Source organism: Siphonobacter curvatus (genome assembly GCF_002943425.1).
GTDB lineage: Bacteria > Bacteroidota > Bacteroidia > Cytophagales > Spirosomataceae > Siphonobacter > Siphonobacter curvatus.
In genome coordinates this window covers 1-115,343 of the sequence record NZ_PTRA01000004.1, presented here as the reverse complement: position 1 = coordinate 115,343, position 115,343 = coordinate 1, and the positions used below count along the sequence as shown (strand labels likewise).

87 protein-coding genes (1 of these 87 running past the window's edge) are annotated in these 115,343 nt (G+C 49.5%); 43 read left to right on the top strand and 44 right to left on the bottom strand.

Features of this window, described 5'->3' with window-relative positions:
• Positions 1 to 2,137, top strand: partial view of a PQQ-dependent sugar dehydrogenase gene (locus C5O19_RS19180; protein ID WP_243406448.1) — the 3' portion only. The gene continues 518 nt to the left of window position 1, outside the view; 2,137 of the gene's 2,655 nt are visible here — the last part of the coding sequence; its start codon lies off the left edge, out of view; the stop codon is at positions 2,135 to 2,137.
• Positions 2,138 to 2,221: 84 nt separating this feature from the next.
• On the opposite strand, the gene C5O19_RS19175 is transcribed toward C5O19_RS19180, so the two are convergent.
• Positions 2,222 to 3,427 carry an ROK family protein gene (locus C5O19_RS19175; protein WP_104715186.1) on the bottom strand — a complete coding sequence of 402 codons (1,206 nt, stop codon included), beginning with the start codon at positions 3,425 to 3,427 and terminating at the stop codon, positions 2,222 to 2,224.
• A 551-nt stretch (positions 3,428 to 3,978) separates the two neighbouring features.
• Here C5O19_RS19175 and C5O19_RS19170 point away from each other — a divergent pair.
• Positions 3,979 to 4,620 (top strand): SOS response-associated peptidase, encoded by a 642-nt coding sequence (locus C5O19_RS19170; RefSeq protein ID WP_104715003.1) that lies wholly within the window; start codon positions 3,979 to 3,981, stop codon positions 4,618 to 4,620.
• Positions 4,621 to 4,674: 54 nt separating this feature from the next.
• On the opposite strand, the gene C5O19_RS19165 is transcribed toward C5O19_RS19170, so the two are convergent.
• From C5O19_RS19165 to C5O19_RS19155, 3 genes are all read right to left on the bottom strand, one after another.
• Positions 4,675 to 5,202, bottom strand: coding sequence for a dihydrofolate reductase family protein (locus C5O19_RS19165; protein ID WP_104715185.1), 528 nt, complete (start codon positions 5,200 to 5,202; stop codon positions 4,675 to 4,677).
• Positions 5,203 to 5,274: 72 nt separating this feature from the next.
• Positions 5,275 to 6,075 (bottom strand): helix-turn-helix domain-containing protein, encoded by an 801-nt coding sequence (locus C5O19_RS19160; RefSeq protein WP_104715002.1) that lies wholly within the window; start codon positions 6,073 to 6,075, stop codon positions 5,275 to 5,277.
• An 8-nt stretch (positions 6,076 to 6,083) separates the two neighbouring features.
• Complete coding sequence (locus C5O19_RS19155) at positions 6,084 to 7,133, bottom strand: sensor histidine kinase (RefSeq protein ID WP_104715001.1); 1,050 nt, start codon at positions 7,131 to 7,133, stop codon at positions 6,084 to 6,086.
• 258 nt (positions 7,134 to 7,391) lie between these two features.
• Between C5O19_RS19155 and C5O19_RS19150 the strand changes: the two genes are divergently transcribed.
• The 3 genes from C5O19_RS19150 to C5O19_RS19145 all read left to right on the top strand — a co-directional run bounded on the left by C5O19_RS19150 (position 7,392) and on the right by C5O19_RS19145 (position 10,377).
• Positions 7,392 to 8,807, top strand: coding sequence for an ArnT family glycosyltransferase (locus C5O19_RS19150; protein WP_104715000.1), 1,416 nt, complete (start codon positions 7,392 to 7,394; stop codon positions 8,805 to 8,807).
• 92 nt (positions 8,808 to 8,899) lie between these two features.
• The gene (locus C5O19_RS25865; RefSeq protein ID WP_133163400.1) at positions 8,900 to 9,115 is read left to right on the top strand and encodes a hypothetical protein; all 216 of its coding nucleotides are present in this window, start codon (positions 8,900 to 8,902) and stop codon (positions 9,113 to 9,115) included.
• 575 nt (positions 9,116 to 9,690) lie between these two features.
• A complete protein-coding gene (locus tag C5O19_RS19145) occupies positions 9,691 to 10,377 on the top strand; it encodes a hypothetical protein (protein WP_104714999.1) in 687 nt (228 codons plus the stop codon).
• Between the two features lie 45 nt (positions 10,378 to 10,422).
• On the opposite strand, the gene C5O19_RS19140 is transcribed toward C5O19_RS19145, so the two are convergent.
• Together C5O19_RS19140 and C5O19_RS19135 are read right to left on the bottom strand one after the other, a co-directional pair.
• On the bottom strand, positions 10,423 to 11,295 hold the full coding sequence (locus C5O19_RS19140; protein ID WP_104714998.1) for an SDR family oxidoreductase: 873 nt from the start codon (positions 11,293 to 11,295) through the stop codon (positions 10,423 to 10,425).
• A 256-nt stretch (positions 11,296 to 11,551) separates the two neighbouring features.
• Positions 11,552 to 12,448 carry an SDR family oxidoreductase gene (locus C5O19_RS19135; RefSeq protein ID WP_104715184.1) on the bottom strand — a complete coding sequence of 299 codons (897 nt, stop codon included), beginning with the start codon at positions 12,446 to 12,448 and terminating at the stop codon, positions 11,552 to 11,554.
• A 194-nt stretch (positions 12,449 to 12,642) separates the two neighbouring features.
• Here C5O19_RS19135 and C5O19_RS19130 point away from each other — a divergent pair, with 194 nt between their 5' ends.
• Positions 12,643 to 13,458 carry an aldo/keto reductase gene (locus C5O19_RS19130; RefSeq protein ID WP_104714997.1) on the top strand — a complete coding sequence of 272 codons (816 nt, stop codon included), beginning with the start codon at positions 12,643 to 12,645 and terminating at the stop codon, positions 13,456 to 13,458.
• A 97-nt stretch (positions 13,459 to 13,555) separates the two neighbouring features.
• Here the strand turns inward: C5O19_RS19130 and C5O19_RS19125 are convergent, their stop codons facing one another.
• The 3 genes from C5O19_RS19125 to pdxR all read right to left on the bottom strand — a co-directional run bounded on the left by C5O19_RS19125 (position 13,556) and on the right by pdxR (position 18,414).
• Positions 13,556 to 14,770: an alpha/beta hydrolase family protein gene (locus C5O19_RS19125; protein WP_104714996.1), complete on the bottom strand. Its 1,215-nt coding sequence runs from the start codon at positions 14,768 to 14,770 to the stop codon at positions 13,556 to 13,558.
• A gap of 1,098 nt (positions 14,771 to 15,868) precedes the next feature.
• Entirely contained in the window at positions 15,869 to 16,075 is a 207-nt protein-coding gene (locus C5O19_RS19120) for a hypothetical protein (protein ID WP_133163399.1), read from the bottom strand.
• Between the two features lie 878 nt (positions 16,076 to 16,953).
• On the bottom strand, positions 16,954 to 18,414 hold the full coding sequence (gene pdxR, locus C5O19_RS19110) for a MocR-like pyridoxine biosynthesis transcription factor PdxR (RefSeq protein ID WP_104714993.1): 1,461 nt from the start codon (positions 18,412 to 18,414) through the stop codon (positions 16,954 to 16,956).
• An 81-nt stretch (positions 18,415 to 18,495) separates the two neighbouring features.
• Here pdxR and C5O19_RS19105 point away from each other — a divergent pair, with 81 nt between their 5' ends.
• Positions 18,496 to 19,122, top strand: a complete 627-nt coding sequence (locus C5O19_RS19105) for a pyridoxamine 5'-phosphate oxidase family protein (protein ID WP_104714992.1) — start codon at positions 18,496 to 18,498, stop codon at positions 19,120 to 19,122.
• A 57-nt stretch (positions 19,123 to 19,179) separates the two neighbouring features.
• On the opposite strand, the gene C5O19_RS19100 is transcribed toward C5O19_RS19105, so the two are convergent.
• From C5O19_RS19100 to C5O19_RS19090, 3 genes are all read right to left on the bottom strand, one after another.
• Positions 19,180 to 19,425: an Atu4866 domain-containing protein gene (locus C5O19_RS19100; RefSeq protein ID WP_207766466.1), complete on the bottom strand. Its 246-nt coding sequence runs from the start codon at positions 19,423 to 19,425 to the stop codon at positions 19,180 to 19,182.
• A 32-nt stretch (positions 19,426 to 19,457) separates the two neighbouring features.
• The gene (locus C5O19_RS19095) at positions 19,458 to 20,309 is read right to left on the bottom strand and encodes an oxidoreductase (protein ID WP_104714990.1); all 852 of its coding nucleotides are present in this window, start codon (positions 20,307 to 20,309) and stop codon (positions 19,458 to 19,460) included.
• A gap of 207 nt (positions 20,310 to 20,516) precedes the next feature.
• On the bottom strand, positions 20,517 to 21,371 hold the full coding sequence (locus C5O19_RS19090; protein ID WP_104714989.1) for an AraC family transcriptional regulator: 855 nt from the start codon (positions 21,369 to 21,371) through the stop codon (positions 20,517 to 20,519).
• Positions 21,372 to 21,508: 137 nt separating this feature from the next.
• On the opposite strand from C5O19_RS19090, the gene C5O19_RS19085 reads away from it, so the two are divergent.
• The 6 genes from C5O19_RS19085 to C5O19_RS19060 all read left to right on the top strand — a co-directional run bounded on the left by C5O19_RS19085 (position 21,509) and on the right by C5O19_RS19060 (position 29,463).
• On the top strand, positions 21,509 to 22,423 hold the full coding sequence (locus C5O19_RS19085) for a dihydrodipicolinate synthase family protein (protein WP_104714988.1): 915 nt from the start codon (positions 21,509 to 21,511) through the stop codon (positions 22,421 to 22,423).
• An 89-nt stretch (positions 22,424 to 22,512) separates the two neighbouring features.
• A complete protein-coding gene (locus tag C5O19_RS19080) occupies positions 22,513 to 23,520 on the top strand; it encodes a 4-hydroxyproline epimerase (protein WP_104714987.1) in 1,008 nt (335 codons plus the stop codon).
• A gap of 37 nt (positions 23,521 to 23,557) precedes the next feature.
• Positions 23,558 to 24,799, top strand: a complete 1,242-nt coding sequence (locus C5O19_RS19075; RefSeq protein ID WP_104714986.1) for an NAD(P)/FAD-dependent oxidoreductase — start codon at positions 23,558 to 23,560, stop codon at positions 24,797 to 24,799.
• Between the two features lie 125 nt (positions 24,800 to 24,924).
• The gene (locus C5O19_RS19070) at positions 24,925 to 26,469 is read left to right on the top strand and encodes an aldehyde dehydrogenase (NADP(+)) (RefSeq protein ID WP_104714985.1); all 1,545 of its coding nucleotides are present in this window, start codon (positions 24,925 to 24,927) and stop codon (positions 26,467 to 26,469) included.
• A gap of 311 nt (positions 26,470 to 26,780) precedes the next feature.
• Positions 26,781 to 27,923, top strand: coding sequence for a Gfo/Idh/MocA family protein (locus C5O19_RS19065; RefSeq protein WP_207766465.1), 1,143 nt, complete (start codon positions 26,781 to 26,783; stop codon positions 27,921 to 27,923).
• A gap of 322 nt (positions 27,924 to 28,245) precedes the next feature.
• A complete protein-coding gene (locus C5O19_RS19060) occupies positions 28,246 to 29,463 on the top strand; it encodes a PQQ-dependent sugar dehydrogenase (protein ID WP_104714984.1) in 1,218 nt (405 codons plus the stop codon).
• 372 nt (positions 29,464 to 29,835) lie between these two features.
• On the opposite strand, the gene C5O19_RS19055 is transcribed toward C5O19_RS19060, so the two are convergent.
• A complete protein-coding gene (locus C5O19_RS19055) occupies positions 29,836 to 30,393 on the bottom strand; it encodes an HD domain-containing protein (protein WP_104714983.1) in 558 nt (185 codons plus the stop codon).
• 252 nt (positions 30,394 to 30,645) lie between these two features.
• Here C5O19_RS19055 and C5O19_RS19050 point away from each other — a divergent pair, with 252 nt between their 5' ends.
• The 4 genes from C5O19_RS19050 to C5O19_RS19035 all read left to right on the top strand — a co-directional run bounded on the left by C5O19_RS19050 (position 30,646) and on the right by C5O19_RS19035 (position 36,803).
• On the top strand, positions 30,646 to 32,079 hold the full coding sequence (locus tag C5O19_RS19050; RefSeq protein ID WP_104714982.1) for an APC family permease: 1,434 nt from the start codon (positions 30,646 to 30,648) through the stop codon (positions 32,077 to 32,079).
• A 226-nt stretch (positions 32,080 to 32,305) separates the two neighbouring features.
• The gene (locus C5O19_RS19045) at positions 32,306 to 32,857 is read left to right on the top strand and encodes a TetR/AcrR family transcriptional regulator (RefSeq protein WP_104714981.1); all 552 of its coding nucleotides are present in this window, start codon (positions 32,306 to 32,308) and stop codon (positions 32,855 to 32,857) included.
• A 12-nt stretch (positions 32,858 to 32,869) separates the two neighbouring features.
• The gene (gene fabF, locus C5O19_RS19040; protein WP_104714980.1) at positions 32,870 to 34,117 is read left to right on the top strand and encodes a beta-ketoacyl-ACP synthase II; all 1,248 of its coding nucleotides are present in this window, start codon (positions 32,870 to 32,872) and stop codon (positions 34,115 to 34,117) included.
• Positions 34,118 to 34,316: 199 nt separating this feature from the next.
• Entirely contained in the window at positions 34,317 to 36,803 is a 2,487-nt protein-coding gene (locus C5O19_RS19035; protein WP_104714979.1) for a prolyl oligopeptidase family serine peptidase, read from the top strand.
• 54 nt (positions 36,804 to 36,857) lie between these two features.
• On the opposite strand, the gene C5O19_RS19030 is transcribed toward C5O19_RS19035, so the two are convergent.
• Entirely contained in the window at positions 36,858 to 37,718 is an 861-nt protein-coding gene (locus C5O19_RS19030; RefSeq protein ID WP_104714978.1) for an alpha/beta fold hydrolase, read from the bottom strand.
• A 207-nt stretch (positions 37,719 to 37,925) separates the two neighbouring features.
• Here C5O19_RS19030 and C5O19_RS19025 point away from each other — a divergent pair, with 207 nt between their 5' ends.
• The 3 genes from C5O19_RS19025 (at position 37,926) to C5O19_RS19015 (ending at position 40,695) form a co-directional block, all read left to right on the top strand.
• Complete coding sequence (locus tag C5O19_RS19025) at positions 37,926 to 38,414, top strand: response regulator (protein WP_165796070.1); 489 nt, start codon at positions 37,926 to 37,928, stop codon at positions 38,412 to 38,414.
• A 299-nt stretch (positions 38,415 to 38,713) separates the two neighbouring features.
• The gene (locus C5O19_RS19020; RefSeq protein ID WP_104714976.1) at positions 38,714 to 39,589 is read left to right on the top strand and encodes a manganese catalase family protein; all 876 of its coding nucleotides are present in this window, start codon (positions 38,714 to 38,716) and stop codon (positions 39,587 to 39,589) included.
• 476 nt (positions 39,590 to 40,065) lie between these two features.
• On the top strand, positions 40,066 to 40,695 hold the full coding sequence (locus tag C5O19_RS19015) for a response regulator (protein WP_104714975.1): 630 nt from the start codon (positions 40,066 to 40,068) through the stop codon (positions 40,693 to 40,695).
• 16 nt (positions 40,696 to 40,711) lie between these two features.
• On the opposite strand, the gene C5O19_RS19010 is transcribed toward C5O19_RS19015, so the two are convergent.
• The 14 genes from C5O19_RS19010 to C5O19_RS18945 all read right to left on the bottom strand — a co-directional run bounded on the left by C5O19_RS19010 (position 40,712) and on the right by C5O19_RS18945 (position 60,395).
• Entirely contained in the window at positions 40,712 to 41,299 is a 588-nt protein-coding gene (locus C5O19_RS19010) for a DUF4202 domain-containing protein (RefSeq protein WP_104714974.1), read from the bottom strand.
• A 989-nt stretch (positions 41,300 to 42,288) separates the two neighbouring features.
• Complete coding sequence (locus tag C5O19_RS19005) at positions 42,289 to 43,305, bottom strand: zinc-binding alcohol dehydrogenase family protein (RefSeq protein WP_104714973.1); 1,017 nt, start codon at positions 43,303 to 43,305, stop codon at positions 42,289 to 42,291.
• A 159-nt stretch (positions 43,306 to 43,464) separates the two neighbouring features.
• On the bottom strand, positions 43,465 to 43,878 hold the full coding sequence (locus C5O19_RS19000; protein ID WP_104714972.1) for an OsmC family protein: 414 nt from the start codon (positions 43,876 to 43,878) through the stop codon (positions 43,465 to 43,467).
• A 141-nt stretch (positions 43,879 to 44,019) separates the two neighbouring features.
• Positions 44,020 to 44,856, bottom strand: coding sequence for a helix-turn-helix domain-containing protein (locus tag C5O19_RS18995; protein ID WP_104714971.1), 837 nt, complete (start codon positions 44,854 to 44,856; stop codon positions 44,020 to 44,022).
• A 190-nt stretch (positions 44,857 to 45,046) separates the two neighbouring features.
• Complete coding sequence (locus C5O19_RS18990) at positions 45,047 to 46,066, bottom strand: glycerophosphodiester phosphodiesterase (RefSeq protein WP_104714970.1); 1,020 nt, start codon at positions 46,064 to 46,066, stop codon at positions 45,047 to 45,049.
• Positions 46,067 to 46,193: 127 nt separating this feature from the next.
• Positions 46,194 to 47,159, bottom strand: coding sequence for a Gfo/Idh/MocA family protein (locus tag C5O19_RS18985; RefSeq protein WP_104714969.1), 966 nt, complete (start codon positions 47,157 to 47,159; stop codon positions 46,194 to 46,196).
• A 447-nt stretch (positions 47,160 to 47,606) separates the two neighbouring features.
• The gene (locus C5O19_RS18980) at positions 47,607 to 50,267 is read right to left on the bottom strand and encodes a PQQ-dependent sugar dehydrogenase (protein WP_243406447.1); all 2,661 of its coding nucleotides are present in this window, start codon (positions 50,265 to 50,267) and stop codon (positions 47,607 to 47,609) included.
• Positions 50,268 to 50,287: 20 nt separating this feature from the next.
• The gene (locus C5O19_RS18975) at positions 50,288 to 51,343 is read right to left on the bottom strand and encodes a metallophosphoesterase (RefSeq protein WP_207766463.1); all 1,056 of its coding nucleotides are present in this window, start codon (positions 51,341 to 51,343) and stop codon (positions 50,288 to 50,290) included.
• Between the two features lie 49 nt (positions 51,344 to 51,392).
• Positions 51,393 to 52,958, bottom strand: a complete 1,566-nt coding sequence (locus C5O19_RS18970; RefSeq protein WP_207766461.1) for an ADP-ribosylglycohydrolase family protein — start codon at positions 52,956 to 52,958, stop codon at positions 51,393 to 51,395.
• Between the two features lie 6 nt (positions 52,959 to 52,964).
• Positions 52,965 to 53,339, bottom strand: a complete 375-nt coding sequence (locus tag C5O19_RS18965; protein WP_094817047.1) for a hypothetical protein — start codon at positions 53,337 to 53,339, stop codon at positions 52,965 to 52,967.
• 13 nt (positions 53,340 to 53,352) lie between these two features.
• On the bottom strand, positions 53,353 to 55,044 hold the full coding sequence (locus C5O19_RS18960; RefSeq protein WP_104714968.1) for a RagB/SusD family nutrient uptake outer membrane protein: 1,692 nt from the start codon (positions 55,042 to 55,044) through the stop codon (positions 53,353 to 53,355).
• An 11-nt stretch (positions 55,045 to 55,055) separates the two neighbouring features.
• Positions 55,056 to 58,598 carry a SusC/RagA family TonB-linked outer membrane protein gene (locus C5O19_RS18955; RefSeq protein ID WP_104714967.1) on the bottom strand — a complete coding sequence of 1,181 codons (3,543 nt, stop codon included), beginning with the start codon at positions 58,596 to 58,598 and terminating at the stop codon, positions 55,056 to 55,058.
• 96 nt (positions 58,599 to 58,694) lie between these two features.
• Complete coding sequence (locus tag C5O19_RS18950; protein ID WP_104714966.1) at positions 58,695 to 59,687, bottom strand: FecR family protein; 993 nt, start codon at positions 59,685 to 59,687, stop codon at positions 58,695 to 58,697.
• Between the two features lie 162 nt (positions 59,688 to 59,849).
• Positions 59,850 to 60,395, bottom strand: a complete 546-nt coding sequence (locus C5O19_RS18945) for an RNA polymerase sigma-70 factor (protein ID WP_262509734.1) — start codon at positions 60,393 to 60,395, stop codon at positions 59,850 to 59,852.
• 329 nt (positions 60,396 to 60,724) lie between these two features.
• Here C5O19_RS18945 and C5O19_RS18940 point away from each other — a divergent pair, with 329 nt between their 5' ends.
• Both C5O19_RS18940 and C5O19_RS18935 read left to right on the top strand, forming a co-directional pair.
• On the top strand, positions 60,725 to 62,002 hold the full coding sequence (locus C5O19_RS18940; RefSeq protein WP_104714964.1) for a sensor histidine kinase: 1,278 nt from the start codon (positions 60,725 to 60,727) through the stop codon (positions 62,000 to 62,002).
• Positions 62,003 to 62,217: 215 nt separating this feature from the next.
• Positions 62,218 to 63,177 (top strand): YihY/virulence factor BrkB family protein, encoded by a 960-nt coding sequence (locus C5O19_RS18935; protein WP_104714963.1) that lies wholly within the window; start codon positions 62,218 to 62,220, stop codon positions 63,175 to 63,177.
• A 163-nt stretch (positions 63,178 to 63,340) separates the two neighbouring features.
• Here the strand turns inward: C5O19_RS18935 and C5O19_RS18930 are convergent, their stop codons facing one another.
• Genes C5O19_RS18930 through nirB form a run of 4 tightly spaced genes read right to left on the bottom strand, consistent with a single transcriptional unit; the run spans position 63,341 to position 68,324 of the window.
• The gene (locus C5O19_RS18930; RefSeq protein WP_104714962.1) at positions 63,341 to 64,003 is read right to left on the bottom strand and encodes a response regulator transcription factor; all 663 of its coding nucleotides are present in this window, start codon (positions 64,001 to 64,003) and stop codon (positions 63,341 to 63,343) included.
• Between the two features lie 10 nt (positions 64,004 to 64,013).
• Entirely contained in the window at positions 64,014 to 65,423 is a 1,410-nt protein-coding gene (locus tag C5O19_RS18925; RefSeq protein ID WP_104714961.1) for an ATP-binding protein, read from the bottom strand.
• Positions 65,420 to 65,764: a nitrite reductase small subunit NirD gene (gene nirD, locus C5O19_RS18920; protein WP_104714960.1), complete on the bottom strand. Its 345-nt coding sequence runs from the start codon at positions 65,762 to 65,764 to the stop codon at positions 65,420 to 65,422. Before nirD ends, C5O19_RS18925 begins: the two co-directional genes overlap by 4 nt.
• A 40-nt stretch (positions 65,765 to 65,804) precedes the next feature.
• On the bottom strand, positions 65,805 to 68,324 hold the full coding sequence (nirB, locus tag C5O19_RS18915) for a nitrite reductase large subunit NirB (protein WP_104714959.1): 2,520 nt from the start codon (positions 68,322 to 68,324) through the stop codon (positions 65,805 to 65,807).
• Positions 68,325 to 68,600: 276 nt separating this feature from the next.
• Here nirB and cobA point away from each other — a divergent pair, with 276 nt between their 5' ends.
• The 5 genes from cobA (at position 68,601) to C5O19_RS18890 (ending at position 77,747) form a co-directional block, all read left to right on the top strand.
• The gene (gene cobA, locus C5O19_RS18910; protein ID WP_104714958.1) at positions 68,601 to 69,356 is read left to right on the top strand and encodes a uroporphyrinogen-III C-methyltransferase; all 756 of its coding nucleotides are present in this window, start codon (positions 68,601 to 68,603) and stop codon (positions 69,354 to 69,356) included.
• Between the two features lie 255 nt (positions 69,357 to 69,611).
• Positions 69,612 to 71,132: an alginate export family protein gene (locus tag C5O19_RS18905; RefSeq protein WP_104714957.1), complete on the top strand. Its 1,521-nt coding sequence runs from the start codon at positions 69,612 to 69,614 to the stop codon at positions 71,130 to 71,132.
• On the top strand, positions 71,129 to 72,430 hold the full coding sequence (locus C5O19_RS18900; RefSeq protein WP_104714956.1) for a NarK family nitrate/nitrite MFS transporter: 1,302 nt from the start codon (positions 71,129 to 71,131) through the stop codon (positions 72,428 to 72,430). The genes C5O19_RS18905 and C5O19_RS18900 overlap by 4 nt, the downstream gene beginning before the upstream one ends.
• A 384-nt stretch (positions 72,431 to 72,814) precedes the next feature.
• Complete coding sequence (locus C5O19_RS18895) at positions 72,815 to 76,306, top strand: nitrate reductase (RefSeq protein WP_104714955.1); 3,492 nt, start codon at positions 72,815 to 72,817, stop codon at positions 76,304 to 76,306.
• 4 nt (positions 76,307 to 76,310) lie between these two features.
• Positions 76,311 to 77,747, top strand: coding sequence for a rubredoxin (locus C5O19_RS18890; RefSeq protein ID WP_104714954.1), 1,437 nt, complete (start codon positions 76,311 to 76,313; stop codon positions 77,745 to 77,747).
• Positions 77,748 to 77,760: 13 nt separating this feature from the next.
• Here the strand turns inward: C5O19_RS18890 and C5O19_RS18885 are convergent, their stop codons facing one another.
• From C5O19_RS18885 to C5O19_RS18865, 5 genes are all read right to left on the bottom strand, one after another.
• The gene (locus C5O19_RS18885; protein WP_102202792.1) at positions 77,761 to 78,669 is read right to left on the bottom strand and encodes a replication initiation protein; all 909 of its coding nucleotides are present in this window, start codon (positions 78,667 to 78,669) and stop codon (positions 77,761 to 77,763) included.
• 1,374 nt (positions 78,670 to 80,043) lie between these two features.
• Positions 80,044 to 81,015, bottom strand: coding sequence for a ParB N-terminal domain-containing protein (locus tag C5O19_RS18880; protein WP_104714953.1), 972 nt, complete (start codon positions 81,013 to 81,015; stop codon positions 80,044 to 80,046).
• Positions 81,016 to 81,026: 11 nt separating this feature from the next.
• On the bottom strand, positions 81,027 to 81,977 hold the full coding sequence (locus tag C5O19_RS18875; RefSeq protein WP_104714952.1) for a ParA family protein: 951 nt from the start codon (positions 81,975 to 81,977) through the stop codon (positions 81,027 to 81,029).
• Between the two features lie 277 nt (positions 81,978 to 82,254).
• Positions 82,255 to 82,926 carry an SOS response-associated peptidase gene (locus C5O19_RS18870; RefSeq protein WP_104714951.1) on the bottom strand — a complete coding sequence of 224 codons (672 nt, stop codon included), beginning with the start codon at positions 82,924 to 82,926 and terminating at the stop codon, positions 82,255 to 82,257.
• A gap of 90 nt (positions 82,927 to 83,016) precedes the next feature.
• Positions 83,017 to 83,355 carry a hypothetical protein gene (locus tag C5O19_RS18865; RefSeq protein ID WP_104714950.1) on the bottom strand — a complete coding sequence of 113 codons (339 nt, stop codon included), beginning with the start codon at positions 83,353 to 83,355 and terminating at the stop codon, positions 83,017 to 83,019.
• A gap of 438 nt (positions 83,356 to 83,793) precedes the next feature.
• Here C5O19_RS18865 and C5O19_RS18860 point away from each other — a divergent pair, with 438 nt between their 5' ends.
• From C5O19_RS18860 to C5O19_RS18815, 10 genes are all read left to right on the top strand, one after another.
• A complete protein-coding gene (locus tag C5O19_RS18860; RefSeq protein ID WP_104714949.1) occupies positions 83,794 to 85,152 on the top strand; it encodes a LamG-like jellyroll fold domain-containing protein in 1,359 nt (452 codons plus the stop codon).
• A gap of 2 nt (positions 85,153 to 85,154) precedes the next feature.
• A complete protein-coding gene (locus tag C5O19_RS18855) occupies positions 85,155 to 85,910 on the top strand; it encodes a hypothetical protein (protein ID WP_104714948.1) in 756 nt (251 codons plus the stop codon).
• Positions 85,911 to 85,915: 5 nt separating this feature from the next.
• Positions 85,916 to 87,043: a caspase family protein gene (locus C5O19_RS18850; protein ID WP_104714947.1), complete on the top strand. Its 1,128-nt coding sequence runs from the start codon at positions 85,916 to 85,918 to the stop codon at positions 87,041 to 87,043.
• Positions 87,040 to 88,146: a caspase family protein gene (locus tag C5O19_RS18845; RefSeq protein ID WP_104714946.1), complete on the top strand. Its 1,107-nt coding sequence runs from the start codon at positions 87,040 to 87,042 to the stop codon at positions 88,144 to 88,146. Before C5O19_RS18850 ends, C5O19_RS18845 begins: the two co-directional genes overlap by 4 nt.
• 22 nt (positions 88,147 to 88,168) lie before the next feature.
• Complete coding sequence (locus C5O19_RS18840) at positions 88,169 to 88,789, top strand: hypothetical protein (RefSeq protein ID WP_104714945.1); 621 nt, start codon at positions 88,169 to 88,171, stop codon at positions 88,787 to 88,789.
• On the top strand, positions 88,790 to 89,626 hold the full coding sequence (locus C5O19_RS18835) for a hypothetical protein (RefSeq protein WP_104714944.1): 837 nt from the start codon (positions 88,790 to 88,792) through the stop codon (positions 89,624 to 89,626). It begins immediately after the preceding gene.
• A 90-nt stretch (positions 89,627 to 89,716) separates the two neighbouring features.
• Positions 89,717 to 90,256: a hypothetical protein gene (locus tag C5O19_RS18830; RefSeq protein WP_104714943.1), complete on the top strand. Its 540-nt coding sequence runs from the start codon at positions 89,717 to 89,719 to the stop codon at positions 90,254 to 90,256.
• A 5-nt stretch (positions 90,257 to 90,261) separates the two neighbouring features.
• The gene (locus C5O19_RS18825; RefSeq protein ID WP_104714942.1) at positions 90,262 to 91,680 is read left to right on the top strand and encodes a C1 family peptidase; all 1,419 of its coding nucleotides are present in this window, start codon (positions 90,262 to 90,264) and stop codon (positions 91,678 to 91,680) included.
• 3 nt (positions 91,681 to 91,683) lie between these two features.
• On the top strand, positions 91,684 to 93,177 hold the full coding sequence (locus C5O19_RS18820) for a DUF4384 domain-containing protein (RefSeq protein WP_104714941.1): 1,494 nt from the start codon (positions 91,684 to 91,686) through the stop codon (positions 93,175 to 93,177).
• A 15-nt stretch (positions 93,178 to 93,192) separates the two neighbouring features.
• Entirely contained in the window at positions 93,193 to 93,777 is a 585-nt protein-coding gene (locus tag C5O19_RS18815; protein ID WP_104714940.1) for a hypothetical protein, read from the top strand.
• Positions 93,778 to 93,950: 173 nt separating this feature from the next.
• On the opposite strand, the gene C5O19_RS18810 is transcribed toward C5O19_RS18815, so the two are convergent.
• From C5O19_RS18810 to C5O19_RS18795, 4 genes are all read right to left on the bottom strand, one after another.
• Positions 93,951 to 94,358, bottom strand: a complete 408-nt coding sequence (locus C5O19_RS18810) for an Imm51 family immunity protein (protein WP_104714939.1) — start codon at positions 94,356 to 94,358, stop codon at positions 93,951 to 93,953.
• An 89-nt stretch (positions 94,359 to 94,447) separates the two neighbouring features.
• Entirely contained in the window at positions 94,448 to 95,284 is an 837-nt protein-coding gene (locus C5O19_RS18805; protein WP_104714938.1) for a C1 family peptidase, read from the bottom strand.
• On the bottom strand, positions 95,284 to 96,027 hold the full coding sequence (locus C5O19_RS18800) for a tetratricopeptide repeat protein (protein ID WP_104714937.1): 744 nt from the start codon (positions 96,025 to 96,027) through the stop codon (positions 95,284 to 95,286). Before C5O19_RS18800 ends, C5O19_RS18805 begins: the two co-directional genes overlap by 1 nt.
• Positions 96,028 to 96,030: 3 nt before the next feature.
• Entirely contained in the window at positions 96,031 to 96,675 is a 645-nt protein-coding gene (locus C5O19_RS18795) for an RNA polymerase sigma factor (RefSeq protein WP_104714936.1), read from the bottom strand.
• Positions 96,676 to 97,039: 364 nt separating this feature from the next.
• On the opposite strand from C5O19_RS18795, the gene C5O19_RS18790 reads away from it, so the two are divergent.
• Positions 97,040 to 97,372: a DUF1508 domain-containing protein gene (locus tag C5O19_RS18790; RefSeq protein ID WP_104714935.1), complete on the top strand. Its 333-nt coding sequence runs from the start codon at positions 97,040 to 97,042 to the stop codon at positions 97,370 to 97,372.
• A 117-nt stretch (positions 97,373 to 97,489) separates the two neighbouring features.
• Here the strand turns inward: C5O19_RS18790 and C5O19_RS18785 are convergent, their stop codons facing one another.
• Positions 97,490 to 98,620: a putative sensor domain DACNV-containing protein gene (locus C5O19_RS18785; RefSeq protein WP_104714934.1), complete on the bottom strand. Its 1,131-nt coding sequence runs from the start codon at positions 98,618 to 98,620 to the stop codon at positions 97,490 to 97,492.
• A gap of 304 nt (positions 98,621 to 98,924) precedes the next feature.
• On the opposite strand from C5O19_RS18785, the gene C5O19_RS18780 reads away from it, so the two are divergent.
• Positions 98,925 to 103,136, top strand: a complete 4,212-nt coding sequence (locus C5O19_RS18780) for a hybrid sensor histidine kinase/response regulator (protein WP_104714933.1) — start codon at positions 98,925 to 98,927, stop codon at positions 103,134 to 103,136.
• A gap of 179 nt (positions 103,137 to 103,315) precedes the next feature.
• Here the strand turns inward: C5O19_RS18780 and C5O19_RS18775 are convergent, their stop codons facing one another.
• Together C5O19_RS18775 and C5O19_RS18770 are read right to left on the bottom strand one after the other, a co-directional pair.
• A complete protein-coding gene (locus tag C5O19_RS18775) occupies positions 103,316 to 104,290 on the bottom strand; it encodes a ScyD/ScyE family protein (protein WP_104714932.1) in 975 nt (324 codons plus the stop codon).
• Positions 104,291 to 104,499: 209 nt separating this feature from the next.
• Positions 104,500 to 107,889 (bottom strand): DEAD/DEAH box helicase, encoded by a 3,390-nt coding sequence (locus C5O19_RS18770; protein WP_104714931.1) that lies wholly within the window; start codon positions 107,887 to 107,889, stop codon positions 104,500 to 104,502.
• A gap of 281 nt (positions 107,890 to 108,170) precedes the next feature.
• Between C5O19_RS18770 and C5O19_RS18765 the strand changes: the two genes are divergently transcribed.
• From C5O19_RS18765 to C5O19_RS18750, 4 genes are all read left to right on the top strand, one after another.
• Positions 108,171 to 111,449 (top strand): SusC/RagA family TonB-linked outer membrane protein, encoded by a 3,279-nt coding sequence (locus C5O19_RS18765; RefSeq protein ID WP_104714930.1) that lies wholly within the window; start codon positions 108,171 to 108,173, stop codon positions 111,447 to 111,449.
• 12 nt (positions 111,450 to 111,461) lie between these two features.
• The gene (locus C5O19_RS18760) at positions 111,462 to 113,210 is read left to right on the top strand and encodes a RagB/SusD family nutrient uptake outer membrane protein (protein ID WP_104715179.1); all 1,749 of its coding nucleotides are present in this window, start codon (positions 111,462 to 111,464) and stop codon (positions 113,208 to 113,210) included.
• A gap of 79 nt (positions 113,211 to 113,289) precedes the next feature.
• The gene (locus C5O19_RS18755) at positions 113,290 to 114,483 is read left to right on the top strand and encodes an FN3 domain-containing metallophosphoesterase family protein (RefSeq protein WP_104714929.1); all 1,194 of its coding nucleotides are present in this window, start codon (positions 113,290 to 113,292) and stop codon (positions 114,481 to 114,483) included.
• Between the two features lie 200 nt (positions 114,484 to 114,683).
• On the top strand, positions 114,684 to 115,343 hold a 660-nt coding region (locus C5O19_RS18750; protein WP_243406445.1), incomplete at its 3' end, for a GAF domain-containing protein.

Genomic DNA, 115,343 nt, shown 5'->3' with positions numbered 1-115,343 from the left:
TACGAATGCGGAAGAAATCGAAGGACACAATCCTACCGATGAACGGCCCGGTCGGGAGCTCTCCGACGATCAGGCTTCCACGGCGAATAGTAACGATTTACGGGGCAAGATTCTTCGGATCAAACCCGAAGCCGACGGCACCTACACCATTCCCGAGGGCAACCTCTTTCCCAAAGACGGCTCGAAAGGACGGCCCGAAATTTACGTCATGGGTTGCCGAAATCCATTCCGGGTTTCGGTCGATCCCAAAAATAGCTTTGTCTACTGGGGCGATGTCGGACCGGATACGCAAGTACCCGCCCAGGAAGGGACGATGAGTTACGATGAAATCAATCAGGCCCGTAAACCCGGTTTTTTCGGTTATCCGTATTTTCTGGGAAACAACGAAGCCTTTCCAAAGTATGATTTCGCTACCAAAAAGGAAGGCCCCAAGCAGGACCCAGCTCATCCGATGAATCTTTCCCCCAACAATACGGGCGTGAAAGAATTACCGCCCGCTCAACCCGCCATGATCTGGTACGGGAAAGGTCCATCTAAACGCTGGCCCTTGGTCGGCAAAGGCGGAGCCAGTGCCATGGCAGGTCCGGTGTATTATCGTGACGAATACCCGCAGGGCAGTTATCGCTTACCCGCGTACTACAACGGCAAACTCTTCATTTACGACTGGATCCGCCGCTGGATTATGGCCGTGACGCTGGACGAACAGGGGAACTACGTGAAAATGGAGCCTTTCCTGCCCCAACTCAATGTCGTGGCTCCCATGGACATGCAACTAGCTGCGGACGGAGCCATTTATTTGCTGGCGTACGGTACCAACTGGTTTGCCAACAATGCCGATGCGGGTTTGTACCGGATCGAGTACGCGGAAGGTAATCGCAACCCCGTGGCGGATATTCAGGTGGATCACCGCTACGGAGCGGCTCCGTTGAAGGTACATTTATCCGCGGCTCGTTCCAAAGATTACGACCCCGGCGATCAGCTCACGTTTGAGTGGCAGGTGGGCAAACAAACGCTGAAAGGTACGGAGGTCTCCCCGACTTTCGAGAAGCCCGGCGTCTATCCCGTTACGCTTACAGCCATTGATTCGCAGGGTGGAAAAGGTACGGCTGCAGTTACCATTAAGGTAGGCAATACGCCGCCGAAGGTTGAAATTCTTTCGACAAACAACCGGAGTTTTTACTGGGATCATTCGCGACTGAACTACCAGGTACGGATCACCGACCGCGAAGATCAGAAGATTGATCCGGCCCAGACGAAGCTTTCGTTTACGTATCTGGACTACGGCAAAGACCTCGCCAGCGTTTTGTCGGGTAACACGCATTCCATTACCCTGCAGATGAAGGGCGAAAAGTTGTTTCTGGCTTCCGATTGCAAATCCTGTCATGCCCTGGCGACGGCTTCCATCGGACCAAACTTGCAGGCCATTGCCGGGAAGTACAAGGACGATGCCGTTGATCGGCTGGCTCAGAAAGTCATCAAGGGCGGTAGCGGCGTTTGGGGTAAGTATGCGATGAGTCCGCACCCCGATCTGTCCGTCGCCGATGCTCAGGAAATGGTTCGCTATATTCTTTCGCTGAATCAGAAAACGAAGGCCTTACCGCTGTCGGGTACCTTATCCCTCAACCAGCATTCTGCCAAAAATCCGGACGGTGCCTACGTACTGCTGGCTCGTTACACTGACCGGGGTGCTCACGGGATTGAACCGTTGACGAGTCGCGAACATCTGGTTCTGCGTAACCCACTGCTTCAATTAGAAGACAACGACCGGGGTACGGTTGGCGTGGTCATCGCTACGGCCAACAATGGCTATCAATCGTACATCCGGAAAATTTACGATCAGACGTATGTGGCCTTTCATCACCTGGATTTAGTCGGCATTCGGCAGATCAAATTTCGGTTCTTGTCCTACGGCGAGGGCGGTCAGGTAGAGATTCGGCAGGATGGCGTGAGCGGTCCCGTAATTGGGAAAGTTACGATTCCAGCCGGAAAAGCTAACGTAGTAAACGGATGGAAAGAAGTACGAACGCCGATCCAGCCAGCCAAAGGTTTTCACGATCTGTACCTGGTTTTTAGAAATCCAGAAGCAGCACCCAAGCAAGAGCTCTTTTACCTGGACTGGATGTCGATGGAACGTTAATGGTTGCTAGACTATACAAAAAGGCCAGCCCTCGGTAGAAGGCTGGCTTTTTTCGTAGTATGCTGTATCAAACAATGGAATAAGCTAGACCAACGAAAGCAGTCGGTCGCGAACCAGTAGGCAGGCACCTACAATACCCGCGTGCTCGCCCAGTTTCGACATTTTTACCTGCGTATCATTGTTGACCAGACTCAGGGAATATTTATTAATCGCCGTTTTGATCGGTAAGTAGATGTAATCCTGCGTGGTGGCCAGACTGCCGCCAAGAATGATTAGTTCCGGATTAAAGACATTGATCAGGAAGGCAATGCCCCGCCCGATGTTGTCGCCCAGTTGAGCCATGAGTTCAATGGCCAGTACATCGTCATTTTTAGCCGCCTGAATAATGTCCTGCATCTGAATCTGATCCGGCTGCAGCCCCGTACGGGTCAAAACGGAGGTAGAACCTTCGCGTATTTTTTCCTGAAACAATCGCGTTAACGCCCAGCCCGAAGCTTCCGTTTCCAGACAGCCTTTCTTACCACAGTGACATATTACTTCATTGTCAAAAATGGGCACGTGCCCGAGCTCCCCGGCGTAACCCGATTTTCCGTAGTACAACTGTCCATCAATGAGAATACCCACACCGATGCCGAAATCCAGGTTCAGGAAGAATACATTTTTTTCCTTTTCAACGATCCCGTTACAGAATTCGCCGTAAGCCATGGCCCGAGAATCATTCTCCAGAAATACCCGATACCCTACTTTCTTTTCAATAATTTCACTGAGCGGTCGTTCCTCGAAAAAGAAAAAGCTGTAACTGTACCCCGTGGCGTAATTAATCCGGCCGGAAAGATTGATACCGATACCCAGAATTTTGGTTTTCGGAATCGTTAACCCTGCAATGAAACCGGTAATTAATTCACAAAGCGTATCCAGCGATTCGGTAGTATTGTCGAGCGTATACGGCAAATTTTCGGTTACTTTCAGCAGGTTTTTCTGCAAGTCGAGCAGCCCAATGTTGATGTGGGTATGTTTGACATCCACGCCAATAAAAAAAGCGGAATCGGCAACTACCCCGTATAAATTGGGCTTACGACCGCCCGTGGAATCAATTTTACCGTAATCCTGAATTAATCCTTCCTGAATCAGCTCATTGACGGTTGAGGTCACCTTGGGAATACTGATGGCTAATTCTTTACTTAATTCGGGAATGATGGCGTTACCGACGTTCGCAAAATAACTCAGAATGCTTCGTTTCGGATAGATACTTTTGTGCGTAGTTCGGGTATCGCTTACTACCTTGGTCATTGCAAAAGGCGACTGATTTTCCAGCAATAGCCCGGCCCAGGGAAGGGCCGTGATTGAAGTTTAATCGTATAGTCTGGCAAAGGTGATAAAAAAGAGAAAAACAAAACCAAGGTACGTAGAATTTGCGTCACCCCCAAACCCAGGGTAAAGCTCATGGAGACGTCTGTAACTATGCGTTTCTTTCCCTCCATGAATTGCTTTTTATAACCCTGATAGGCGAAAAACAAGCGTTTGTATCGCTACACCTTTCACGCTATAGCCAACGAAAAAACCCTAACCTATACAGGTCAGGGTTGAATCGGGTAATAAATTACCATTTAAAATATCCCAAAGGATGCCTGGCGGGACATTCTTAACTCCTTGTTGTATTCGGGAATCAAATATGGTAAGATTTGCCCATACCCGCAACGTTCCTTTGGTTTGACGTTCAGATAAGGAATTTTAATTTCGCCGGAATTGTTAAAAAAAGTACTCGTTTACGCCCATTCATTAGGCATATCACCCTGATTATCAGTCATTCTAACAGCCACTTAGAAAACAACGCTACGCTTATGTGTTTTTATGTGAAAGCTCAGGCTACCATGCAAGAACTTCAGGATCGGTTTGAAGCCGAGCCGCTGGAGACGGAAGGTTACGAGCCTCAGGACAAGGTAAATGGCTTTGCCATGCCCTATTTGCCCGTCATTACGCAGGAGGATCCCGATAAAATTCAGTTATTCCGCTGGGGATTGATTCCCAATTGGGCTAGCCCCGAAAAAGCCTCGGAACTAGCCAAAATGACCCTGAATGCCAAATCGGAAACGTTGTACGAAAAGCCGAGTTTTAAAGGTTCGGTACAGCAACGCTGCCTCGTACTCGTATCGGGATTTTACGAATGGCGGCATCAGGGTGCTACTAAAATTCCTTACTACATTCATTTGAACGATACGCCGCTGTTTGCCTTGGGTGGTTTGTACAGCCATTGGCAAAACCGGCAGACGGGTACCCAAATTCCAACGTTTACCATCATCACAACGCCCGCCAATGAGCTGATGGAATACATCCACAATACCAAAAAGCGAATGCCTTTTGTAGTGAATCCAGCCCTGGAGAAAGAGTGGATTCGTCCGAATTTGAAGCGGAATGAGATGACCCAATTCATGCATCCGTTGGAACAACAACTGATGGCAAGTGAGGTGATTGGAGCGTCATAAGTTCGGCTTTTATCAGTAGTTCACCCCGCTAAACGGCCAAACGAGGTTTCAATTTTACAAGTGATACCGCAATTCCAGTACCCCGTTGTGGTAGCTTTTGGTACTCGTAAGCTGAAGTGTGTGTTCTTTCGTTAGTCCTTCAAACAGCGAAATCCCCGAACCCAGGACGACGGGCATGACATGAACGATCAGTTCATCGATGAGTTTTTCGTTCAGAAAAGCCGCGTTGAGTTGCCCACCCCCAATCAGCCAGATGCCCTTGCCGGGTTGCTGTTTTAAGTTCTCTACAAAAGTCCGCCAGTCTTCCGTAACGAAGCTTACATACGGAGCCTGGCCACGGCTGGTCGAACGGGTAAAGACGTAGTTCGTCAGATTTGCGTACGGAAAGGTTTCTTCCAGGCCCAGTACGACTTCGTAAGTTCGATACCCCATCAGGATGGTGTCAATGGTTTCCAGGAAAGCCGCGTAGCCGTAATCCGTTTGTTCGGGATTGGGAAATTGAATGAGCCAGTCTAATTCATCCTGGGTTCCGGCCACGAATCCGTCCAGACTCATAGCGATGTACAAGGTTATTTTTCTCATGCGAAAGGATTTGTTCCGCAAAAGTGAATCCATTTCTCCCGCAAAAATTGTATAAAATTTACCCGCACGAACTTACAGATAAACGGTATTGGGAACGTCCCGAGTCACCCGCTGTTCCCGTACGGCCCGACGGTACGCACCGGGCGTCATCCCCGCCAACGCTTGAAACGTCCGGATGAAATGGGCCTGATCATAGAAACCCGATTCGTAGCCCACTTCGGTTAAGGGTTGTTCAGGATACGTAATGATCCGACGTACGGCCTGATTGATTTGTACCATTTGCAGGTACTTCTTAGGCGTAAGGCCCAATACCGAAACGAAGTTCCGGATGAAGGTTTTATGCGATTGTTCCAGTGAACGTACGTACGGCTGAATCCGCCCTTCGGGAGTGGATTCCAGCTCCATTAGTAAGCCCCGTACGGCGGTTGGTAGCGGACGAGGCCGACTGTATTCCCGAAGAATGCTTTGCAGATACTGGACTTTTTCGGCTCCCTGGCCATGTTCTTGCAGGTTTTGGAGAAATCGGGTGGTTTGTGGCCCGAATAACTGCCGGAACGTATCTGGCTTTTCGGGCGTAAAACCGAATAATCGGTACAGCCCTCCGGGTTTAAGCAACACTCCGATGGCCTGATACCTTCCCTGGACGGTTGTATATAAGGGTGCCGGAGACAAACCCAGTACGGACCCTGCGGCGGTATAAGCGTAGGGAAAGGCTCCGGTATTCCGAAAAGAATCGCCGTAATTGATGAGTAACTCCTGATACGGAAAGGCAACCGTTTGCGTCCGCAGGTGCACGTGTGGGCTTTCCTCGTACCAGATGCAATCCACGCTCTCCCGTAACTCGTCCGTCGGTTTGATTTGATACGAAGTCATGACTTGCCTTAATTCAGGTGCGACAGTAAGGGTAATACAACCGTGAAATGGTCTGCTTCTTCCCGAATGATAATGTCCGACTGCGTCAGCATCCGGTACTTCGCCGCGATATTATTCAGCCCTACGCCATTGCTTACCACCGCTTTCGTTTTCCGCTGTAGGTTATTGCGTACCCATAATTGTACTTCAGTGGGCTGGGTAAAAGCGGTAGAAATATCGATCGTTAGGGGCTGACTGGTCCGTACGATATTGTGTTTGACCGCGTTTTCAACCAGTAATTGTAAGGTTAGCGGCGGAAGCGTGTAGTGCAGATATTCGGGGGGGACGGATAGGTGTACCTGAATGCCTTTTCCGTGCCGCGTTTGTAACAAATGCACGTACGATTCAATGAAACGTAATTCCGTTTCCAGCGTAGTCAGTTCGCGATCGTTAGCGTATAGCAAGTAACGGTATACTTTGGAAAGTTCATCCACAAAGCGACCCGCCAGTTGAGGCGATTCTTCGATTAAGGAAGATAAAGCATTGAGGGCATTAAACAGAAAGTGCGGATTAACCTGACTTTTGAGCGAATCAAAACGGGCCTGCCATTCGGCTCGCATAAGTTGTTCTTTTTCCTGATACGTTTGTTTCCACTGCTGAATCAGGTAACTTCCCTCGTAAATACTCACGTAGACGCAGACATAAACGACCTGAATGCCAACGGTTTCGAAGTAATCATAGAGATCATACAGCCATAGTCCAGGATTAAGCAGCTGGTTGACTCCCGAGCGTAGAAACGTATTGAAATTGGCCAGCAGAATAATGACAAACAGGAGTCGCCCTAACCGACGACGCGTATTTGGCAGGCCGGGATAGAGTTTTTGGATAAACCGGACCACCCAGCGAGCCAGCTCCCAGCCGATGTAACCGCAGAACAAACCAATCAGCATGGACCACAGAAAATCTCGGGGAGACAATTCCAGGTACATGCGAAGCTTGAAGAAGATCAGACCAAAGGCAAAAAGCCCGATGGGTCCCAGCAAGCGAAGTCGCAGATTACGTGACGTAAGAAATGACATATTAGGCAGAAGGTATCCAAACAAAAACTAAAATTACGGCGGGTTTTCGTCACTTCAAAAAGGATTTTGTTCTTCCTTTCTGGCACTAAACACTAGTATTGATTTTGTTAAAAGAAGCGTAATCCATTCCGGTATACTGAATCATTTCTTAACATTTTATTTATAGCTAACTACGAAAAAATATAGGCTCCATTTTTATCTTTGCTCGCGTATCCAACACACCACCTATACCGTTTGCTCGGGTTTTAGTAACGTAGTATGTCTCTGTTTTCAGTACGTGTTTATCATTATCTTATTTTTCTATTCATTGGCTTAATCCTTCTTACCTTTTATCACCGCACGGAACATTTTGATGATGCCTGGTTTGCGGAACAATCATACTGGTTTTTGAAGGATGGAAAAGTTCGTTCCGAGTTATTCCGGGGCTTTTTACAATGGGAAGAACGCATTTATATTTTTCATAAACTCTTCATTTACACCGGAGCCTTTCTAATGGGTTTAGTGGGATTCAGTGTGGCTGGGAGTAAACTTATTAGTATTCTTTTTGGCTTTATCGCGGCGGGTTTAATCTGGAAGTATACGGAACGTGGGTCCCGGGAAGAGCAGGGGTTCGCTTTACTGCTGTATTTGGCTTGTGGTACGCTGATCAAGTATTTCTGCGTAAACCGACCGGAAATTATGTGCATGACGCTGGGTTTTGCCTCTTACCTGTGTCTGGACCGCCCTGGCGGGCGAGCACCCTACGTGGTGTGGGCGGGCGTATTGGCCGGCCTGGCTGCTCTGACGCACCTCAACGGCCTCATCTACCTAGCTGCCGGTACGCTTTGGCTCCTTATCCGTACGGATTGGCGAAAGACGTTCGTTTTTGCGAGCATAGGCGGTTTGGTACTGAGTCTATATCTAATAGATGCTCTGTTGGATCAACAGATGGACCGAATGGTTTGGCAGTTTATGGAAGATCCGGCCATGCAGTACACGCGTACCCTTTCCGACAAATTGAAGATGATGGTCAACTACCATCAACTCTTTTTCCACAGCCATCACGAAGCCGCGTTAACGGCACCCGTATTACTAACCGTTCTATTCGGCCGAAAACATCTTTCCCTGACCCAGCCGATCGTTTTGTACCTGACCTTACTGGTCATTCTTTTTTGGTTATTAACAAAAAGTACGTTTGCTTTTTATATTCTTTTGTTTGTACCCTGGTTCGTTATTCTCGTGGCTACCTACGCCCCGGCATTCATTGTAACCCGAGTTCAACAACGTATCGCCCGAGGTGTTGTAGTCGTTTACGTGGTGATCGGATTGATTACAATCGGTGAAGTTCTGTATGAGAATTATACGATTCCTTATCAACAGACCTACAACGAACAACTGACTCGCTTCATGCCCGAAAAGAACAGTAAGGTGATTGCTCCCCTTAGTTTTTTCTTTGGGCAAATGGAAAATTATCAGATTCGAAGTCTGAGTTATTACTGTTCCTTGCGGGATCGCCCACCTCTTACGTTACCCGAGTTTTTCGAAATGGCTAAACAGGAAGGCGTGAAATACATCATCAGTGATGATCCGTTAAATTCCAGCTATTCTATTCCCCTCGACACCCCCGAACGCATGGGAGCCTATACGCAAGTTTTTAAGGATGAGCGAACGGTTGTTTATCAATACAATCCTTGAAACCTTGTTTGCCCTAAGTGAGGAAATCCGTCAAAGCTTAAGGCTAGTTTCGTACCTCTTTTTCTTCGTTTTGAGCATTAAAAACCATCTTCATGAAACTTCTGGGAAGAATTGTATCCGTTGAATCGCATCATACCTCCCATCCTGAACCCACCTTTTCACTTGAATTACACGTCAGTCGTAATGACATCCGACTTTTACGTATTACACGGGAGCAATTTGATGAAATACAAATCCATGGATTCGGCAAGGTTGAACTGGAAGTAGACCCGAATAGCGGACTAGTTCTTTCGATTGTACGCCAATAAATGATTCGTTTCACGAAGAGCAGCCCGTTCCTGTTCCATCAACGGTCCGAATGGATTTATAAACCCTCGCCCCAAAAGTAATCACTACTAGCGAACTCGTTAACCATCCTTTTCATAAGACCCTTTAATCCATGCCTTCTGCTTGTTTGGGTCGGCAGCGTTTTGCAGAAAAAAGTACGCCTCGTTTTTGAAGAGAGTAGTCATTTGGGAAAGCGTTTATCGAATTAGTGGCTTTCCGAAAGCAAAGTCGAGCCTTTTTGTGCGAAAATGGACAAGTTTTGTTCATTTTCGCACAGCGTATCTAATGCTATATCACTGATTGTAAATATGTTATATTTTTTACTACGCTTAGGTACAGCTTTAGTACGTTAAAGAGCGTACTAGCATACAAAATTTGTTACTGGCTTACCTGGGCCCGGTAGTCGTAGCAATCTTTTTCAGATTCGATTATATCCTAGTACTTCTGTTGACGTCTCTTCGCAGACGGATCCTTAACCACCCTTATGATGCATTGTTTGACCCATTCACAACGGATGGGGCTGGATCCTATGGTTTCATTTTAACGTCAACTTCTTATGCAACGCTTTTTCTTGAGTACTCGTTTGTTCAGCCTTTTGGCCTTACTCCTTAGTTTTTCAACCCTCGGATCGGCTCAGTCCATACCTAGCGACTCTACCCGAGCCTATTGGAAATTGTACGCTTCTCAGGAAAGTCAGAGCCCGCTCATCCGGTTTTATACGGCTGCTCATCAAGTCGTATATGAAGAAAAATTACCCAAGGATTTGGGTCGCCTCACGCAGAAAAACATCCGACTGTTCGATCAATTATTGGCTTCGGTGACCAATCAGCGACTGGTGAGTTCGCACCTGTTTCCCGAACGTAATCCGGAAGTATATAACTTTCCTTTATCTGCCGAGAAAACTCATACGAACAAAATTACTTGGTATCGGGATGGCGTCGCGTTTTTTATAGCTAATCCCCAGGTCAATGAGCCGGGTAAGATACAAGTTTTCTACGCCAGACTCGACACTAAATTGGTGAGTGTGAATATCACGGACGAAACGGAAGAATACATTCACTATCAGGATCGTAGCTGTCGCTCGACCTACCGTCGCTCCATTGACTTGCAGAAATTCCCGAGTGGCCGCTACAAACTCATCATCCGTCATCCGGGTCAAACCTTTACTTATCATCTATTGGTGGATTCTAGTTTGAATCGAGTAGACATTCAACCGCAGTCTAATACCGTTCGGGTTGAATAACTCGCTTCGGGGTAAACGGAGTAGTACTCCGTTTACCTGATTCAATCAATTTTCTTCAAAAACTGGAGCAAATTCGTGGGCAAAAGCTTGAAACGTGCGAGCCGCCTCCCCCGTCACTTCCGATACAGTGTTCGTCACCAAAGCGGCTTCATTGCGGCTGTAGTGGGCGTAATCTTCCACGAGACCTTCGGCTTGCCAATCTGGAAAACCTACGCTCCGCAAGGCTTCTCGCATGGCTTCGGGTGGTACATCCTGAAAACGTACGGGTTTGTGAAGAGCCACTGAAAGTTGCTCGGCTATTTGGCTATGGGTCAACGCTTCTGGACCAGTTAGCGTATACGTTTTCCCGTTATGCCCTTCACTCGTTAAAGCTGCGGCCGCTACTGAGGCAATGTCGCGTACATCAATCACGCTGATTTTAGCGTCGCCCACCGCCGCAAAAAACATTCCCTGCTGAGCAATGGAGGAGCGGAAACCCAGTAAGCCCTGCATGAATAGATTCGGACGCAGGAACGTATACGTCAACCCCGTTTCCCGGATGGCCTGCTCTACTACAGCATGGTACCGCAAAAATCGCACGGGCGAATGTAGGTCCGCCGCCAGTTGCGACAGTTTTACTATATGCTGAACGCCCGCCCGCTGTGCTTCGGCTACAAAAGTCAATTGCTGTCGTTCAGCTTGTTCTGAAGAATTAGTGAGTAAAAAAGCCCGTTCGATACCTTGTAACGCATTGGCCAGACTTGCCCGATCATTGAAGTCGCCCTGGACTACTTCTACCCCCGGTAATGCGGCCAGCACCTCGTTTTTAGAACGAACCAAAGCTCGAAACGAAATACCGCGTTGCGAAAGTTGTTGAGCTAGTATCGAACCGACACTACCCGTCGCTCCGGTGATGAGAATTTTGGGAGTTGTGAACATCGTCTTTTCAGGAATAAAGTGATGATGAATACGGGCTGGCTTTTGCCTAACCCGCGACAAAGGTCTATTCTTATTACTTCCTGAAATTGTAAGAAAACGAAACGGAGCCTTAACCACACGAAAAAGGCCAATACGTGCGATACGTACTGGCCTTTTTGTACTAACCTATTTTTATCGGACGAACCTATGTCCTTTAATGTATAGGGCATCATTCGTAGGCTGGTCGAGTTTGGACCCGATTAGCGTACGGGTTAGCTTAAATCGTGGGTCGCCCACCCGTCACCTGTACCGTTGCTCCCGACATGTAACTAGAGTCTTCGGAGGCCAGTAATACGTAAATTGGAGCCAGCTCGGCGGGTTGCCCTGCTCGTCCCAGGGGGGTATCCTCTCCAAACTTTTGTACCTTTTCGGGAGGCATGGTGGCGGGAATTAAAGGCGTCCAGATCGGGCCTGGAGCTACGCAGTTCACCCGGATTCCCTTTTCAGCAATACTCTGAGCCAGGTTGCTTGTGAAGTTTTGAATGGCGGCCTTTGTAGCCGTGTAGGCCAGTAGCGTAGGGCTGGGCGAATAGGCATTAACCGAGGTCGTGTTCACAATCGTACTACCGGGCTGCATGTGGGGTTCGGCCGCTTTACAGAGATAAAACATGGCGTAGATGTTGGTCTTAAACGTCCGGTCCCATTCTTCACTGGGGATTTCCTGCAAAGATTCCCGTGACATCTGAAAGGCGGCGTTATTAACCAGGATATCAATTTTGCCGAATTCGGCAACGGCTTTTTGTACAATCTCCTGACAGTGGGATTCCTCGCTGATGTCGCCCGGTACCAGTACGGCTTTCCGGCCGGCCTGTTCGATGTATTGAGCCGTTTCGCGGGCATCTTCCTCTTCATTGAGGTACGAAATCAGTACGTCGGCACCTTCCCGGGCAAACGCAATCGCTACGGCCCGGCCAATGCCGGAATCGCCTCCGGTAATGATGGCTTTACGGCCTTCCAGTTTGCCGGACCCTTTGTACGAAGTTTCGCCATGATCGGGTTTGGGATTCATTTGGGAAGTTTTACCGGGTACGGGTTGCTCTTGCTCTGGATACGGTGGTTTCGGGTATTTTTCTCTGGGATCAGTCATTGGGCTGGATTCAAAATTCGCGTTCATTTCCTCTTGATTTTGGTGGATGAATCGACTGAATACTTTTTCAGTATCGCCCTTTCCGGCAAAAGATGCGTACCAGTCAATAATTGCCAAACGATTTCCACAATTGCCCTTACCATTGGTTTATCGAATGAATTGGTCCGAATTTTGTACCCCTGTCTCCGCTTGATTTCCACCCAACTCATTACTCAACTTGTATGCTTAAACGCCCCATTCCATCGACGCAGGAAATGCTACCCGTTATTGGCCTGGGTACCTGGCAAACCTTTGACGTGCCCGCTCCCACGGATCGGTTACGACGAACGTTAGAAACGATGCACCAGACAGGAGGTACGCTCATCGACTCATCTCCTATGTATGGTCGTTCGGAAGCCCGAATCGGTGACCTTACAACCGCCACCGCATTCGCCGATTCTTTTTTTTACGCCACGAAAGTCTGGACAACGGGCCGGGAACAGGGCATTCGACAAATGGAAGAATCCAGGCAGCGAATGCAACGAGAAACGATCGACCTCATGCAGATTCATAATCTGACCGACTGGCAAACGCATCTGCGAACGTTACGGGAGTGGAAGGAGGCAAAGAAAATTAGGTATCTAGGAATAACCCATTACACGGATAGCAGTCACGAAACCCTCGAACGTATTCTGACTACGGAAGCCATTGACTTTGTACAGTTTAATTACTCCATTCTATCTCGACACGCTGAAAAACGGCTTTTGTCCGTCGCTGCGGATCGGGGTGTAGCGACCCTGATCAATCGGCCGTTGGGTGAAGGAAATCTCTTCGCCCAGGTACGTAATCAGACGCTCCCCGCCTGGGCTTCCGACTATGCGATAAAAAGTTGGGGACAGTTTTTTCTCAAATACATCGTGTCGCACCCGGCCGTCACTTGCGTCATTCCGGGCACTTCCGATCCAGACCACCTGGCCGATAACATGCAGGCGGGATTCGGCCCTTTACCCGACGAAGCCACCCGACATAAGATGGTGGACTACCTTAGGGCACTCTAAACGTGTAGCTACGTACATTCTCAGGCAGCGGAATACTTAAAAACAAAAGGGGTTCTGACCTATCCTGGTCAGAACCCCTTTTGTTTAAATAGCTTTCTTACTGAACGGGTTTCGTTTTTACTTTCTCGAACCATTCGAGTGTGCGACGCATGAAAACCACCTCGGTAGGTACGTGATAGCCATTGGGAATGGTTGTCAACTTAGCCTCGGTAGATCCTAGTTTTTGCATAGACTCAAATACCTTGTTTGTATTCAGGTAAGGGATGTACTCATCGGTATCGCCATGCAACAGATGCAAGGGGGTCTGCGTTGACCAACCCGTCAAATCGTTTGTGCTAAGGGCTTGCGAAAAGCCAGACGTTTCGTCAAAAACTTCCGCCCGGAAAGTATCCGTACACATCTCGTGAAAACTTACCGAAATGGTACGAGCGTTTGCCATGGATTGCCGAATTTGTTCTGCGTAGGGAGCCTTGAAATAGTGGCTAATGGGTTTGTTCAAACCGTATAACTCGTTGTAAGTCAAGGTTTGCCAAACGTACAGGTAATTAGCCAACTTACCAATGGTAGGTTGTGTCAGGATGTGCTGGAAAAAGGCCTTCGTTGCGTACGGACCTGAACCACAACTGGTACTAGCCAGCTTAAATTCAGAAGCATAATCATCCTGAATCATCTTTTGCGTTGAAAGAGTAGCATACCCTCCTTCCGAATAACCAGCCAGAAAAACCTGTCCGTTCGTCGTGCGTTTTTTAGCTGCTAAAAATTCTTTCGTCGCTAAGAGCATATCCACCGATGCTCTCGCCAATGTTTCGCGGTGTTCGTAGGGATGCGAAACTTGGCTCGATTGCCCGTACCCCAGGTAATCCGGACAAACGACGATGTATCCATGCGTGGCAAAGTACAGCGGATAGGAAAAACTCGGAGCCGTCAGATTACTTCCAGTCGGAGCTTCGGCAGGCGAATAAGCCGTTGCGTGCTGGAAACTTAATAAAGGATAGTTTTTTGCTTTAGGCTGACGAGGCAGGTACACGATACCCGAAGCAAGAATGGGCTTACCTTTGACTAAACTGGTACGATACGTAAGTCGGTAGACTTCCATCGTATAGTCAGCCGGCTGATACTCCAGTGAATCGTTAGTTGATTGAATAAGAGCTAACGTTGACGGTTCGTATACACTTACTAAAGAACTATCCGCTAAGAAAGGATCTACTTTCTCAACAGGCTCTTTATGACAGGATGTTAAAAACAGTACAGATAGACTCAGGAAACCAACAACCCGCCTAAAAGGACGAGTAATGACTTGTAAAGATAACATGCTATTTAAGGGGGAACAAAAGGCCGCAAAAGGCCCAATCAAGCTAACATTGGAGGGAAATAAAGCGGTATTTAGCCAGCAAGAAGCACGCTAGGGTCGAAAGGAGAAACGTAGACGGGAGAAAACGATACTATTCAGGAAGAAATCTAAAGAGAAAGAATATAGATTTTTTTTCATAAGAATCAAGGACGATGATGGGCAACGTTTTCAGCCACAAGAATACGTTATATTCTTTTCATATGCAACTGGTTACGAAATTTAACGTGCTCGTATAAGTAAGGCCAGCGTACCTAATTGCAATGTTTTAAAAGTTAAGTATGCATAATTAGATTAGATGAGTATAGAAAGAATAGTATTTCAAAAAGTCTTAATTGATGCTTATAAACTTTTGTTAAAAAATTAGATAGACCTATATTTTCTATTTTGTAAATCAAAACAGCCTTCTTTTTGAATGAAATCAAAAAATAAAATACTAGTACCCCCAGGAAAATTGCTTCTATTTTTTAGAATAATTACATGGTCAAGTAGCTACAATTCGTCCAGCTGAAAAATAAAAATACCCCTTGATTCGTCGTTTGAAGCAAAGGGTATCAATATTCTAAACAACACAAAGTCAGTATTGACTAAATGAATTTGGACGTCCAGAACCACACCAGCCAGAATGCTATCCCCAGGACACAAACGAGGGTTAGCCCCAGATCATACAACCCTTTGAGCCGGACATTTTTAACTTTATTTCGACCGTGTACTTTCAAGTAGAAGTGTATACCCAAAACCGCACAGATCAGTATAAAATAGTTGCAACTATCGGAAATGAACGTTAACATAAGATGTATAGTTAGGTAGCTTTAGGAATTACTAATCATGGATACGCCTACAAAAATAAATCAGAAAAGGCTAAAGTTGTATCCGCGGCACGGTATAAAATGTGCCGTAAGCAGGGAAAGTAGCCTGCAGGAAAGCAATGAACGACAAAGAATTAGCTCCTAAAAAGCTTCGAAAACGTTCATTGGGGCACTATATGAAAAGAGATGGGGCGTCAGGGCAGGGGAAGAAAAGGAACATAAAAAAACCTCTCGAATTTGAGAGGTTTTTTTATTAATGATTGGCAGCAGCTTCTTTCGGTAAGCTTACTTTCGGAGAAGCGGCATCCAGACTCACATCACCCGTAGTGGTTGAAGGCGTGAGAGGAGCATTCGTGTAATCGAAAAAGGGTAACATGATCAGTGACAATACGATCAAAAAGCCGATCACAACGTATACAGGAGTTAAATCACTCCGATCATCGTATGAGTTAGTAGCCATGGTAATAAAATTGGTTTCTACTTTTTTCGGCAAATAGACAAAAAAGACGGTATCATTCCTAGAAAAAATGCCTGAAAAAGACGTCCGCTTGCTTTTCCATATCCCTGTTGCCTTTGCAGGAGCTGCTTAGGCTCGCTTCATGTACCAATACAAAACCCAGCGTTGGCGGGCACTGGGTTTGTATACGTCTGCTTGGCGGTCGCAAACGTTCTTACTTACAAGAAACTACCGGTAATGCCTTCTGCAACAGTTTGTTAAAATAGCGTACCGTTTCTGAACGGTATCAGTATACGATATATACGGAATGAGCCCTTTTAGGGTTAGACTATCATTTACCAGGAATTCCTATTTTTCAAACTCTTTCCATCGCTGGTCAAGGCAAGCCTAGGGTCGGGCAAGCATTTCCCCAATCCGCTTCGTTGTCGCTTCCTCAACCAAGCGAATACGACTTTTTTACTATCTACCGCAAATGAATACATCTATGATTTGGGTAACAATAATCAGTAGTTACACCGTGTGTTGGTTTTTATGGATTTGCTGGGAGTTACGGCGTGCCTACGTGCCCAGCGATGAACAAAATTCTTTTCACCAAGAAGATGAACATTGGTTAGTGTCCCATCACTTTATCAGTCCGAAAGCAAGAGGAAAAGAAGATGAAACGAATCTTATGGACAAAGTCTCAGGCCCAGGCGACCGGCCCTTTAAATCCTGATACCGCCGTATTACATATGCCAGCTGCCGTTCGGCAGGAGATGTGCGAACGTAAATTGAATAGAATTCGACTCATGGCAGTAGCTACGTTTGTCGCTGGTTTTGTTATTTACTTTATGGTCCTCAGCGGTTGGCTAAAACCCTAGCTATCTGCCTTTTATATCGCTTTAAATTACAGATTTAAGAATTCGAATACATTGCATTAGTTCTTCTTCTGTGGAAGAAGCAAAACCCAGACGAGCCACATTTTCTTTACGAAAAACGGACTCATGAGCCGTTCCATTGGATAAATACAACTCTTTTTGGAGAGCTTTTTCGGCCAAGCGTACCAGATTAATACTCGAATCAAACCTGGTCCAGACGGACATTCCCCCTTCCGGTTTTCGAAAATCGACTACGCTACCCAATTCCGTTTGCAGAGCGTCACAAAACAGATCCCGCCTTTGCCGATAAATGCGGAGGGATTTGCGGATGTGTCGTTGAATAACTCCCGTATGTAACAACTCAGCCATGGCGTTTTCAAGCAATGTATCTCCCTGACGATCAATGACACGGCGAAGTTTAGTCAGGTGCTGAATTACATTTTCCGGCCCTACCAGATAGCCGACCCGAAAGGCGGGTGAAATGGTCTTAGTGAATGAGCCGCTATAGAGTACCATACCCCCCAAATCAGCACTGGCGAGCGGAAACAGTGGCTTGCTTTCGTAATGAAAATCGTAGTCGTAATCGTCCTCAAAAACAATGAACTTGTACGTCTGGGCTAAAGCCAGTAACCGCATGCGACGGTCCGCTCGTAAAGGTACGGTAGTCGGGTACTGATGATGCGAGGTTACGTACAACATTCGTAGGGGTCGTTGCTGGCATATCCGTTCTAAGGCATCTACGTCAATTCCGTACGCATCCACGGGTACGGAAATAAGCTGGGCTCCCGCCTGCAGGAAATTCATGCGAGCCCCCGACCAGCTATACTCTTCGATGGCCACTGCGTCTCCTGGCTGAAGCAACGCGGTACTAGCCAAATAAACACCCATCATGGTACCCCGCACAATCAGTATATTTTCGGGCTCCGCCCGCAGACCACGGGTTGCATTTAAATACGCGGCCAATTCCTCCCGTAGCCAGCGGGAACCACTCGGATCATTGTAGCCGAGTCGTACGTACGGATTGGAAGCCAGTACCTGCGATCGATACGCCCGAGACAAGTCCAGCACGGGAGCCAGGCGGGCATCGGGAAACCCATCATCCAAGTGATAGCGGGCTTGTGCCTTTAACGGGGGCCGATCCAGATGCGGCGTTGATTGAAAGGAAAATCCTGCCTGCTTGGCAGGATCGAAAACGTCGGAATTGACTAATGGCCGGGGAGTCAATTCCGGTAAATGCCGGCTCACGAAGGTACCATTTCCAACCTGCGTTTGTAACCAACCTTGGGCGATAAGTTCATCGTACGCCTGTATCACTGTTTTTCGGTGAATGGCCAATCCCGACGCTAACGCTCGCGTACTGGGTAGCCGATACTCCGGCCGTAGGATGCCCTTGCGGATCAGATCAGTCAGTTGAGCGGCAAGCTGGAGGTAAATGGGCTGAGGATCCTGGCGATAGATCTGAAGTAGAGTAGCTAAAGGCTGCATAAAATTGGACTACTCGTTTTGTCAAAAATGGATGCGTAGAAGAATCCAGCAAAGCTACACTTTTGTCAAAAAAACAGCCGAATGAATTCTCCGAAACTTATTCCCAGTCGGGATGCTAAAAAAGCTCATTTTGATGCCGAAACTATTTACCCCATTCTGGATGAGGCCTTGTACTGCACCATCAGCTATTGCGTAGACAAGCAGCCCTACTCTATTCCCACGGCTTTTGTTCGCTACGAAGACAAGATTTACATCCATGGCTCAGTAGGCAGTCACTTTATTCGTACGATTGAAAAAGGCCTACCCGTTTGCGTTTCCGTAACCTTAATGGATGGATTAGTTATTGCCAAGTCGGCCTTTTCGCATACGGTGAATTACCGTTCCGTAATCCTCTTTGCTGAAGCCGAAAAGATAGAAGAGATTGACCTTAAAAAAGCAGCTCTCGAATGGCTAACTGAGAAAATAGTACCTAATAGCTGGGATTACCTGCGGCCCATGACCGACAGTGAATTACGCAAAACAACGGCTCTGGCTTTTAAAATCGATCAGGCTTCGGCGAAAATCCGGACGGGCATGCCCAACGACGAACCGGAAGATAAAGAACTGCCCATCTGGTCGGGTGTTATTCCGATCCAACAACAGCGGCTCGCTCCGGTAGCCGACGAAAGTAGCCAGGTCATTCCTTTGCCCGAACATTTAATGTTATAAAAAAACGCCCAGCGTCCTGATCAGGACGCTGGGCGTTTGTAGGGTGATCAGGTTCATTTACTTTTCTTCCCGGTACAGAACCATTCCGGCGTGATACAGAATTCCGTCCCGGAAATCACCGTCGGCCGTAAAACCCGTATCGTCCACGTAATCAATGTGATCTCCCGTGAGGGTGTACCGGCCCTGATAGGCACTCTTTCGGGTACCCCGAGCTTCATCGTAGCGGCCATTGGGCAACAGTTCATGCCGGATGTATCCGTCTTTTGTTACCCACATGCCGACGTAAGAATCGTTTGTTTTCATGGCTTTGGTTGGGATGATTATCCATTCACTCGTTAGACTTCAGTACTAAAATCCGTAGAAAGGGTAAGGTCTTTCCAGGCTTCCACATCTACTTGGACTGCGGCCATTTTTTCCTGCATCATTCCGTAAGCGTCACTTCCCAAAAACAAATGCAAGGGTGGATTTGGCGTAGTAGCTACGGTAATCAAGGCTGCTACGGCTTTTGCCGGATCGCCGGGCTGGTTACCGTTGATGTCCTCCCGGTGGGCCGACAAAGAGGCCTGAGCTTCAGCATACGCTTCGATACGGCGGGCCGGCGTAGCCATGGATTCCTGGGTGAGGAAATTGGTACGGAAATAACCTGGATATACTACGGTGGCGTGAATACCGAATGATTTCGCCTCCGCCGCCAGCGATTCCGTAAAACCGGCTACGGCAAACTTCGTAGCACAGTAGATACCCCAACCCGCAAAATTGGCCGTATATCCACCAATTGAAGCAATATTGAAAATGTGTCCCGATTGCTGATTCCGAAGATGAGGCATCACTTCGCGAATGACATTGAGTGAGCCGAAGACGTTAATGTCGAAATTCTTGCGAGCTTCTTCGTCGCTGAGTTCTTCAAGCGTTCCAAACTGCCCGTAACCGGCATTATTCACGACCACGTCAATGCGTCCGAAGGTGGCTATGGTTTGAGCAACGGCTTGCTGTACACTGGCTGGTTCCGTTAACGAAACCTGTAAGGGTAAAAACTGATCCGAAGCCGGACCTATTTCCTTCACTAGCGTCTCTAACTTTCTAGAGGTGGCCGCTACACGGTAGCCTTCCTGTATTAATTTTTGGGTCAGTAGTAATCCCAGTCCTTGTGAGGCTCCTGTGACGAACCATACGTTGGCAGCGTTCATAATATGTTTGTTTTTTGTACACTGCAAAAGTACAAGCCCCTCAGGGGCAGCAGCTTACAGCAAACAAACCAATACTTGCAAAATTCAAACAAAGAAGGGATCTATTGAGCCATCCTTCCTACGAAGGTCGATTGACAACCCTAAACGTCGGTTTTATCTATCCTTCTATTCATACAAATTCTTATTAATACACCTTCTGCTTCCCACTTACATCCGATACGTCCGTACGTACTCGCGGGGGGGCATGCCCGTAATCTCTTTAAATCGGCGGTTGAAATTGGAAAGATTGGTATACCCGCACTGAAAGGCGATCTCACTAATCGATTCGCGGGACTCACGAAGAAGCCGACAGGCGTGTTCAATGCGTACTTCGTTGAGTAAATGCGAAAAGGTTTTTCGCGTATGCTGCCGGAAAAAGCGGCAAAAAGCACCCGGCGTCAGGTTTGCCACATTGGCGACTTCTTCCAGCCCAATCGGAGTGGCGTAGTGTTGGAGAATATACGAGAAGATTCGTTCGAGTCGCTGGTGATCATCGGGACGACTGGGACGTTCATAGGCCATACGAGACAGAATTTCCCGTTGCTGATTTCCCGCCAATTGATCCAGCATCCGTACCAGAAATAGAAACTGCTGAAAGGGTCGTAGTTCCGGCAGTTGCTCGAATTCCTGCACAATCGAATCGTCAGCGGAGACCTGTAGGCGAACGCCGTGACGGGCTTCGGACAACAACTGTTTCAGGTGTACCATTTCTGGAAAAGCCAGTAACTGTTGCTCGAACGGTTCACCCATAAATAAGATGGAAGTAGAAACGGCCTGCTCATTCCCGGCCAGGGGCGTACTCCGCAGGACGTGCGGCAGATTGCTACCCAGCAACAGCAGATCATAGGGTTGAAAACGGTCAATCCGATTGCCCACGACCAGCGTTCCTTCTCCTTTCTCAATCAGGGTAAGCTGGATTTCGGGATGAAAATGTAATTGCCCATAAAAGCTGGGGCCATTCTCCTTCTGAATTCGAAACGAACGCTGATCGACACTGGGTACGCGAAAGAACAGGGGCTTCATACTGATATTTATTTGGTCGATTTATTGGAAAGCTCTATAAAAGTAGTGAAAAAAGTATTAAACCCAATCAAATCCGAGCAATGAAGGCAGCTAAACCTTTCGGACCTTTGAGCTAACATTTAAGCCCCTTCTACAATATGAACGTTGCCGTTACCTGGCAGGGAATTTACCCTGCACTTCTTACGCCCTTTACTGCTGAGGACACGCTGGATCTGGATCTGTTTGAAACCAACCTCCGGGCTCAGATCGACGCCGGCGTACGGGGTCTGATCATTGGCGGATCGCTGGGAGAAACCAGTACGCTGACCCGCCCCGAAAAACTGCAATTGCTCGAACGAGCCCTGCAGGTTTGTGACGGACAGGTACCGGTTATCGTGAATATTGCGGAACAGGCCACGCGTGATGCCATCGCCGCGGCTCAGGAAGCCGAGGCGAACGGAGCGGACGGCCTGATGCTGTTGCCTCCCATGCGGTACTTTGCGGATTCCCGTGAAACGGTAGAATTTTTCCGCAGCGTTGCCGAGTCAACGAAGCTGCCGATCATGCTGTATAATAACCCGGTGGATTACAAAATTCACATCACCGTACCGATGTTCCAGGAACTGGCTCAGATTCCGAACATTGAAGCCGTGAAAGAATCAACCCGTGACCTGACCAACGTGATTCGGATGCGGAATGCCTTCGGCGATCGTTTCAAAATCATGGGTGGCGTGGATACGCAGATTCTGGAATCAGCCGTACTCGGTGTTGATGGCATTGTAGGCGGACTGGTAGATGCCTTCCCAGCCGAAACCGTAGCCCTTTACGAATGGGCTCAGCAGGGCAAAATCAAAGAAGCCTTTGAATTGTATCAGTGGTTCATGCCCTTGCTGGAACTTGACATTCACCCCAAACTTGTTCAAAATATTAAATTGGCTGCCGTGGCTACGGGCATCGGTTCCGAATACGTACGGGCTCCGCGTCTACCGCTTGTCGGCGAAGAACGGGCTCACGTACAGGGCATCATCGATCGGGCGATGGCCAATCGCCCCAGTCTTGCGGTTCCTGCTTAATCCAGCCATTAAAGGCTATTTTTCATTGAACTGTGTCGGTCCAAAACTGGCACAGTTCAATCATTAGGATCTTTGGCAATTTTTGAACGATGTCCACAGCGTATCATTTTTTTTGTATTGATGCCCATACCTGCGGGAACCCCGTACGGGTAGTCACTGGCGGGAGTATTCCCTTTTTGCAGGGAGAGTCCATGAGCGAAAAACGGCAGCATTTCCTGCGGGAATACGACTGGATTCGCAAGGGTCTGATGTTTGAACCCCGGGGCCACGACATGATGTCGGGGAGCATTCTGTACCCGCCCATTGATCCGGCCAACGACGCCGGGGTACTCTTTATCGAGACCTCCGGCTGTTTGCCCATGTGCGGACACGGTACCATCGGTACGGTTACAGTAGCCATCGAACAGAACCTGATTCGGCCTAAAACGCCGGGCGTACTGAATCTGGAAGTTCCCGCCGGACTGGTACGGGCCGAGTATGTACAGGAAGGCCGCAAGGTAACGTCGGTGAAAATCACCAACATCAAATCCTATCTGGCGGCGGAAGGTCTTACCGTTGAATGTCCGGATCTGGGTACCTTAACCATTGATGTAGCCTACGGCGGTAATTTCTACGGTATTGTGGATGTACAGACCAATTTTCCGGGACTGGAACATTTCAGTGCCGATCAGCTCATTAGCTGGGCCCGCGTCTTACGGGTTCGCCTGAATGAACAGTACAATTTCGTTCACCCCGAAAACGATACGATTCGCGGCCTGAGTCACATTCTCTGGACGGGTGCTACGTTAAAAGAAACCTCTACGGCCCGCAATGCCGTTTTTTACGGCGATAAAGCCATTGACCGTTCGCCCTGTGGCACCGGTACTTCGGCCCGCATGGCTCAGTGGTACGCTCAGGGCAAACTCAAGCCCGGCGATACCTTCGTCCATGAAAGTATCATTGGATCGATTTTCAACGGCAGAATCGAAGCCGAAACTGAACTGGCTGGAAAACCGGCCATTGTACCAAGTATTGAAGGCTGGGCCCGCATTCACGGCTACAACCACCTCATCATCGACGAAGACGACCCATACGCCTTTGGCTTTCAGGTCATTTAACTTATAAAACGAGCGGCCGCTCGTCACCCCAAAACACATGCAACACATCGGAATTGTTGGCGGAGGCATTATTGGCTTAAGTACCGCTTACTACCTGCGGGAAGCCGGGTACGCCGTGACCGTTTTTGACCAGACCGTACTGGCCGACGGCTGCTCCTACGGAAATGCCGGTATGATTGTGCCCAGCCACATTGTACCGCTGGCTCAGCCGGGTATGATCGCCAAAGGGCTTCGCTGGATGCTTCAGCCGACAAGTCCTTTTTACGTAAAGCCCCGGCTCAACGCGGATTTAATTCGCTGGGGCTGGCTGTTTTACAAACACTCGACCAACGAGCACGTCCAGTACTCCATTCCGGCTTTACGGGATATAAGTTTACTCAGCAAAACCATGTATCAGCAACTGGCCCAAACGATGGATTTTGGCTGGCACGAACGCGGTTTGCTGATGCTGTATCAAACGGCTGCTGCGGAACATGAATTACAACACGAAGCGGATCTGGCCAACCAGTCGGGCATTGAAGCCCGTATGCTGGATCAGAAACAGGTACAGGCTCTGGAACCCGATGCGGAAGTGACCGTACACGGAGCTGTATACTATCCCGGCGACGCCCACGTAACACCCCGACGGGTCATGGAAACGCTGATTGCCGATTTAAAAAGTAAAGGTGTTCAGTTTCTGGAAAACCATCGCGTAGAGGGCTTTGCCATGAATGGCTCCCGCGTAACGGCCATTCGGGCGGGTGGTGAACAGTACCCCGTGGATGAAGTAGTCATCGCGGGAGGAGCCTGGTCGCCGGAAGTCGTAAAAAGTCTGCAACTCAATCTGCCTTTGCAGGGTGGAAAAGGGTATAGTTTTCTGTTGAAAGACCAAAGTCCTCAGGTGCGGGTACCGGCCATTATGCTGGAAGCCCGGGCTACGGCCACGCCAATGGGTCAGGATCTGCGGATTGCCGGTACCATGGAAATCAACGGTACGGATCTTTCCGTAAACATGAAACGCGTACAGGGAATCAGTCAGTCGATTCAACGGTATTATCCGGGTATTCGCGTAGATTTGCCCGCCCGGGAAGTCGTCTGGAAAGGTCTGCGACCTTGCTCACCCGATGGGTTACCCTACATTGGCCGCATTCCGGCGTATCAAAACGTAACCCTTGCCACGGGTCACGGCATGATGGGATTAAGTCTGGGACCCGGTACGGGCAAGCTCGTGAGCGAAATCATTACGGGGCAATCCCTGAGTATGGATGTAGCAGCGTTTCGTCCGTCTCGCTTTCAGTAAACGCAGGTAGCTGCTAGGGGTGCAACCGCGATTCCACTCGTCCTTTGGATGTGGCCCTGTATTTCCAGCCCCACGCAAACGGGCCGTATACGCGTTCGAAAACCTCTATAAACCCAAGTACTGGCATGTCACAAGCTACGATAGAACATTCTTTTCAAGCCATCAATCCGGCCACGGGCGAAATCCTGCCGGGTGAATTCATTGAAACGAGTCTCGAACAGATTACCGACTACGGTCATCGTTCGGCAGCAGCCTTCGCCGAATACCGAAACGTATCCGGACTTAAAAAAGCGGAATTTCTCGAACAGATTGCCCTTGAAATTGAAGCCTTAGGCGATGCTCTGCTGGAACGGGCTCAGGCCGAAACGGCGCTACCTCTACCCCGTCTGACGGGCGAACGGGGTCGTACCACGGGTCAATTACGCCTTTTTGCCAGCTACGTTCGGGAAGGCTCCTGGGTAGACGCCCGCATTGATCCGGCCCTGCCCGAGCGTCAGCCCCTGCCCCGCCCCGACCTACGACAAATGCTGCGACCCCTCGGTCCCGTCGGTATTTTCGGAGCCAGTAACTTTCCGCTGGCCTTCTCCGTAGCGGGTGGCGACACCGCTTCGGCTCTCGCTGCGGGTTGTACGGTGGTGGTGAAAGCCCACCCGGCTCACCCCGGTACCTCGGAGCTGGTCGCCGAAGCCATTCGTACGGCAGTACAAAAGTGCAATTTACCCGAAGATACGTTCCTCTGCATTCAGGGTCGAACCAACGAAACAGGCCAGGCCCTGGTCAATCATCCCGCTATTAAAGCCATTGGTTTTACGGGATCGTTCCGGGGCGGTAAGGCCATTTTTGATGCGGCAGCCCGTCGCCCCGAACCCATTCCAGTGTACGCTGAAATGGGCAGTACGAATCCGGTTTTCTTTTTGCCCCAGATTCTGAAAGAACAGGGAGCGGCTCTGGCTCTGGCTTACGTGGCTTCCACGACGCTCGGTACGGGTCAGTTTTGTACGAACCCGGGCTTGAGTATTGTCACGGCTTCGGAAGCTACGGAACAATTTAAAGCCCAGGCTCAACAAGCCATTACGCAGGTTAAACCAACGTCCATGCTGACGAAGGCGATTCGCGAAGCTTTCCATCAGGGCATTTCACACCTGACCAGCCACGGGGACGTACAGGTACTGGGTGAATCGGATGCGACGGAAGGTTACGCCTTAGCCCGCCCCGTACTGCTAACCAGTACGGCCAAAGCACTGCTAGCGAATCCGGCCGTAGCCGAAGAAGTATTCGGTCCCAGCAGTATCATTGTTCAAGCCGATAATCCGGAAGAAATGCTGGCATTGGCTCAATCCTTGGAAGGTCATTTGACCGCCACGGTTTACGGTACGGAAGAAGAATTGCTCCAATACGGCGACTTATTGGCCATTCTCGAACAAAAAGCGGGCCGGGTGATCATCAATGCCTTCCCAACGGGGGTGGAAGTAAGTCACGCCATGCACCACGGCGGTCCCTTCCCGGCCACGACCGATGCACGCTCAACGTCCGTTGGCACGAATGCCATTCGTCGCTTTGCCCGACCCGTATGTTATCAGGGTTTTCCTCAGGCTTTACTTCCGGAGGAATTGAAAGATACTAACCCGCTGTCGATTTGGCGGCTTTGGGATGGCGTTACGCAGAAGTAAATCTACCCTACTGCTTATTAAATAATCAAAAATCCCAGCCTGTAGCCGGCTGGGATTTTTTGTTGAGGTCATCTGGCTAATTTCTTTTCTACGCGAATAACGCTCTGACTTTAGGTAGCCTTTTACCCATTCTCCGCCAATTCATACTTCTTCAATAAAGTCTATTTACGAAAACAAAAGCGGGCACTCTTTTTTAACGCTTTTCTATACGTTTTTGGATTTCCCCAGTATTCCGCCTGTACTGGCTTTCAGAAATTTGCCTTATTTTCTTCCTTTTCCATACGTTCATCATCCACTATAAACTCAACTCTATGGTAACCCGCAGAAGCTTTATTCAAACTGTTTCGAACGGCATTGCGTATACCAGTATGGCTGGAAGCGGCCTTCTGATGGCCTGCCAAAGCAGATCTGATCAATCAAAAGAAGCTGAAAAACAGTCCACACAGAACGAAGAAAAGAAGAAAGGTAAACTGGGCATTGCTCTGGTTGGCTTGGGTAAGTACAGTGAAGAACAGCTGGCTCCGGCTTTGGAGGAAACCAATCAATGTTACCTGGCCGGGATCGTTACGGGTACGCCCGAAAAGGCAGAGAAGTGGAAAACGAAATACGACATTCCCGAGAAGAACATTTATAACTACGAGACTTTCGATACGATCAAGGACAATCCAGACATCGACATTGTCTACGTAGTACTCCCCAACAGCATGCACGCCGAATATACGGTACGAGCCGCTAAGGCGGGCAAACACGTCATCTGCGAGAAACCGATGGCCCTTACCGTAGCCGAATGCGACCAGATGATTGCCGCCTGCAAGGAAGCCGGAAAGATGCTTTCGATTGGGTACCGCCTTCATTTCGAGCCGTATAATCTGGAAATGGTACGCTTGGCCGAAACCAAAACTTTCGGTAATCTGAAAAAAATCAAAGCCGAAAACGGTATGAATGGTACCGAAGGCTGGCGAGTTGACAAAGAACTTTCAGGAGGGGGTCCGCTGCCGGATGTAGGCATTTACTGCATTCAAGCCGTACGGTATACGACTGGCCAGGAACCACTGGCGGTACGAGCGAAAGAAGGTCCAAAGAAAGACAAGGAATTTTTCAAAGAAGTAGAAGCGTCCCTGACCTGGGAAATGGAAATGCCGGGCGGCGTGATTGCCGAGTGCAAAAGCAGCTACGAAGAAGACATGAGTCTGCTTCGGGCTGAGGCCGATAAAGGATTTTTCGAACTAAAACCGGCCTACGGCTACTCCGGTCAGAAAGGCGAAACGTCCCAGGGAAAAATGGATTTGCCCAAAGTCAATCAGCAAGCCCTACAAATGGACGACTTCGCCGAGGCCATTACCAAAAAGCGGCCCACGCCCGTACCGGGAGAAATGGGTCGTCAGGACGTGAAAATCATTAATGCTATTTACGAGGCGATGAAGACGGGTAAACGTGTTGAGATTCCTGCTTAGGGGGTTCAATAGAGTTTGAGTGGGTTTGAGGGCTGAATTGGTTTTAAGGTTTGATGAAGTTTGATCGAGTTTAAGTTAAAGGTTTGCGGTAAAAGCCGAGGGTTCCTGCATACTTTTTACACCGACTATATCCTTCCAATGGCTAGTAATCAACTCTCAAATCATTAGACGTTTCACATGATCAGACTCGTGTATTAATCATTCATACTTTAAACCTGATCAAACTTCATCAAACCTTAAACTAACTCAAATCTCCAACCTACGTACATGCCAACACATTCCCACACCCTTTGCTCTATAAACACTTTATTCTATCCAATCAATGAAAACAAGAACTACATTATTCTTAAGTGCTGCACTGGCGGGCGTAATTGGCCTGAGTTGCAGTAAAGACAGTGGATTTTGGGATTCTTTTATTCCGGAAACCGACGAGGAACCGACTTCTGCTCAGATTAACGGGTACATTTTCCGTCCGGCTCTGGTACCGGTTACGCCCGAGCGTATTCAACAAATGAAAGTACCTGCTGGGTTTAAAGTACAGGCGTTTGCTCAGGAATTAGGTAAGCCCCGCATTCTAGCCGTAAGCTCGCAGGGACACGTGTATTTTTCAGATCGCGACGCAGGTGTCGTGATGCTATTGCAGGATACGAATAATGACGGGGTAGCGGAACGAAAACAAACCGTTGCCACGATCAAACAGGCTCACGGACTAGCCATTCATAACTCAAAACTGTACATCGCGTCCGTTCAGGATTTGTACGTAGCCGATATGAATTCGGATGGTACGCTGGGTCAACCCAAACTGATTAAATCAGGATTGCCCGACGGTGGACAGCATCCTAACCGTACCCTGGCTTTCGGTCCGGATGGTCAGATGTACTATTCCATCGGTAGTACTTGCAACTCCTGCCCGGAGCCCAATGCTCTGAATGCAACCATGGTCCGTATGAATCCAGACGGATCGAATATGAAGATTTATGCCAAGGGTTTACGGAATACCATCGGATTTGGCTGGCATCCCGAAACGAAGGAATTCTGGGGACTGGATCATGGGATCGATTGGCTCGGGGACGATGACCAGAAGGAAGAAGTAAATTTGATCAAGGAGAATGCAAACTACGGCTGGCCTTACATCTACGGCGAAGGAAAGTATAACCCCGGCGATCGTCCCCCGGGAGATACGACCTACCAGCAATACTTGCAACTTTCAACGCAGCCCTCGCTCACGTACCAAGCTCACGCGGCTCCCATGCAAATGGCGTTTTATACGGGCTCGCAATTTCCCAGCGACTACCAAGGCGATGCATTTGTAGCGATGCGAGGCTCCTGGAATCGCAGTAAACCCGTGGGATACAGCATCGTCCGCCTACATTTCGAAAATGGAAAACCGGTACGATTCGAAGACTTTTTAACGGGCTTTCTCGTAGACAATAACCGTTCCCATATAGGCCGACCCGTTGGTGTAGCCGTACACGCGGATGGCTCACTGCTGGTTTCGGATGATACGAATGGGGTGATTTATCGTATTTCGCGTCAGTAATTCTTTCCTTAAAAAGAGCGGCTTTTTATGGGTAGAAGGCCGCTCTTTTTATACGGATATTATGTAGGAATGGGGCGTCCCTGTACCCCGCATTGCATATGGGGTTATTCAGCTTGAACCCCTCCGGGTTGGATAATCGATTTAAAAGAAAACGGGTGCAAGTTTCCAAACTTGTAACCCTTATCGGGCAGTTTCGAAAGCCGGACTATGAGAATCCTGCACCCGTTAAAGATCATTCGCCGTACCCCGCAGGCGATACAGAATGAACCTTACAGAATTTGAGATTGCGTTTGAAAATGAACCCCGCATGTACGTATTGCACCTTTCAACCTATGGGTTGAACAAACCTTTTAACTCCGTACGCCTCGCCCTTCATTTCCTACCTCGAACCTTAAGCAACCCTTGTCCTACGGCTTCGGCCGCCCGTTTGTGGAGTGTCTTATCACCCCACGTCATGCGTTGAAGCAGCGTTTTGGATTCAATCAGGTACTTCGGAGCAAAATCAGATTCCGATTCGACAATATCCAGACTATTATCCAGAATATCCGCGTACTTGATCGTCTGAGCGGCCGGGCTGACTTTGGCCATTCGTTCTGCTTCCCGACTTTTTCGTTGATCCCGATTCAGACCCGGATAATCCGCATGCGTATATACGTCAGTTAGTTCCTGTACTAACTTCAAGGTTCGTCGTACCTCTGCTTCTCCCATCACACCTGATAGGAATTCCTGCATTTCCTCGGCGGTTACTTCCGTATCTTCCAGGACATCGTGCAGTAAGGCCGCCGCTAATACGGGTAATTCCTGCGTATATGCTTCACACACCTGCATCACCCGGATGGGATGGTTGATATACGGTTCGTCGGCATATTTCCGCCGTTGCCCCTCGTGAGCCTGACGGGCAAATTCCTGAATTTTTTCTAAGGTTTCCATAACTGTACCTGCCTATTCGTTTGCTCTTTTTCTAAAAATTGCAGACCAAGTTTTGGTTATATAGGGTCTAGCAGAGGTACAGCCTTCACTTCTACTCCGATGCGTAGACGCATTCTGGGCTTACGACTATTATTGAACGAAGTATTTTAAAAATAGCCGTCTGCTAGCGTTATTTACACTAGTTGCCATTTTTACCAAATAAAATAGCGGCACTACCTCGACAAACAAAAGATCATTAGTTTTCAATTCTGCATGGCAACTGTACCTCAAGACACGGGTTTTAAGCCCCGAGTAAATTTATTTGATGCGACGATGGTCGTGGCGGGCTCGATGATCGGGTCCGGGATTTTCATTGTGAGTGCGGAAATTACCCGCAGTGTTGGCGGAGCGGGCTATATGCTGGCGATGTGGTTGCTGGCGGGAGTCGTTACCATCATTGCGGCGGTTAGTTACGGAGAACTGGCGGCCATGTTTCCCCGGGCGGGCGGTATGTACATTTACCTGCGGGAAGCCTATGGTTCGTTAGTGGGTTTCCTGTACGGATGGGCTTTTTTTACCGTTATTCAAACCGGTACGATTGCGGCCGTAGGCGTGGCTTTTGCCAAGTTTACTGCCTATTTGATTCCGGCGGTTAGTGAAAAAGAAATTCTGCTGAGTCTGGGCGGATTTCAACTCTCGGCGGCTCAGTTAGTAGCCATTGGGACGATTGTTTTTCTGACGTACATCAACAGCCGGGGTGTAGAAAATGGCGTTGCCGTACAGACGATTCTTACTACGGTTAAAATTCTCTCTCTGGTCGGTTTAACCATCGCCGGTCTGATCTGGGGAGCCAAAGCCGAGGTATGGGAACAGAACTGGCAAAATGCCTGGACGCTGTCGGCCCTGACCCAGACTAATGGGCAAGTCGAAAGTACCGCTCTCTCGGGACTCGCTTTTTTCGGAGCCATCGCCGTTGCCATGAAAGGCACTCTGTTTTCGAGTGATTCCTGGCATTCGATTACGTCCATTGCTGGAGAAGTAAAAAATCCGCAGAAAAATATCGGTTTGAGTCTGGTACTGGGTACGCTGATTGTCACGTTTCTGTACGTCCTTACCAACGTCATGTATCTGGCCGTTGTACCCTTGCATGAAATGGCCTTTGCCCCGAATGACCGCGTAGGCGTCGTTGCCGCCGATTACATTTTTGGCTCTTGGGGTACCATCGCCATAGCCATTATGATCATGATTTCCACCTTTGGCTGTAACAATGGGTTGATCCTTTCCGGTGCACGCGTGTACTATACCATGGCGAAGGATGGCCTGTTTTTTCACAAAGCGGGACTTCTTAATAAAAACAAAGTACCCGCCTACAGTCTCTGGATTCAATGTGCCTGGGCGAGTCTACTTTGCCTGACGGGTGAGTACAACCGTCTGTTGGCTCTGGTCATTTTTGGTGTACTGATTTTCTATATCCTGACCATCTTAGGCATTTATGTGCTACGGGTCAAGCAACCCGATACCCCCCGCCCCTATCGGGCTTTTGGGTACCCGTATTTGCCGATCATCTATGTCGTCGTGGCTTTATTTCTGGCCGTACTGCTCTTGATCTTCGAAGCTCAGTATACCCTTCCGGGTCTGGGATTGATTCTATTGGGAATTCCGGTGTACTATCTGGTGATGCGAAAAAAGGAGCCGGTAGAGGCTTAGGTTTAAGAGTATAAAGTTTAAAAGGCTTTCGGGAAACCGGAGGCCTTTTTTTGATTCGTGTGAAAAAAGTAACTAGCTACATACGGATAAAGAGAACCTATATTAGATAATCTTTCGTACACTCGGGCCGAATGCATTTTTAGTAAGCTACTTTCTTTTCCATTCACGGAAACTTTTTACTTTTGCATTTACTTACTAGTAAGTAAGTATTTAAAAGAGATTGTACATGGCTGATACCCGAGAAAAAATACAGGAGCTGGCCCGTATCCTGATTCAAACCAAGGGCTATAATGCCTTTAGTTTTGCCGACATTGCCGGCCCCCTGCAAATCAAAAACGCGGCGATTCATTACCATTTTCCATCGAAAGAAGCTCTCGGCATTAGCGTCATTACGGAAGGTACGACGGCTATGCAGAAAGCCTTCCGTCAGTGGTCTTCTTTACCAGAACGCCAGCAGGTAGAGGCGTTTGTCACCACCTTTGGGCAATGGCAGCAGCAGGGCCTGGTCTGCCTGATGGGTTCATTGAGTCCTGATTTTGGTACGCTGCCGGCTGGTATGCAACAGGGTCTGCAACAGATGTGTACGAGCATTATCGACTGGCTTACCGAACGCCTCGAACAGGGGCGGCAAAAGCAACAATTCCATTTTGAAGGGGATGCCCGAATTCGGGCGATGATGGTGGTTTCTCATCTAATCTCTTCCCTGCTGCTTTCCCGCGTTTTTGAAGAAGATACCCTTTCACAAACGACCCCACAACTGCTTCAGGACTTATTCTAATTCAACATACCGATGAATCGCGTAGTCATTACCGGGCTAGGTGCCCTAACGCCGCTGGGCAATACCGTTTCAGATTTCTGGAACAACCTGATTACAGGTACGAGCGGAGCCGCCCGTATTACCAGATTTAATCCCGAGGCTTTTCGTACCCAGATTGCCTGTGAACTCAAGGACTTCCGGGCGTCGGATTATCTGGACAGAAATGAAATCCGCCGTACCGATCCTTTCACCCAATACGCCCTCATTGCGGCCGATCAGGCCATTGCGGATTCAGGCCTGGACTTCAATTCCATGGATCCCTTTGATACCGGTGTCATCTGGGGTTCCGGGCAGGGCGGGATGGAAACCTTCGAAGAGCAGGTCAAAGAATATACCTTAGGTCAGTTCAAACCCCGGTTTAATCCCTTTTTTGTTCCCAAACTCATTGTCAACATGGCTTCGGGCCTGATCTCGATCAAACATGGGCTCATGGGGATCAATTACACCACGGTATCCGCCTGTGCCACGTCGAATACCGCCATTATGGATGCCTTCAACTACATCCGTTGGGGTAAGGCCAAGGTGATGGTCACGGGTGGTTCGGAAGCTCCCATTACGGAAGCATCGGTGGGTGGTTTTGCGGCGATGAAAGCCATGTCTACGCGGAATGATGATCCGGCCACGGCTTCGCGGCCATTTGATGTAGCTCGCGATGGCTTTGTTATGGGCGAAGGAGCTGGTGCTCTGATTCTGGAAGAGTACGAACATGCCAAAGCCCGGGGTGCCCGCATTTACGCTGAACTGGCTGGGGCAGCCATGACGGCGGATGCGTACCACATGACCGCGACGCATCCCGAAGGCCTCGGGGCCATGCAGGCGATGAAACTGGCTCTGAAAGATGCCGAACTTCCGCTCGAAGCCGTCGATTACCTGAATGTACACGCGACTTCAACGCCCGTAGGCGATTTGAGTGAAATTAACGCGATTCAGGGGCTCTTTGGTAACGATCCCCGGCATTTACACCTCAGTGCCACGAAGTCGATGACGGGGCACTTGCTGGGAGCAGCCGGAGCCGTTGAAGCCATTGCCTGTATTCTGGCGATTGAAAACAGCCTTATTCCTCCTACCATCAATACTGAACAACTGGACCCACAGGTTCCGGCGGCCTTGCAAATCATACGGGGCGAAGCCCGGGAGCTAGCGGTTGAGGTGGCTATGAGCAATACGTTTGGCTTCGGTGGACACAATGGTATTGTCGTTTTCAAAAAGTTCAGGGGCTAAAACAAAAGCGTCTTTTCTGCGGGGAAAGGCTCTTTTGTTTTCTAATTCATTCGCTACTTAAAAGGCTTTAGTAGGCAGAAAATGCGGTTTGGCCCTTATTTGGCGTATCGTCCGAGGCAACCCGCGTGGAAGGGATTAATTTGCGAGTCTTTTGGCAAGCCTGGCGAAGACTATTCCTGCTCTTTAATCTATTTTTTTCATGCGTAAACCCTTACTCATTGGGGCGTTGGCTCTTTCCCTGGGATTCACGGAAAGCTACGCCCAGCAAGTGTACCACTTCACGAAAGGCTGGGTGGCTACCCTGCCGCAGCGGTACGGCCGCGAAGCCATTTATACCGACGAACTGGTGTACCAAATGCACACGAAGCAGCTGAAAACACCGGGATCTGATTCAGACATTAAATGGCAGTCCATCGAAGCCGATAGCACCAAGCGGTTAAGAACCCGGATGAGTTCGTTCCGTGGCTCGGGAGGTCCGGCCGGACCGGGTATTACGCCGGGCAGCCTTCGCGGCGGCATTGGCGGTAACGGAGGGTATATGTACCTGACCTACACGTCGCCCAAAGCCCAGACGGCCCTGCTGAATATTAAAGGCAATAGCCAAGTCTATGTCAATGGCGAGCTGCACATGGGCGATCCATATAGCATGGGTTATTTGCACCTCCCCGTTTCGCTCAAAAAAGGGTTGAATGAATTTTACGTACGCGGCTTATCCATTACGGCGAATCTGACGTTTCCGGAAAAACCCGTTTTGCTAAATACGGACGACCTGACGCTGCCTTCTGTTGTACCGGGCACTGCCAACGAATCCTTACAGGGAGCTTTGGTGGTTTTAAACACGACGACTAAAGAACTCACGGGCCTGCAAATCAAAAGTACGCTGGCGGGTCAGGAAGTGGTGACCGAACTACCCGCGATTCCGGCTCTTTCCTTCCGTAAGGTGGCCTTTGGTTTCAACGGAAGCAAAGCCACGACGCCCGGCAAACACGACGTTCAGCTCACGCTTCTGCAACAGGGAAAACCCATTGATCAGGCCAAACTTTCGGTAGAAGCCATGGCTAGCGGTGCGTCGTATAGTCAGACATTCGTTAGTAGTATCGATGGCAGCCTGCAGTACTACGCCGTGACGCCACAGATGGGCGGTCCGCGTTCACAGCAGTCCCTTTTTCTCTCCGTACACGGAGCAGGCGTGGAAGCCAGTGGTCAGGCCCGGGCCTATAAACCCAAAGACTGGGGTACCCTGGTAGCGGCCACCAACCGTCGCCCCCGGGGTTTCAACTGGGAAGACTGGGGGCGTCTGGATGCTCTGGAAGTGCTTTCGATTGCCAAAAACCGTTTTCAGCCCGATCCGCAGCATGTTTACCTGACGGGCCATTCGATGGGTGGACACGGTACCTGGTTTCTCGGAGCGACCTACCCCGATCAGTGGGCGGGCATTGCACCCTGTGCGGGTTACCCCACACTGAAAGAATACGGCTCGGCGGATGGATTGATTCCGGCAACGAGTCAGGACCCGATGGAGCAGGTGCTGCTACAATCCGGTAACCAGAGTGATGTGCTGAAACTGGTTTCCAACTATAAGCCACTAGGGGTCTATGTCTTGCACGGAGATGCGGATCGTACGGTACCCGTCACGTATGCCCGGCAGATGAAGAAAATTCTGGGTGACTTTCATCCCGATTTCAGCTATTATGAATACCCTGGCGGCGAACACTGGTTTGGCGATCAGAGTGTGGACTGGAAACCTCTGTTTGATTACTTCAAATGGCATCAGCGGCCCGTAGATTCAACCGTTGCGACAATTGATTTCATGACGGCCAATCCGGGTATTTCCTCCACCTTCCGCTGGGCAAGCATTCAGCAGCAGGAACGCCCGTTACAGTACAGTCGCATTCAGCTGACGCGTAACCAGCAGGGTATATCGGGTCGTACGGAAAACGTAGCTTTACTGAAACTGGTCTTTTCGGATGTGGTCGCCAATACGCCGATCCGTATCACCTTGGATAGCCTAAATGCGCTGAGCTTTACGCCGAAACATGCGAAAGACAGCGTATTTCTAGCAAAAGAAGGCAAGCAATGGGCAATCCGTACGGCTCCCGGCCTGGATCAGAAAGGACCGCATCGCTACGGTACCTTTAAGGATGCTTTCCGGAATCGAATGGTTTTTGTGTACTCAACCCAGGGAACACCCGAAGAAAATGAATGGAGCCGTCAGAAAGCTCGTTTCGACGCTGAAAGCTGGTACTACCGGGGCAACGGAGCCGTGGACATTATTCCGGACAAAGCATACTCGCTGGCTAAATACGCCGATCGGGGTGTCATTCTGTTCGGAAATGCCCAAAGCAATGCGGCCTGGAAAATTTTGCTGGCTGACTGTCCCATTCAAATTCAGCGAAATCGGGTACAGGCCGGTACGCAATCCTATCAGGGCGACGATTGGGGTGCGTACTTTGTATGGCCCATCAAAGGCTCGAACACGGCTTCCGTTGCAGTGGTGAGTGGTACGGGTCTGAAAGGAATGAAAGCCGCCGAAGCTAATCAGTATTTTGCCGGAGCCAGTGGTTTCCCCGACTTCATGATTTATCAATTTGACATGCTGAAGCAAGGCAGCAAAGGCGTAAAACTCGCGGGTTTCTACGACAATGCCTGGAAGTTGAATCCTCAGCTTTGGGTGGTTAATCCCTAGTTCATCCCTTACGAAAAAGCGGTACGTTCAGAGGCCTCTGAACGTACCGCTTTTTTATGCCGTAGCTTTTTCGATAATCCACTTCGTTACGGCCTCCGGTTCTTCGGCGGCCAGCCAGTGCGTTGCCTCTTTGAAGTAAATCAATTCGGCATTCGTGCACCAGGCTTTACTGGCCGTAGCCAACTCCGGGATCAGGGCACTATCGCGAACGCCCCAGAGAATCAGCGTGGGTACGATGACCCGGCGTTGTACCGGCGGTCGGTGTCGAACGAAGGCCCGGTACCAATGGACCATGGTCCGAAATGCCGAAGCTCCGCCGGGCCCCGGCTGACTCCAGGCTTTCTGATATTCGATTAAATCTTCATCCGTAAACGTTCCCGGGCGACTGGTCAGTCGCAGCATTCGCCGGATGGCCCAGTACTTGCCCCTTTTCGCGAGCCATTCCGGCAACGCGGGTACTTGAAAAAAGCCCACGTACCAACTCTTGAGCATTTGCCGGGGATGCCGCCGCAGTACTTCGCCAAAAGCCGCCAGATGGGGCATATTCAGAATGATGAGTTGATGGATCCGTTCAGGATACGTCATCGCCAGGTACCAAGCGACGCCCCCACCCCAGTCGTGGCCAACTACCGTAGCCTTTTCTATCCCGGCCGCATCAATCAGTCCTATCATATCAGCCGCGAGTTTGTCGAGGGTATAGGATTTAATTCCCGCTGGCTTATCACTGAGATTATAGCCCCGCTGGTCGGGTACCCAGACGCGAAACCCAGCTTCGGCGAGGGCCGTAATCTGACGTCGCCAGCCGTACCAAAACTCCGGAAAGCCGTGTAAAAGCAGAATCAAGGGTCCGTCAGCGGGACCTTCCTGCCGGACGTGGAGCTGAATACCATTACTGGAAATAAACTCGGAAGGCATTGGAACAACAGGTTATCGTGAGTACTACGGAAGGCTCCGTTAATTAAAAAGTAATGCCGCTTGCGTATAGTTTCCACCGTAATGAGCTCTAATTACTTAACCTATGTGAAGAAATCATTCGAAAAAAGTACAAATCCCTGACTATAAATGCGTTGCAATCTCCTGATTTTTATATTTGAACCACTAACCATCCAATCCTTAAAGACTATGCAGATCGAAAGCTTACACTTCCACAACTACCATGAGGCCAGCCTTCTAGTCATCGAAGACAACCCCGACCACTGGACTATCATGCAGGCCGCCTTGAAAGTCAGCCTTCCGGAAATTGAAGTAGCCTGGGCTCAGAATAAAACACAAGCCTTAACGTATCTGATCACCCGTTCGCTGCTCAAAAAGCCTTTTCCCAAACTCATTTTGCTGGATTTGTATTTACCCGACCGTGAAACAGGCTGGCAGTTACTACAGGAGCTGAAGAATCCAGAAAACCATTACGACCATGTACCCGTCGTTGCTCTGAGTAATTCCAAGGATTGTACGGACGTCAAGAAAACGTACGCCTTTGGAGCTGCTTCGTACATTGTCAAACCCCAGCGTTATCAGGACTGGATTACTTATCTTAAACAGATGAGTTCTTACTGGTGGGATCAAACGGCTCTGCCCTATTCCGAAGAAACGGATACTTCCGCCTTTGCGTGACGAGGTTACGTAAGCCTACGTTGATGAGTCGTTCCCCCACTCACTGAGGCTAGAAAGATGGTTGCGTACGTATAGCCCCAATTTTTCATAGTATGGACATGGCGTTCATTCTACGTATAGCAAATAGAGTAATATGGTCTACTACAGTTGGCTTGCCTTGCATATCTGGGCAAAAAAAGCCTGCTTTTATGAACAAAATTTTGACTGGACTGAAGTTTTCGCGTTCTGAGCTTGAATCTCGGAAGTAGTTCCCCTTCTGCTTCCCGATTGTAGTACACATTTCAAACTTCATTTCACTTATGTTCTATCACGACAAAAAACTCCAGTACACGGTACGGGTGGACAAACCCAATCCGGCCTTTGCTCGTATGCTACAGCAAGCTATTGGCGGCATCGAGGGGGAAATTCGCGTATGCCTTCAGTATTTGTTTCAATCCTGGGGAAGCCGAGGACCTCAAAAGTACAAAGACATGCTACTCGAAACGGGCACCGAAGAAATGGCCCACATCGAAATGCTGGCTACGGCAGTGGCCTTGAACTTGGAAGGAGCTAGCAGTACTGTAGTGGATGAAATCACGGGTACGAGTCCTATTGTCTCCGGTATCATGGGTGGCATGGACCCCCGCCATTACCTGTCGGCTGGATTAGCGGCGATGGCAGTGGACTCCAATGGGGTACCTTTCAATGGATCCTGGGTTGTAGGCAGCGGTAATTTGGCCGCCGATATGTACGCCAACGTTATGGCGGAGTCAACGGGCCGCGTATTAGCTACCCGCCTTTACGAATCTACGGATGATCCGGGGATGCGGGACATGTTATCCTTTCTGATTGCCCGCGATACCATGCACCAGAACCAATGGCTGGCTGTACTGGAAGAGCTGGGTGGGGTACAAAACGCCCTCCCGATCCCGAACTCGTTCCCGATGACCAACCAGCCTTCGGAATTCGCTTACACCTTTATTTCTACCGATATTGATAAACCCGAGGCTCCCGCTGCCCGTTGGGTATCAGGCCCGTCCATTGACGGTAAAGGTCAGTTCACGTACGAACACGCCCGTCCGTATGGGCCAGAACCTAAGTTGTCTCCGCCCCCACCAGAAGGCTACGCTCAGCAGGAGCAGATGACGGGTGGTGCGGATGGGTTTATGGAGAAAGTTAAAGAAACCCTGTTTTAACTAGTCAAAAACCCCTGATCGGATGGTCAGGGGTTTTATTTTTTCGTGGATTAGTCAAAGGATGATTTTTGGTACTGAACCAAGTACTTTTTAGCTGACGTCTAGCAAAAACCGGTAGGTATTTCCAAACTACCATCAATACGGTGCTGTTCCAGCTACCAAAACCTATTTTTCAATCAATAGGAAGGCCAACTTGTTTTTTGTTTGTTTAGAGGAAAAGGAATGTTATCACGCGTCTTCCTTCAAGGTAAAGATTTTATCATCAATGATTTAATAAAACACCCTCCGTTACTTTCTAGGGTTGATTCCATATAATTAATCATCATTAATAAGCTAATAGTTGGAGTAATCTAATCAGGTCTAATTAAAATTTCCTTTCTTTATTTTCCGATTATAATCATACAAGCCGCCTTTACTTCTATGATCTTGTAGTCTGGTTTCTTAGTTTTGTCTTTTCTCTACTCGAAACTACACGCATGAAAATAGCAATCATAGATGATCATTTACTGGTGGCCGAATCCATCAAAACTGCATTATCTTTGAATTCAAGTGCTTACGAAGTTTTATGTTTTGGTTCCGGCAAGGAATTCATCGATAAATCGGAAGGACTGAACCCAGACGTAATTATTGTGGATATTATGATGCCGGACGTGAATGGTCTTGATTTTCTGGGCCAATTTCGCGAAACATACGCCACCAGTAAAATTCTAGCCCTTTCTGCTCTGGTTAACGCCCATACGGTAAAGAGTGCCCTTCGTATGGGAGCAGACGGCTACGTTTCCAAATCAGATTCCCTGCAGGAAATTCATCAGGCTGTCGAGGCTGTTTTGCAGGATAAACAGTACCTCAGCAAGAGCATCACGAATCATTTAGTAAACGAATTGTTCGTCGATGAGCAAGTAGTCTATTACTTAACCCAGCGGGAACGAGAAGTACTCTCCAGTGTTTGTATGGGCCGTACCATTAAAGAAACCGCCTATTATCTCAAGCTGAGTGCTCATACCGTACAGGGCTATTACAACAACATCATGAAAAAATTTAAGGTCAACCGTACGGCTGACCTCATTGTATTTGCCATCAAACATGGCTTGTATAATCCCCTGTGAGGAAGATAAATCTCGCTTACTCGGACTGTAACGCCTCTTCAATTAAACGTTTACCTTCGGCACTGTAGGTGAGTGTTAAAGCCGCCTGATGTCCGGGTTCGCTCATTTTTGCCCAGGTTTTCCGGAGAATATCAATCATTTTTTCTGCCCCTAGTTTTTCAATGAGATCATCGTACTGAAACTCAAGAAATACTAGACAAAGAGCATTTTCAATGGTTCGTACCTCCGGGTCCGTTTTTACTTTTTGCTTTAGGTTAATCTGTCGAACGCGTTCGATGGTAGCTTCGTCGTACCCCGCCTGAGCGAGGAGCTGCGAAGAAACCTCCGCGTGGTGTTTCGCCAGATCGCTCCGCCATTTCAGATACCCTACCCGGCCTTCGGGATAAGTACTACGGGCTATTTGCCAGCGGCCAATGTGCTGACAACGCGAAGCCAGCAGTAGGGCCTCACTGGCCTGCGGATCGAGTTTACGCACCCAGTCGTGGAGCTGTAACGCATAAAAGACTTCCGATGGATACTGGGTTCCCTGCCAGACGATGGTCTCGGGGGACTGAGCATTGTATTGATCGAACAGGGCGAAAGCTTGGGCTCGTTTCTCATTCATACGATCAAAAATAGTGTCCAAACCCCTATTTAAAAAAATCAATACGCATAAACACTAATTTAACCAACGCACTAATGTATTCATTAATTACAAATAGGTTTTAATATAGCTTTACAAGTAGTGATCATTACATACATTATTACACTCATATGCCTTCCCTATCAATGCAAAATAAATTGCAGGATTGAAACTAGATCTAAAGATTAATAATACGATAAAATCAATTCATTACATCACTAGTACAAGTTAAAATACAGCTTATAAATTAACACGTCATTGTTGCTATATTTTCTAAAACAATAAGATATACTTTTAGCATCTTTAGTACTTTAAAAAGGCAATAATTTGCACACTTGTTTATCGTTAGTAAAAGAAAGAATTCTATCGATTACTATATATCACTACCTTTTACAGGCATCAAATGCCTTGGATTAAAATTCAATCCAAGATAGCATTGTCATAAATCAATACTTTTAATATACACTCTATCCACAACGTATATTCTTGTTTATTTATAAGTCATTTCATGAAATTCTATGAAAATGCTCGTGTAATAAGTGATAAATAAATGGGAAGGCTATTAGCTGATTATTTTGTAAAATCACATAGAAATGGAAGTAAGAATCGTCTTAAATGCGTATATTTTATGAAGAGCATCAATGTATTTTAAGGATACATTGATGCTTAAATCATAGGAATACTTTCAAAAGTATTAAACAAAAAAATCCTGTCGCCACCAACGACAGGATTTAACAATTACGTTGCTATTATATATCACCGCCAAGTCAATATAATAGGGTGTACAAATATATCACTTTTTGAACGCTTTATATCAGTAGGTTTAACCCTGTATTGTACCACTTAGAATTCCTCTTTTTTAAGTGATTTATTTACAGCTATTTATATCTTTCCTATAGTACAATTACTACATCACTTTTCCAGCATTACTACAAACTTTTTATTCGAACAATCCGTATACAGTTATCCTACTATTCTACCTGTACCATGGCTTTAATGACACCCGTAGCCGGATTTAGCCAACTAGCAAATTCGTCTTTTACCCGATCAAAGGGTACTTCGTGCGTAATATAAGTTTTGGGATCAACCAATCCCTTCTTCATACTGTCAACCACGTGCTCAAAATCCTCCCGGGTGGCATTGCGGCTGCTCATGAGCGTGGCTTCACGTTTGTGAAATTCCGGATGGGAAAAGTTGATTTCTCCCTTTTGTAACCCAACCAGTACATAGCGGCCGCCATGAGCCAGGTACGCAAACCCAGCATTAATGGCTTTCAGACTTCCCGTCGCATCCATGACCACCGTTGGCATATCTCCATTCGTGATAGCCTGTAACTGAGCCATGACATCCTCTTGCAGGGCGTTGATCGTATAGGGCACCTGTAAACGCTCCTGGCAGAAGCGTAAACGAGATTCGTTGATATCCAGGGCAATCACGTGGGCTCCAGCAATACGGGCAAATTCCATCATGCCTAAACCGATGGGCCCTGCTCCCACGACCAGTACAAACTCTCCCGGTTGGATACCCGCCCGACGTACACCGTGAGCCCCAATGGCCAGGGGCTCTACCAGAGCCAGTTCCTCATAGCTTAAGCCTTCCCCGTGAACGAGTGAATACGAAGGAACGGATACGTACTCGGCCATACCGCCATCAATGTGCACCCCTGCCACCTGAATCTGAGTACAGCAGTTAGGCTTGCCCGAACGGCAGGCAATGCAGGTACCGCAGTTGAAATACGGAATGAAGGTTACCCGCTCACCAATTTCAAAACCAGGAGCACCGTCGGCTTCGACGAGTTCTCCGGCCAGTTCATGACCGAGAATCCGAGGGTAATTGAAAAAGGGTTGCGTACCTTCAAACGCATGTAAATCGGTTCCGCAGATACCGATTCGCTTAATTTTTATGATGGCTTGCCCGGCCGTCAAGTTGGGCCGAAGGGCGGATTGATAATCAAACTGACCGGGAGTGGTACAAACGAGCGTTCGCATATGTATTGAATAGGGATTTCAAGAGAGAGGCAAATATAGCCGTATCTCCCTGGGTCCTTTTTCATAAAAATCGTCTTCCTTTCAATATTTGGTTTAAAAACCGAAAAGCGAAGCTCGGGAGCTTCGCTTTTCGATCAGGAAATTTACAAAATGGGCCGATCAGGCCAGTAAGGTAGCTTGCAGCGTGATGGTTAAGTTATAAGCCTTACTAACGGGACACTCGGCTTTGGCACCGGCGGCAATCTGTTGAAACTGTTCTTCCGTAATACCGGGAATTTTAGCCTCCAGTACTAAATCCGAACGTGTGATGACACCGTTATCCAACGTAATGGTGGCTACTGTTTGCAAACTTTCGGGATTGAAGCCGGCCGTAGTCAGGTCCAGGCTCAGTTTCATGGTAAAACAGCCGGCGTGAGCCGCAGCCATTAGTTCTTCAGGATTCGTACCGACGCCTTCGGCAAAGCGGCTATTGAATGAATACTGCGTTTGGTTCAGGGTAGTGCTTTGGGTAGTCAAATGACCCTTACCTTCTTTAATGGTGCCGTTCCAAACGGCAGTTGCGTTGCGTTTCATGATACGTTGCGTTATATAGTGATTTGATTCTCTTTGAATCATTGAACGCAACAAAGGTACCCGAGCTAAACAGGCCACTCAATGCACGATTTTCGACACATATAGCACATTTTTCCCTATCACCGTTTTTTCAATGTGGCATCAGATCGCTTGCTGGTATTTTAGTCGGAAGTTCTGAGGTGAAGCCGATGTCTGACTCGTAAACAGACGAATGAAGTAGGAGGAATCATCGTAACCGAGTTTGTAACCGATTTCCTTTACGCTTAATGAAGTATGCACCAGCAGGCGTTTGGCTTCCAGGATAATCCGGTTTTTAATAATATCGTTGGGGGTGGTGTTACTATAGCGGGTAATACGTTTGTTAAGAGCCTTGGGCGTCATGTTCAGCAAGTCGGCGTATTCGGCTACGGTGTGGTGCTGGGTATAGTGCCATTCGACAAGCTGACTGAATTTCCGGGAAAACTCCACTTCCTGCCGGATTTCTTCGGTTGTGACCTGATGCTGTTGTTTCCAGATCCGCGTGGCTTTAATGATGATACTTTTCAGTAGAATCCGTAGCATTTCTTCCATCGTGGAATCCTGCTGCTCGAACTCAGCTTTCAGTTCCGTAACTATGGTCTCCATGGCCTGAGTGTTTTCCGGACTAAGGTAAACCACGGGAATGTCGTACACATTATGGAAAAGAATCCCATCACAGGCTACTTCCTTGTCATGAATTTCGACGCAGTAAAAGTCGCGGTTATAGTAGAGAAGGGTTCCCTGACTAGCCTCGTCAAAATGCGTAAACTGACCCGGACTAATGAAAAACAAGGCGTCCTGCTCCAGCTGATATTCCTTGAAATCGACTACCGCACTACTCCCGGCTTTGAGGTACGCCACTTTTACGAAACTATCAAAGGCAGGCATGGCCTCGAAGGCCGGCTGACCAAAAGTTGTGTAGCCGAACTTCTTAAAAGCAAATTGTTTAAACTGATTCATTGCCGGATGCTGTATGGAGCAAAGGTAGGCAACGCGTGTAGGATTGAAACCTTAGGGCTTTATTGAAAAAATCTATGGGTATTAAAAACCTACCGTGGTCATACGGACGGCTGTATACAGGGAACCCCTCCGGAATTGAAAAGTCAATCCTGGAGGGGTTCCCTTTGAAAAGGTCGTAAGCTACGCTTATCTATTGCTGCTTTTTGAGCGACAATAGCTGTTCGGGTTCATCCGTGGTAATGAAGTCGGCTTTTTTATCCATCAGCCATTTCATGAGTTCAGGATCGTTTACGGTCCAGACGTTCACCGTCAAATGCTTCTGCTTCGCTTCGTCAAAGTAATTTTCCTTACTCTGCATGATTTTGAAGTGGTAATCCAGTCCCGTAAGTTTGTCGGCGGCCAGCTGCTCGGGCGTTTGATTGCCCATTAGGTAGGCTACTTTGGCGTAAGGGTCCAGGGCGACTACTTTCTTGCAAACGTCGTAGTCAAAAGCGATGTACTCCACCCAGGCCTGAGCTTTCAGATCGCGTACCATCTTCACCACTTTTTCCGTCAAAGCCAGCGAACGTTCTTTACCTAAAATCGAGGTCTTGATTTCCAGAATTAGCTTGGTACCCTTCTGCTTCATCCCTTCGCTGAGGTACTGCTCCAGCGTAGGTAATTTCTCGCCGTTTTTCAGTTGAATAGTCGAGAGCTGGGTAGCATTGGCTTTTTCGATTTCCACGCCTTGAATCTGCGGATCGTGGTTGATGAACAGTACCGAATCGGCGGACATGTGCACGTCGAATTCGCTACCGTAACAACCGAGCTTTATCGCTCCCTGTAGTGAGGCGATAGAGTTCTGAGCCGCTTCCGTGTGTTTCCAGGCTCCCCGGTGAGCAATTACGCCATTGGGATGAAACTCATCCTTAATAATTTGGAAACTTTGGCTGAGCTTTCCGCTGGGTTTTTGGGCTTCGATTTTTACTTCGTAGCTCGTCCGCGAGTCCGGCTTTTTTTTGAAATACAATTCCTGTTTTTCGTTCACCCCGAAATATTTGGCCTGAGGGCCGCTCAGTTTGATTTTCGAGAGAGACGTATTCAGAGCTGAAATTTTCCCTACCGTTGGGTTTCCTTCCTTGTACGTATATTGAGTCAACAGTAAATCCTGAGCCATTCCAGATAGCGACAGCACGCTTAAAATTCCCGCTAGTACAATTCGTTTGTTCATGGTTGTAAAACAAGGATAAAATAAGAAAGCATGGACACGAAAAGAGCCAAACCCCGAGGGTCGCCCGCTTCAAATCCATGCTTCATATTGGTAAAACGTCGCAAAGTAGCGGTATACGTCTGACTTTTCAAAGCGTAATGCGTTTGCCCTGCTGTTTGCGACTCTGGTCGGCCGCGTGCATAAAAGCAAAGATTTCAAGGGTTTGCTCAGCAGAAACGGGCGGCTGGCGAGTCTCGAAAAATTTCAGAATCTGATCAACTAAGGGCTGATACGTTGCAAAGGGTCCCAGCGGAGCGATGCCCTTTTCCCCGAAAGCCGTACCGGCAATGGAAGTGGCTCCCGCCCGGATGCCGCGTACGGTACCAATGCGACCGTCCTTCCAGACGCCCGTCACCAGATCAGCATCTTTTTCATACGTCCGGCTAACGGATACACAACCCGGCCCCATGACGGTAAACAGCATTTCGACGCCGTGAATGGCGTACCAAGCCAGATCCAGGTGATTTTTATCGATCTCGGCGGGTGTATATACATCGGCTCCCAGTACCTTTCCAATCGATCCATCCACCACCTTTTGTACGTTTGCATCGTACCGCAGGGCTGAGGAAGAAAAGACGGGGGTCTGGTACTGACGGGCGGCTTTGAAAATGGCCTGGGCATCGGCCAGACTGGCCGCGATGGGTTTATCAATGAATACGGGTTTCTGGGCTTTAAGTACGGGTAAGGCCTGTTCGAGGTGTGGGCGACCGTCGTTAGTTTCCAACAATACGTAATCGACTTTTTTTAGCAGAGCCTCAATCGAATCAACGATTTCAACTCCCATCTTCTGTACCGCGTCGATGACGTCTGGCTTCATTTTCAGGGCCGAAGGGATGTCTTTACTACCCTGCGGATACGCCGCAACCACCTGAAATCCACCCGAATTACCGGCATTAATGAGTTTAGTAAACACCTGACTATGGGAAGTATCCAGTCCGATGATACCAATCCGACGCGTCTCGGGCGGCGTTGCCCAGCTGGCAGGAGCCAGACACAAACCCAAGCCCGTAACCGCAGTAGTTTGCAAAAATTTGCGACGTGAAAGTTCTTTCATAGAAATAGGATCTATTCTTAGGCTACTTCAAACAGAATGCGTTTAAGTCCGGTTGGTAAGACTAACTAGTAGCTTGTAAGCCTCACATGGACTACTTATAAACTTTTAAAGGCTTCCTCTTATAGAGCGTTCACCTATACCTAGTTTGGCACTTCAGATAGGGCTGTTCGGTAGCCCATGAGCCTTCCAGGCTGGACCTCTCCGTAACTGCCTAGCTTAGCTCAAGCCCACCGCATTGTTCCCACCATGGAATGGCCACCATGGGATGGCTCCCTCGGCAATGCGGTGGCCTCGAGCAAGAGAAAGTCAGCGGTGGGCGTGCCGGCATGGGATGCCCCGCATGGAATGCATACGGACTAAATGTCCAGCCGTGCTCGCGGGTCGAAAGACCTGACTATTAAACTGACCAAATACCCAACGATAAAACCACTATAGAACCCAACCAATCTATTCCTTCTCCACCACCATCCAATCCACATTAAACAGATTGACCCAGCCTGCTTTGGGATTTCGGAAGACGATGTACCAGTCGTGTAGCCCCGGTTTGGCCTGAATCGGAGCCGTGAATTCCTGCCAGCTGCTTTGCTTTCCGGCGGGAATTTCTACCGTACCTACGACCGGACCCGTACGGCTATCGAGTCGAATTTCAATGCTTCCACCGGGGCCATCGGGCTGTACGCGGAAGCGAATGCGTTTGACGTGCTGGAGGTCGAGCTGGTTAAAGCGGACGTACTTACCTTCCGAAATGCTGCGAATATAGGAGACGAAGTTCGTTTGTAAGGTGGCAGGCGTCACGCCTACGTTTCCTTCGTGGTAATCTTCGAGCTGAATGAGTGGATCGCGTAAGACGAGTTGTGCACTGGCTTCCAGCGGTTCAATACCCCGGGCTCCACGGTCCGTGTACGAAGCTCGTAATACATACGCCCCTTCTTTTCCTTTGCCCGGATGTTGGTTCAAAGACAGATTTCCTTTCAACGGTAAGCGAGGTTTTTGCTCCGCCAGCGAGAGGATATACCCAACCAGTTCGTCCGCTTCCGGCGTACTCAGGTTGGGATGCGGCGGCATGGGATACGTCCCCCAGTTGCCGCTGCCGCCCTTGATAATCTTTTGGGACAACGTTTCTTTCACATGGGTTTTACCGTGGTACCGTTTCGAAATGTCGTTCAGACTGGGACCAATGGATTTGGTGTCGAGGGCGTGGCAGGCTTTACAATCGAGTGAGTTGTATAGCTTTTGCGTAGCCGCGAACTGGGGTGATTCGCCCGCCGACAGTACACTTGCCAGATCCTTGCCGAAAGTCAGGTAATGAAAGGCTACGCTCACGCGGGAAGGGTCGATTTTCTGATCTTCCACATCCCGTACCTTCACTTCATAGTCAAGCGTTGTCTTATCCCAATAAAACGTACGATTGGCTTTCGTATCGATACGCACCTCGGGCGGCGTGTTGCCTACTTTGATGGCTACCGTCGAAAAGCCCTGGGCTCCGTGCGGATCGGTCGCCGTGAGCGTCACCTGATACAGTCCTGGTTTAGTGAACGTATGAGTCAGCTCGCGTCCTTTTTTCAGGACGGTTCCTATTTTCCAGCGAAAGCTCAGCGTATCGGCGGGATCGTAATCTTTCGACGCAGCTGCCGACAGATGAACCGTAAGCGGTAATCCTCCGTAGCGTTTATCCACCTGAATGGCGGCAATGGGTTTACGGTTACCTTCCGCGTATTCCACCCGAATCAACCCGGCATCCGTGTTTTTGGCGAACCAGTTGGTACCGTACGCCAGCAGGTAAATGGATCCGTCCCGGGCCATTTGCATATCCATGGGAGCCACGACATTGAGTTGGGGTAGGAAAGGCTCCATCTTCACGTAGTTCCCCTGTTCGTCCAGCGTCACCGCCATAATCCAGTGCCGAATCCATTCGTAAATGAACAATTTACCGTTGTAGTACGCGGGTAGTTTGTAGGGAGCGTTTGGGTACAAATCGCTGTAGTACACCGGACCCGCCATGGCACTGGCTCCGCCTTTGCCGACCAAGGGCCAGCGTTTAGATGGACCTTTCCCGTACCAGATCATGGCTGGTTGAGCGGGTGGTAATTCTTTCACGCCCGTATTGTTGGGGGAAAGATTCATCGGATGAGCCGGGTCCTGCTTGGGGCCTTCCTTTTTGGTAGCGAAGTCGTATTTGGGAAAGGCTTCGTTGTTTCCCAGAAAATACGGATAACCGAAAAAACCGGGTTTCCGAGCCTGATTGATTTCATCGTAACTCATCGTCCCTTCCTGGGCGGGTACTTGCGTATCCGGACCGACATCGCCCCAGTAGACAAAGCTATTTTTGGGATCGACCGAAACGCGGAAGGGATTTCGGCAACCCATCACGTAAATTTCGGGCCGCCCTTTCGAGCCGTCTTTGGGAAAGAGGTTGCCCTCGGGAATGGTGTAGGTACCGTCGGCTTCGGGTTTGATCCGAAGAATCTTGCCCCGTAAATCATTGCTATTCGCCGAAGTTCCCTGACCATCGGCTAGCTGCCGACCGGGTCGTTCATCGGTAGGATTGTGTCCTTCGATTTCTTCCGCATTCGTATTATCACCGATGGAGAGGTACAGCAAACCATCCGAACCAAAGGTCAGATACCCCGCCGAATGGCAGCAGTAGGTCCGTTGGGTAGGTACTTCGAGCAAAACTTTTTTACTGGTTTCTATCAGTTTTTCGCCCTGCAGTTCATACCGAACCAGTTGACTTACGTTCCGTTCGCCGCCCAGTCCGTAGTAAAAATAAACCCAGTGATTGGTACTGAATTTCGGGTCGGCGGCTACCCCGAGCAGTCCATCTTCAATCCCACTGAACACATTGAAATGAGCAATTGTCTTGAGCTGCCGTTCCTGAGCATCGTACAGTCGCACGGCTCCTTTTCGTTCTACCACCAGTACATTCAGATTGGGTAAAATGGCCATCTGCATGGGTTCGTCAAAACCTTCGGCCAGGGTCATGTGGGTGAAACGACTACTATCCGGCGGCGTGGGTTGATACGCCGCCACGGAATGCGGCTGTTGACGCGGAACCATCGCCAACGCTCCGAGTACTGCTACCACTAAACTAAGCTTAAAATACGTCATTCGTCCTTCTATTGGTGTGATCAAAACGCAATGCGAAACGAATCAAAGGATTCCGTTCGCCAGGCCAGGTGCCGGGTCAGGGGTGAGGCCGCCAGCAGGGGCGAAAACGTATGCACCTGAATGGTTTTTCCATCCGGCAGAAACTCCAGAATCCGGAGCCAGCCATCGCCGCCGTTGCCGTGCCAGCCACCACCTTCCCGCTGGGCATTAAAAAGCATCTGTGCTACTTTTTTACCGGCAGCATTCGGGTCTTCGCGGTATCCAACATGGCCTTCGTGACCTTCGGAATCGGCGACGTGCCCACAGATTAAAAATTGAAGGTTTCGGGATGGAGCCAGCAGTTGCTCCCAAAGTTGCTGACCGTACGTCGGGCGGCTCAGCGGATACGGTTCGGTATCAATTCGCTCGTTCTTTTTCAGCATCGAACGCAGGAAGCTATGCGTCAGTACCACGCCCCGATGGCTGGCAAAGCGGGCCTGACCCGCCAGCTTTTTCGCCCAGGCTACGATTTCGGTACGGGGCAGAAATTCAAGCGAAAAAATCAAAAGCTTGGGGCCCGCCGGGGGTGTAAATTCATAACAGGCATTTTCCAGCGTAGGTACGCCACTTTCGTTGGGTGCCATTTCAAGCAGTAAGGCTGCCGTTTGGGCGTTTCGCTCGGCGGGAAAGTAGGAATTGAACTGACTATACCGGTTTTCCGAGTTTTTCATGCCGTAATCATGATTGCCCGTGGCCAGGATATAGGGCAAGGTACCGTCCAGCTTTTCGAAGCTCCGCGACACCGCCTGCCACTGCTGAGTACTGGTCTGGTTGCCGTGCGTACCGTCCGGATGAGCGTTCAGGTTCTGGTCCACTAAATCGCCCGTACACAGCACTAGCCGCGTATTCAATCGAGTGGCATTTTCTTTGATCCAGCTCGTCATGAGATCCAGGATGGGCTGATTCTGCGAAAATTTAACGTAGTTCTGAGGATCCGGCAGCAAAATCATACTCCAGGAATTGGGATCACTCAAGACCGGAACCTGAGCCCCGGCCGTCCAGGGAAGCAGGAGCAGCAATACGAGTCGTTTCAGCAAGATAATACGTTGGTTTAGAGGTTAATCAATGTATATAATAAAGCAGATACTAATGACTTTTCGAACGGTATCCGCGTACGGGTTGATCGGTGTAGTAGAGGTAGTCGCCCGCCACCAGCTCATACGCCGGGTGCGGATTCAGAATTTTAATGGTAATAACGTGGGCACCTTTCGGAAGATGATACCGCCAGAACAACTCGGTACGACGCTGGCTGGGCTGGGTCGGAAAATTCGCTTCTTCGACTTTTGCTCCATCGATGTACAAGGCGGCCCGAAGCAGATGCGTTGGAGCATCGCTCTGTTTTTTCCGAACATGACCCCGAATGACCAGTCCGATGGCCTCTGGTGTCGTAAAACGCAGGGAATCGCCGAAAGACTGAAACAAGGGCTTTTTCTCGACGGGGTAATGGCCTTTGAAATTCTCTTCCAACCGAACGGGTACAGGACGGGTCGTCTGAATTTCGACATTCTTCTCCCCTACCCTGCCCTGATGCAGCCGAATCGTTTCCAGAGCCTGGGCGTAACTCAGCTCGTATACCGCGTTTAGAGAAAGGGAGGTGTACGAAAAAGGCAGATCTTCGGCTTTTTTAAGCGGGTTCAGCCAGTACGCCGGAATGTTTTGATACCCAATCATCGTCCCCAGAATGCCCGCGGCGGTGGAGGGGTTACAGTCCGAATCCTGACCGGTCCGCGTCGTAATTTCCAGCGTTTGGGTAAAATCGCCATTGCCGTACAGCAAACCCAGCACGACGTAGGCCGCATTGACTTTTGCATCAATGTTCAGGGGTTGAAAAACCCCATCCGGACAGCCCACTTCTTCCACCCATTTTCGCTGAAGCTCGAACCAGGTTTTCTTCCAGTCGTTGGGATACTGACGGTGCCAGCCGATAACGTCGTTGATACACTGATAGAATTTACTCTGTTGCGGAATGGCCTTCAAGGCCTCCCGCACGACGTAGTTTACATCGGTACTTACAAAAGCCAGCGAGTACATCGTTGCTACGTAAACTCCACCGTACCAGCCATCACCCGAATTCATGATGTGACCGATTTTATCCGTGATCTCAGCCGCCACGGTGGGCATACCCGGCGTCATCAGACCCGCAAAATCGGCCTCAATCTGAAAGTCAATATCATCGGCATGGGGATTATTCAGGTAATGACCCGACTGGGGAGCCTTGATTCCCTGGAGAATGTTGTACCGACCCGCCTGGTTGGCGTGCCAGAGGTCGTACCCCGCCCGGGCATACGCCTGGGCAAAGGAATCAACCGGAGCCATAAGACCACATCGCTGGAAAACCGAGACAAAGGTTAAATCCATGTAAATGTCATCATACAGACCCGGAAAAGTTTGCATGGCTTTTCGAACGTAATCCTCACTCCAGGGGATGGTTTGTCCATCCGGAATAAAGGTGCCCAGGTGCACAAATTCCGTCGGCCAGCCGAAGGTTACGCCAATGGTTTGTCCGGCCCAGCCTCCTTTAATTTTATCCAGCAGCGTTTCCCGGGTTATGGTCACTTTTCCGGTATTTGTACGGGGGAGGGAGGGTTGTCCCTCCACCCGTACGCATAACATCCATAGCCCAATTAGCCAGTAACAGCCCTTTTTCGTCATGCCTTTCTATTTACTTTGCGTTACTACGATCCAGTACGAACGGACATTCTGCCGTCCCGAAATAATATCGATTTTAAAGGGCTGGCTCATATTCATCAGGCCCATGGCGGGCCGGGCCTCAGCGTCCGATGGAATGGAGCCGCGAAGCTTCAGTTCCTGTAAATTGATCGCCAGTCCGGTAGCCGTTTTTTGCGGCACCGTGACCCGTACCGTATCGCCAGCGGCATTGAACACGCCGTTGTAGCGAGCACTGTTTTCGTCGGCTCCGGGCACATTCACCCACACGGCCGTCAGGGTATTATCGTCGTTGCGGGGTTTCACGTCCGGTGAGTCGCAGGCGGCGAGTAGCGTTAAAGCTGCCAAAGCGAAGATCGATCTCATACAACTTAGGAGTTTACCAGCCCTGAATTTGGGACAGTGCCGGGTTGTTAACAATTTCAGCCGCGGGCAGCGGGATATAGTACGTGTTAGCCGCGAAGAAGCGGTCTTGCTTGTCACTGTCTACCACTTCGTAGCGGACACTTCCATCGGCCTGAAGGATCGGGCGATGTCCGTGTACCCGTTGGTTATTCAGTACGATATGAGCCTTCCGCCAGCGTCTGAGATCCCAGTAGCGGTGGCCTTCAAACGCCAGCTCCACGATCCGCTCGTGTTCCACTGCCGCCATCAGGTCGGCTTCGCTGGCAGCGGTTACGCCGGGCAGACCCGCCCGCTTGCGTACCTTATCCAGCATTTCTTTGGCTTTGGCGTACTGTCCCGTTTTGGCCAGTGCTTCCGCGTGAATCAGTAAAACTTCCGCGTAACGAAGTTCAATCGACTGTTGCTCGCCCGCGTTTCGGATGGGATCTACGTTGGTAGAGTCCACGTATTTTCGGAGATAATAGCCCGTAACCGTTCGTTTCGGATCGGCCACTGAACCGTAATCGATGTACGCATCCGTACCCGTAGCGATGTTGAGCGTACGACCTTTCCAGCTTCCGCCGTGGTAGAGGATCGTTCCGTAGAAACGCGGCTCCCGTCCCCGGTACGGACTCGCTGCCATGGCGGGATTGGTCCAGGAGAAGCTGCGGCCATCGGCCATTTCAAAGGCATCGGAAAGTTCGGCAGTAGGTACACCCTTTGCTCCGTACGCCGGAACATCCGCCGGTGGGGCGTAATCCCGATCAAATGTGTTGGTCAGCGAAGGCCGGATGTAGTTGAAACCCCAAATGAGTTCCTTGTTATTTTTGGTACTGAACACACTGGTAAACTGCGGCAAAAGTTGGTACACGCCTTTGGCTTCCAAATCCACCACGGCTTGAGCCGCCGCTGCTGCATTGCGGTAGTATTGCGGAGCTTTAGCCGTGGGTACGCCCGTCAGCGGGTCGCTGTTGTACTGTTTTTTGTCATATTCTGCCACCGAAGCTGCGTAAAGCCAGGTACGGGCCAGCATAGCATACGCCGCCCCTTTGGTGGCCCGGCCCAGGTCGGCCGTGGCTCGGGTTTCGGGTAAATACTGGGCGGCAAAAGCCAGATCGCGGGCAATGAAGTTCCAGCATTCATCTTCCGACGACCGCGGATTGTTATTATCCGTTACTGGTTTTTCCAGCAAAATCACGCTGCCGTGCAGTTTGACCAGCCAGAAGTACACGTAGGCCCGCAGGAAACGAGCTTCGGCGTGGTACACGTTACGAGTCGTGGAATCGCTGAAAGTTTGATACTGATCAGTACCGTTCAGAAAATTGTTGATGGCGAAAATCCGGGTGTAGCCCGTTCCCCAATACGAAAAAGTCGGGTTCGCTGCCGTAATACTCGCCGGGTTAAAGGCCACCATATTCGCCGTACCGTTGCCACTGGAAATGGACGTGTTTTTAATCAAATCGGTCAGAGCATCGGTATTGTTGGCGTAGCCCAGGGGCATGGTGCCAAAGGCAAAATCACCGAGCACGGAATACTGGTCCAGCAGGTACAGCTTGGCGTTGTTTTCGTTGGCCCAGACCGTCACGTCGGTATAGCGATCCCGCGGCGTGACGTCGAGTTTACAGGACTGAAGCAGTCCGAGCAGCAGGCTACATACGCTGGCTACTACGATGAGTCTTGATTTCATGAGCTTCCGTCTTAAAAGGTGATGTTGGTTCCGATGGAAAACACGCGTTGCTGGGGATAGAACCCGGCCTGTACGACGCTGGGCGTTTCCGGATCGGCGTATTTGATTTTGTCGAAGGTCAACAGGTTGGATCCTGCCGCGTAGAATCGCCACTGCTGAATTTTCAGTCGACTCAGGAAATCTTTCGGCAGGGAATAGCCAATCTGCAAGGATTTAAGCCGCAGGTAACTACCGTCCCGCACGAAGAAGGAGTTCTGATACCCGTTCTGGTTGGTCAGTCCCGCTTTGTTAGCGGTTAACCGTGGGTACTTGGCGTTGGGATTATCCGGTCGCCAGGAGTCTTCCACCAGAAAGTACGGACTGTTTCCATTACCCGCAAACGTCTGCGTATAGACTGTGTTGCCCTGTACGCCGCTGTTGTACACGCCCGCCAGAATCACGTTGGAGCGAGCCGCTCCCTGCAGCAGGGCGGAGAAATCGAAGGGGCCGTATCCCGCCTGCAAATTCAGACCGTACATAATCTCGGGCGTGTTGCTGCGACCGATGCGGGTCACGTCCTGCTCGAACGAGATTTTGCCGTCGCCGTTCAAATCCACGTACTTCACGTAGCCCGGAGCACCCGGACCGTAGGGAAAACTTGGTCCGCGATCCACTTCTTCCTGCGTTTGATAGAGTCCATCCACCACAAATCCAAACTTCGTATTTACGGGATGCCCTACCCGCCGCTGAGCTGCCGGAGCGTTCACGGATTCATTGATCCGCAGGACGCGGTTATGAGCGTAGGTGAAGTTTCCAATGATTTTGTAGGAAAGCTTGTTGTGCTTCTTGCTGTAGGCCAGTTGTAAATCTACGCCCCGGTTATCCACTTTTCCAGCGTTCACCGCTGAAGCAAAGTTTCCGCCCACGGAAGGAGCAAAAATGCCGCTCTGACCTGTCAAAATGTTAGAGGTTACCTTATAGAAGTAATCCAGTTCCAGACTCAGATTGCTATTCCAAAGTCCCAGTTCTACACCGCCATTGTACATGGTGGCTTCTTCCCAAGTGATGGTCGGGTTGGCCGGAGCCGTATTGTACAAGGTTGAAACCACCTGATTACCGATGGCCACCGTAGGCGTCGTACGAAGCTGGAAGGAATTCAAGTACGGAAAGGCTGAGGACAGATAGTCATTTCCGAGTTTACCCGCCGAAAGCCGGACTTTGAAAAAGTTGATCGGGGTATTCAGCGGTTGCCAGAAATTCTCCTTACTCAACACCCAGCCCAGCGATGCCGAAGGGAAAAAGCCCCAGCGGGTACTCTCCGGGAAGTTAACCGAGGCATCGTAGCGAGCGGCTACTTCAAAGAGATACTTGTCGTCGTAAGTGTAGTTGACCCGACCAACGTAACCACCCCGTTTGTACTGCGTGCTGCTGCCGGTAGCGGCCCGCAGATCCTCGGCGGCCTTACTACCAAAATTGATATCCAGCAGATCGGTGATGGGGAAGTTCCGGGCCTGAGCCCCGAAACCGTTGGTACCCCATCCCGAATATTCATAGAGTAACAGACCGTTGAAGGCATTTTTACCGAAGGTTCGGTCATAAAGGATGGAAGGTTGAAAAGTCGTCCGATAGCTGTGGGAGTAATCCTGAATGAGGTTATTGACGTTGTAGGCACTCATCCGGGCGGGCGTCCAGAGCCAGCCGTTGGCGTTACGGTTCCGCACGGCCAGCATCGCTGGTTCCACGAAGGTTTTTACTTCCGTAATTGTCTTGTCGTAACTCACCAGCAAACGAGCCTGAAGTCCCTGTACACCGGGAATTTTTACGTTCATCGATAAGTTACCGTTGAAGGTAGTAGCCTCGGCATTCCGGTTGCCAATGTCATTCACGGCGACGATGGGGTTTCCAACGCCCGCATCGGTATTACCACCGACGGGTAAACCCGCGGGATTGAACATCGGCAGGTTCGGCTGCATCCGCTGAGCCAGAATGAATGGGTTTTGATAGTTCTGATCCGTGGGTGCAAGAGCCGGATTCATCCGATCTTCCATCCGAACAGTCAGGTCCAGCCGTGTGGAGATGAAATCGTTGACATCGGCGTCGATATTAGTCCGGACGTTATAGCGTTTGTAATTAGTGTTCTTGATGACCCCGTTCTGGTTCCAGTACCCCAGCGTCGTGAAGTACCGAACGCGATCCGTACCGCCATTGACGGAGACGTTGTGGTACTGGCTGACGCTCGTATTATTGGTCAGCATACCCACCCAATCCGTATTGCCGAGAAACTCCGACTGATTGGTACCGTTTGCCAAAGACGCAATTTCTTCGTCGGTATACGTCAGAGCAAAGGGCGTTTTTCCCTGCGAAACGAGGTACTGATTATCCAGTTCTTCAGCCCGTTTATACCACCGCATGTAATCCGGCCCGTTCAAGAATTTGGGGAATCGGGTATTGGTATTTTGGGAGAAATTGGTTTCGTAGGTAATCGTCGGCTTACCCGTTTTACCGCGTTTCGTAGTAATCAGAATGACCCCGTTGGCGGCCCGAGCTCCGTAAACAGCTGCCGCCGAAGCATCCTTCAATACGCTGACGGTTTCAATTTCATTCGGATCCAGGGCAGTGAAGGGACGTTCAATACCATCCACAATGACCAGCGGAGCATTGCTACCCGTGGTGCTGATGCCGCGTACGTTGATGGTGGCGTTGTCGGCTCCGGGCTGACCGTAGGGTTGCGTAACGATGACCCCTGGTAAGCGGCCCGCCAATACGTTCGAAACATTTAGCGGGGGAGCCTGCTTCAACTGATCGGCTCCAATCTGAGCGACAGAGCCCGTCAGGGTGGAACGCCGCTGCTGGGAGTAGCCGACGACCACGACCTGATCGAGTTCCTGCGAGGAAGAGGTTAAGGAGATGTTTATTTGGGATCGGTTCTGTACGGCCATTTCCTGGGCCTGATACCCGATCGAAGAAAAAACCAGGACGGCATTTTCGGGAACATTGGGCAGCGAATACTCACCGCTCCGATTGGTCGTTACGCCCTGCGAGGTATTTTTCACCACAACGTTGACGCCCGGCAGCGGCTCGCCCGTGGTCGCGTCGCTTACTTTTCCCTGAACGGTCAACGCAGCCATCATGGGCATGGTCAGGGAGGTCGCCGAAATGCGTTCGGACCGCGAAAGATTCGTCAGATTCTCAAGCGGAACGAACTTGTTCGGCAAGAGGTTGACGGCCGAAGTATTAGATTTTTTCTCTTCCGAAACGATGTAAAACGAGTCGCTTACCTTTTTAAAAGTCAGGCCATACGGTTTCAGCAACTGTTCCAGGGTTTGTTCGAGGGAAGTATATTTCCGAAAATCCTTCACCCGTTTTTTACTGACCAGTTCAGGGTTGTACAAAATCGAAACTTTGTACTGCTTTTCCACTTCCTGCAAGCGATGCTCCAAACTCTGGCCGCTCGCCGATGCTTCCCGAACCTGTTCCTGACCCGCCCGAACGATTTCCTGAGCCTGTACACCCGGTGGGCCGCAGAGGTACATGAAGGCGGGCAGTCCATACAAAAATGTAATACGTTTTTTCATCGAAACATGAATTAGTGTGGTACCAATCAAGACATAGAATTCCTGGGGATGTCCTGGGAGGGATATCCGAACGCGTACGAATGCTAAATGGATGATTTATCGGGACTGATCCGTGAGGTAGATGCGGCCTTCCTCCTGACGAATGCTGACTTTGCAGGCTTCGGCGATGCCTTCTAATAATACGTTTACATCATTGGTGGGCAGCGAACCCGACATACGACGGTCGAGCAGCGATGCCTTTTCTACGTTGACACGATAGCCGTAGGTGTCTTCGAGTACTTCGGTGAGTTCTTTTAAGGACGTATTTCGCAGAATAAGTTTGTGATCTTTCCAGGCTGAATACAGCGAGGCGTCTACTTGTTTCAGGGTGTAATTTTCAGGGATACGGGCAAATTCTACCAGTTGGCCGGGTTTCAGTATAATGGAATCGGCTTGAGCTTTTTCGTTGATTAGACACTGTACTTTGCCTTCATTCAATACTACCCGCGTTTTGGCCTTCCGGCGGCTGACGGTAAACTGCGTCCCGAGTACGTTCACCCGGAAGTTATCAGCCGTTACGACGCTAAAGCGGCGATGGTCTTTGGTATGGACTACCTTAAAATACGCTTCGCCCGTGAGTTGTACCTCCCGATTTCCCGTCCATTGCTGCGGATACGAGAGACTCGAATTCCCGTTCAGCGTTACTTCCGAACCATCGGGCAAGGTAAACGTACGCGTCTGTCCGTAACCCGTTTTCTGTACCAGCATCGGTACCATAGATTCGGGCGTGCCTGGAGCATTCCGACTTACGTATAACCAAAGCGTAGCCAGAGCGAGAACGGCTACTACGCCAGCGGCCATCCGTCGCCAGCTTCGACGCAAGGGCACGACGGTCGTTTCTTCTTCCGGTTCGGCTGGGTCGAGGCGACTTTGTATCTGATTCAGCATTTTCTCTTCCAGAGCCTGCCGGGCCTGCGTATCCAGCTGGTCGGTCAGCGAGGGGCGGTTCTCAAACTGAGCGTACCAAACGTCGAGTTCGGTACGCTCGGCTGGCGTGGCCTGCCCCGTTTGTACTTGCTGTAAGAGAAAATTAAGTCGTTCCTGAGTCATGCGGTTGGTTACGTAAGCCAGCGGATTCCCTGCGTAGGCTTTCTATTCGGTAAGTCACACAAGTCGAAAACTTCCGCCAAAAGCGAAGCAAAAAATTTTAAATTATTTTTCAGTATCCTGATTATCAGAAGAAATTTCTACTACAAAAAAGTAAGTTCCCGATCAGGCCAGCAGATTAGCGGCCAGCAAAAGCATAAACAGATGCTCTTTCAGGTGAAGACGCAGTAGTTTCAGAGCTTTAGCCATCTGTTTTTCGACCGTGTCGATTGGGAGTTCCAGGAGCTGGGCAATTTCCCGGTAGGTGTAATGCTCCTGCCGACTTAGTTCGTACACCCGCCGGTATTTTTCGGGGAGCTGGGCCACGCCAGCGTCGAGGGCTCGTTGCAGTTCTTCGTAATATAGCTGATCTTCTACAAGGTTCGCCTCGTGGTCGCCCCGCTGTAGCACGTAATCCAAGTGGGCTTTTTTCGTCAGCAGGGAACGGATGTAGTTATAAATCCGGTAGCGAAGGGCGGTAAACAGGTACACTTCCAGCGAAGTCGTAATTTCCAGGTGCTGGCGCTTGGACCAGAGGTCCAGGAACAATTCCTGCACAATTTCCTCGCAATCCTCCCGGGTTTGTACCCGCCGGTACGCGGAATCATAGAGCCGACGCCAGTATTTTCGGTACAAGACCTCAAAAGCAGAACGATCGTCCTGCTTGAGCAGGGCGATCAGCGATTCATCGGTATGGGGGGATTGAATCTGAATAAGCAGAGGATCAGTAGTTTATCAATTAAGCTGGCAATATAAAATTCCCTTGCCAGAATTACACGGCTTGGGCGTTATTAAATCGTTATGCCTTACCCAAATTAGCTCTTGCTCCACAGAGTAACTCAGTTATGAACGATTTTAAACCAATAAATTGGCATTTGTTAGGACAGGTATAGCTTAGGCATGACAAGCCCTCTGGACTCTTAAAAACAATTTCTTTATCTTAGGACGTTTTTACCGTCAAGCTCATCCCCCATAACTTTAAAACCTTATCTGAAGTACCCATGGCTTCTTCTATCTCAGATACTGACCTTTCTGGTTTAGCCACCTATTTGTTTACCCGCCGAGAAGCTATTCTCAATCATTGGCGTAATCAATGCGAACAGGATACCACCCTGCTCAATGTTTCTGGCCTTGCCCGCGAAGAGTTCAACAATATGATTCCGCTTTTGTTGACGATTCTTCACCAACGCCTACAAAAACAGCCGGAGGGCAATGATCCCGTCGAAATTGCGGCCGCTCATGGCTTGCACCGCTGGCAAAAAGGCCTGACATTGAAAAATTTACTAGCCGAAATTAATTACCTGTACGCGGGTGTGATTCGGGAACTTCAATTGTACCGGGAATTTTTCCCCGATAGTGATGCCGACGTGCTGATTGCTGGCTATCAGGAAGTGGATCGACTGAAAACCGAAACCATGTTGGGCAGTGTGCGGGAATACGATCAGCAACAGCAGCTTGCCGCGGCCAGTCGGGCCAATCGCCTGCAGTATACGCTGGATCAGTTGCAGGACATGACCCGCCTTCGGGGGGATTTGTTACGGACCTCCTCGCATGATCTCAAAAGCAGTTTTGGCGTAGTACGTAATGCCGCCATCTTGCTGGATCAGGCCGAAAAACCCGAAGAAGAACGTACGAAGTTACTGCAAATGCTGAACCGCAATCTGGGAAATATCCACGAGATGCTACAGCAACTCACGGATTTGTCGCGTCTGGAGGCGGGCTATGAAGTGCTTGACATCCAGCGTTTTGATGCTTCACAGCTTCTCTACGGACTTGTGGAAAGTGCCCAGCCGTTGGCGGTTCAGAAAGGCCTGATCTTACGGGCCGATGGTCCACCCGAATTACTGGTGTCGAACGATTCCGTGAAGATTCACCGCATTGTTCAGAATTTGCTGCTTAATGCCATCAAATACACGCAAACCGGAATCGTTTCCGTCTCCTGGTCCAAAGAAGGTGATTTTCGCTGGTATATCAGCGTGCAGGATAGCGGTCCGGGTTTGTCCGATGGGCTCGTCGCTCTGTTTTCCAAACAACTCATGCCCAAAGCCGAGGAGTCAGGGGTACTTCAGCGGGATCTTTCGGAGGTCGATGAAGTACCCAACCTTACCAGTGAAGAGCTCAATTATACCACCTCCCAAGGCCTGCCCGTTAGCGAAGGGGTAGGTTTACTGATTGTGAAACGCCTTTGCGAATTACTCGGCGGTATGGTAGAGATTGAATCCATTATCAACGTGGGTACGCTTTTCCGAATTCGTCTCATGCTCGAACATAAAGCCTAATTGTCCAATGATCCGGTACGTAGTTGCGTACCGGATCATTGGACTGGATTTCTCCTCTGGAGATCTGCTTCTCTGGCTTACCTTAAGCTTACTGATTGTATTTTCTGTAGTAACGTATAGCGGTGGAATGTTTTTTTCCTAAAATGATCTGGCCCGGGTTCATCCCCGTTCTTCCTTCATTCTGAAACAAGACAGCTCATCAACCAATCCACGCTATGAAAGAAAAAATCTCATTCAAAGGCATCTGGGAAGTTTTAAAAAACGCCTTTTCCGGATTCTCGGACGACAAAGTCACCAAACTGGGGGCGTCCCTTTCGTACTATACGGTGTTCTCCATGGGACCGCTGATCATTGTGATCATTTCGCTCTGTGGTATTTTCCTGGGCCGTGAAGCCGTGGAAGGGCAGATTTACGAAACCCTCAATGGATTTCTGGGCAAAGAATCCGCCCTGCAATTACAGGATATTGTGAAGAAAGCGGCCATCAGTGGTAAGAGTAATACAGCCGCCGTGATTGGTTTTGGCACGCTGTTGCTGGGGGCAACGACGGTATTCGCTGAAATTCAGGATTCGATCAATACCATCTGGGGAATCCGGGCTAAACCGAAAAAAGGCTGGCTGAAAATGATTCAGAATCGTTTTCTTTCCTTTTCCGTGATTGTGAGTTTAGCTTTTATACTGCTGGTTTCCCTGGCCGTCACCTCCTTACTCGACGGGATCAGTGGTCGCCTACAAGCCCGCTTTTCGGATGTGTCCGTCGTCGCCTTTTATGTCATTAACCAGTTGATTACCTTCGCCGTCATCTCGCTCATTTTCGGAGTCGTATTCAAGGTTTTACCCGATGCCAAAATCAAATGGAAAGACGTTCGGGCGGGTGCGATGGTAACGGCGGTGCTGTTTATGATTGGGAAGTTTGGTATTTCCTTCTACATCGGTCAGAGCGACGTGGGCGGTACCTACGGAGCCGCTGGATCATTGGTTATCGTGTTGCTTTGGGCTTATTACTCTTCCCTGATTCTGTACTTCGGAGCCGAATTTACGAAGGCTTACGCCATTAAATATGGTTCAGCCATTCATCCGAGTGAGTATGCTGTAACGATCAAAGAGGTGCAGGTGGAAGCGGGAAGCAAATCCATTCAGCAAACGGAAAAAGAGAAAGAGAAGGTTGTGTCGTAATGGTATAATCATCCATATCTTACCTATGTTCCCAGGGTTATAACCCTTGGCTATAAGAATTGGACCCCGCTGGGGTTCTTTTTTTGTACTTATCAAACCGTTCAAACGTTCTCACACCTTAAACCATTTCAAGCCACAAACCCTCTTCAAACGTTTTCAACCCTCAAGCCCCCGGCGGCTCCTTCAGAGCCAGACTGATGAGTTCAGCCGTGTTCTTGACATTTGCTTTTCGAAGAATACTCGCCCGCTGGTTGGCTACGGTATTCGGACTAGTATCGAATCGGCGGGCAATTTCCTGATTACTCAGGCCTTCCGTCAGACAACCCAGTACCTGAGCTTCCCGGCTGGTGAGTTTATTCCAGATCGAGGCATTCGTAGTAACTTCCACACGAGCTTTGGGCTTCGCCAGTACCAATTGTTTGATAATGACGCTTGAGGCCGAAGGCGGATAGTATAGATCGCCCGCTGCTACGGTACGGATGGCCTGTAGAATTTCTTCGTCGTCGGTATCTTTCAGCAAGTAACCCGACGCTCCGTACTGCACGGCACTGAGAATGTAATCGGGATGATTGTGCATACTGAAAATCAGCACTTTCACCTGAGGAAACTGCTGAGCCGTCATGCGGCTGACTTCAATGCCCGAAAGACGTGGCATGGTAATATCTAGCAGTAAGACGTCGGGGTGAAGCTGGGGCAGCAGTTCCAGAGCCTCGTCACCGTCGGCGGCTTCGCCGACGATTTGCAGGTCTGTTTCGTCTTCCAGTAAGGTACGAATCCCTTTTCGTACCATCGAGTGATCATCCGCAATCAGAATTCGTATCGCCATCGTTTTTGGTTTAGCCTAGCGGCAAATGTACTTCAATCCAGGTTCCTTTTCCGGGTATAGAATGCAGTTGAAAGGTGGCCTGCAGAAGTTGAGCCCGTGTTTGCATGTTTTCCAATCCACTCCCTTCGCGGCCGGAAATTTCGGCGATGCCTACGCCGTCGTCCTGAATTCGCAGGGTTACGGCCTCGGGCTGGTAGTGCAGAACTAAGGCAATCTGCCCGGCTTTGGCATGTTTAAGAGCATTGGTGACAGCTTCCTGAGCAATGCGATACAGGGCAATTTCCTGAGCCGGTGCCAGTCGTTTTTCCTCGCCCTGCTGTTCAAAACGAATCGCACAGCTGGCCGATTTACTGAGCTGATCGGCCAGTAACTGCAAGGAAGCCGCCAATCCGTAATCGCCCAGCAAGGTCGGCATCAGATTATGCGAAATCTGCCGGGTGGTCTGGATGATGAGCTGAATGGCTTCCACCAGTTCATCGGCCCGCTGCCGTTGCCGCTCTTCGGGAAAGGGCACTTTCCGAAATTTAGCCGCCTGCAGGTACAGGCCCGTCAGCATTTGCCCGATGCCATCGTGCAGTTCGCGGGCGAAGCGGCGACGTTCCTCCTCCTGCCCTTCCAGCAAAGCCGCCGAGCGGATATGGTCTTCCGTGCGTTGCAACGCATGTTGTTCATCGCTAAGCCGCAGTACTTCTTCCTGCGTCGTGCGTAATTCTTCGTTCGCCAGGGCCAGTTGCTCATTACTTTCCTGCAAGGCCTCTTCCGACTGCGTCAGTTGACGAATGACCTGCTTGGTATATTGAACTACGGGCCGAAATACGAACAGGCCTTCCAGCAAAAGCGTCAGTAAAGTCGCTAGTGTTAGTATGGTTTCCAGCCGTTCCAGTTCGTTGACCCGGGCCGTACTTTCCGCGTCGAACTGAAAAACCAGGGCGTTCATCCGCTGGAGAAAGACCGGCTCCTGCTTCAGCAATTCCGTCAGCGTCTGTCGTTGCTGATCTGGCGTTTGTCCCGGCGTATTCACCCAAACGAAGCTTTGGTACATGGCCTGAAAAACGGGTTCCAGTTGCTGAAACATCCGGTCAATCGTTGGGCTTCGGCGTACCGTGTACTCCTTTTCCATGATCAGTACCCCTGCCTTCAACTGTTCGTGACTCGTTTTCAGGCTTTGCAGCAGCGAATCGTATAGCACCGAATCAGCACTGGGCAGGGGGGATAAACGCAGCAAAGCCAGCTTGGTAAGTCGCTGGCTAAGCATTCGTTGACGGCCGGCTACATTCAGTACCCGGCTGTCGGCGTAGTGCGTATGGATGGTTTGACGAATGAACCATAGTCCTCCGATACTCAGCAGAGCAATGACGTGCAGAGCCAGCAGATAATAACGGGTCAGACGGCGAGCTACCTGCCGGTCGAGTGCATTCATACGTCAATATACACCTGACCGTCGATGATTTGAATGGGAAACGTAGAAATCTGGTAGTGTTCGTCGGTCAGACACTGTCCTGATCGCAGGGAAAACGTCTTTTTGTGAAACGGACATGCCACTTTCGGTTCCTCGCCCTGACTGCCGATCATGCCTCGCGAAAGCACCATTTGCTGGCGGTGCGGACACTGGTTGTCAGTGGCGTACCACTCGTTACTGCGGGAAAAATTGAAAATGGCAATCTGCCGGCCGTCGATGAGTACGCAGGCTCCGCCGTCGGCGGGAATATCTTCCACGCGGCAGGCCCGGTGCCAGGTGGTTACGGGAGAAAGTACTTCCATGAGTGAAAAGGGATGAACGTATAACAGTGAATACCTGGGTTTATTTCCATTCTTTGGCCTGAATCTGCGTCCGCAGGGGAGTAAATTCCAGCGTGGGATCTTTGTGTTCCGGGGCGTTTACGAAGTGCGTAAACCGCTTGCGTAATTCGGGGTTCTCCACGACTTCTTTCCATTCGCACTGGTACATCTGGATCAATTGCTGCATTTCCGCTTCCAGATCAGCCACGATACCCAGTACGTCGTCCACAACAACGGCTTTAAGGTAACTCATACCGCCTTCCAGCTTGTTGAGCCAGGTGGCCGTACGCGTCAGCGGATCAGCAGTTTTGATGTAGAACATCAGGAAACGGTCGATCAGCCGGATACACGTTTCTTTGTCCACGTCGGCCGCCAGTAACTGGGCATGCTGGGGCTTGGAGCCACCGTTGCCGCCCACGTAGAGGTTCCAGCCCTTTTCGGTAGCAATAATGCCAAAATCCTTGCTCTGGGCTTCGGCACATTCCCGAATACAGCCCGAGACGCCCGATTTGAATTTGTGCGGAGCCCGAACACCTTTGTACCGTTCTTCGAGTTCGATGGCGAACGATACGGAGTCCTGTACCCCAAACCGGCACCAGGTCGATCCGACGCAACTTTTTACCGTACGCAGGGCTTTGCCGTAGGCGTGACCACTTTCAAAACCAGCGGCGATGAGTTCTTCCCAGATGTAGGGTAAATCGCCCACGTGAGCCCCGAATAGATCAATCCGCTGACCACCCGTAATTTTGGTGTACAAATTGTATCGCTTGGCGACTTGACCGATCACAATCAGCTTGTCGGGCGTAATTTCACCACCGGGAATCCGAGGTACGACCGAGTAACTACCGCCTTTCTGAATATTGGCCAGGAAACGGTCGTTAGAATCCTGAATCACCGCCCGGCCCTGCTCGAGTACGTTTTCATTCCACAAACTGGCCAGTACCGAAGCGACTAGGGGTTTACAGGTTTCGCAGCCGTGGCCCCTTCCGAAGTGATCGAGTACGGAATTGTACGTCTTGAGTTTATTAATCCGGATCAGGTCCAGCAATTCCTGACGGGTATAGTCGAAGTGTTCACAGATGATGTTTCGCACGTATACCCCCTGCTGTTTCTGCACCGCCTGAATGAGGTCTTTCACCATCGGCGTACAACCGCCGCAACCCGTACAGGCTTTGGTACTCTTTTTCAGGGCATCGACGGTTGTCTGTCCGTTTTCGGAAATTTCGTGGCAGAGCTGAGCTTTCGTAATGGCTTCGCAGGAACAGATCAGGGCATCGTCGGGCAGGCTCATCACGCCGGCACCCGCTTCTTCCCCACCCCGCGAGCCCAGAATCAGGTCTTCCGGGTTGGGCGGCAGCACCGTCTGGTTTTTGCAGGTTTGCAGCAGCATGTTGTATTGCTCGGCTTCGCCAACCAGAATGCCTCCCAGCAGCGTTTTGCCATCCGAACTCACGTTGATGCGTTTGTAGATGCCTTTGGCTTTATTTTCGTAAGCAATGGTCTGGCAGTCGGGTTCCTGAGCGAACGGATTACCGAAGCTGGCCACATCGACGCCAATGAGTTTAAGCTTGGTGGAAAGATCAAAGGGCTTAAATTCCTTGCTTTCGCCTACTATCTGAGAAGCAACTACGTCGGCCATTTCGTACCCTGGGGCCACCAGTCCGTAAATCATCTGATGCACCAGGGCACACTCACCAATCGCAAAAATTGACGTATCAGAGGTTTGCAGGTAGTTATTCACCAGAATGCCGCCCCGCGGGTGCGTTTCCAGTCCGGCTACTTTCGCCAGCTCGTCGCGGGGACGAATCCCGGCGGAAATGATGAGCATATCCACGTCAAGTACCGAGCCATCGGCGAACTGCATGCCTTCGATGGTTTCAGCTCCCAGCAGGCATTGCGTGGACTTGGACAAATGAATCTGTAATCCCAAGGACGATAATTTGCGTTGCAGAATGCCCGATCCCGCTTCATCAATCTGACGTGGCATCAACCGGGGAGCAAATTCGACCACGTGGGCTTCCGCCAAACCTAAATCCAGCAGGGCTTTTGCGGCTTCCAGACCCAGCAAACCGCCGCCCAGTACGGCTCCTTTTTTCGCTTTGCGGGCGTAGGACTGGATCAGGTCGAGATCTTCGAGCGTGCGATACACGAATACGCCATCTTTTTCCACGCCTTCCAAGGGCGGCACGAAAGCTCCGGAACCCGTCGCCAGTACCAGATAATCGTAGGGAACAACCAGACCGTGGTGTGAGCGGACCTGCTTGCGTTCCCGGTCAATGTCCACCACCGGATCCGATAAATACAGCTCGATTCCGTTTTCCTGGTACCAGTTCAGTGGTGCCATCGAAAGATCGGCGGCGGTTTTCCCGGCAAAGTATTCGCTTAAGTGTACGCGGTCGTAGGCGACGCGGGATTCTTCCCCAAATACGGTTAGCCGAAACGCGGATTCTTTTTTTGCTTTAGCCAGGAGTTTCTCACAAAACTTGTAGCCGACCATGCCATTGCCAATGACGACTACTCGTACTTCTGTTTGTGGATTCATAGTTGTTTTTAACTATTTAACTAGTACAAGCCCCTTGTATCTTTGAATATTTCCAAGAAAACACCCCCGTGTTCTCTCTTTTAATACGATCAAAAATAAATCGTCAAAAACACAAATCCTAATATTTTCTTTTACAAATCGTTATTTTTAAAACCTATTTTTAATGTTTTTCATTGTTTTTTAAAATTACACTTCTATTTTTGAACCAATAATCATCTATAGTTACATTTTATTATATATAGTACATAACTGATAGTACCACAAACGAGCAAAGGCATGGAAACACGCATCACCCTGGTAGGAGCTGGTCCCGGAGACGAGGAGTTAATCACCCTGAAAGGACTACGGGCTCTGGAGCAGGCCGACGTTATATTATATGACGATCTGGCCAATCAGGAACTCCTGCGATATGCTCCTGCCGGAACGATGAAGCAATACGTGGGCAAGCGGGTAGGACGGCCTTCCTTTTCGCAGGAAGAAATCAATGCTCTGCTGGTGTCACTGGCGAAACAGTATGGTCACGTGGTACGTCTGAAGGGGGGCGACTCGTACGTGTTTGGCCGGGGTCACGAGGAGTACGTGTATGCCCGCGAGCATGGGATCGACTGTCAGATTATACCGGGTATATCCAGTTGTATCGCCGTACCTGCCTCACAGCACATTCCGGTAACCCGGCGGGGCGTGAGTGAAAGTTTCTGGGTCATTACCGGAACGACGCGTCATGGCGAATTGTCGAAAGACCTGAAACTGGCCTTACAATCCAAGGCTACCGTAGTAGTACTGATGGGTTTGCAAAAAATTCAGGAATTGTGTCAGTTATATATTGACCACGGTCGCGGAGAGATACCCATGGCCGTCATTCAGAACGGAACCCGGCCCGATGAACGCTGCGTGATGGGTCAGGTCTGGGAAATGCCGGAACGGGTAGCTGCCCACGGCCTGGGGGCTCCGGCGGTATTGGTGATCGGTGAAGTAGTAACATTACATCCAGCTTACATCCGCGAGTGTCTGGCTGCTGTATCTTGTGAGTAATCAGATTATTACAAAATCCAATTCATAAAAAAAGAACCGATCCGGTGCGGGGGCACCTTTGGATCGGTTACTTGGGGCTTGTTCATGGTTCACACAAACGTTTCAAAGGAAATGGAAAAACAGACGTAAAGCAAATCCAATCTCTCGCTGGCGCACGATCTGTCGCCGCCTACCGCTCTTCGTACTGGCCCTGCCGCAGGTCAGAAGTACTTACGCGTTGCATACCATTCTTCCGGTAGTACGAAATCCTTTCCGATGAAAAAAATGTATCTGATGGTACTGGCTCTTGGTGGAGCCAGCTGCATCGGCCCGACTGCTCATGCACAGCTTTCCCTGACGGGACAGCTTCGTACCCGAACCGAACTTCGGGATGGGTACGGCAATCTGGCCCCCCGAGGGAGTCAAGCGGCCATTTTCACCTCCCAACGTACCCGATTGAGTTTTGGCTATCAGGCTAGCCGTCTTCGCATGAATGTAACGCTTCAGGACGTACGCGTCTGGGGCCAGGATGCTTCCAGTATTTCCGTAGTGGATGGCAATCGCCTGTCCGTACACGAAGCCTGGGGCGAAATCCAGCTCATCAATCGGGCGGACACCACGCTTAAATTCCGTCCCATCGACGAATTGTCGCTGAAAGTCGGACGGCAGGAGCTGGTGTACGACGATGTGCGGTTACTGGGTAATCTGGACTGGTTACAACAGGGCCGTCGCTTTGATGCCGCCTTACTCAAATTCCGGCATCAGGGCTGGAAACTGGATTTGGGCGGTGGTTTCAATCAAAATTCCGACGCCTTTGGCCTGACGGGCACCAGCTATACTCCCGGCAATGTACCCACAACGGCTTTGTCCACGAAAAATACCTTACTGCCCCTACCTGCGGGTTTTATTCCTACTAGTGGCAAAAACGGGTCTCCAATCCTGACCAATGCAGTCAGTACGAACGGTCAGACGCAGCAGTTCAAAGCTTTTCAGATGGCCTATCTGCAACGCAGTATCCGGCAACAGACGTTTTCTGCCTTGTTCTTCAAAGATGACTTTTCCAAATATCGTATAGACAGTATCGGTAGCGAATCAAGTGGCTACGTCTACGGACGGAAATACGACGTACTGGGCGTGCATTCCCGCTTGACCTACGGAGCGATGTTACTCGGAAAACTGAGTAAACGCGTGAATTATCAGGCGTTCGGCTACCTGCAAAGCGGTCGCGACCGAGATGGCTTGCGGATTCAGCAGGCGTATCACTACGGTGGGAATGCGTTTATCCAGCAGGGCCATTTTAGTTTTGGACTCGGTTATGAAGTGCTTTCCGGTAATAAGTCTGGTCTGAAGACCGGAGAGACTTCCCGATTTGATCCCCTGTACGGCACGCCGCATCGGCATTGGGGCTACATGGACTACTTCTACGTAGGCACGGGCTCGCCGAGTGGGGGCTTACAGGATAGCTTTTTCAAGAGCAAGTACGCTCACAAACGCCTGACGGCTAGCTTCGACGTACACTATTTTGCTCTGGCCTCGCCCGTACTCAATCGAAGTATAGACGGTACACTTCCTACCCGTATCCAGGGTGGTCTGGGCTGGGAATATGATTTCGTAGCAACGTATCTGCTCAACTCCTTCACTTCACTCGAACTGGGCTACAGCTTCATGCAAGGCAACAATCGCCTGGAATACGTCAAACAAAACACGGTCAATCAGAAAGACAAACAGGGTCAGTGGGCGTATCTGATGCTCAACATCCGTCCGGACTTTTTAGCTAAAAATCAATCTTCCCGATGAAATCTACCCAGCAACCACTCGACACCCTGCCGCTGTTCAGTTTCCGTGGCATCCAGATGCGTACCTTTCATTTAACCTGGCTGACTTTCTTTGTCTGCTTCTTCGGCTGGTTTGGGCTGGCTCCGCTCATGCCCGCCATACGAGCCGATCTGGAACTGACGAAGTCCCAAGTGGGTAACACCATCATTGCGGCCGTTTCAGCCACGATTTTCGCCCGTTTGATCATCGGAAAACTGTGTGATACCTGGGGACCCAGAAAAACCTATACGGCTTTGCTGGTGATCGGTTCCCTACCCGTTATGCTTGTTGGACTAGCCCACGATTACCTCACGTTTCTCCTGTTCCGTCTGGCGATTGGGGTGATTGGAGCTTCGTTTGTCATTACGCAATTTCACACGTCCATGATGTTTGCTCCCCAAATTAAAGGTACCGCCAATGCTGTGGCCGGTGGCTGGGGCAATCTGGGTGGCGGCGTTACACAACTCGCCATGCCTTTGATTATGACGCTGATTATGGGACTGGGTTTCGTTAAATCCGACGCCTGGCGACTCGCCATGATTGTACCGGGTCTGCTGATGCTGGTGATGGCTTTTCTGTACTACCGATATACCACGGATACGCCAGCGGGCAATTTTGAAGACCTGCAACGGCAGAATGCCGGTACGGCGGCGGGTAGTTTCCGCGAAGCCTGTACGGACATTCGGGTCTGGGCGTTGGCTCTGGCGTATGCCTGCTGTTTCGGCATGGAAATTACGTTTGACGGTGTAGCGGCTCTGTATTTTTTCGATCAATTCAGTCTGGGCGAAACGGAGGCGGGTTTCTGGGCCATGTTGTTCGGATTCATGAATCTCTTTGCCCGGGCGATGGGCGGCGTAGTAGCCGACCGCGTGGGTCAGCGGTACGGGATGCGGGGAAAAGGCATTCTGCTGGCCGTATTGCTCTTGCTGGAAGGACTGGGTATTCTGCTTTTCGCTCAATCGGGCAATCTGACGATGGCGATTGTTTCCATGCTCACTTTCGCTTTGTTCCTGAAAATGGCCAATGGCAGTACGTATGCTCTGGTACCTTTCATCAATCCCAAAGCCCTAGGCGTTATTTCCGGTGTAGTTGGAGCAGGTGGTAACCTGGGTGGTATGCTGATGGGCTTTTTATTCAAATCGCAGAGCATCAGTTACGGACAAGCCTTTTTCTACATCGGAGCGGCAGTAGTAATCATCGGTGGATTGCTGTTCCTAATCAATTTTGGCAAAAGTCGGGTAGCGGAGCCAGCGGAAGCAGTGACGTTGCAAACAGTTTAGTTTCGGTGAATTCGGAGCATATATACCGGGTTCCGTCTTCCTTGCTTACGGGCGGGAGAAGTTTTCATCTTCTGACGGTAGTTGATCGTTGTTGGCTATTAGCGATTTGATATAATCAAACCTCTTTATGGACGACATAAAACCCATCCCCGCCCTATCCCATTCCATGGCGGAATTCCATCCTGGGGCTCAAGTCGCCTACCATTCCATGGCGGCTTCATCCCCAATGCGGTGGCCTAGAGTAGGATGAAGTGAGCGGCGTTCGCGATAGGACTAATGACCAGCCGTCTTTATAAGACGAAACCCAGTATATATACTCCTAGCTCACGCCATCTGCACCAAATCAACAGCACTCCATTAATAAAAAGCAAAAAAGCCCCCCTTATGGAAAACACCCATCAAACGACTTGTTGCTACTGCGGCGTGGGTTGCGGTATTGTGGTGAAAACCGAAGCTTCGGGACAGCTTTCCGTACAGGGCGATCCGCAACACCCTTCCAACCGGGGTTTGCTTTGTTCAAAGGGCATGAACCTACACTATACGGTGATGGATCAGTCTGACCGCTTGCTCTACCCGCAGATGCGATACGGACGTTCGGCTCCCCTCGAACGCGTCAGTTGGGATGCGGCTCTGGAGCGTACCGCGGCGGTTTTTAAAACGTTCATTCAAAAATACGGTCCTGATTCCGTTGCGTTTTACGTGTCGGGTCAGTGTCTGACGGAGGAGTATTACCTCGTCAATAAGTTAATCAAAGGCTTTATTGGTTCGAATAACATCGATACCAACTCGCGGTTGTGCATGAGTTCGGCCGTCGTGGGGTATAAGCTTTCGTTGGGTGAAGATTCCGTACCCGTTTGCTACAATGATATGGAAGAAGCCGATGTGTTCTACGTGCAGGGAGCCAATCCGGCTTGGTGTCATCCCATTCTATGGCGTCGGATTGAAGCTCATAAGGCCGCAAATCCGCAGGTTAAGATCATTTGCGTTGATCCACGCGTCACGGATACCGCCCGTTCCGCTGACCTGCACCTGCCTTTGCGACCGGGCACGGACATTGTGCTCAACCACGCCATTGGCCGTTTATTGATTGAACAGGAGAAAACTGATACCCATTTCATTCTGGATCATACCGATGGCTTTGAAGCCTACCGGAAAAGCGTTTTTCAACGCAGTATTGCCGAAGCAGCCGAGTTGTGTGGCGTGCCGGAAGCGTCCATTCGTCAGGCGGCCGAGTGGATTGGTTTCTCCAAAGGCTTTCTGTCCTTGTGGACGATGGGGCTGAATCAGTCCGTCGTGGGCGTGAATAAAAACCTCTCGCTCATTAACCTGCATCTCATTACGGGGCGAATCGGCACCCCCGGCAACGGACCCTTTTCACTAACGGGTCAGCCCAATGCCATGGGCGGTCGGGAAGTGGGTGGACTAGCCAATGCCCTACCCGCTCACCGGGAAGTAACCAATGCCCGCCATCGGCAGGAAGTGGAAGAATTTTGGCAATCGCCGGTGAAAATTGCCGAGAAGCCCGGTCTGACGGCGACGGAATTAATAGAAGCACTGGCGGATGATCGGCTAAAAGCCATCTGGATTATCAATACCAATCCCATGGTGAGCATGCCCGATCTGAACGCCGCTGAAAAAGCCCTGACTAACGCCCGTTTTGTGGTAGTACAGGACATTTCCAGCCGGGCCGACACGCTGGCGTTTGCCGATGTGGTATTACCCGCTGCAGGCTGGCTGGAAAAGGAAGGCACGATGACCAACGCCGAACGCCGTATTACCTACCTGCCCCAGATTCAAATCGCTCCCGGCGAAGCCCTTCCCGATGTGGAGATCATCTGGCGGTTTGCCCGTAAAATGGGCTTTGAACGAGCCTTTCCCTACGAGAAGGCCGAGGAAGTCTATCGCGAATACACTCAGCTTACCGCCGGTACTAACGTCGATGTAACGGGCGTAACGTATGACTTACTCCGTCAAAAACGCAGTATTCAATGGCCCTACCCGGCAAATGCTGACGATTCAACCCAGCGATTATTTACGAATCATCGTTTCTATACGGCCAACCAACGAGCTCAGATTCATACCGTACCGGACGGTAATGCTTCCGAACCCACAGATGAAGCATTTCCTTTAGTACTCACGACGGGTCGAATCCGCGATCAGTGGCATACCATGACCAAAACGGGTCGGGTGGCGAAGCTTAACCAGCACCTCTCCCAGCCTTTTCTGCAAATGCACCCCGCCGATGCGGAGGCCCGGCAGATACGCGACGGCCAACTGGTTGAAATCCGGGGCCGTCGCGGCACAGTACGCGTCAAGGTTCAGCTCACTACGGATGTTCGCCCCGGCCTTTGTTTTCTACCTATGCACTGGGGGAAAATCGGCACTGGATCGCTAGGACGGGCGAACAACCTCACTAGTACTCTGATTGACCCCAAATCGAAGGAACCTGACTTTAAGTTTTCAGCGGTACAGGTACAGGCGTATGTGAAACCGCAGGAAAAGATCCTTATCGTAGGAGCAGGATCGGCAGCCCTTGGTTTTATTCAGTCGTACCGGGCATTGAATCAAAGCGATGAAATTGAGGTCTTTTCGCAGGAAAAATATCCGTTTTACAATCGGGTACTCCTCCCTGATTACATCAGCGGCGAACAATCCTGGTCGCAGTTGGTCAAGTTGTCGCCCGACCAGTTTGCCGAAAACCGCATTCAGGTGCATACCGAAACCAGTATCGTTCACATTGACCGGGTGCATAAAGTCGTAACTGATAGTACCGGAGCCGAACATACGTACGATAAGCTGATTCTGGCCACGGGTAGCCGGGCTTTTATGCCCAAAGGTGTACCGCCGCTGCCCGGCATTTTCAATATGCGTTCCCGCGTGGATGCGGATACGCTACGCCCCTATCTGCGTACACCCGAGGCCCGGATTGTAGTGGTCGGCGGTGGTTTATTGGGGCTGGAACTGGCGGCTTCACTGCGACACCTGGGCTTGTCGGTCACCGTCATTCAGCGTTCTGGACGATTTATGGAACGGCAACTAGATGCCCGGGCCAGCGAAATGCTCTATCAGGATCTGCGGGACCGAGGTATTGACATTTATTTCAACGAAGAAATTCAAACGTTTCACGGCACCACTTTAGTAGAAGGCATCCGGCTCAAATCGAGCCGAACGCTTGACTGTCAGGCCGTTGTCCTGGCCATTGGAACTACCCCTAACCTGGAATTAGCCAAGGCGTGTGGGCTGGACTGCGGTCGCGGCGTGGTCGTGAATGATTACCTGCAGACCTCCGACCCGAACATTTTTGCCGCCGGAGAAATTGCCCAGTGGCGGGATCAGATTTGGGGCATCACGCTGGCTGCCGAACAACAGGCTGAAGCCGCGGCCCGCTTTCTGAGCGGTGATGGTACCCAGCCGTATCGCGGCAGTGTTTCGATGAACATTCTGAAAATGGAAGGTCTGCACCTGTGTAGTATCGGGCTGGCCGAAGCTCCGGATGCTTCCTACGAAGAAATTGTCTTTCTGGATGCGGCCAAACAATATTACAAAAAGTGTATCGTGCATCAGGACAAACTGGTCGGAGCCATTCTGGTGGGTGATAAAAATGAATTTCAGGAGTTTCGGGACCTGATCGCTCAGGGTACGGAGCTTTCCGAAAAACGCCTCCAGCTCTTACGCAGTAGTCAGAAAGCCGATCCACTGGAGGGCAAGCTGGTGTGTTCCTGTAATAGTGTCGGACAAGGCAATCTCGAACGGGCCATTCAGGCGGGTTGTACTGATTTTCAACAACTGTGTCAGAAAACCGGAGCGGGTACGGGTTGCGGCTCCTGCCGTCCTGAAGTACGTAGTATTCTCCAATCGTTTGTAGTAAGCGTGTAAAGCCATGCGGGATTATTATACTCTGAAAATCAACGCTCCGGGCGGTATTCTTTCCCCGGGAACATTCCGACACGTACTGGCACTGGCTCAGGAAGCGGGGGTTCGAGACGTACGTTTTGGTAGCCGTCAGCAGGTCTTGATGACGGTTCACTACGAACAGTTACCGGCTCTGGAAAAATCGCTGAAAACGACTTCCATTACGTACGAAATCAATACGGATCAGCAGCCGAATATCATTAGTTCGTACTGCGGCGAAGACGTATTCCGGAGCGGCGACTGGCTGCGGGAAAGTGAATACCACACCATTCTGGATCAGTTGGCGTTTCAGCCCCGACTTAAAATCAATCTTTCGGATGCGGGACAGAGTTTTACGCCTTTTTTTACGGGTCACCTTAACTTCATTGCTTCGCCCGAACCCCATTTCTGGTACGTCTACCTACGCAAGCCGAAAACCAACGCTATTTTTCGCTGGCCTGAATTGCTTTATACGAACGAAATTGGTCGCTTCGCCCAGCAAATGGAAGAACGGCTGACTGCCGAAGCGGATGCTTGGTTTCTCTACGAAACGATGGACACTTCCTTCATCACGCGTCCGGCTACGCAGGAGGTGGAACTACCCGAATTTTCACTCCCCTATTACGAAGGTTTCAATCGGTACGGTTCGCGTAGCTGGTTGGGACTGTATAGCCGGGAAGACTGGTTTTCCATCGCCTTCTTACGGGAAGTCTGTGAGCTATGCCTGCGAACCCGCATTGGCGAGATTTGCACAACCCCCTGGAAATCGTTGATTATCAAAGGCATTGAAGAGAAAGACCGCTTAAACTGGTCGTACTTACTGGGGAAGTATGCCATCAATGTACGCCACGCTGCCCACGAACTGGCCTGGCAAACGGAGGATCATACCACGGAAGGAACTACGCTGAAAAACTACATCCGCCGCCATTTTGAAAAACTGGATATCCGCACCTTCGGACTCTGCTTCGGCATTCAGACTCGTCCCAAGTCCGAAGTGTTTGGTTCAGTACTCATTCGGAAACGTCCCTGGTTGCAGTGGGGACTGTTTTCGCTGGGAACGGTCTATGATCTCTACGTGACCGAGCAATATAATCCCAACAGCCGGCAATTGATTCGGGTCGAAAAAGGGCTTTTTAAAATGCACGTCCCGCACCAGGTAGAACGCATTTGCCGCCAGTACACCAGCAAACGACACCAGCCCAGCCCGATTGCCCTGACATTAGCCGAAGACCGTCCAGCCGTGCCTGATCCTACGGTATACGAATGTCCGCACTGCCTGACGCACTATGACGAGCGGTACGGCGATGCCCGGCAGGACATTGTGGCAGGCACTTTGTTTCAGGCGCTTCCCGCCCACTACGTATGCCCAACCTGCGAAGCTCCCAAAACGGAATTACAAGCCATTACTAAAATCGTTTCCGCGTAAAACCAATTCTCAACTAGTTCACACCGAACGTTTTAGCCGTGTAGCTACCAATATTTTTAATTTCGTTGTTAGCGGCCCGTACCTCGATGTCGTACAGGGTTTTGTTGATGCGTTCAATGGTAAACGATTCCAGAATCTCTTCTGCCTGATCCTGCCGTAGTTTGAAGCGATTGATGAGGCGGTCCATAATGGGCGTTACGTCAATGGCACTCGATTTGCTGGCGTAGGCTACTTCGAAGACAACCCGCTCCACGGGTTTACGCCCCCGACCGGCTTTTTCGCCGTACACAGGCGTGTAGGTGAACGTTAAATCCGTATTGCCATTAATTTCCCGCATGGCGATTTCCAGTACTTCCCGGTTAAAATGCGTCCATTTAGGGTATTTATCTTTTCCTGTCTTCGCATCGATAATGGCCAGCATGGACTTCAGTTCCACTACACTGCGACTGAAGGTTTTATTCTTCATGTTTTTGTACATACACAGCAATTCGTAAATGCGTTTGGCGTGTATGGACTGCAGCATCATGGCCGCCTGTAACTGAATTTTGGTGAACTTCTCTTTGAGTTCGACGTAAAAGGGACGAATTTTTCGCGAAAGCTCGATTTCAATGATTCCCGTTCCTTTTTTGTACGTTGCTGAAGCGGCGAAGGTGGTCTGGAGAAAGTCTCCGTTGGGCAAGTACCCCTCCACCAGACGCGTCACAATCTTAGCCGTGGCTTTTTTGTAAGCATCGTAATAGATTTCTTCACTTCCCATCACGGAAGCAATCTCTTTAATCGATACCTGATAGATTTTATTGAGGGGATCGTCCGGACGTACCTGCGAAATCACCATGTACATGATGTTCCGCTCGGTTTCCGTCATTTCATAGCGAGCTTCCGTAATAAAGTTATCCTGATAGAGTTCAATCTGTTTTTTCATAGCCTCATAGGTTGCTGACAATGAGACAAATATAGGAGTCTGATTTAATTTGTTGTACAATATTTTTCAAAACACAACTTTTTACCGATGAAAACACAACTTTTTATACCCTTTTTACCGATGAAAACACAACTTTATACGGCTCTTTCACCGATGAAAGCTCAACTTTATACCGATCAAAACACAACTTTTATAAGTTATCCACAGGATAATTCATTGACTATTAAGTATTTATTTTTAAAAAAATTCCCTTCAAGAGAATAACAAGAGTATTTGAAAAACCCAATTACTTGATTATAGCGTTTATAGGACTGTTCTAATGTCCTCCCTCCCCCGCTTCTTTCTTCTTTTAAAGCGAGTGAAAAACAATAAAAATCAAAAAGCAAAGCGGGCAGGAGAAGAAAATAGAAATCTGGCGTGAACTAAATGCTTAGTTTTAAAATGCGATGGGCTCTTGGGTTTCAGAATACAGGTGAATGAATGCCTCCCTACAGCCTTTTCTGTAGCTTAAGCTGATCTGGAGTCATCAGTAGATACGATCGCCTCTCAGAGCGGCTTTTAAAGGGCTCTTTAGCCATTTACGGTAGCATTGACATTACTGCTTCTACTCGATCCTCTCTCCTTGGTACTCCGTTTACGAATACTCACCGATCAAAACACAACTTTTTATTGCCTGAAAGCTCTTACCCGAGGTACGGTACTTTTCCTTAGCTCATTGACTCCGAAACCGTACCGATGAAACCACAACTTTTAAAATCACCGATCAAAACACAACTTTTTAATATAACCTCAGTAAGCCAGATGTTCATATAGAGCTAAGCCCAAAGGGAAGCTCGGTATTGTTCTCAAAGTCACCAATTGAAGTACAACTTATTCGGCCCTACAGGGCGTACTCACCGATCAAAACACAACTTATTCGTACCTTTTTTCACTGCTCAACTTACTGATTTACAAGTATTCCTTATTGGTTTGAAATTTGTTCGAATTAAATACCGAAATCGACTCCAATGCACCGATCAAAACACAACTTTTAAACCGGATCTGATTAAATACGGTAGATTAATGATAAACTATCACTCTGTTTTCCAGTAGATTATGTATGGTTTCAAGCGATGTCTCTAACCGATTAAAACACAACTTATTCACTATTGACGTATACTCTTCATTCGCTTATTACCAGATAACCTTCCAACTTCACCGATCAAAACACAACTTTTAAAATATTGCAACCCTTTTTTCATTCCTCCTTCCACTCAGAACCCAAAATACTATCCCCGAAAACGTCTGTTACTCAGATCTCGACGCTTATACTACCAAGCAAATCTTGTATAAGGGTCTATCAACGGCGAGAGCGGTGGAATTCACCGCTCTCGCTCACTTTTTACTTTTTAACTGCCTCGCGATCCGTATAATCGAATTGAGGAGTTCATCGTTGGGTTCACTCAGTCGGGTTAGCTGACTTAACTTCTTCCGTAATTGATTCATCAATACCTCAGGATCTTCTTTTATTTCGGCTTTCTCTTCGGGAGCTGGTCTGGCCAGAGCCTGACTTACGGCATCCAGCGTGGGTAATGATTCAACGGGTAGAGAAGCCAATTGCTGAATATCACCCTTGCTGATTTTTACCTTACCACTCAGTACATCCTTCTTTAATTCTGGAGTTAGCTTATCGATTCCTTGAGAGAATTCTGCGTCCCGTTTGATTGTCTTTTCACTGACATTGAAACGCTCCGCCAAACGCCCGGAAGTAGTCCCTTTTTCATAAGGGACATTTTGACCTTTATGATCGACCTGACCCTCTTCACTGGCATAAGGGTCAAATTGTCCTTTATGGTTTTCGAGTTCTTCCGCAGCATAAAGGTCATTTTGACCCTTATGCCCGGATCGGTCATATTTACCCTTCGCCTGACGTTCGGTACGATACCGCAACCCCCGCAAATACGAAGCCTGTTCCGGCGTAAGATTCCGTCTACCCAACTGATTTTCAATCATGAAGAAGTAAACGGCTTCCTTCGTCGGAAATTGAACTAAATGAATCTTGAAATCGATCTGATGCGTATTGCAAATGGCGTAACGATTGTGTCCATCAATCAATACGTAGGCTGGAGCGTCGCTGTCCGTTCCTTTGGCTACAGCTTCCGTCGTTTCCCAAATCAGCAGAGCTTCCCGGCAACCTTCTTTCTTAATGTTGGCTTCCAGCTGGTTATATTCTTCCGGTAACAAGGGCGGTATGAAGGCTTCCAGTTCCGGTAAAACCAGGATACGATTCTTGATCTCTTCGTGCCGTAGCAGACTCTGATCTTTAATGATTTTTTTGTCGTTCAGACCAATCTGATATTTTTTCATCGAAGAATGGATTAAGCTCGGGATTGCATAAATTCAGTAGCCAGATTTTTGTAATCAATGGCACCGTTAGAATCTTTATGATAGGTAAAAATATCCTGTTGGGCTACCTGGGATTCTTTCAAGGCTACGTTCGTCCGGATTTCCGTTTTGAAGATTCGGAAGTTACTCAACGCTTCGTGGATGTTCTGAATCATATCCCGGTGAACGTTCAGACGTTTATCTACCATCGTTAATAAAATCCCTTCTACTTTCAATTCGTAGTTAATCCGGTCCCGTACCTGAGCAATACGATCAAAAAGATGGTTTACCCCTTTCATCGAAGACGCTTCCGGCTGAAGGGTAATCAGGCAGCTATGGGAGGCTACTAGGGAAGAGTTCGTGAAAATATTCAGAGCGGGGGGGCAGTCAATAAAAATGAAATCATAGTTTCCCCGAACCGGAGCCAATGCATTTTTAAGCTGGTTGACACCACCTACCACTTGAACTAGCTCCAGATCAGCATAGGCCAACTCTAGATCACTCGGGGCTAAGTCCAGATTTTTCGCAATGGGTATAATCGGTAAGGGCTCATTTTTGAGTAAGGCATGCACAACCTGTTTGTCCAGCTCATCCTGTCCCAGCGATTGCGTCAGGTTGCCCTGCGAATCCATATCGACCAGTAAGACACGAAACCCAGCCAGTGAGAGAGCCTTACCCAGATTGAGCGTAGTCGTAGTTTTGCCTACACCACCCTTGTGATTCACTACAGAGATGATACGGGCTTTACGTTCGGCCATTTCAGCATAACCGTATTCGAGTAATACCGGATACAAGGCGGCTAAGTGTTTGTCATTCAGCGTACGATCCCCGGAAATGGCTTTAGCTAAAGTTCCAGAAGGTAAGCCCGCCTGCTTTTCAATGGCTGAGACCGAAAGAGCGGGTTTTCGGCGAAAAAATAAGAGCGTTTCTTCGTGAGTGAGCATACAGCAAAAGAAGATGGAATAATATTCGGACAAATAAATAGTATTTGTCCGAATATACGGACTAATCGTATCATTTTTTTAAGAAATGAACGAGATGATTTTTAGACAATGGAAGGTGCTAACCGATCAAAACACAACTTTTAAACTGTTATAAAAAAGGTTGATCAACCTTACTAAGTATATAAATATCTGATTTACAGTATGAAATTTAAAGCAAAAGGCTTGAATGAAAAGACCGATTAAAACACAACTTATTCATCTAAAAAATAGAATCCCCTTAGTCAAACAAAGACAATTGTTCCGTGTGCGTAAGTCGTTCGGCTTTCAGTTGTGCCGGGTCGAAAGGGTGTAATAGCGATTGAATAGCCGGATCGGAAAAGGGAAGGGTAGAATTCCAGAGCGGTTCTGCTTCGGGATCAATGATGACCGGCATTCGCTGGTACTTATTATTAAGGAAGGCTAGCAGCGAATTCGCCGGTGTGGTCAGTAAGGTAAACGTTGGAATGGTCTGCGTATCCTGCTCCCAGATTTGGAAGATACCCGCCAGAGCAAATAGCTGATTGTAGCGGAGGGAAATCTGGTACAAGACGCGGTTTTTGCCTTCATGCCGATGAATGTAAAAGCAGTCTGCCAAGACCAGACACCGTTGACCCTGCTCCAGCGGTTGATTACTAAACGTACGCTTGAGTACTTCCTCCGTGGGCAAGTGCAAGCGTCGCAGGGGTGTAGATTGAACTTGCTCCGGCCGGGTATCCGGACTTAATAAGCCCCAGCGGAACAGTTGTAATTCGGTAGGATTCGCAGCCGTAACGACGGGCCAATAGGGGAGGTCAGTACCCGATACCTGAGGGTTGGGCTTAAAAGCCTTCGCCGCCCCGGTAATACCAGGAGACTGAAAGCGTTGTTGAAGATCTTTTAACTTTTTTCTGATACCTAAACCTATGTACATAGCCTATGTCGTTGGTCCCTGCCTGATCCCTCCTTCGTAAAACCTTGTGCCGATGAGCTACGTAGGGAGTCGAACGTTAGTGGGATACTGCTATTGAGCGGTCAAATAGTTTTGGATACGTTTCTCAAGAGCCTCGGAAAGGATAGCTGGGTTCTGAACGGCTAATCGGTGGGTTGCTAAGCTGTCGAGATCCGTATACAAAGCCATTTCGGTATCAAAATGTAAGAGTCCTTCCTCAAAGACACGTTCCTGAGAAGTTTCGTTCCGGGTCATAGAGACAAACGTTAACCGCTGTACCTGAGTATCACGAATCAACAGCCAGTAATAGAGCTGACTGCGATCTTTTTCATCTGGTAAATCCAAACGTTTGATTTCTACTAGATCTATGGTTTCATCCAGTAAGTGGAAAAGCGCTTGAAAAGGAATCATATACTCAATAGACAGTTACCCTAGCAAACTTACGAATAATAAACAGAACATTTTTTAAGAAAAAGAGTTGCCAAATTAATATAAGCAAAAGTAACCAAACGATACGTATAAATACGTGATTAATTATTTTAAACCGTTTAAAATAATTTTAATACGAATAGGTCTTATATTTCCAATTTATCCACATGAGTATAATTATAACTACTTGCCTATTAACTATTTGCTGAATAAATAAATGCGTAAATTGAATTTGGTGTATATAAGTAATCTTGCTAAACAAAATGGATTAAAATAAAATTGGTTTGATGAGTTCTTTCACATATATCAAGTGTTGAAGTGACATAAATTATTTTTATGTATATACAGAAGTGGGTAATAAACATTAATTTTACCTATCATAATTCGCTATTACATCGCCCTCATTTTTAACTAATCTTCATGGAAAAACATCTACGTAGGGTCACTATTTCCTTTCTGAAAATCTATTTATTCCCGCTCATTTTGCTGATAGTTAGCTGTGGTAAAGAGAAATTTCCACAACGGATTTTCCCAAAATGCGAGCCCATTACTGCCCAAATTGTAGTCGCTAATAATCAGTTAAAGGTTGACTTTTCCCTAAACGTCAACGCCGCCGATTTTGATAAAGTTGAATGGAGTTTCGGTGATGGGGGCACGGCAAGCACCTTCAATCCTAGCTACACCTATAAAGAAGCAAAGACGTTTCAGGTATCGGTGAAGTTAACCAACAAATGTGGCGATCAAGCTACGGTGACTAAATCAGTTACGGTCGTTCAGGACATAGTACCCAGTGTAGCTACCGGAGGCTCCTCACGCGTGAACAACACTACGGCCAACGTGACCTTCAAACTCCTTAATGCGGGCTTACCGGCTGCTAATCAGTACGGAATCTGTTATTCTTACACGAACAGCTCGCCACGAATAGGTACTGCCGATACGAAGTCTTTGTCATCGGTATCAGCGGGAGATTCAACCGTGATAGCCCTATCGAATCTTACTCCTGGAGTCTCTTACTACTACTGTTCCTATATCATAGATAGCAAAGGGGAACCTCATTATGGAGAAGTCAAGAAGTTCCAAACTACCAATGCCGACATTTGGACAGGACTGGTAGCCTATTATGATTTCAATAATGTTACAGGAAATCAAGTATTAGATTTAAGTGGAAATAATAACGCTGCTATTATTAGAGGGACTGGGGCAACCAAAGATGACGATCGCCAAACCAATAATGAAAAAGTGTTAGTGCTCGACGGTGGTTATCTTGATATCGCAGATAATGAAAAATTACGTCCTAATAAAATATCGGTCAGTATGTGGTTCAAGGCAGCTTCAAGATTAGAAGCTGGTACAACAATGCAATTATATTATAAGTCTGGATATACAGAACCAGTAAGTGAACAATACAGTGCTCAATTGATGGCTGGAACTTACCCAGATATAACAATTAATGCTGATATAAAACCCTATGATGGTAAAGAACCCTGTTTTGATATGGGTTGGAAAGGCGTAACTAATAAGCAGCATCAAGAGATCACGTCATGGCACCACTTTGTAGCTGTATTTGATGGACCTATAGCAAAGACTTATTTGGACGGAAAACTATGGGGAATGAATGCAATACCTGGAAATGGTATTCGTAATTGTCCTGGAGGCAATTTAAGATTTGGGTCAGGATGGAGAACCTATGCTTATGTATTTAAAGGGTCTATGGATGACATACGAGTTTATGATAATCCCCTCACTGAAGCTCAAATCCTTGAACTCTTCAAACATTAATCATGAATACCTTTCTCCTCAAAAGCCTCCTAACCGGGCTTTTCCTAGTAGGCTGTCTATCGCTCAGTCTTGCTCAGCCCGTCGTTTCGAATATCCGTACGGACTACACGGCGGATCGCATGAAGATTACCTATGACGTACAGAAGCTCACCGAGCAGGATTCCGTCTACCTGCAAATTGCCAGTCGTACCAAAGGTTTGCTGAAGATTCGCACCGTTACTGGAGACGTAGGTAGAAACCTGTCGTCTGGAACCAATAAAGTCATTTACTGGGACTTTGCTCTGGACGGCTTTACCATGGGTGACGAAGCCATTCAACCCATTGTTGGTGTAAAAGAAGCTCCCCGCAAGCAAACCATTGGCCGGGGCCCCCTGAGTGCTCTGGCTTCCATAGCCGTACCCGGTTTGGGAAATATGCTAGTACACCGGAAAGTGGGCTACCGGCCGCTCATCACGGTTGCCTACGGGGGATTGCTCGTTTATGGTTTTCTCGAACGGCAAAAAGCTAACGAACAGTACGACCGCTACATGAGCGAGCCCTACGAGCGGGATGCAACGCCTTACTACGATGCAGCAAACCAGCACCGCAAACGCTACATGAACGCCTTTCGGGGAGCTGGCCTGATTCTGGCGGCGGATGTGATTTACAGTGTCATCAAAGGTGTACAAAATGATCGTCTCAGACGGACCGCTTCGCAACGCATTACGGTGCAGTACTTTGGCAATACACCCATCCTTGCCTATCACTTAACGTTCTAACGGCAATGAAAAAAACGTTACTTCTAGGAATACTCCTGGCGGGGGCTCAGCTTAGTCAGGCCCAGCATGATCACAAATTTAAAGGCGAATGGGAAACGCCTAAGGTGCCTCTGAAAGCTCCGGGGATCGTTTGGCAGTACCCATCCACGCCCCAGCTGACGGTCGAAAAACCGCAGTTGAAAGTTACCGTATGCGTACAATCTACCGAAGCTGTATCACAGTATCAGTTCGTGTTGAACGGAAAAGCGTTCAGTAGCAAAGCCCGGGGATTTAAAAAAGTAAGCTGCGGTCAGGAAATCAGTGAAGAACTGACGCTTACGCCGGGAACCAATGAATTACATTTTGTGGCCGTCAATAGTGCCGGAAAAACCATTTCCGAGTCGCATTATATTACCTATCAAACGGAGCCAACTTCCACCCCAGCTAACCCAATCGCTATCGCAGGTCATACCAAACGCACGGCTTTAATTGTGGCCAACGATTCGTATACGAAACACCCGCTCAAAAATCCGGTAAATGATGGGAAAGCGTTGCAGGAGCACTTGCAAAAATTGGGCTTTACCGTCATATTCCGCGAAAACCAGAGCCGAAAAGAACTCAAGAAATCCATTGACGAATTCACAAACGGATTGACTGACAAAGGCGTCAGTCTGTTTTTCTACGCCGGTCATGGCCTGATGGTCAATGGAGACAATTACGTACAACCCGTTGATGCCGATCCAGCCAGTGAATCAGATGTTCAGTTCGACTGCTTTCCACTGCGTCAGCTCGTCGCTCGTATGGAAGAAGTGAACCCCAATGGCTCCAATCTGGTGTTCTGGGATGCTTGCCGGAATAATCCGTACCGTTCCTGGAAACGCGGCATCGGAGAGATGAGCCATACCACCATCAACCCACCCGTGGGTACCATGATCGTGTACGCGACCGAACCCGGCAAAACCGCTCAGGATGGGGAAGGGAAAAACGGATTATTCACCAGTGAACTCATTCAACACATTGATACACCGGACCTCGACATTCGGGAACTGATCGAACGTATTGATTTTGGACTGGAAAAAAGAGGTTTCCGTCAGCCACCCTACATTGAAGGACGCTTCCGGGGGAAATTTACGTTTAACCCCAGCGAACGATGAAAAAAGTACTACTGCTGCTGCTGGGAATATTCGTTCACCAGGTAATACAGGCTCAGACGCTGCATGCCCTGTTCGTAGCTGATACGAAAGATCCCCTGCTGTCAACGGCCTGTCAACGCGATCTGGAAGTCATGCACCGGCAGTGTACGCAGATTGCCTCGGCCTTACGGGTGCGGCTGAACGAGCAAACCCTGTCAGGAGACGCTCTGAATCGGTCGAATCTGAATCGCCTGATCGATTCACTGAAGGTGGAACCACAGGATGTTATCTTCTTCTATTACTCCGGCCACGGCTATAACGAAAGTAAGCGGAACGACGCTTTTCCTTTGCTGTACCTGCACAAAGAAGCAGCGGAGCGGAGCCAGAACCCTTCGCTAAAGGCGTTGCACACGGCTCTTAAGACTAAAAAAGCTCGTTTATGCATCAGTTTCGGGGATTGCTGTAACAATTTATCCAACAATACGCGGGGAATGGTAGGTGGCAAACCACTGATCCGGGGCCTTACGCTGACGAACGATTCACTTAATGCGGCGTATCGGAAACTATTTGGTGAAGCCTCGGGGGACGTTCTCATTGCCAGTAGTCAGCCGCCGCAAACCTCTTGTGCCCACGCGGATTCGGGCAGCTACTACACGCGGGCTTTCGATGAAGCTCTGGAGCTAGCGAGTCGGTACAACCGGAGTATTTCCTGGCAAGCCCTGTTAAAAGATACGCAGGGCCGACTCAATCAGCACGTTGCCACGCGGGACCGTAAATCCATCTACGAAATTCACCTATTAGGACAGCCACCCGCCGTCGTAACCGATCCCAAACCGGATTTTCAACGCATCAATCAGTACCTGAATGCACTGACGGACGTCGAGCGGCCCCAAGCTGAGCGGTACGCCCTCTTGACGCAAGTGAAAGAGTATTTCACGAAGAAAGCCCGGATTGATATTTACGTCAATACGACCTTAGGAGAAGTACAGCCCATTGAACAAGTCATTCAGCGGCTATACCTCAACGCCGGTAAAATTCAACGAATCAATCTGATTGAGCGGTTGTCAACCGTTTCGGCAGATGGCATACACTACGAGCGAGCCGCTATTCAGGAAATCTGGTAAGACCTTAACCTTGTACAAGCCCATGAAATATGTAGTTAGTCTGGTACTCGCTGGTTGGCTGGCTTCCGTAGCCCAGGCCCAGCCCTTACCCGTCACGAAAGGATTAGAGGTACGCGATGATCAGTTGTCGGAAAAACAGCTGAAGGATTTTCAGCAGCTGACTCAGCAGAAAGTAGCCGAATTTCAGCGGTATCTGTCCATCATCGCTGATCCCTCGCAGTCGGGACAAGTACGGGAACTGGCCATCGAAAATGCTCAGATGCTGTTTTTACCGGATTCCCGCATGCAGGTGGGTTCAGTAAAAAGCAAACTCCTGGTGAAAGAATATCCGCTGACCGTATACCTACGTCGGTTACGGAATCTGGAGAAAAAGTATTTTGACGTAAACATTACGTTTTACGACCTGGCTCTGGTGGGGGATTGGGAGAAAACCCAGACGGGTTACGTAACCACGGCCACGTATTTCCAGCATTTTCAGGGCCGGGGAAAGGATGGTCGGATGCAGTACGAAGACAAAACGGTCAAGCAACTCGGGGTAGACCTGCGGAATCGGAAAGATCCATTCTATGCCGAGCACCGATGGACCGTACTACTGGGCGACGTCCGCGTGACGGAAGTTCAGCCTAAAAAGCCCAATCAGTAAATGCTACGCGGGCTGATGCTAGGCCTACTGCTGGCGGGAATAGGGGAGGTGCGGGCTCAGGAAACGGATTCGCTGTTCCTGGAGAACCATCGGGATACTACGGCCGTACCATTCGTCCAGATTCAGCGGAAACCTGCCGAAGCCTTCATGAAAAGTCGCATACATTTCATAAGCGATTTTTTCAAGAAATTCAATGATACAACGGCTCTGGATGAAAGCCCCTCCACCGCCCGACACCTGCGGGTTCTGGAGCTAATGGATGCCTCGGTACTAGCCTCCAAGGCTTCCCTCGTTGAGCAATGCCTTGAAACGCTAGGCGAACAGCCCATCCAGCCCACCCAGGAAGGACTGTACGCCGAGGTGAGCCTCCAGATTCGCTGGCAGCAGGAGGTACGAAAAGTAAACCTGTATTTGAAAAAACAGCAGCAGGCCGGTAACTGGTCCTGGCAACTGTTGGACGTAGATGCCGAATTTCCGCCCAGCTCCGGGGCTTTAATGTCCGCGACAGATTCGCTCGTATTCATTCCGCCGAATGCTCATGAACTTAATTTCATGGCTCTACCCCGGATCATGCGTGTGGGCGTGAACTTCGGATCCTGTATCCATCCGGACCGTTCACCGCGATTGATGGCATTTGTACGAGCCGTAGCTAATGAAGAGGCTCAGGTACTGCTCTCGCTCGACAGTCAGCTTTGGTGGCCGATCCATCAAGGCTGGTGGCTAAAAATTCAGTCGTTCAGCCGGGAAACTGAACCTTCGGGCTGGCTGATCAGTGATCTGGGGCAAAGGCCACAAGACTTACCTCCCGCGTTGCGAGCGTTCTGGAAGCCAGAATGAAAATTTATAGATTGAGAATGATAACCTTAGGCTCAGGAGAGTGATGTTTGAGTAAAGCTCATTTTAATAAAAGCCCTCGTTTTTGATTCTATGAAAATTTACGCACTTGGCTTCGTTTTGCTGCTCCTGTTGGGAATTCCGCAGCGCTTGAACGCCCAGAGCCGGGAAGCTATTCATTGGCCGATTGACACCAAGCTTGATACGGTAATGCACTGGCTCAGTGGAAAAACAAAAGGACAGGACCTGAAGTACCTGCAGCAGCAGTGTGAATGGCTATTTGCTCCCTCGGGCTATTTCATTGTGGAATTGCCCAATAAAACCGAAAAATGGATTGCCGTACCGCAGTTTCTGAGTCAGCTAAACCGTTCGTCGGGCGTTCGTTATCAAATGAAATCCGTGAAAGTGATTCATTTTCAGGATGTGAAAAAAGATAAAAATGGGAAATACAGCAGCTACGCATCGATTTACTTTGACGTACAACACTTCGAGAATCATCAGCCCCAAAGTTCGAGCGTCTCGAAAGTAACCATTCCCTTGTCGCAAACGCCGCCCGCTAGCGATTACTGGCAGATTTACGAATTAAAAATTACGGAAGTCCCCAATACCTTGTCCGCCACCCCCAAACCTTAGTTGGCATGAGAAAAGCTCTACTACTTGCCCTTGTACTGAGTTTAAATACGGTTGTTGCTCAGAAAAAATACCCCACGGGTTTGAAATTTGATGACGCAGCCTACGAAAAATTCCCCCTGAAAGCCGTACTTACCAAAGACAGCTACGATCATCTGGCCAAACGTATTTCCTACGAGGCGTACGTTCCACCCGTCATGAATCAGGGCGAAGGCTACAGCACCTGCGTGGGGTTTGCCAGTACCTATTACCTGCGGACCATGCTCGACAATATTCGCAAACGGCATGCCTCCAATCAGGCAGCGGCTTTTTCCCCCAGCTATACCTACGACAAAATCAAGGCTCCCACGGATCTGGAGTGCAAGGAAGGCTCTCGGCTGGTCGATGCCCTGAGTAGTCTTAAAACCTACGGTGCTCCGCAGTACGAAGCATTTCCGTACCCCAACTGCGGCAATACCACCAAGGATCTGGACGAGCTGGCTTCGACGCACAAAATTAGAGATGTCATTCGCCTGTTTGGCTTACTGGCTCCCGCTGCTCAGAAAACCCTTGCCATCAAGAAGGCTCTCAACGAGGGCTACCCCGTCGTGATCGGTATGCAGACTCCCCTGTCGTTTTTTGCTACGCAGACCGTCTGGCAGCCTGCTCCGGGGGATGAACGAATGCCTCGGGAAGGGGGCCACGCCCTATGTGTGATTGGCTACGATGATGCTCAGTACGGTGGAGCTTTTCGGATCGTCAACAGTTGGGGCAGCGATTGGGCGGATCACGGCTATTGCTGGGTTAAGTATCAGGACCTGGCCCGTTTTACCTGGGAAGCGTACCAGGCTTTTCCGGACCTCACCGTACCCATTGCTGAAACAACCGTAGCCTTGAAAGGCCAGATGGAGTTACGGTTGCGGGAAGGCGGACAACTGCAGGCTCAGCGGAGCTTGCAAAAGGGATTGGTCGTCAGTAATGATCCGCGTGAACTAACGCTGTACCGTACTACAGAAAGTCATTCGTCCGGTACGGCGTTTAAGGCTCTGGTTAATACGAGCGAGCAGGCGTATGTGTACATGATCGGTACAGATACAACGTTTCGGATGAGCCAGCTTTTTCCCTATGCTCCAGGCATCAGCTCCGCGTTAGGCCCCCATACCACCGTTGCGTACCCGGCCGATCATAAATCCATCACCCTGGATGATACCAAAGGGACTGACTACCTGATCGTTCTCTTTTCGAAAAAACCACTGACGTTCAATACGATCCTAAGTCAGCTTCAGCAAGGTTCAGGGAATCTGACGGATCGGCTACAACAGGCTCTTCAGGACGAATTAATCCCTACTGCCCAAATTAAGTACCGTACCGACGCAGTGGGTTTTGAAGTCGATCCCAAAGCCGTTGGCTCGGTAGTACCTCTGGTGGTAGCCATTGATCATCAGTAGCGTATGAAGAAATTTTTAGGAATGCTCGGCTGGTTTTTGGGCGGTTTATCCAGCCTTTGGGCTCAGTCGTATACACCTGCCCAACAGACCGAGATTATACAGAATGCCCGTCGGCTGATTACCGATCAGTACCTGACGAATCTCGAAATCCTGACGCATTACGAAGCCAATCAACCCTTCGATGCCCTGCGACCGCAGCTCAAAGGGCTGATTACGGGTGCATTGCGGGACAAGGAAGTTCTGATATTCAATGAGTTTCGCGAACCAAAGGGTACTCAAACGTCAGTCGAGGAGTATGTGAAAGACTGCCGGATTTTCTCGGGCGGAAAACCAATCATTCATGCACTCGACTGGTCAAAGGTGCAGTACGACTTTCAGCGGACGACCGCGGGGGAGCCGTATCTGAACGTATACCTGATTAAAACGCTCCAGGGCCAGAATGCTCAGAACAAGGCGTTCACTTACGAAAACTTAACGGAGTTTCGGGTGCAGTTTTCCTTTCATGCCACCCTGAATTCCTTCCTGAATTTCAAAATTGTAGGGATTTCTAAAGTTGGGCAGCGACCCATCACGGCCTTTACCAGTCAGACGCTGGCTACTTTAGAGAAACCTAAAGACCTTTTATCGGTGCTCGATACCCTGACGGCCCAGGTAGAGAAAGACCTGCCTCCGAACGTCAAACGGCTGGTACTGGAGCGATTTACGTACAAAAATTGCGGGATCAACGATGCCTTGTCAGATCAGGTGTTCGCCATGCTTAGTTCCTGCTGGCAACGGCATACCCAAATACCGGTACGATCCGTGGCCGAGTCCGACGAAAAGTCCTGGATCATTCGGGGTTCCTACGAAGAAGACCTCAATCAGTTACGCCTACGCATGGAAGTGGTGGATGGAGCCAGCCGGAAGGTACTGGCTCAGGGTCGTAGTTCCGAGCTTCCGCTGAGCTGGCTGGTAGAGCAGAAGTTGCCGTTAAAACCCGAAAACTACGAACGGGTTCGAAACGTACAGGATACCTTACGACAGATTACCACGACGACTAAATCGGCTCTGAAAATTGAAATTCGCACCGATCGGGGCCGTAGCGGTGTAGAATACTGGGCGGGACAGCAAATGATTCTGGAAGCTACGGCTAACCGACCCTGTCACCTGCGACTCCTGTATCGTCTGGCGGATGGTACCCAAACGCTCCTCGAATCCGATTTTGTTATCAAACCCGGTCAGGAAAATACGCCCGTTCGCATCTCACCCGAGTCGGCCTTTATCTGCTCGCCTCCTTACGGCACGGAATACCTGCTGGCCTACGCTTCCGAGGAAGCCTTTTGCCCTTTACCGACGGCTCCCAGTCAGCAGGGCTACGTGCGAAACGAAGGCGGTTACCGGATTTTTGTCGGTTCGCTGGCGGCCTTTCAGACCCTCATGAAGTGTCGTAAGAACAATGATGGAAAAATTGCCGAAGATCATATTCAAATCACTACTCGCGAAGCGAAAGGCTTCTAACCTTACCAACCAGTTATGCGATTGACCAAAATAGGAAAAGTTACCCTGATTGTATTGATTCTGGGATTACTAGCACTGGTGGGTTGGACCCTCAGTAAACTAACCACAGCACCCACTCCTGGCCTGACGGTACGGATTGCCAAAAAAGGGACGTCTCAACTGATGCTTAGCACGCGAGGGGGTGACGGTACGCCCATTGTGTTTATCAACGGTCGCTCGGGACGTTCGCAACTCGATAGCGTATTTCAGATTCCGGTGGCTCAACGCAACGGCCATCCCATTACGTTTTATGCCGTACAGGGAAAAGATACGGTAGAAGTACAGGCCGCATTTAAAGCCCTACGAAGCGGGGAGAAGACAGCTGAACGGACGTCCCTGCCCGCCGGAACGAAGGTCAAAGGAAGTGAATACTGTCTGGACTGCGAGTCCTTTTTTCTGGTCAGCGACGGTCACGGCGGTACGCAGATTCAGACGGATGGTTATAATACCCGTTGCTGCAAATGTGGCTCGAAAGTGGCCTTCAGTGATGGCTACTATTACGAAATACTCTGCGAAGGCGACCGGATTACGGCAAAGATGGGCGAGAAGGTAGAAAAGTAGGGCGTAAATTTTCAATACGCCTGATCGCAAAGACTGTACGGTTTTACGTTCAGGTACCATGCTTAGGATCTTGAACTAGTAAAAAGTATGCGTAACGTCTGATATAGCGAAGGCCCTACCAAACTGTTTGGTAGGGCCTTCGCTATATCAGACATCGAATAGGAGCGTAAATGCTAATCGTCAACGCGTTCACGATCCGCCGTACGAATGTATGCTTCCAGCGTTTCCATATCCTGGAAAATAGGGCTGAGCGTATGCACAAAGGCTAGTTGACTGGCTTCGGAATCAGCCACTGCGTAAAAGCCACCCGCTTCCGGATCAAATTCAATATGAGCCAGTAAGTCGGGATTGACCTTCTCTAAAATCTGAATGATATGCCCTTCCCAGCAGTAGCCATTGGGTTCGTACCCGTGTTTAGCAAACAGCATCATGTACTCGGGTAATAACTCGACTTCTGCTTTGATCAAGTAATAGTCGTCAGCTTTGATTTTAAAAGGAGCGTAATTTTCCACGGATCGGTTGTTCAGTTTTATGATTTTAAGTGGAGCAAAGATGGGGAATGAATCAGGGAAAGCCCGCACAAGCTCAGGATCTGGTTGGTTACGGAAAGATTGGAATCCTGAGTCAGCGATACAGACCTGTCGGTGGAAAGACGTAAAGCTGAAGCGTTTTAGTTCGACACAAACCCATACTTGACAAAGCGGGCCAAGTCGCGGTAGGTTATCCAGCAGAAACCATGATCGGCCCAGTCGTTACCAAAACTGTTAATAACGCGGAAGGCTCCACCGTGGAGGTCGTCGTCGTAGCCAATGATGCAGAGGGCGTGACCTTTCAAATCCGGATTTTGAGGATTGTCACCCGGAGCCGCCTGCCATACTTTCTTGGTGTAGTAAAACGAAGCCGGAATCACCATGCCAATTACGCTTGGTTTACCTTCGGCGAGGGATTTTTTCAGCGAACGTATCTTGACCGCGTCGGGGTCCTGTAACTTAAAAATCCGCTCAAAGCCTTTAATGCGGAACCGGGCGGCTAGTTGATCCGCTCGGGCCGTTTTTTGTCCGCAGGCGGGGTAGGGGAAGCTCCGCATGGGGGTATTGCCCACTTGCTGCATGATTTGCAGTACTTTCACCAGCGAAACGCCTTCCGTACAGCTATAATCCTGCTGGACCTTTGCCTTTTCGTAGAGGTAACTCGGCGAAAAAGCGAGCTGATCAATCATAGCCCGTTTGTTGAGTCCGCGAGCTTTAGCCTCCAGAATCGTTTGCAGGTAATAGCCACAGGCAAAGCCTACGCAGGTGCTATACGGTCCCTGCGCCTGAATGGAAGGGCAGTAGGCTTCGTAACTGACGCGGGCCGGAAGGGGAGCTTTCGTCAACACAGGCTCATAGGGCAATTGCTCATAGGCCTCGTCGTCAAAAACCAGTCCGGTTTTGGGTAAGGGCTGGGCCAGTCCTTTTAGAGCCAGACTACCGAAAAAAAGCAGGGCAAACCAGATGCGTGGATTCACTAGCGGGCAGTTTGATGAGCAAATTGTTCGGCCAGCTGATGAGCCTCCCGCTGGTAGGGATGTCCGGCTGTTTCGGCAATCGAGTCAATCAATATTCGAGCCTGTTGCGACTGCTGATTTTTCAAATAAGCCAAAGCCAGGTACCACTGAGCACTGGCGTTCCAGTGATTGGTGATGTGTTGCGTCAAGGGCTTAAGTTGGGAAAGAGCGGTCTCCACCTGACCCGATTGCAGCAGGGCTACGGCCTGTTGCAACTGAAGGGAATCCTGTTGCAACTGAGTAGTGGGAAGAGGAGTTCCGAGCCGGTCTTCGCCCTCATCAATGGGTGAAAGAGCGGACTTGGGTGCATGGATGTACTGGTCAGCCAACTGGGCTCCCGTATCAACCGGACGCAACCAAAGCCAGCCTAAACCCACCAATAGTACCAGCGAAGCCGCTGCCGCCCAACCGTACCAACGCTTGAGGCCTGCTTCCGGACGGGGGGTAAAGGCCACTTGCTTGGCTTCAGACTGCGGAGCCTGGGGTAACACACCCTGAGCCCGCAATTCCTGGTGGATCTGCTGAAAACGTTCTTTTTCTTTCAGCCACAAGAGGCCCTGTTTCAGTTCCCGCTGAATTTGTAACTCCTGTTGCAGCTCGGGGTTTTGATCGAGTAGGCGTTCAAAATCCAGCCGCTCGTCAGTATTCATCTGGTTGTTTACGTAAGCTCCAACCTGGCTAATGGATTCTTCGGATAAAGACATGACTTATTCTTTTTTACGGTACGTGAGGTAGAGTTCCCGGAATCGCTGCGTACAGCGGAATCGTTTTACTTTGGCGGAGCCTTCCTGAATGCCCAGGCGGATACCGCATTCGGCCAGTGATTTTTCTTCGACGTAAAAGCACTCAATCAGCGTTCGGCAGGTGTCGGAAAGTTCGTCTTTCGCCCGTTGTAAGGCTTGTAAATCGGCTTCTACGGTTTCGTCTCCCCACCAATGGGCAGGGTCAGCCCAATCCTGACTGGACGAAGGAGTGGATTCGGTCTCATCGTCGAGAAACGGATTATCCTCTTCCAGGGACCATTCCTGGTACGAATCAGTTGGTTTCTGTCTTTTTACAAAATTGATCCAGCGATACCGGCAAATCGTAAAGGCGTAGGCGGTGACGGGCTTACCCTGAAACTGAAAGCGGCCGTCTTTAATTTTTAGCGAACATTCGATCATAGCCTCCTGAAATACATCATAGGCATCATCTTCCGAAATAGAGCTTCGTTGCAAAGCATACGGAATGAAAATTCGCGATACTTCCAGGTAAAAATCCCGCCAGGCATCGGCGTCGTTGACGCGTAGAGCCTCGATGCGTTTTTCTTCACTCCTTTTTGACGAATCCGGTAATGGGTTAATTGGAGGCATAAGAAGCGTACGTATTCATCCTAAAGTTACTCAGGTTTTACTCACGGGCTGACGGTTACGAATGAAACGCCGAACCTTATTCATCTATCCCCGGATGTAACAAAAGGTTATCAACTCTAAAAAATTATTTGTTAAGAAGCTAAAATTCAGCCTATCGCCAAGAAAGAATATAGGCTTGTGCATGTGTGATTCTAAGTAGCACCATCGATACTAAAATAAAGAAAAATTTCTTATCCAAGATCAATAAAAACAAACAGATCAGGTGCAACCGTAAAAAAGTATAGATTTTTTTACGGCGAAATGTTATCCTTTCACGATTAGTTGTGATAGATAGAGAAAATGTCAAGGCAAACGCACATTCTCTATGGCTGTATTTATCATTCACCGGGCTACTAGGGGCGAAGGGTACCAGTTCACGCTTGAATCAAGTCAGGGCGAAGCACTGTTGACGAGTGAAGTGTACAAAGATTTCGAAAGTTGTTGGCATGATGTTGAGCCCATCCGTATTTATGCCCCGCTAGAGAGCCGCTACGAACGCGTGAATCGGCTCCATGAATATACATTTTGGCTAAAAGCGGCCAATCAAAAGCTTATTGCCCGCAGTGCCCGCAAGTACGCGTCGGCTGCGAGTCGGGATCACGCCATTGAACGTACGAAGTGGGAAGCTCCGCTAGCGAACGTTCGGATCGAAAAATAAAGCCCAACCACCTCGAAAATATTTGCCTTCAACCTTTTTCAGTACCCAGTAAAAAAGAAGGGGATGGATTTAACAAAATCCATCCCCTTTCTGTGTATAAAACTGAATCCGTCAGGACTAAAGTAAAAGTGAATCAATCCGGTGGGCGTGTACCATTTCTTCCGCTGGTGACCAGACAAATACCGTAAAACGGCCATCCTGAGAGGCCACCAGAGCTACCGCGTCGCGTTGATCATAGACAAACTGAGCCGCTGACAAATGCCGCGTACCACCGGTCTGCGTGGAATGAACCATGGTAGTGGTCTGATCGATGATAGGTTCCGATACGAGAATCTGTTCTACGCGGGCGCTCGTTTCTGAGCGACCAATTTTTGCTCCAAAACCCAGTAGATCATACTGATCGTTGATGATGGTCGCTCCGTCCACCGCCGTTAAGCCAGCCATGCTTTCGATGGACAAATCCAACGATTTCTGCCAGCTATACTGCGTTGTTTCGTAGAGATTGTGTCGCATTAGATCCGCCAATTGCGAATGCGGAGGAACAATGGGGTAAGTCATGGGCTGGATGATGGATTCCCGCCAGGCTTCTGAGCCCGAAGGCACTACCAGTAGGGAACCTCCCCGGCCATGAGCCCGCATCGATACGGCCAGTTGTACGAGTACATTTTTGCCCTGCGAAGCCTGAAAACCCGGCATACACGTGAGCGAAGCCAGATAATCGGGGAGGTCCGTGAGGCTGTTATCGACAATTTTTACCTGATCGCCCTTCAGAATGGCTACGTTCACAAACTTTCCGTATCCGGCCAGGCGGCGGTGTTTCACTACCAGCAGACCCGGTTCAATCACTTCCAGTACAAAGCAGTTACCGGGAATCTCCCGGGTCGTACCCCAGACAAATAGTTCATCGTTTTCGTAGCCAATACCCAGGTGAATACCGGGTCGCTCGACGGCCGGAGCCAGTTTGGTAAGTACTGCTGGCGTCAGGGGCAGACGGTGTTCGAATACAAGGGGCTGATCCGCCTGTTCAATTGAAATGTAAGCCAGTGAAATTTTGGGTGAATACCCTTCTTCATGCCGTAAGCTGGCCCAAAACGCTGCATCAATCATGGCTTCGATGACGCGAGCCGGAGGGTTCGGAGCCAGCGGCTGGCACTTGGCCTTGCAGGTAGAGGTGAGTTGCTGGGCAAAATGGGTTTCTATCGTTGCCGCCACTAGTCGGGCTGCCTGGTAGGTTGGTTCCAGGATCATACGGTTCGCGGAAAAACGTTCGGAATAGGGAATAGAGCGTTGCACGATAGTGATTAATAAGGGTCAAAGTAAGGAGTTGTGGCTATAACCGCAAAGTGTCCTGTATCGTTCGTGCTCGGGGAATTGGATACGCTTTTTGCAGCGATCACGGCCTGCTCCTATACTCACAAAAACTTCCCTTTTGAGCTTATGGTGAGGAATTTAGAGTGAATTAACATGGAACCGAAGTTTTAAACGATAGAATTTGTTTAATGTTAGAAATTTAAGGTAAATTAGCATGATTCACCCCTGAGTTTTACCTAATATGAAAGCTTTCTGGAGTTTACTCCTGCTTTTGCTGACAGGTACCCTTGCCCTGTCGCAAGAGATTCCCATCCGTTTCTCCCATCTTACCACCGATCAGGGGCTTTCGGAAAACAATGTACAATGCATCTGGCAGGATAGTCAGGGTTTTGTGTGGATGGGTACGTACGATGGTCTGAACAAGTACGATGGGCAACATATGACCACGTACCGCAATGAACCGCAGAATCCGAATAGTTTAAGTGGTAATAATGTCCGCTGTGTGTACGAAGATCACCGGCATCAACTGTGGATCGGTACGCCCGATGGCCTGAATCGCTACGACCGTCAGCGTAATACCTTTGTTCGGTATACGCACCGGCCCGGTGATTCGACTTCGCTGAGCAGTAATGAAATTATGTGCGTGTACGAAGATCGTCAGCACGTGCTTTGGGTAGGTACGTACGGCGGCGGGCTCAATCGATTTGATGCTGAAACGCAGACGTTTAAAGCCTACCGTCATGATTCATTTAAGTCGCATACGCTGACGTACGATAAGGTAACGTGTCTACTCGAAGACAGCCGGGGTAGCTTTTGGGTAGGAACGCAGAAAGGTCTAAACCTATTTGACCGCAAAGGGGAGAAATTTTATTCTACACCGACGGAAATGGGTATTGACCAGCCCCTGAGTCATGAATACGTGCGGTGCATGGCCGAAGACGCGAAAGGAAATCTGTACATGGGTACGTATGGCGGGGGACTGAACGTCATCAACCCAAGCCTGAAGCAGCTCCGCGTTTATCGGCATCAGGTGGATAATCCGACTAGTATCGCGACGGATTTTCTCATGAGCATCGTCGTGGACACCCCCAACAAAATCTGGATAGGTACGGAAAACGGGGGCCTGAATCTATTCAACCCCCATACGGAAACATTCACTAGTTACCAGTTCGATTATACGAACCCCTTGAGTATTTCTAACAATACGGTCACCAGCTTACTGAAGGATCGGACCAACAATATCTGGGCAGGCGTTCAGCGGGGGGGCGTCAATCTATTTAATCTGAATTCCAGCCTCTTCGATTTTTATTATCAAACCTCCTCCAAGAATAGTTTAAGTCATAACGAAGTAAAAGCCTTTTGTGAAGATCATGAAGGCATTATTTGGCTGGGCCTCGATGGGGAAGGCGGGCTGAATCGTTTCGATCCCAAAACCCGAACGTTTACGCATTACCGGCATAGCGATCAGGATGAGAATAGTCTGAGCAGTAATTCCGTACTCAGCATTCTGGAAGATCGGCAGGGCAACCTCTGGGTCGGAACCTGGGCTGGCCTTAATCTGCTTGATCGCTCTACGGGTAAATTCAAACGGTATACGCACGAAGATAAAAATCCCAATTCCCTGAGTTCGGATCACATCTGGAAACTTTTCGAGGATCATGAGGGAACCTTATGGATCGGTACTTTTTTCGGTGGACTCAACCGCATGGACCCGCAAACCCGTCAGTTTTCCAGATTGATAAGCGACGAGTACCAGCATAAATTTTACGGTGAGAACATCACGGATATTACCGAAGACCAATCGGGAAACCTCTGGGTTGGTACGACGCAGGATGGACTCAACCGGTACCACTTAGGGACCCGAAAGCTTACGCATTTCGTTCAGTACAACGGCAGCATAAACAGGCAGAATAATCACTACATCAAGGCCCTGTACGTGGATCGTAAAAACCGCGTCTGGCTGGGGCAGAAGAAACTGAGTCAGTATGATCCCAAAACTCAGACTTTCGTGACCGTACCTTTATCGGCCTTGGAAGGCATTCAATCCATTGAAGAAGATACCCAGGGCAATTTGTGGTTAGGGACCTTACAGGGGCTGGTGAAGTTCAATCCCGAAACACGTACGATGCAGCAGTTTACCAAAGCGGATGGCCTGCTTAGTAATGATTTCATACAAAATGCCCACATTCGTACTCGCAACGGCACGTTGTATTTCGGTAGCAACAAGGGTTTTGTAACTTTCAACCCCAGTCACATTACCAGCAACCGTTTTGTGCCGCAGGTGTACATCACGGGCTTTTCCTTGTTTAATAAACCCGTTGCGGTAGGGCAGAAAAACTCTCCCTTGAAAACGGCTATTACGGAAGCGAAAGAAATCCGCTTATCACCCGATCAATCCACCTTTTCGTTTGACTTTGTAGCCATCAATTACACGGCATCGCACAAAAATCAGTACGCCTATAAGCTGGAAGGTTACGACTCGGATTGGAATGTTGTGGGTAATGATCACACCGCAACGTATACCAACCTGGATCCGGGAACCTATACCTTTCGCGTAAAAGCTTCAAATAATCACGGGCTCTGGAATGAGAAAGGGGCACAAATCAAGGTCATTGTTATGCCCGCGTATTACCAAACCTGGTGGTTTCGGGTATTGGTCGCTTTTTTCTCCATTCTGATTTTGTACGGCATTTACCTGTGGCGGACCCGACGCATGCAGATCCAGCGTAAGAGGCTGGAGGAGCAGGTCCTTGAGCAAACCCAAGCCCTGCGGCAGGCCCATGTGGAAGTCATGGTTCAGAAGGAAGAACTCCAAAGTCTGGCCGCCGATCTGCAGGTAGTCAATGAAGAACTACGCGAGCAGAAAGAACAGGAAGCGGAAGCTCGTCAGCAGGCAGAAAAAGCTAATCAGGCGAAAAGTATTTTTTTGGCGACCATGAGTCACGAAATCCGTACGCCGCTGAATGGTGTCCTGGGCATGACGACGTTATTGCAGGAAACTTCCTTAACAACTGAACAAAAGGATTACGCTGAAACCATTCGGCAGTGCGGCCATAACCTGTTAGGAGTTATCAACGATATTCTGGACTTTTCGAAAATAGAATCCGGCAGTCTCGAAATTGAACACGAAGAAGTAGACTTACGGCAGTGTATCGAGGAAACGCTGGACATCTTTGCCAACAAAGCGTCCTCGATAGGCTTGGATTTAATTTATCAGATGGATTACGACGTACCGCCCTTCATCAAAAGTGACAGTTTGCGGCTGCGGCAAGTATTGACTAATCTGGTAAGTAATGCCATTAAATTCACGCCAGCCGGAGAAATTTTTGTCCGGGTCATGCGGCTACCTACCCCCGAGCCGGATACGTTATTGCTGCAGTTCAAAGTAGTAGATACGGGCATTGGTATTCCGGCCGATAAAATGTCCCGGCTATTTAAGTCCTTTTCGCAGGTCGATTCTTCAACCACCCGTAAATACGGGGGGACGGGTTTAGGACTCGCCATCAGTAAACGGTTGGTAGAGCTCATGGGTGGAGAAATCAGCGTAAGCAGTACCGAAGGCCAGGGCACGACGTTTACGTTTACCATCCGTACCGAAGTCAGCACTACCTCCCGTCGACAATACGTCGTGCTCAATACGAACGATTACGAAGACAAAAAGATACTGATTGTAGATGATAATCAGACGAATCTGCTCATTCTGAGATCGCAACTGGAACAATGGAGGCTGATTCCCGTACTGGCTAACTCCGCGGAAGAAGGCTTGAAAGCTCTGCGACGGGAAGGCCCGTTTGAACTCGTGATTACGGATATGCACATGCCTACTGGAAACGGGGTAGAGCTGGCTCGGTTGATTAAGCAGGTACACCCGACCCTGCCCATCATTTTGCTAAGTTCGGTGGGAGACGAAACCCGTCATTCGTACGCTGAATTGTTTGAAACGATCCTGACCAAGCCCGTCAAGCAAAATCAGTTGTATCAGGCCATTCAACAGCAACTCAAGCGATTAACCCCGGCTCCGGCCCCGGTGGAGACTACACCACAGCTGCTCGACCAGATGTTTGCCGCCGAATATCCTTTGCAAATACTTGTGGCTGAAGACAATCTCTTTAATCAAAAAGTAATTCTGCAAACCCTGCGAAAGCTTGGTTACGAAATTACTTTAGCAGGAAATGGTCGGGAAGTACTAGCCTGGCTGGAGAAGTCAAGTTTCGATGTGATTCTGATGGATGTACAAATGCCGGAAATGGACGGCTTGGAAGCTACCCGAATGATCCGGTCGAGACCCTGGTTACAGCCCATCATCATTGCCATGACGGCTAACGCTTTACAGGGCGACCGTGATACCTGTTTACAGGCGGGCATGAATGATTACCTTTCTAAACCCCTGCAAGTCAATGAGCTAAAAACCTGTTTGGCCCGGGCCTCTTCGCTGAAAACGCCCCTCGTCTAATCAGCAGGGCACGTCAACGACGGATTGTAAACGAATCCAGAGCGCTTAGGACTGCTAACCGCAAAGAGCCGTAGGCTCGATCCCTTTCTTAAGGTTGGGTGTCAACCTAAGCTATACAAAGCGACAAGCCGAAAGTGTTCACTTTCGGCTTGTCGCTTTGTATTTTTAAAAGGCTTTACTTACCAGCTAACCATTTCCAGCTTACCCGAGCCGTGATTCAGCACGTAGTATTTGTTGGTACCTTTATTTTCAATGTCGGTTGGCATCGAAAAGCCCGTAACCACAGCCTTGCCCTCTTCACTCAGCAGGTTCCCGGAATTGGGTACAAAACCGGGGGTAGGAGCAAACGCAAATCGGGCCAGTTGAACAACTACGGGTTTATTGGCTCCCGAGAGCGTAATATCGGTCAGGGTAGTAAAGCCGGTTTTGTAGTCGCTTACGTTACCCGCCAGATCGATCTGGAAAATCTTCGATGTACCGTCAATAAAAGGACCACCACTCAACGCAGTTACCAGGAATTTCTGTCCATCGAATACGATGCCCGTTGGTACGGCTTCGGCCGTGGGCGTAACTTTTGGAATCTTCGCAAACAGACTGATCTTACCCGTACCTTTCTCACGTTTCAGCACAATGTTTGTACCCGCGTCGGTGATGTATAGATCTCCGTTGGGGCCGGCCGTCAGGTTATACACATTGGAATTCAACGGCGTCACCAGTTTCAGACTATCCACAATAGGCCGTACAAACTGGCGGGTAATGGAGCTGGCCGCCAGCGGCTGGTTCGGATTCAGCGAAGAAGTCTTCACGCTGTAAATCATTCCTTCAATGCCGTGGAGAATGTAGAGGGAATCGCCGTGGAAGTACAAGTGACCAATGCCTTCGATGGTGCCTTCAGCGGCTACCGATTGCATCCCCGTAACCACGGGCATGGCTTGACCATTCATAATCATGGAAACCCGGGCATCCTGGTTACCCGTACCCGCTTCCGTTACGAAAATCTGATCCTGAGCGTTAAAGGCCAGTCCAATGGGACTTTTCAGATTTTCAATTACCGTTTGGCGAATGACTTCGCCGGGATTGGGTACTTCGTGATCGGTACAGCTGAGTAGCCCTACCAAAAGAGCAGACGAGAGGAGGGAAAGGGTACGCTTCATGAAGAAAAGGTTTGAGAGTGGAGAGATGGGCCTTTGGCAGAAGGCAGGTTGAAAAGACTCCCGAAGATAGGTCGGCAGACGGAAGCTTCGGCAAGATAAGTAACTGAAATGAAGAATGTTAGCAGTGAACTGCGAAATTTTGATAGTGAACGGGAAAGTCCGTTGAAAAGCGTACGTACTTCCCAACGGACTTGAGTATATGAATACGTTTAATTGAAACTGAGTAAGCTGAGCAAATCCTGCCGGGTAAGTGACTTCAGCAGCGACTGATCCGTACGAATCAGGTCACTGGCCAGTTCCTGTTTGGATTCCTGCAGTTGCTGCATTTTTTCTTCGATGGTATGCGGACAAATCAGCCGAACGGCTACTACTTTTTTCGTTTGCCCGAGGCGGTAGCTCCGGTCAATGGCCTGATTTTCCACGGCCGGATTCCACCAGGGGTCGACCAGATAAACGTAATCGGCTTCGGTCAGATTGAGTCCCGTACCACCAGCCTTCAAGCTGATGAGAAAGACCCGCACACTGGCATCGGTCTGAAAACGCTGTACGCGGGCCGCCCGGTTTTTCGTTTGGCCGGTAAGGTATTCGAAAGCAATGCCGCGAAACTCCAGTTCGCTTTTAATGAGATCGAGCATACCGACAAACTGCGAGAATACCAGAATCTTGTGCTGAGGAGCCCGGGTTTCAATTTCTTCCAGCAACACCTCAATTTTCGCCGAAGCCCCGCTGTAAAAAGTCTCATCGTTAAGCAGGGCGGGGGAGTTGCACAACTGCCGAAGTTTGGTGAGTCCCTGTAAAATGTGCAGCGACTCCCGCGGAATATCCCCTTCTTTTCTGGTCGTCAGGAAGTTGCGAAACTCCTGTTCGTAGGCGTGGTAGACCCGACGTTGCTCGGTGCCCATTTCGCAGTACAGTACCATTTCGGTTTTGTCAGGTAGCTCGGACGCCACCTGGGCTTTGGTACGTCGTAGAATAAACGGACTTACTTTTTTCTGAAGCTCCTGGGCCCGCTGCCGATCCTGAAACCGGTCGATGGGCGTGGAATAATACGTCTTGAAGGATTGCTTGGAACCTAACAGCCCCGGACACGCGAACGAAAGCTGCCCGTACAGATCAAAAGTATTGTTTTCCAGCGGTGTACCCGTCAGCACGATCCGATTCCGGGATTGCAACAGGCATACGGCTTGATACCGCTGTGATTCCGGATTTTTGATGGCCTGCGATTCGTCCAGAAATACGTAATTGAAGGCGTAGCTTTTTAATTGATGAATATCCGAAATCAGGGTTCCGTACGAAGTGAGGATGATTTCATACGCATCGAACGTTTGCGGATCACTCACCCGACCCGAGCCGTGCAGCGTAAGCACCCGAATGGAAGGAGCGAATTTGGCTACTTCGGCCTGCCAGTTAAATAGCAGCGAGGTGGGTACGACAATAAGATTCGTATTTCGCTGAACTTTCGCACGTTGGGACAGAATAAAAGCAATGATCTGGATGGTTTTTCCCAGCCCCATATCGTCGGCCAGACAGCCGCCAAAGCCAAATTCATCCAGAAAGTTGAGCCAGTTTAAGCCCTGTTTTTGGTAGTTACGCAGATTGGTTTGCAAGCCTTCGGGCACGGGTACTGCTTCAATGGCATCAAAATTAGCCACTTTGGTTGCGTACCGGGCCCACTGTTGCCGTACCGACTCACTCAGCAGTTCTTCTTCGTACAATTCCCGGATGCTGGGTAATTGAATCGCGGGCGTACGCAGGCGGTCTTCGATCAGATCTGCTACCTGAAAATAGCGGTCAAACTTTTCCAGCCATTCGGTGGGCAAAATACCCACCGTTCCATCGCCTAGGGTCACGTACCGGCTTTTGTTTTTAACCGATTTGTGCAGGTGCTTGAGTGAAACTTTTTGGGCACCAAAGGCTACCTGAATTGAGGTTTCAAACCAATTGAGACCACTGCTGACGTGTACCGAAATTTTGGCTTTATTGCCATTCAGACGGTTATTGCCGAGCTCATTAAAACCCAGAATGGTAATACCGCGACTCTGCCAGGCTTCAAAGGCCGAGAGAAACCAGTCTTCTTCGAGAAAGCGACTTTTATGCAGGAAAAAATAGTCGCGGGGCAGCTCACCCTCTTTGGGCAATTGCTCGTAAAAATCCGGATGTTGCTGGAGTAGCAAACTGATAAAGTCGAGCTCTTCAGCGTCGTCGCGTTCGAGCGTAAAGGGAGCCCCCAGCGGATCGAGCGAATAAATTTGCCGCTTGGAAAGCACGGGTACTTCCACGGGACCGTATTTCAGCACGGGCGTCAGGGAAATAAATGAATCCTTTTCCGAAAGGTAAAGCATCCACTGGCGGGGCTGATCGAAACCACTTTCCTCAATCTGTTCGGGCGTAGCGGGTTTGAGGTACGTATACGTTACCCGAATGTGATTTTCCAGCCGAATTAGCACCTGCTGACGGAATTCCTCGAACTTGGATTCGTGGAGTAACAGCCGGTACTGATTCAATTTCAAAAAATTGAGTACCCGCAGTAAATCCGGGGAATCGATGAGGTGTAAGGTCTGATCCAGTAGAAAAAAATAATCGTACGCAATCGTAACCGTGGGTAACTCATACGGCTGGTCGTTTACCAGCAGTTGGCCCAATACCTGATAGAATGACTCCCGCTGGTGTACCGTCAGGTGTAATTGCAGGGCCGACCGCTGGATGCGTACGGGCGTCAGCCCCTGAGCGATGATTTTTTCCGAGGATTGGGAAGGATGGTAATACACTTCCAGCTCCAGCGGATTCTGGACCAGTGCTTTTAATGCTCCCAAATCAGCCAGTGCGTTTTTGGTTCGGTGCGGATTCTGAAAGCGGGTCAGAGCCGTATAGAATTTCAGTAGGTCAGTATCGTCGGTTTGCCAGACAAAATCCATGGGATTGATCGTCCGCAGGGGATTCTTGATTTTTCCCTCTTTCGTCGTGGCTGCTTCGTAGTATTCAATGAAAAAATGTTCGTAAAAACGATGCCGTCGAAACACGATAAACCGTTTCTGTGCATCGGGCTTGGGTAGGGGAGGCGTCCATTCCGCTCCCAGTTTTTCGTACTGCTGGGTCGCCTCCTCAATCGATACCAGCTCCTTTAGTTTAGGTTTTACCCGTACGGAATAATCCTGGTAGTCGAGGTCGAAGTACTCATCCAGATTCGTTTCTTTCTCCAGACCGTACTCCTGAGCCGTTCGGTAAAAACGCTCGTACCGCATCTGACGGTCGAAGAAAATCCGTAGTTCCGGTCGCTGCATGAGGTTCAGCAACACGTGTGTCTGGTGCGGACACAACGAAGTGGTGGGTAACTGGCAGGCACAGCTTAGAATCAAATCCTGATCCGTCTGCTCAACGCTCACCTGGGGGAAATACGTCAGCCGGGAAGCCGAAGTAAAGGTTCCTGAATTAACCGAAATCTCCCGCGGCTGAACGGGCGTATAGTCACGCTGGTTCGTAGGCAGTAGCTCCAGGGTATGGTGGGAAAGAAAGGTTTCCGTCAGCGTGGCAATGCTTACGCCCGGCAGGCGATACGGCGGCTTGCCAGCTTCCGGCAGTTCATAAGAATTTGGTAACATAGTGGGGTGGCCAGACTATTCTTCACGGGCGAATTCACGCCAAGATTAAGCGAAGATACGAACACTTTTTTCGACCCTCTGCCTGAGAGCCCTGACATTGACTTTTCTTCACTGTAGAAACAGATAATCAACTCATTTTACGTATGATTTTAATGTAAAAAACGGGTTATGGAATTTAAAAAATCCATAACCTGATCGCTAACGGTCCGGCTCAATCGCTTCACTTTTTTTGCAGCCTCAAATCAAACGGATTCGTTTTCTGCTCTAAAATCTTTCCTCCTATGAAACCAATTTTACCAGTCCGAAGGTACGGATGGGTGCTTCGTTGTATAGCTTTAGCCGCTTTGCTGCTGGCCGGTACAAACCTTTGGGCCTTGCCCTTGCGGGTTCAGACGATTTCCGGTAAGGTGACCGACGAAAAAGGCGAAGCCATGGCGGGTGTGAGTGTCCGCGAAAAAAATACCGTTCGGGGTACCATCACCGATGCCGCCGGACGGTATCAGCTTACCGTAACGGATGGAAATGCTGTACTGGTGTTTAGTTACGTGGGCTACCTCCCGCAGGAAGTGACCGTGGGTAAACAGAGTACCCTTGATCTGGCCTTGCAGGTGGATCCGAAAAATATGCAGGAGCTGGTCGTAGTCGGGTACGGCACGCAGAAAAAAGCGAACCTCACCGGAGCCGTATCGCAGGTAGGGGCCGAGACGCTGGAAAGCCGCCCGATTGCCAACATCAGCCAGGGTTTGCAGGGAGCTGTACCGGGTATGAACGTGACATTCGGTGACGGACGGCCCGGTTCGGCGGGAACCATCAACATTCGCGGTTACGCCTCCATCAACAGTAGTACGGGCTCGCCGCTGATTTTGATTGACGGCGTACCGGGTTCGCTCAACTCGATCAATCCCCGCGATGTCGAGAGTATTTCAGTACTGAAAGATGCGGCTTCGGCGTCGATTTACGGGGCTCGCGGAGCCTTTGGTGTCGTACTCGTTACGACGAAAAAAGCCAAAGGCGGCCGGATGTCCGTGAATTATGGCACCAACTTCGGCTTTTCTACGCCTACGGTTCGCACGGATTTCATTACGGATGGCTACACTTCGGCCAAGCTCAATGATGAAGCTTTTATTCGGGCGACGGGTAAATCCTACACGGGTTACACGGACGAAGATTACGAAGAACTTCGCAAACGTCAGACGGATCATTCCTTGCCTTCCGTGGTCGTTGACAACCGTAATGGCAAGGACATGTACATCTACTACGGTAACACGGACTGGTGGCGTACCATGTTTCGCGACTGGTCCCCTTCGATGGAACATAACCTGAGCTTTAGCGGAGGTAATGACAAAACGGACTATCTGGTATCGGGTCGGTATTATCAGAAACGGGGCGTGATGCGGGTGAATCAGGATATCTATAATGCCTATAACTTCCGGGCCAAACTCAACACAAAAGTTACCGACTGGTTTACGCTCAACACCAATACGCAGTTCAACGCCAATGATTACAGCTATCCGGGCTGGGGCGTCAACAACAACTTTGTCTCGGTAACCGTACACGCCCTGCCTTCCTACGTACCCGTGAATCCCGACGGTACGGCCACGTATCGGACCGAACTCAACAACTATACCATCGGCGACGGTATCTACGCCGATTTGTTACACGGCAAATCCAAGGGTGGTGAAAAACGCTTTGAACTGACGCAAACCATCGGCGGTACTTTGCAACTGGGCAAACACATTACGGCCGTGGGTTCCTACAGCTATACGCTTTCTAATGGCGTATTCAACGTAAACCGAAGTGCCTGGGAAAGTGGTAATACCTTCCTGCGGCGTACGCCCGCTCCCTGGTCGATCTTCCCCGGTGTGATGAGTACGGTGGGCTACGATCAGCTGTCGGAAACGTCCAACCTGTCGCAGTACCACGTCGTGAATGCCTATGCTACCTACGACAACACCTTTGGCGACCACGCCTTTAAGGCTATGGTGGGGTACAACCAGGAACTGTACCAGCAGAAAAGTCTGTCGGGCAACCGGAAAGACCTACTGTCTCAGGATCTCAATGACGTGAACCTCGGTTCGGGGGCTCAGGAAATCAACGGTGGTCAAACCGAATGGGCCCTGCTCGGCTACTTTACCCGGATCAACTACGACTATCGCGGCAAGTACCTGCTTGAATTGAACGGTCGCTACGATGGTACGTCCCGATTCCGACCCAGTGATCGCTTTGGATTTTTCCCTTCTGTATCAGCGGGATGGCGGGTGAGTGAGGAAAGCTTCTTCGAGCCGATTAAGTCCTTCGCCAATGAATTCAAAATCAGAGCGTCGTATGGTTCACTGGGTAATCAGCAAGTGGCCAACTACGCCTATCTTTCGACGATGAGTCGCGGTACTTCTTCGTATCTAATGAACGGACAGAAACTGGAGTACCTGTCATCCCCGGCACCGATTTCCTCCAGTCTGACTTGGGAGAAAGCCACTTCCGCCGACGTTGGCGTAGACGTAGCCCTGCTTCGCAACAAGCTGAACGTTTCCTACGACTGGTACCGCCGGGCCACAACCCGGATGTTGACCAAGGGTCGGACGCTGCCCACGGTATTCGGAGCCACCGAGCCCCGCGAAAACGCCGCCGATTTATTAACCAAAGGGTTTGAGCTGTCGGTAAATTGGAAAGATCGCTTTATTGTCGGTGGAAAGCCGTTTTCCTACAACGTGGGCGTAGTACTATCAGATTACAAAGCTGAAATCACCCGTTTCGATAACCCCACTCAATTACTTAATAGCAATTACGTAGGCCAGCAACTGGGTGAAATCTGGGGTTATACCATCGACGGTATGTTTGGGAGTGATGAAGAAGCTGCCGCCTGGCAGGCCGCTATTCCGTTGGGTAACTCGGTGGTACACAAGCAAATTTCGAGTGCTCCCGGTGAGTGGGGCAAGCTGCGGGCCGGTGACTTACGATACGTAGATATCAACGGCGATGGGAAGATTAATGTCGGGGACAACACCGTAGCTAACCACGGTGACCTCCAACGCATCGGGAACTCACTTCCCCGGTATTCATTCGGCGTAAACCTGGGAGCGAACTGGGGTAATTGCGACCTATCTGCTTTTTTCCAGGGGATTGGTCGTCAGAACTGGTATCCGGGCAGTAACGCGGATAAATTCTGGGGACCGTATTCGCGGCCGTACTATTCGTTCATTCCCAAAGATTTTGAATCGCAGATCTGGACGCCCGAAAACACGAAGGCTTATCTGCCCGTACTCCGGGGTTACACCGCCCTGAACGGCGGGGGCGATTTACAGGCCGTCAACAACCGCTATCTGCAAAACCTGGCCTACGTACGCCTCAAGAACTTAACGCTGGGTTATTCTCTGCCCTCCCCGCTGCTGCAACGCATCAAAATGGCCCGTTGCCGCATTTACGTGAGTGGTGAAAATATGTTTACCCTAACCCAATTGAAAACATCCTACATCGATCCGGAGATGGCTGCCGCCGAGACCAACGGTCGCGTGTATCCCTTCAGCAAAGTGTATTCATTCGGTTTGGACATCTCTTTTTAATTGGCTCTATTCATGAAAAGACTTATTCCTGTATTCGCTCTGGTTCTGATGGGACTGGTAGGCTGTAAAGGTTTTCTGGACCGGGAACCGCTGTCAGAGATCGCTCCTGAGCAGTTTTTTACCAGCGAAAGCGATTTACGACTGTATACCAATTCGTTCTACAACGTGATTCCCTCGGCGGAAGACATCTACAACGAAGACATTGACAACATCGTTAAAACCACGTTGCCCGATGCCGTGACGGGTCGCCGTACGGTGCCGACTTCCGGTGGGGGCTGGGATTGGGGCGAGCTGCGGAAGATTAATTACTTCCTGGAAAACTACAATCGTCAGGGACTGAGTTCGGCGACGACCAACAAGTACGTCGGACTGGCCAAGTTTTTCCGGGCCTGGTTTTACTTCAATAAAGTGGTCCGCTTTGGGGATGTGCCCTGGTACAACAAGGTCATTAATACGACCGACGAAGCGTACCTGACGCAGGCCCGCGATCCCCGGACGATGGTCATGGATTCAGTACTGGCGGACATCAACGATGCTGTGGCCCGACTGGCTACGACCAAATCCACCGAGGAGGTTACTAAATGGACGGCTTTAGCCCTGAAATCCCGGATTTGTTTGTTTGAAGGAACCTTCCGAAAGTACCACACGGAATTCAACCTGCCCAATGCCGACAAATTTCTGAACGAAGCTGTAACGGCTTCCGAAGAACTGATGACAAAAAGCGGCTATCAGATCTATTCAACCAGCCCGGATCTTGCGTATCGTGATTTGTTTGCTTCGCTGAAAGCCAGTCCCGAGGAAGTGATTCTGGCTCGGAAGTTCAGTAGTGATTTGCAGGTTTTTCACAATGTCAACTACTACACCATTACGGCTTCATACGGAAAACCCGGTCTGGAAAAACGGCTCGTGAACAGTTACCTGATGAAAGATGGCAGCCGGTTTACCGATAAACCCAATTACAACACCCTGCCATTTTACGAAGAGGTTCAGAACCGCGACCCCCGTCTGGCACAAACCATCCGCACGCCCGGTTATACCCGGATCGGCAATACGAACAAGCTCGTACCGGACTTTGGAGCGACCGTAACGGGCTATCAACTGACCAAATTTGTGACGGCCGAAACCGAGGATTCGTACAACAAGTCGCTCAATGATATGCCCGTGTTCCGCTACGCCGAAGTGCTGCTCAATTACGCCGAAGCGAAAGCGGAACTGGGAACTTTGTCGCAGAGTGATTTGGATAAATCGATTCAGCTCATTCGCCAACGCGTCGCCATGCCCGCCCTGGAACTGGCCAAAGCCAACGCCGATGTAGATCCTTACCTGGCGGCTCAGTACACCCACGTAAGCGAAGCGAACCGTGGGGTCATTCTGGAAATTCGCCGCGAACGCCGAATTGAGTTAGTGATGGAATCCTACCGCTGGAACGATTTGATGCGTTGGAAAGAAGGTCATCTGGTAGCTGATCAGTTTAAAGGCATGTATTTCCCGGGACTGGGTAAGTACGATTTGGACAACAACGGTACGACCGACGTGGTCATTTATGAAGGAACCAAACCCACGGAAAAGGGACCGCAGTACCTGAAACTGGGTTCGGAAGTGGTGCTGGAAGGGGGCAAGAATGGAGGATTGGTACTGATTAATTCCAACCAGACCAAGTCATTCAACGAAAACCGGGATTACCTCTATCCCATCCCCATTCAGGAACGCCTGCTCAATAAAAACCTGACACAGAATCCCGGCTGGCAGGACGGTCTCTAGCGATTCTTCAAAAAGTAGTACATTCACAACAGGTGTTTAAGGTCCACTGACTCAAACACCTGTTTTTATCTCGAAACCTATGAAACTTGCTATTGATTCCCGCCGAAAATTTCTTCAGCAGGCATTGGCCCTGGGGGTTACAAGCTCGATCTCCGCTACCAAAGCTACGGATGCTCCCCGCCTGGCTTGCGAACCGTATTTGCAGGATCCAAAACCAGACGCCATGACCATCCAATGGATTTGCGAACGACCGTCATACAGTTGGGTGGAGTTTGGTACGACTCAACAATTAGGACAGAAAGCCCACCGCGTGACCCACGGGCTGGTGGATTCCTACAACCGAATTAACCAGATTACCCTTCAGGATTTACGGGCTGGTACTACTTACTATTACCGGGTCTTTTCCCGCGAGATTAGGGAATTCAAACCTTATCAATTAACCTACGGCGATACGGCTCAGAGCAAACTGTACCAATTTACAACGCCGGCTCAACAACCTACCCAGGTACGGGCTCTGATTTTGAATGACATTCACGACCGGCCCGAGTCTTTTGCCCAGTTATTAAAGCTCGATACACAATCAGGCCGTGATTTTGTGTTTTTGAACGGTGATATTTTTGATTACCAAACGGATGAACAGCAAGTCATTGATCACTTGCTGAAACCCGCCACGGAGCAATTTGCCAGTCAGACACCTTTTTACTACGTGCGGGGGAATCACGAAACGCGGGGCAAATTCCGCCGCGAGTGGTTCGACTACTTCCGTAATCCGGAAGGAAAACCGTACTTTGACTGGACCTGGGGGCCGGTGCATTTCATCGCTCTGGATACCGGGGAAGACAAACCCGACGCTGAACCCGTATACGCCGGGCTGGTCGATTTTGATGCGTACCGAGAGGAACAGGCTCGCTGGCTGGAGCGGGTGATGCAGGGACCTGCGTTCAAAATGGCGGTTTTTCGGGTCGTACTAATGCATATTCCGCCGCAGTACTCGGGCGACTGGCACGGGGCCACACACGTCAAACAATTGTTTTCGCCTCTGTTTGATCGGTACAAAATCGATGTCACCATCAGTGGACATACGCATACGTACGGGGTGCACTTACCCGTGAAAGGGCAGCATTCGTATCCGGTAGTGATTGGAGGAGGTCCGAAAGTGGGCAACCGTACCCTAATCCAGCTCGAAGCCGATGCGAAAAACCTGGCTATTCGCCTGATTCGTGACGATGGGCAGGAAGTGGGAACGTATACCAAAACCGCTACTAAAAAATAAAACCTTAGTACCGACGGCGTAGTGGTTTTTTTCGTCAACGAATACTGCCTAATGAAGTGAACCGATTCTTCAGAAGTCTTTAGAAGCGGACGTATCGACTCAACCGTTATTTGAACTTTGCTTTTAAAAGGAGTAGACGGGGTTTTGAAAAAGGTTTAAGGATAATTTTTTAAGCAAAATCGAAATAAAGTAAGAACTTTTTGGGATATTTTGCTTTTCTAGTGATCGTCACTCAATTGTCCGCCATGATTCAACCCGCTATTCCGATTAATGAATCCGCTCGCTTAGCAGCACTGGAGGAATATAAAATTATGGATTCCCTACCCGAAATGGCTTACGACGCCATTACGCGGCTGGCATCCCAGATATGCGGTACTCCTATCAGTATGATTTCACTCATTGACCGCACCCGGCACTGGGTAAAATCAAGAAAAGGAATTGATGCGAATGAAATTCCGCGTGAATTGTCCTTTTGTTCGCACGTGATCCTGGAACCAGAAATACCCTTGATAGTGCCCGACATGCGGCAGGACGAACGGTTTCATGATAATCCTTTCACCATCGGTCAGCCGGGGGTGATTTTTTACGCGGGGATTCCGCTGGTCAATCCGGAAGGGTATCCCCTGGGCTCTTTGTGCATTATTGACGAAAAGCCCAAGCAACTCAGCGAAGATCAGCTGCAGGCCCTCAAAGACCTATCCTATCAGGTAGTCATGCTGCTCGAACTTCGCCGCAAACACTTTCAGGCCGAACGGGCCCGGGCCGAAGCCGAAGACGCCCGTCAGGCCAAAGCCCGTTTCCTCTCCACCATGAGCCACGAAATCCGTAATGCCCTCAGCCCCATCATCGGCTCAGTGGGT

Coding starts and splice junctions, on each gene's coding strand:
- C5O19_RS25865 (WP_133163400.1), top strand. CDS start 8,900: ATGAAACTTCTGGGAAGAATTGTATCCGTTGAATCGCATCATACCTCC.
- C5O19_RS18865 (WP_104714950.1), bottom strand. CDS start 83,355: ATGATTCCTTTTCAAGCGCTTTTCCACTTACTGGATGAAACCATAGAT.
- C5O19_RS18850 (WP_104714947.1), top strand. CDS start 85,916: ATGAAAAAAACGTTACTTCTAGGAATACTCCTGGCGGGGGCTCAGCTT.
- pdxR (WP_104714993.1), bottom strand. CDS start 18,414: ATGCAGCCTTTAGCTACTCTACTTCAGATCTATCGCCAGGATCCTCAG.
- C5O19_RS18855 (WP_104714948.1), top strand. CDS start 85,155: ATGAATACCTTTCTCCTCAAAAGCCTCCTAACCGGGCTTTTCCTAGTA.
- C5O19_RS19015 (WP_104714975.1), top strand. CDS start 40,066: ATGAAAATAGCAATCATAGATGATCATTTACTGGTGGCCGAATCCATC.
- C5O19_RS18885 (WP_102202792.1), bottom strand. CDS start 78,669: ATGAAAAAACAGATTGAACTCTATCAGGATAACTTTATTACGGAAGCT.
- fabF (WP_104714980.1), top strand. CDS start 32,870: ATGAATCGCGTAGTCATTACCGGGCTAGGTGCCCTAACGCCGCTGGGC.
- C5O19_RS18970 (WP_207766461.1), bottom strand. CDS start 52,958: ATGACGAAAAAGGGCTGTTACTGGCTAATTGGGCTATGGATGTTATGC.
- C5O19_RS18775 (WP_104714932.1), bottom strand. CDS start 104,290: ATGAAGCGTACCCTTTCCCTCCTCTCGTCTGCTCTTTTGGTAGGGCTA.
- C5O19_RS19095 (WP_104714990.1), bottom strand. CDS start 20,309: ATGAACGCTGCCAACGTATGGTTCGTCACAGGAGCCTCACAAGGACTG.
- C5O19_RS18950 (WP_104714966.1), bottom strand. CDS start 59,687: ATGACTCAGGAACGACTTAATTTTCTCTTACAGCAAGTACAAACGGGG.
- C5O19_RS19030 (WP_104714978.1), bottom strand. CDS start 37,718: ATGCCTTCCGAGTTTATTTCCAGTAATGGTATTCAGCTCCACGTCCGG.
- C5O19_RS18765 (WP_104714930.1), top strand. CDS start 108,171: ATGAAACCAATTTTACCAGTCCGAAGGTACGGATGGGTGCTTCGTTGT.
- C5O19_RS19020 (WP_104714976.1), top strand. CDS start 38,714: ATGTTCTATCACGACAAAAAACTCCAGTACACGGTACGGGTGGACAAA.
- C5O19_RS19105 (WP_104714992.1), top strand. CDS start 18,496: ATGAATTCTCCGAAACTTATTCCCAGTCGGGATGCTAAAAAAGCTCAT.
- C5O19_RS19065 (WP_207766465.1), top strand. CDS start 26,781: ATGGTAACCCGCAGAAGCTTTATTCAAACTGTTTCGAACGGCATTGCG.
- C5O19_RS19140 (WP_104714998.1), bottom strand. CDS start 11,295: ATGTTCACAACTCCCAAAATTCTCATCACCGGAGCGACGGGTAGTGTC.
- C5O19_RS18840 (WP_104714945.1), top strand. CDS start 88,169: ATGAAATATGTAGTTAGTCTGGTACTCGCTGGTTGGCTGGCTTCCGTA.
- C5O19_RS19145 (WP_104714999.1), top strand. CDS start 9,691: ATGCAACGCTTTTTCTTGAGTACTCGTTTGTTCAGCCTTTTGGCCTTA.
- C5O19_RS18825 (WP_104714942.1), top strand. CDS start 90,262: ATGAGAAAAGCTCTACTACTTGCCCTTGTACTGAGTTTAAATACGGTT.
- C5O19_RS18785 (WP_104714934.1), bottom strand. CDS start 98,620: ATGATCCTGGAACCAACCTACCAGGCAGCCCGACTAGTGGCGGCAACG.
- C5O19_RS18870 (WP_104714951.1), bottom strand. CDS start 82,926: ATGTACATAGGTTTAGGTATCAGAAAAAAGTTAAAAGATCTTCAACAA.
- C5O19_RS18755 (WP_104714929.1), top strand. CDS start 113,290: ATGAAACTTGCTATTGATTCCCGCCGAAAATTTCTTCAGCAGGCATTG.
- C5O19_RS19000 (WP_104714972.1), bottom strand. CDS start 43,878: ATGAAACGCAACGCAACTGCCGTTTGGAACGGCACCATTAAAGAAGGT.
- C5O19_RS19100 (WP_207766466.1), bottom strand. CDS start 19,425: ATGAAAACAAACGATTCTTACGTCGGCATGTGGGTAACAAAAGACGGA.
- C5O19_RS19045 (WP_104714981.1), top strand. CDS start 32,306: ATGGCTGATACCCGAGAAAAAATACAGGAGCTGGCCCGTATCCTGATT.
- C5O19_RS19055 (WP_104714983.1), bottom strand. CDS start 30,393: ATGGAAACCTTAGAAAAAATTCAGGAATTTGCCCGTCAGGCTCACGAG.
- C5O19_RS19160 (WP_104715002.1), bottom strand. CDS start 6,075: ATGACTTCGTATCAAATCAAACCGACGGACGAGTTACGGGAGAGCGTG.
- C5O19_RS18965 (WP_094817047.1), bottom strand. CDS start 53,339: ATGAGATCGATCTTCGCTTTGGCAGCTTTAACGCTACTCGCCGCCTGC.
- C5O19_RS18815 (WP_104714940.1), top strand. CDS start 93,193: ATGCGATTGACCAAAATAGGAAAAGTTACCCTGATTGTATTGATTCTG.
- C5O19_RS19165 (WP_104715185.1), bottom strand. CDS start 5,202: ATGAGAAAAATAACCTTGTACATCGCTATGAGTCTGGACGGATTCGTG.
- C5O19_RS18980 (WP_243406447.1), bottom strand. CDS start 50,267: ATGACGTATTTTAAGCTTAGTTTAGTGGTAGCAGTACTCGGAGCGTTG.
- C5O19_RS19155 (WP_104715001.1), bottom strand. CDS start 7,133: ATGTCATTTCTTACGTCACGTAATCTGCGACTTCGCTTGCTGGGACCC.
- C5O19_RS19060 (WP_104714984.1), top strand. CDS start 28,246: ATGAAAACAAGAACTACATTATTCTTAAGTGCTGCACTGGCGGGCGTA.
- nirB (WP_104714959.1), bottom strand. CDS start 68,324: ATGAATCCACAAACAGAAGTACGAGTAGTCGTCATTGGCAATGGCATG.
- C5O19_RS18880 (WP_104714953.1), bottom strand. CDS start 81,015: ATGAAAAAATATCAGATTGGTCTGAACGACAAAAAAATCATTAAAGAT.
- C5O19_RS19070 (WP_104714985.1), top strand. CDS start 24,925: ATGTCACAAGCTACGATAGAACATTCTTTTCAAGCCATCAATCCGGCC.
- C5O19_RS19085 (WP_104714988.1), top strand. CDS start 21,509: ATGAACGTTGCCGTTACCTGGCAGGGAATTTACCCTGCACTTCTTACG.
- C5O19_RS19125 (WP_104714996.1), bottom strand. CDS start 14,770: ATGTTATCTTTACAAGTCATTACTCGTCCTTTTAGGCGGGTTGTTGGT.
- C5O19_RS18925 (WP_104714961.1), bottom strand. CDS start 65,423: ATGAATGCACTCGACCGGCAGGTAGCTCGCCGTCTGACCCGTTATTAT.
- C5O19_RS18760 (WP_104715179.1), top strand. CDS start 111,462: ATGAAAAGACTTATTCCTGTATTCGCTCTGGTTCTGATGGGACTGGTA.
- C5O19_RS18940 (WP_104714964.1), top strand. CDS start 60,725: ATGGCTTCTTCTATCTCAGATACTGACCTTTCTGGTTTAGCCACCTAT.
- C5O19_RS19090 (WP_104714989.1), bottom strand. CDS start 21,371: ATGAAGCCCCTGTTCTTTCGCGTACCCAGTGTCGATCAGCGTTCGTTT.
- C5O19_RS18795 (WP_104714936.1), bottom strand. CDS start 96,675: ATGCCTCCAATTAACCCATTACCGGATTCGTCAAAAAGGAGTGAAGAA.
- C5O19_RS18890 (WP_104714954.1), top strand. CDS start 76,311: ATGCGGGATTATTATACTCTGAAAATCAACGCTCCGGGCGGTATTCTT.
- C5O19_RS18900 (WP_104714956.1), top strand. CDS start 71,129: ATGAAATCTACCCAGCAACCACTCGACACCCTGCCGCTGTTCAGTTTC.
- C5O19_RS18770 (WP_104714931.1), bottom strand. CDS start 107,889: ATGTTACCAAATTCTTATGAACTGCCGGAAGCTGGCAAGCCGCCGTAT.
- C5O19_RS18985 (WP_104714969.1), bottom strand. CDS start 47,159: ATGAAAGAACTTTCACGTCGCAAATTTTTGCAAACTACTGCGGTTACG.
- C5O19_RS18960 (WP_104714968.1), bottom strand. CDS start 55,044: ATGAAATCAAGACTCATCGTAGTAGCCAGCGTATGTAGCCTGCTGCTC.
- C5O19_RS19150 (WP_104715000.1), top strand. CDS start 7,392: ATGTCTCTGTTTTCAGTACGTGTTTATCATTATCTTATTTTTCTATTC.
- C5O19_RS18820 (WP_104714941.1), top strand. CDS start 91,684: ATGAAGAAATTTTTAGGAATGCTCGGCTGGTTTTTGGGCGGTTTATCC.
- C5O19_RS19050 (WP_104714982.1), top strand. CDS start 30,646: ATGGCAACTGTACCTCAAGACACGGGTTTTAAGCCCCGAGTAAATTTA.
- C5O19_RS19010 (WP_104714974.1), bottom strand. CDS start 41,299: ATGAATGAGAAACGAGCCCAAGCTTTCGCCCTGTTCGATCAATACAAT.
- C5O19_RS18895 (WP_104714955.1), top strand. CDS start 72,815: ATGGAAAACACCCATCAAACGACTTGTTGCTACTGCGGCGTGGGTTGC.
- C5O19_RS19175 (WP_104715186.1), bottom strand. CDS start 3,427: ATGACCAAGGTAGTAAGCGATACCCGAACTACGCACAAAAGTATCTAT.
- C5O19_RS18955 (WP_104714967.1), bottom strand. CDS start 58,598: ATGAAAAAACGTATTACATTTTTGTATGGACTGCCCGCCTTCATGTAC.
- C5O19_RS18905 (WP_104714957.1), top strand. CDS start 69,612: ATGAAAAAAATGTATCTGATGGTACTGGCTCTTGGTGGAGCCAGCTGC.
- C5O19_RS19170 (WP_104715003.1), top strand. CDS start 3,979: ATGTGTTTTTATGTGAAAGCTCAGGCTACCATGCAAGAACTTCAGGAT.
- C5O19_RS18845 (WP_104714946.1), top strand. CDS start 87,040: ATGAAAAAAGTACTACTGCTGCTGCTGGGAATATTCGTTCACCAGGTA.
- C5O19_RS18860 (WP_104714949.1), top strand. CDS start 83,794: ATGGAAAAACATCTACGTAGGGTCACTATTTCCTTTCTGAAAATCTAT.
- C5O19_RS19080 (WP_104714987.1), top strand. CDS start 22,513: ATGTCCACAGCGTATCATTTTTTTTGTATTGATGCCCATACCTGCGGG.
- C5O19_RS19005 (WP_104714973.1), bottom strand. CDS start 43,305: ATGCGAACGCTCGTTTGTACCACTCCCGGTCAGTTTGATTATCAATCC.
- nirD (WP_104714960.1), bottom strand. CDS start 65,764: ATGGAAGTACTTTCTCCCGTAACCACCTGGCACCGGGCCTGCCGCGTG.
- C5O19_RS18995 (WP_104714971.1), bottom strand. CDS start 44,856: ATGAATCAGTTTAAACAATTTGCTTTTAAGAAGTTCGGCTACACAACT.
- C5O19_RS19130 (WP_104714997.1), top strand. CDS start 12,643: ATGCTTAAACGCCCCATTCCATCGACGCAGGAAATGCTACCCGTTATT.
- C5O19_RS18780 (WP_104714933.1), top strand. CDS start 98,925: ATGAAAGCTTTCTGGAGTTTACTCCTGCTTTTGCTGACAGGTACCCTT.
- C5O19_RS19135 (WP_104715184.1), bottom strand. CDS start 12,448: ATGAACGCGAATTTTGAATCCAGCCCAATGACTGATCCCAGAGAAAAA.
- C5O19_RS18790 (WP_104714935.1), top strand. CDS start 97,040: ATGGCTGTATTTATCATTCACCGGGCTACTAGGGGCGAAGGGTACCAG.
- C5O19_RS18930 (WP_104714962.1), bottom strand. CDS start 64,003: ATGGCGATACGAATTCTGATTGCGGATGATCACTCGATGGTACGAAAA.
- C5O19_RS18990 (WP_104714970.1), bottom strand. CDS start 46,066: ATGAACAAACGAATTGTACTAGCGGGAATTTTAAGCGTGCTGTCGCTA.
- C5O19_RS18800 (WP_104714937.1), bottom strand. CDS start 96,027: ATGTCTTTATCCGAAGAATCCATTAGCCAGGTTGGAGCTTACGTAAAC.
- C5O19_RS18935 (WP_104714963.1), top strand. CDS start 62,218: ATGAAAGAAAAAATCTCATTCAAAGGCATCTGGGAAGTTTTAAAAAAC.
- C5O19_RS19120 (WP_133163399.1), bottom strand. CDS start 16,075: ATGGCTACTAACTCATACGATGATCGGAGTGATTTAACTCCTGTATAC.
- C5O19_RS19075 (WP_104714986.1), top strand. CDS start 23,558: ATGCAACACATCGGAATTGTTGGCGGAGGCATTATTGGCTTAAGTACC.
- C5O19_RS18875 (WP_104714952.1), bottom strand. CDS start 81,977: ATGCTCACTCACGAAGAAACGCTCTTATTTTTTCGCCGAAAACCCGCT.
- cobA (WP_104714958.1), top strand. CDS start 68,601: ATGGAAACACGCATCACCCTGGTAGGAGCTGGTCCCGGAGACGAGGAG.
- C5O19_RS18830 (WP_104714943.1), top strand. CDS start 89,717: ATGAAAATTTACGCACTTGGCTTCGTTTTGCTGCTCCTGTTGGGAATT.
- C5O19_RS19025 (WP_165796070.1), top strand. CDS start 37,926: ATGCAGATCGAAAGCTTACACTTCCACAACTACCATGAGGCCAGCCTT.
- C5O19_RS19035 (WP_104714979.1), top strand. CDS start 34,317: ATGCGTAAACCCTTACTCATTGGGGCGTTGGCTCTTTCCCTGGGATTC.
- C5O19_RS18835 (WP_104714944.1), top strand. CDS start 88,790: ATGCTACGCGGGCTGATGCTAGGCCTACTGCTGGCGGGAATAGGGGAG.